Origin of the sequence: Stenotrophomonas sp. I18B00994, assembly GCF_014145825.1 — a bacterium.
GTDB classification, from domain to species: Bacteria; Pseudomonadota; Gammaproteobacteria; order Xanthomonadales; family Xanthomonadaceae; genus Stenotrophomonas; species Stenotrophomonas maltophilia.
Genome location: NZ_JACIUW010000001.1, coordinates 222,480 through 337,111, shown reverse-complemented (window position 1 = coordinate 337,111; position 114,632 = coordinate 222,480). Strand labels below are relative to the sequence as shown.

The window sequence follows — 114,632 nt, the reverse complement described above, 5'->3', positions numbered from 1 at the left end:
CGATGCCACCCTCGCTTTCTTCATGCAGGCGCTGCGCGCACAAGCGGCGGATGCCCGCACGCAGCGCCGCATCGGGGATCAGCCCGCGTTCGGCCCAGGCGATCAACCCGGTTTCCGCATCTTCGGCTGGGTTCAGTGACGGGATCGCGCTCATGCGGAATGCTCCTTGGAAGAACGGGGAAACCAGGGAAAGAACATCGGTGTACTGCGCTGGTAGGCGCGATAGTCGTCGCCGCGGCTGCGCAGTGCCTGTTTCTCGGTGAATGGAACGCCGCTCAGATAGCGCAGGAACACGTACATCAGCAGCGGGCCGGCCCAGGCCAGCCACCACAGTGGCGAGCCGACCGCGAGCAGGACATAAGTGAACCAGTGCAGCCACTCGAAGAAGTAGTTGGGGTGGCGGGAATAGCGCCAGAGCCCGGCGCGGCAGGTGCGGCCCCTGTTCGCCGGGTCGGCGCGGAAGCGGGCCAACTGGCGGTCGGCCAGGCTTTCGCCGCCGACGCTCAGCAGCCAGGCCAGCGCTGCGGCCACCACCCACAGGGTCAGGTCGGCCCGAGGGTTGGCAGCCACCGCCACGAAGGGCAGGGCGAACAGGAGGATCAGCAGCGCCTGCGCCATGAAGAAGCCGAAGATCTTGCCCTGGTGGCCGTGCCAGTATTGGCGCAGGTAGCGGTAGCGTCCGTCCTCTTCTTCGTGACGGACCCGGTGCCACAGATGCAGGGCGAGTCGACTGCCCCACAAGCCGCCGAGCACGCCCAGCGCGATCCGCGGCATCACCGCACCGTCGCCCAGCAGCGCCAGCAACAGCGCCGAGGCGCCCACGCCCTTTGCCCAGAGCACATCGACCACGCCGATGTTGTGGTGGCGGCGCTGCCAGGCCCAGCCCCAGCTCATCACCAGTACGGCGTACAGCAGGACCCACATCAGATTGATCATGACGACGCTCCTGCGAAGGGCGGCTGCGGGATGTGCATGCCGCGACGGGCGGTCCGGCACAGCAGGGAAAGCGCAATGCTCCAGCCCGCGCCCAGCACCAGCAGTCCTGGCCATACGGGATCTGCGAACCGCACTGCGTCGAAACCGCGTGCGGCAGACAGATAGGCCAGCGGTGCCAGCAGCAGGCCGAACAGGGCCGGTAGGGCCGGGTGGTGCTGCAGGAAGCGCATCGACGTGGTCAGCGTCATCGCGAACGCCGCCCACAACGCCATGATCCACGGCGGTGGCGCCCAACCCAGTGGGGCCGCCGCGTAGCGCACCGTGCCGCTGGCGGCGGCACTGGCGTCGACCAGCCATGCGCAGGCCAGTGCCAACATCAACAGCCGCAGATCCAGCCGGGGGCGCGGTGAGGTCAACAGCTGGCTGCCGATGTAGAGCGAAGCGGCCAGTAGCGCGGGCCACTGCCAGCCGCGGCTCGCGCCGGCCACGGCACACAGCCAGACCAGCTGGTTGCCGAGCAGATTGGCCCAGAAGCGATGCATGTCAGTGGCTGTCGGTCGCAGCGAAAATGGGCCGGTGGTCCGGACGGGCCAGCAGCAGATGCGAGACGCCGATCGAACGTTCCAGGAAGCCACCCTCGCAATAGGCCAGGTAGAATTCCCACAGCCGGCAGAAGCGCGCGTCAAAACCCTGCGCCTGCACTGCCGGCAGCTGGGCCAGGAAACGTTGGCGCCAGGCGCGAAGGGTCAATGCGTAGGAGTGGCCGAAATCCTGCTGGGCGATCAGCTGCAGGTCGCTGGATCGGCTCTTGGCGGCCATGATCGCGTTGATCGATGGGATGAAGCTGCCCGGGAACACATAGCGCTTGATGTAATCGACGCTGCGCCGGGCCTGTTCGTAGCGGTGGTCCTCGATGGTGATGGCCTGCAGCAGGGCAACGCCATCAGGCTTGAGCAGGCGCTGCAGCGTGGCCATGTAGGTGTCCAGGTATTCGGCGCCGATCGCTTCGATCATCTCGATCGACACCAGCTTGTCGAACTGGCCCTGCAGGTCGCGGTAGTCCTGCATCAGCAGCGTGACCTGGTCCTGCAGGCCCGCCTCCCGTACGCGCCGGGCGGCCAGCGCATGCTGTTCTGCAGAGATGGTGGTGGTCGTGACATGGCAGCCATAGTGCCGGGCGGCATGGACCGCGAAACCACCCCAGCCGGTGCCGATTTCCACCACGCGGTCGCCGGGTTTGAGCTGCAGCTGCTGGCAGATGCGGTCCAGCTTGCGCCGCGAGGCCGATTCGAGTGGTTCGGACTCACTGGCGAACAACGCCGACGAGTACATCAGGTCCGGCGACAGGAACAGGGCAAAGAAATCGTTGCCCAGGTCATAGTGCGCGGCGATGTTGCGGCGGCTGCCCTCACGGCTGTTCCGGCGCAGGCGGTTCCAGCCCCGCAGCAGCCAGCCACCCACGCGGGCCGGGCCACGCTCCATGCCGTCCAGCAGGTCGCGATTGCGTACCAACAGCCGGATCAGTGCCACCAGATCATCACAGTGCCATTCGCCCTGGATGTAGCTTTCACCTGCGCCCACACTGCCTTGCGCTGCAACCTTGCGATAGAACCCAGGGTCATCGATGGTGACGGTGACATGCAGTTCGCCACAGGCATCGCCCAGCCAGACCTCGCCCAATGCGTCACGTACGCACAGGCGACCGTCGCGCATGGGGGCAAGCTGGGCCAGCAGGCGGCGGCGCAGGAACGCATCCAGGGCGCCGGGGCGCGGCAGGGCGACCAGAGGGGTCATCGAGTTCATCGTGGTTTCTCGGCAAGAGCAGGGTGGTCGTGCACGGGGTTGCGTTTCATCCACAGCCGAAGTGCATGCCAGTGGATGGCGGCCACCACCTGGGTGGTCATCAGCGGATAGCAGGCCAGCACCCGGGCCAGCCCACGGCCGTTCAAGGCATGTCGCTGCATGGCCTGGGTCGCATCAAACTGGCGCACCCCGTCGCGCCAGACCTGCATGTGCACGCGCAGGTCCTGGTCCGGTCGGTTGAAGCGCCAGTCGTAGCGGCAATCCATCGGCATGAACGGCGAGACATGGAAGCGCTTGTCGAACTGCCAGCGCAATGACGCCCCTTCGTGGAGGGCCGTGGCGACCGGCAGCACATAGGCGTGCCGTTCCTTCCAGGGGGTATTGGTGATCTCGGCCACGATGCAGTCCAGCGTGCTGCCGTCGGCCTGGTAGCAGTAGTAGAAGCTGACCGGGTTGAAGACATGCCCGGCGAAGCGGAGATGGGTGAGCAGGCGCACCGGACCGGTTGGCCGGTAGCCAAGCGTGCCCGCAGCGTGATCGCGCACCGCATCGGCCAGCGGCCGCGCGGGATCACCGAAGTAGTCGCTGCGGCGGAACTCGGCCAGGTTGCGGCGATTGACCGACCACAACCAGCGCCCGGCGAACACCGTGTCGAGTTCATCCAGGTCGAGCAGCAGCTGCGCGATGGGGTAACGGAATGCATGCGGATGCGGATGATGCCGGCGATGCATCACCTGCCCGATGTAGAGCGCGCTGGCACTCATGCCGCCACCTCATCCGAGGCGGATACGTTCCGATGTGGAGCGCAGGCCTGCAGGGCATCGACCACGTGGCGGGCACTGCGGATGCCATCCTCGTGGAATCCCCAGCCCCAATAGGCGCCTGCAAACCATGTGTGGCGGCGGCCCTGCAGTTCCGCCCAGCGCTGCTGTGCGCGTACTGCAGCGTGGTCGTGTACCGGGTGCGCGTAATGCAGGGTCCGCAGCACCTTGGCCGGATCGATTGCCTCGCTGCGGTTGAGGGTCACTACCAGGGGGATGTCGCCCGGCAGGCCCTGCAGCAGGTTCATGCAGTAGCTGACCGTGCAGGGCGCCGCGCGATCCTGTGGTACGTGCGCGTTCCAGGCCGCCCACGCCTTGCGGTTGCGCGGCAGCAACGATGCATCGGTATGCAGCACCGCCTCGTTGGACTGATAGCGGATGGCGCCGAGGACCTCACGTTCGATGGCATCTGCGTCGGCAAGCAACGCCAGTGCCTGGTCGCTGTGGCACGCCAGGATCACTTCGTCGAAGGCCTCCACGCCGGCGCTGCTGTGCACGCGTGCACCCCAGGGCATGCGCTCGACCCTGCTGACCGGGCATTGCAGCCGCTCATGCACGCGCCAGCGGCGACGCAGCGCATCCACGTAGCGCGTCGATCCCCCGCTGACCACCCGCCAGCTTGGCCGCCCGGTCATCTGCAGCATCTGGTGGTTGGCCATGAACTGGGCCAGGTAGCGCGCCGGGAACGCCTGCACGGTGGCCGTCGGCGAGGACCACAGCGCCGAGGCCATCGGCAGCAGGTGCTCGTCGATGAACGCCTCGCCATAGCGCTGGCTGCGCAGGTACTCGCCGAGCGTGGGACCGTCTTCTTCGGCCAGCAGCAACGGCGCGTCGCGATAGAACCGGCGCAGATCGGCCAGCATGCCCCAGAAGCGCGGCGATACCAGGTTGCGGCGCTGGCAGAACAGCCCATCCAGCGAGGTGGCGTTGTACTCCACGCCGCTGCGCTCGCTGTGCATGGAGAAACTCATCGTGGTCGGTTGCGAGGCCACGCCCAACTCGTCGAACAGCGCCGACAGCAAGGGATAGTGCTGGGGGTTGAAGACGATGAAACCGGTATCCACCGCCATGCCTCGGCCCGCCACCTGCACGTCGTGGGTATGGGTGTGGCCGCCGAGGTAATCGTTGGCCTCGAACAGCGTGACCTCGTGCTGGCCATCCAGCCACCAGGCACTGGCCAGCCCCGCGATACCCGAGCCGATGACCGCGATGCGCATCTCAGTACCTCGCCTTGGCCAGGACCCACTCGGGGATGGGCTTGAGCCCTTTGACCAGGCCCAGCGCCGCCATCGCGCGCAGTCCGTACCACGTCAGGTCCACCTCCCACCAGCGGAAGCCCTGGCGCACGGTGCCGGGGAAAAAGTGATGGTTGTTGTGCCAGCCCTCACCGAAGGTGAGCAGCGCCAGCCACAGGTTGTTGCGGCTGTCGTCGCGGGTCTCGAAGCGGCGGCGGCCGAAACGGTGGGCCAGCGAATTGATGGTGACGGTGGCATGGAACAGCACGATGGTGGAGATGAAGAAGCCCCACACCAGCAACTGCGGGCCCGTGGTGTGCAGGCCGGGCGCCCAGCGTTCCAGTGCTGCACCCAATGCATACAGTCCGACGGCCAGCAGCACGGGAATGGCGGTATCGAAACGGTCGAGCCAGCGCAGTTCGGGGAAGCGCGCCAGGTCAGGTACCCGCGACAGATCGGTCGCGAATGCCTCGCGGGTGAGGAACCAGCCCATGTGGCTGCGCCAGAAGCCGCCTTCGCGCGGCGAATGCGGGTCCAGTGGCTGGTCGGCATGCCGATGGTGGTGGCGATGATGGGCGGCCCACCACAGCGGGCCGCGCTGCACGCTGGACGCGCCGATGACTGCGAACACGAACTGCACCGGACGCGATGCCTGGAAGGTGCGGTGCGAGAAGTAGCGGTGATAGAACGCCGTGATGGCGAACATGCGCACGGCGTAGAGCGCCGTGGCCACGACGACCGCCGTCCATGACACGCCCACCCAGATCACCGCGATGCAGGCCAGGTGCATCAGTGCAAAGGGTACCGCGCGCACCCAGTCGATGCGTCCTGGCTGTTCGCCGGTGGTCTCTGTGGCGTTGCTGGTATCCACCCACCGCTGCAACGTACGCAGCAGGCGCCAGCGTCGACGGGGGAGGGGCGCTACAGAGGCCATGGCGGATCTCGGCGGGTGTCGTGTCTTCCTTTACGCAGCAGGGTGCGCAATGGATGCGCCACTTCGAACTGAATTTCGCTTCACCTGGGCGTCACGGCGCAACGCTCGGCCAGGGGCTGCGCCCACGCCTGTTGCCAGTCACCTGCCGGTCGCTCGGCAGCTGGCGACCGGAAGCGCACCGTCACCTGCGGATAAGTGCCGCGCGCATCGCGCAGGTTGCTGGTGCCGCGGAACTCCAGCAGGCGACGGTCGGCCGTGGCGTAGACCAGGGCCAGGCGCGGCGCGATGCCGCCGTACCAGGTGTCCAGGCTGACCTCGATGGCCTGGGCGTCGATGCCCTGCCAGCGTACCGGGCCGACGCGCCGCACCTGCACCGGGAAGTAGCGCTGGCGTGCAGGCACCAGGAACGGCAGTGTGATGCGTTCGCCGCGCAGCAGCGCCGGCCAGTGCAGGCGTACTGCGGCATCAAACCCCGCATCGATCACCGCGTCCGGCGGCTGTTCAAGCCGGCGCCTGCGCAGCTCACTGGCGGCATCCTCCTTCCATGCAATCGACACCGAGTCGCCGGCGGCGTCGACCTCGGCGGTCTGGCCGCTGCGGCGGTCCTCCAGCGAATATCCCCGTGCCTGTGGGCGGGCGCTGGCGGGCAGATGCTTGCGGGCGAAGGGTTGGCCATCCGGGCACTGGTACAGCACCCAGCGCTCGGCGCCCTCCGTTGCCTCGCGTCGCCAGTGCACTTCACGGTAGAGGAGGTCGCCCTGCGCGGAGGTGGCCACGCCCTCGCTTCGCAACCAGGGTGCCGCCAGCGCGGCTTGGGGCAGGCACAGCAGCAGCCAGGCAGTGCGCATGGGTCTTCATCCGGAAGAGGAGGGCCCAGGTCATACGGCGGGGGCGGCCGGTTGGATGCGTCGTGCCGTCTGCATCCAATTGCTGCCCCTGCGCGTACAGAGGACAGACCTTCACCCGCCCGCCGCGAACCCGGATGTACCCTGACGCCGCCAGCACACTCCTCAACTTCGATAGCGCACGCACCGTGTCCAGTTCCCAGCAGCCGAGCAGCGAGCCGACGAACTGGGCCGGTGACATGGACGGCGTGGCGCGCCTGCGCGACCGCGACTGTTTCATGCGGATCTATGACTACTTCATGCCGCGGCTGTGCGTGTACCTGCGCGGCCTGGGTGCACCCGACGGCGTCGCCGAGGAACTGGCCCAGGAATGCCTGCTGCGCCTGTGGCTGCGGGCCGCCGACTACGACGCAGCCCAAGGCGCCCTCAGTACGTGGCTGTACCGGATTGCGCGAAACCTGCATATCGATCGCATCCGTCGCGAGCGCAGCTGGATGCAGGTGCAGGCAGCGGTGGAGGACGCTGCAACGCTGGATGTGATCGAGCGCAGCAGTGCCGAGCAGTTCGCCGACCAGGCGCGTCTGCGCCAGCGCATCAACGAACTGCCCGCAGTACAGGCGCGGCTGGTGCGGATGTCCTATTTTGAGGCCAAGAGCCACAGCGAGATCGCAGAGGCGCTGGGAATGCCGCTGGGAACGGTCAAATCGCACCTGCGCCGCGCCTTTCTGCAGCTTCAGGCCAAAGTGGGAGGTGCGCTGTGAACCCGCACCACCATCTGCACGAATCGACCCTGATGAGCTATGCCGCCGGCGCGCTGCCGGCGCCGTTGAGCATCGTCGCCGGTGCCCATCTGGAGCAGTGCCCCCATTGCCGACAGCGCCTGCGCGACGCCGAAGCGATCGGCTCGGTGCTGCTGGAGCAGACCCAGCCACCTGCAGCGGAGACGCGACGCGAACAACTGCGCGAGGCGATGCTGATGCAGCTGGCCGCGGAAGCGCCGGTGCCCATGGCTGGGGTCGCACGCCCCGTGCCGAAGGAGCGCCCTGAGGCCAATCCGGACCATCTGCCTGCATCGCTGCATCCGTACTTCGGCGCCTCGCTCAGCGACCTGCGCTGGCGCTGGATGGCGCCGGGCGTGCACTGCATCCGTGCAGAGCAGATGCCTTCGCTGATCATGCTGAAGATCGCCCCGGGCAAATGCCTGCCCATGCACAGCCATGGCCGCAGCGAACTGACCCAGATCCTGCGGGGTTCGTACAACGATGCGCTGGGGCTGTTCGCGCCGGGCGACGTGGCAGATCTGGACGAAGACGTGGAGCATCAACCGGTGACCGCGCCCGGTGTCCCCTGCATCTGCGTGTCAGCGCTGGATGCGCCGCTGGTGTTCAGTGGCTGGCTGGCGCGGAAGATCCAGCGTTTCGTGAAACTCTAGCGGGGACGACGATGGCCGGGACGGGCGCATTACGGATTCTGTTGACCGGTGCCGCAGGCCTGGTCGGGCAGGGTGTGGCGCTGGCCTGCCAACGCTCACCGCAGGTGTCCCGCCTGACAGCGCTGGTCCGCCATCCAGGAAGTCTGAGCGGCGCCGGCAGCGAACTGATCGTTCCGGACTTCCTGCGTATCCAGGACCGGTCGGATGAACTGGCCGGGTTCGATGCCTGCTTCTACTGTGCCGGGGCGCCACCGGTCGGCACGGCAGAGGCCGAGTACCGACGCGTGACCCTGGACACCACCCTGGCGGTGGCCCGTGCCTGGGCGGCTGCGAATCCCGAAGGGTGCTTTCTGTATGTATCCGGTGCCGGCGCGGACCCTCGGAGCCGGCTGATGCCGTTGAGGATCAAGGGCGAGACCGAGGTCGCATTGCACGGCCTGCCGGTGCGCACCGTGATGCTGCGCCCGGGCGGTGTCAGGCCGGTCCCGGGCACCGGCACCCGTCATGCCCTGTTGAAGCCCCTGTACTGGGGCGGTGCGCCGCTGATGAAGCTGGCCAGCGCGATTGCGCCATCGCTGATGACCAGCAATCTGGCTCTCGGTCAGGCGATGATTGCACTGGCCGGCAGGGAGCATCCGCCGGCCACGGTGGAGTGCGCGGACATCAACCGGATCGCCGCTGGCCTAGGCGATCCGGCCTCCTGAGCTCAGTGCGGCGCGGCCTCCAGCGCAGTGCGTACCGCCAGCGCCAGGTCACTTCGCGTAAACGGCTTCGGCAGCAGGGCAACCGCGCGTCCCTGGCTGCCCGCCTGATCGTGGTCACGTGGATAGCCCGACGTGAACAGGACGGCGACTTCCGGCCAGCGTTCGCGGACTTGACGGACCAGCTCCCAGCCCAACATGCCGGGCATCACCACGTCCGAGAACAGCAGGTCCACCCTGGTGTCGGGGCGCTCCAGCAACCGTAGCGCGGAGGGGCCATCGTGGGCTTCCAGCACGCGGTAGCCGAGCAGCCGCAGCGAATCCACCGTGTAGGCGCGGACATCGTCGTTGTCCTCGGCCACCAGAATGGTTTCCTCGCGCGGCGAGTAGTCGGCCAGGCCGGTCTGCGGGGTGCGTGTTTCGCGGGGCAGGGTCAGCGGCGAGCGCGGAAACATCATGGTAATGCTCGTGCCGCCGCCTTCCACCGAATCGATCAGCACGTGGCCGCCGGACTGCTTGACGAACCCATGCACCATCGACAGTCCCAGCCCGGTGCCGCGGCCGACCTGCTTGGTGGTGAAGAACGGTTCGAACACCCGGGCCAGGGTGGCCGCGTCCATGCCATGGCCGTTGTCGCGCACCCGCAACATCACGTACTGGCCTGGTGTTGCATCCGGGAACAGGGCAGCGTAGTCGTGGTCGAGGTGGCTGTTGTCGACCTCGATCACCAACCGCCCGCCGTGCGGCATCGCATCGCGGGCATTCACCGCCAGGTTCAGTACGGAGGCCTCCAGCTGGCTGATGTCGATCTCCACGCACCAGATGTCCTCGGCGCTGCGGATCTCCAGCTGCACCAGCTCACCCAGTGCACGCTGCAGCATGTCGTGCATGTCCAGCAGGCGCTCGTGGAGGTTGGCGGCCTGGCTGGGCAGCGGCTGGCGTCGGGCAAACGCCAGCAGGCGCTGGGTCAGGCTGGCGGCACGCCCGACACCCTTCAGCGCGTTGTCCAGCGCCCGGCTGACCATCGCCCCGGCTTCCCCCGCGCGCTCATTCAGCAGCATGGCGTGCTCGACGTTGCCGGAGATGACCGTCAGGATGTTGTTGAAATCATGCGCGATGCCGCCGGTGAGCTGGCCGACCGCCTCGATCTTCTGTGATTGGCGCAGTGCATGTTCGGCCTGGAGGCGCGCCGTGGTTTCCACGGCCTCGGAGACCACGGCGGTGACCACGCCTTCGGCATCGAGCAGCGGGCGGAACGAAAAATCGAAGCTGCGCGGCCCGGTCGGGAGTTCCAGCTCCAATGAATGCAGCGAACTCCGGCCCTGCACGGCTGCAGCGACGGCCCGATCGATCAGCGCGCCGATGCCATCGGTTGTGGCGAACCAGAGCGATTCACCGAAGCGTTGGCCAAGCACGTCCTTCTTTTCCGCCAGCACTGCGGCCAGTGACGCGTCATTGGCATCCACCACGCGCCCGGACAGATCCAGCAGCATCTGATGCTGGAAGCTGGATTCGAAGATCGCCTGCAGGCGCCGTTTGCTGGCGCGCAACTCGGCCGTGCGCGCCTGCACCTGCTGCTCGAGCAGCTGGTTGTCCTCGCGCAGGGCCAGCTCGGCCTGTTTCAGCTGCGAGACGTCGCTACCCAGGCAGATGTAGCCGGCCACGCTGCCGTCGGCCGCATGCTCAGGCACGCAGTCCATCTGCACGAATCGTGATTGCCCGCTGCGGTGCACCAGTTCGACCTGGAAGCTGGTGCGCTCGCCCTGCAGTACCCGTTCCAGGCTCGGCAGGGCGTGTTCGAAGGCGGAAATGCCGCTGACCTCGCGCGCTGTCCGGCCCAGCAGCTCGGCCAGGCTGAATCCATGCCAGTCCAGGAACGCCTTGTTGGCGAACCGGTAGCGATGCGCGTTGTCGAGCTGGGCGATCAGCGCGGGTACGGCATCCGTCACCTGCTGCAGCTGCGCCTGGCTCTCATTCAGCGCAGCCTGCGCATGAAGCAGCTGGTTGCGCTCATGGGCTTCCTGGCGGGCGCGGCGAATCGCATCCGGCAGGCGCTGCAGGCGCTGCTTGACTACATAGTCGCGCGCGCCACGGGTCAGCGCCTGCACCGCCAGCTCTTCGGTCAGCGTGCCGGAGACGAAGATGAAAGGGGTCTGCGGAGTCCGCTCGCGTGCCAGTGCGAGGGCCGCATCGCCATCGAATCCGGGCAGCACGTGGTCGGCGAGGATCACGTCGAACGCACGGCTGTCGATGGCCTCGATGAACGCGTTGCGGGTCCACAGGCGCTCGGCCTCGAATTCCAGGCCGGCACGCCGCAGCTGTGCGGTGATCAGCTCCGCATCAAGCGCGCTGTCCTCCAGCATGAGGATGCGCAGGCGCTCGCTGCGGCGCGATCCATCACGCATTGTTGTGCTGCCCCGAGCCATTGGGCCGATGCGGTGGTGGCTGGTTGGTGATGCCCCAGAACATGCCCAGCCCCTGGATGGCGTCGAAGAATTCCTTGAAGTCGACCGGCTTGACCACGAAGGCATTCACGCCCAGTTCGTAACTGCGCACGAGATCCTGTTCTTCGCGCGAGGAGGTCAACATCACCACCGGCGTGCTGCTCAGCTGCGGGTCGCCACGCACCTGTTCCAGCACCTCCAGGCCATTGACCTTGGGCAGCTTCAGGTCCAGCAGCACCACCACCGGGCCGCCGTGCATGGCGCCGGCGAACTTGCCTTCGCAGCGCAGGTAATCCAGCGCTTCGGCGCCGTCGCGTACATGGATGACATCGTTCAACAGCTGGCAGCGCGCAAGCGCGGCCATCGTCAGCTCTGCATCCTTGGGGCTGTCCTCTACCAGGAGGATCGGCCGCAGGTCCCTCATGGGTGTTCTCCTGTGAAGCGGGGTAGGGTGAAATGGATCGTGGCGCCCTTGCCGGGCTCGCCCTCGGCCCAGGTACGGCCGCCATGGCGGCCGATGATGCGGCGGACATTGGCCAGGCCGATGCCGGTGCCTTCGAACTCTTCGACGTGGTGCAGGCGCTGGAACACGCCGAACAGCTTGTCCACGTAGCGCATGTCGAAGCCGCAGCCGTTGTCGCGCACGAAAAAGTGGTCTTCGTCGTCGTTTCGCTCGTGACCAACCTCGATCACCGCGTGTTCGCGCTCGCGGGTGAACTTGATCGCGTTGGCCAGCAGGTTCTGCCATACCAGGCGCAGCATCGTCGGATCGGCCTCGACCTCCGGCAGCGGTGCGAGCGTCCACTGCACGTCGCGGCCGGTGTAGTCCAGGGCCAGGCTCCGGCGCACATCCTCGGCCAGCGCGCTCATGTCCAGCCGCACACGCCCAAGCGTGGAGCGCCCCATCTGCGAGAAGCTGAGCAGGTCATCCACCAGTGTTCCGGCGGACTTGGCCGATTCCACGATCGTGTCCAGGAATCGGCGCTCGGTATCGTTCAGGCGCTCGCCCGCCGAGCTGCCCAGCAGCTCGGAATAGCCGACAATGTGACGGAACGGAGCGCGCAGGTCGTGGCTGACCGAATAGGAGAAGGCTTCCAGTTCCTTGTTGCTGCGGAGCAGCTGCTCGTTCAGTTCGGCCATTTCCTCGGCCTTGCGCAACACGATATCGACGATGGCCGTGCGCATCTCGTGTGCCGCGTCGCAGTCAGCGTCGCTCCACGGCAGGCTGCGCTGCTGCACGGTCTCCTTCCAGGCCTCGAACGAGTTGCGCGGGGACAGCGCCACGCCCGGTGCTGCTTCCTTGCGGGGATCGCCGCCCCAGCGCACGGTGCGCACCACTTCCGGGCGGAACCACATCAGGTAACTGTCATGCAGCTGCGAAATGGACACCGCCAGCAGGCCGCTGGCGACGTCGGCCAGGTGCGCGGCAGGCGACCAGTCGGCTGCCAGGTGATCGGTGCAGTAGGTTTCCTGGCCGGCCTGCTGCGTGGCCAGCCAGTTCGCCAGGGCCAGCACGTCGCTGGAAGAAGGGCACTGGCCAACACGCAGGCAATCGCCCTTGTGCACGATCGCCGCGCCGGCCGCGCCTGTCAGCGACAGCAGGCTGGCCTCGTCCTGGCGCAGGGCCGCCATGAAGTCCTCGTCGCCGGCCATGCGACCCAGTAGCTTGACCAGTATGGAACGACGGGCAACGCGCTCTTCGATCGCACGCGCACGCTCCTTCAACGCAATCTGCAGCGACAGGATCTGGCCCATGAACTCGCAGGCAGTGCGCACGTGGTAGGGCAGGCGGCGTGGCTGCACGGTGTGGCAGGACACCAGGCCCCACAAGCGGCCTTCATGCACCAGCGATACCGACATCGACGCGCCGGTACCCATGTTGCGCATGTAGTGCAGGTGCACCGGCGAGACGCTGCGCAGCACCGCCATGCTCAGGTCGGTGGGCGGCGCGTCGCGTTGATCCTCGGCCCGCATCAGCGGGGCCGGGGTGTAGCTGTTGTCCGCGATCAGGCGTACCCGGTTGCGGCGGTAGAGTTCGCGGGCCTGTGCTGGAATATCCGATTCGGGGAAGCGCAGGTCCAGGTAGGACGGCAACAGGCCGTTGCCATCCTCGGCCACCACGACACCGTTCCAGCCAGCATCGAACTGGTAGACCAGGGTGCGGTCGAAGCCGGTGAGCCGGCGCATGTGCGCGGCAGCCAGCTGGCAGAGATCTTCCACGGTGCTGGCCGACTCGATGCCGGCCATCAGCTCGCGGATGGCCGGATACAGCTCTTCCAGCGAGCCGGGCTGGCCCGGAACCGGTGCTTCCAGCTCGACCAGCAGATCGGTGGCGGAACGGTGCACCAGCAGCTGATGCCGGCCGTGGCCGTCCAGATGCACGGCACCGACATGGGCGCTGCTGCCGATCACGGCCTGCTGGAACAAGCCCTGGAACGGCGCCAGCACGCCGCCGAACACCTCACTGACGTGCCGCATCAACGGTTCGCCGAACTGCTGCAGCAGCCCGGGCTGGCTGATGGCGCGCTCGCGCACCTGCAGGGACTCCGGTTCAACGACCAGAAGCACACCGTAGGGCTGGATCGCGCCGGGGGTGTGGATCGGTTCGCGCGCGCAACTGGACAAGGCAGTGTCGTGCGCGGACTCAGCAGAAGGCATCAAGGGCGGGACTCATCATTCGTGGATGGCTGGAAAGGCCCAGTGGTACATCCGGTACCCCTCAATGGTGAAGCAAAATCGTGCATTCGCCTACCAGTGTATGCGTGTGAAGCGTGCTTCTGTCCAAGCTGAATTCTTCATGTAGGGACGAGGTCGAGCACTTGAGGTTTTCGCGAAGAATACATCTACGCTGCACATCAGCTCGACAGATCATTGCCTAGAGTGGATCCACTTCCCTGAGCGACCGCCCCGTGAACCTGCAGCCCGCGCCCCTGTCCCCGTACCGCATGCTGGCTGACAGCTGCCAGTTTGAACTGCTGGATGTGGACGCGCTGCAGGACCCGGCCAGTGGCCGGCTGCTGCACCTGTATTCGCTGGTTGCCCGGTGCCTGTCCTGCGAGACGATCTTCAAGGCCGAAGAAGGGCAGGGCCTGGTCAGCCACACTGCGGCGCGGGTGGTGCGATGCCCTACCGGCTGCGGGCAGCAGGCGTTCAAGCCGGCCCTGCTGCGGACCTGGCGCCCGCAGGTGGTTGCCCAGGCGTAAGCGGCGGAGATCACAGCAGCCCGGGATTGGCTCGCCATACCGCAAAGTTGAGCGCCGAGGCGAACGAGATCCAGGCCAGATAGGGAAGCAGCAGCGCCGCCGCAGTCGGACGGATGCGCGCAAACGCGACGATCGCTGCGCAAACCAGCGCAATCAATACAAGAATGTCAACGAAGGCCAGGGCGCCCAGCTTCCAGCCGAAGAACAGCCAGCTCCACAGCGCATTGACGGCAAGCTGCACCAGGTAGAGCATCAGCGCCGGACGTGCCCCGCGCCAACCGCGTTCGCGCCACACCAACCACGCGGCAATCGCCATCATGGCGTAGAGCAGGGTCCACACCGGACCAAAGACACTGGCCGGTGGTGCCCACGGGGGAAGATCGAGGGTAGCGTAGAAGCTGGCCGCGGATGTGGACGCCCACGCGCCCAGGGCGGCCGCGACGAAGGTGATCGCCACCCATCCCAGCAGCCCGAAAACCTGCGAACTCCGCTTCATACCGTACAGCTCCCTGATGCGCATGATCCGGTATACGCGCAGAGGCCGCGAATGGATGCAGGTCGCGGGCCTTCAGTCTGAAGATCCGGCGGCAGACGATCCCTGACCTGCTGGCAGCAGGGAAGGCCGTTGATCAAACCACTCGCGCGCCTTGGCCAGATGCCATTGGCGCTGATCGCCGTCCAGCTCGATGCCCGCACCCAGCAGCCCCCACCGGAGATAGAGATCACCGCGTTTGCGCTGTTCCAGCAGATCCAGCCGCGCGCGTACCGACAGCCGATCGTTCTCGGCCTGCAGGCCATCGATGACCAGATGGCCAGGGCGCCAGCGCAGCGTCGCCTGTGCCTGTACCTGTCCGGAATCCAGCAGCGACAAGGTCCAGCGCGGGTAGTCGGTGCGTTCTGCGAACAGCGCCAGCAACGGTCGCGCATCGCTGAGATCCAGGTCCGTGGTGGCATCCACCTGGAACGGAGACTGCGCATCGATACGGCCACGCTTGAAGGCCACGCGGCCTTTCCATGCCGTCGAGCCCTGCGTGTCCGCCACCTGCACGTTGCGCAGCTCGACCGTGGTGCCGGACAGATCGAAATGACGCTGATTGAAGTCACCGCGGCGCAGCGTTGCGTTCACGTCGATATCGCCGCCCATGTCCAACCCTGCCACCTTTGCACTGGCGTTGCGCCCCAACAGCCGGGCCATGCCATGGCCGACGCGCCCGTCGGTATCGAGGGTCGCATCACCGCTGACGGTGCCAGTGCCACGCAGCAGCCGCACCTGCGGTGAGCCGAGGTAGCGGTTGTAGGCGGTCAGATCAGGGATGGTGGCTTCACTGAAGCGCAGCTGCGCGCGGACGCCTTTGCGCAGTTCCTGCAGGCGGCCATCGCCGGTCAGGTCCAGGGCCAGATCCCGGCCGTCGAACAGGCGCACGTCCCTGGCATCGGTTGGCCGCGCAGTGAATCGCGGCAGCCGGACGGACAGCTGGGCCTGGCTGGGGCTGCCGGTCTTCAACTGGCCATGGGCGCTGGCCGTGCCCGCCAGGCGTACGCCGGCGACTTCGGCCACGGCCTCGGCAGCCGGGATGTCCACGGTGCTGCCTTCGATCAGTTCACCATTGCGCAGGTGCAGATCGGCTTTCAGCGTGCCGCCGCCGTCCAGCTGCAGCCACGGCTTGCGGACGAACAGAGCAGGGATCCAGTTGAGCGAGGTGAACGTCCATTCGCCGCGCACTGAGCCAGAGCTGCGTTCCAGCAGCTGGGCGGGCTGCTGGAAGGGAATGTCCCGGCCACTGATATGCAGATCGGCATCCACCTCGCTGCCTGAACCGGGCTTTGGCGGCAGGCGGGCCTGCAGGCGCAGGTCCTTGGCTACATTGAGCTGCAGTGCCAGCATGCCGCGATCGGGGGCGCCATCACCCAGATGGAGCGGCACCTGCCACAGCGCGTGGTCGCCGGGCTGCAGCTGGCTATCGATCAGGTGGAGCGCCAACTGCAGGCGCCCGGGCACGGGCGCGCTGGAGATCTTCGGCGTTGTGGCATCGGTGTCCATGCGCAGGCCCTGGCTGCGGGCGTCCACCTCGAGCTGGGCATGCAGCAGCTTCAACTTGGCCAGGCCGGGCGCCTGGTCCCGATAATGGCGCGGATAGCTGAAGCGCGCGGTGAGATCCATGTCGCCCAACAGCTGCACGCCGTCATAGCTGGTGTCTGCCTTGCTGAATGAGACCTCGGAATCGAACAGTTCGGATGGGCCGCCACGCAGCTGCTTCAGGAACCCCACGGTACCCTGGCCCTTGCCGATGATCAGCAGCTTGCCGAAGCGTGCGCTGCGGATGCTGTCGCTGTGGATGGCGTCGAAACGCAAGGTCCAGCCCTGGTCGCTGCGCGGCGGTGAAGGGATGGCCTCTTCGACGCGGCTGATCTCGGCGGAAACCCCGGTGGCCTGCAGCCTTGGCACCCGCACCTCGCGCTGGAACAGGGGCAGCACCGCCAATCGGGCGCTGGCGCGGTCTGCATGCAACACGTAGACGGTGTGGTTCACGTGGCCGCGCATGTGCACGTTCCAGGCGATCACGTGGCCGGGCAACAGCGTAATGGCCGGCCCAGTGGTCATTACGAACTTGTGCGGCTTGCGGTTGGTGACCTGGTCGAACAGGGGCGTGTTGAGGAAGATGTTGCCGGCCAGCAGATACAGCAGGTAGATGCCCAGCAGGACGTAGGCAGGAACGCGCCATCGACGAAGCCGGTGCGGGATGTGCGCGGAAACAGGGGGCATCTACTGCTCAAAAGGTTGGAATTTCCGCAACTATTACGGAGCGGATGGCGGTGGCGCGTGAAGCAGCTACGGGGCCGGAGCTCGATTCTGGTAGTGTGCGGCCTGGTCATGACCACAGATCTGCAGGAGACGCATGGAGATCCGGCCCGCCCGCGCAGGCGATTTCGACGTGATGTGGGGCATGTTCAAGACGGCCATTGCGACGCAGGATGCGCTGCCCTTTGCCGGCTCTTTCGCCGTCGAGACGTTTCGCGCGCATTGGTTCCAGGCCCAGGCGCCTCATGTAGCTGTGCTGGAGGGCCGGGTGGCGGGCATGTACAAGATGGGCCCGAACTTCCCTGATCTGGGGGCGCATGTGGCCAGCGCCACGTATGTGGTGGATGCGCCGGCACAGAGGCAAGGCGTGGGCCGGGCGCTGGTGGAACACAGCCTGGAGCGGGCGAGGGCGGAAGGATTCCTGGCCATGCAGTTCAATTACGTGGTCAGTACCAACGGCCCGGCGGTGGCGCTGTACCGGAAGCTGGGGTTCGACGTGGTCGGGACGTTACCGAAGGCGTTCCGGCACGGTCAGTTGGGGTTGGTCGATGTCTTCGTGATGCACAGGTTCCTGTAGTGCCGTCGCCGGGCCGGTCGCCTCAATCAGCGTTCTTTGGGAGCGTGATGACGAATGAAGTGCGACCATCCCGCCATCGCCCATGGACCTTGCCGCGGTGCGCGTGGCAGATTTCCCGCACCAGGAACAGGCCGAGGCCCAAGCTCGCGTGTTCGCCTTGTGACGCGTTGTGCGAGCCTCTGCGCAAGGGATCGAACAGACTGTTGAACGCTTCGTCCGATAGTTCGGCCCCGGTGTTGCTCACCGTGATCATGATCTGGTCGACGAGGCCCTCAAGGCTGATCCGCACATCGGTGCCGTGTTCTCCGTACTTTGCAGCGTTGGTCGTGAGGTTGTGAACCGCCTCGCGCAACGAAGAGGCATCGAAGCAACCGCGGGCATCGCCTTCAGCCTCATATTTGATGGGGACGTGGTGCAGGGCAGCGCGAAGCAATTCGACTTCCTCGCCAAGCGATTGGGCAAGATCGCAGTCCACCGGATGAATGGCCATGCCATCGCCCAGCTTGCTGCGGCTGTAAGCCAGCAGGTCGTCGAGCAGCTTGTTCATGCGCATGCTGCCATTGATGATCCGCTAGGCCTGCCTGGACAATGCCGGATCCTGCAGCCCACTGGCCAGAGTGTCCGCCGAGAACATGACCGCTGCCAAAGGACCTCGGAGATCATGCCCGAGCGCTGCCAGGAAGATCTGCCGCCAGGATTCGACCTCGGCAGAGAACTGAGCAAGGGATTCGGCGACCGCCTGGTCGATGGCCTCATTGAAACGAAGGATGTCATCGATCGATGAAGTTATCAGCTGCTGGTCGGATGCCCATCGCCGAAGTACCGAAGCCCGGAGTGCTCGATACTCAGCCACCATCTGGTTGAGACCAAAGCCGGCGATGGCGCGGGTTCGGCCATGATAGGACGCGGCGGACTCGGGGCCGGGTTTCAACGGTGCAAGCCCGTGGGACTTTGCGACCTGCTGGGAGGCTGTTTGAGGCGATCTGAGATCGTCTACGACCGCCTGAAGAATCTGGGGAAGATGATTCCGAAGTTGCTTTGCGCTGAACTCGACGGTATCGGGCGCCTGCGTTTCGGCGAATGCCACCGCGTCTTCGAGGATTTCCCGCGCATTCCGTTCGATAAAATCAGCCAGGCGCATCGCCAAACCCGTCCTTAAGTGGTGCGTCGAGCCTACACCGGCGGGCCTGCATGCTGGGTGAGAAGTTGGCGCCGTGGAGCCAGGTTCTGCGGGCGTTGGGAGGGTTGCTTGAAGGGGAGCAGCGTGCGGCCAGGACTGGACTGATTGGGGTTCGTATGGGTAGACCTCTTGGTAACATAATATACATTATGCGAAATGCTGTATCGGGCGGCCGCAGCCTTCGTGTCCTCCGCATGGCAATGGCTGGGCTGATGACTGCCACAACGGAAACGCCCCAGATCCCACAGCTGTCCGCCCGTATTTCCCCACAAGGACGCCCGCGATTTCCAGATCTCCCCCAAAGATGCCCTTGATTCCTGGATCCGCACCTAAGACGCCCTCGATTTCTGGCTCCACATCCAGCTCGCCCTTGAGTTCCCAACTGCGCACCTGATCGGTCAGAGCTTGTCGCCTGCACTTCCCAGTTCCGCCAGTCGCGACATTGGTCGCAAGAACAATTAGACGAGATCTCGGGCCTGAACGTGCGAACAGTTCAGCGGGTTGAGCAGGACTACAACACCGCGACTTCCCTGGGTGACGCGCCACGCCCCGCTCCACCTGCTCAAGCGCGTCGCTCGCCCCCTGACCAAGCTTTGACCTTAACTGGGCGTCGGTGACTCCCTCCCGTTCTGGTCGGCATCTGGGCCTTGTAGCGGCTCAAGCGCTGAGCTATAACGCCTTAGCCAGTCGCTATAAAGCGCCGGTGTTGTGCCCGCATAGCCAATAGGCTCCGGGTGCCCGAGGTCCACCCAATGGGGGCACGGGAATCCTTCGATTCCGGAGCCATCCATGACCGCCAAACGCCGCAGATCCCTTCGCACTTCTGCCTTCTACGCCCAATCGGGCCGTTGCTTCTATTGCGGCCTGCCGATGTGGCTCACTGCACCCTCAGAGCTCGGGCTGAAGGCCAGTAAGGCCCGAGCCTTTCAATGCACCGCCGAGCACCTGGTGGCCCAACAGGACGGGGGCAGAGACGTGTCCGGGAACGTGGTGGCCGCGCATAGCCGGTGCAACCAGGGCAGGCACCAGCGGAAGGGACCAGCCCCTTCCGCTGAAGCGTTCCGGGCGCTGGTTCAGACGCGGCTGGCAATGGGGAGATGGTGGTCCCGACTGCCATCAGGGATTGCACGTGCTTCCGTATGGCCAATTGAATTGAATCTTTGCAAGGAATCGGCAGCTGCTTGCCTGATTCGCTAGTCCACACTAGTGGCGCCCGGTTGCGGTGCTAGAACGGCGAGTCTGCTGCGAAATGGTCGCGCATTGGGCCTAACAAGGTCTGCGACCCTGTCAACACGTCCGAGAATTCCACCTGTCGCCACCTTCTCGTTCCAATATCGTTCCATCCACTCGGCTTTATCCAGGATCTTACCCGGAGCGCCTAGCAGCCTCTTGGCGATGAAATGCCGGATGAGAGCGGCCTGGCTATCGAGAATCACGACGCCCGCCCTTGGATTAGAGTCATAAGCGCTGTACGAGATCAGATAGTGGACATAGTGGCGGTCTGGCTCTTCGTCATCCCACGTCAACAGGTTGCTTAACCCCGCAGCGCGAGCATCCGATCGCACCTCTTCGCTCACGAGCACCATGGGATTGCGTGCTTCCTTACATTCCATGCGATAGGCGTCCAGCATCGCCGGTCCGAAGATCATCTGAGAATCATGATGAATGCTTCCAACTGTGAGCCCTCCACGTATCAATATATCAACCACTAGCAGGTTCTCGGCCAACATTCTGATGCAGCTCAGGATGTCGGCAAGGCCAGCAGGAGAGCGGCTGCTTGATATGACGATGCAGTCGCTGAAGTAAGTGAACAAAAGTCCTGTTGCTGGGTTGCAGCACGCTGTGTTCTTTAGTCTGTCGATGGCCTCTGCTATTTCATCAAGCTTGCTCATGTCGGCTGCCGACTCTTGGACAAGTGCGGAGAACCCGAGCATGTCGATGAAGGCGACGTACTTATCTTGGTAGAGCATGAAGAACTCCTTAGATGGTCGTGCCCATGGTGCCGAGGGCGGTTCCATTTGACCAGCGGGTGCGGGGCACGTCATAGGCCATGGAGCAATGTCAGCGACCTGGCTCGCGCACTAGTCTCGCAGAGGCTTGTTACGGCGCATCTTCGCATCGGATAGAAGCGAGCGAACGAGAGAGTTGAAGTCCATCCTGGCCCTAAAAGTTTCCTTCACCCTTGGTTAAACGAATGTCCGCTTTCGGTCAGAAGCGGACCAAAGTAGCCGGTGCTCTTCGCAGCCCGTACGCGACTTGGAGTCATATCATCAATCTGTATCAGGGCTCAGACCTAAGTGCCTGATGGTCCAATTCAGCGACACTATCCAGCTTCGGCGTCATCGCACACTTCGGGATACAGCCAGCGCGATCCGCTTATGGAACCAAACCGCACTGTGCCTTACTCTTAAGGAACATTGCCAACGGCAACCTTCGGCAATTGAATTTAGAGAATCCGGGCGGTTCATCCCGCGCGGCCCGTTAATGTCTACAGCTGTGGAGTTGTGAATGGCAGAAGATCAAGGTGGTGAAGAGGTAATTAGGGAGATAGGGAAGGCGCTAGCCCTTGCGTCTGAGCTTGATCCACAAATTGTTAGATCGCTTCGCTCCGCGATTGTTCAGGCGATGTCTGATTACGAGGACGACACGAATGCACAAGCTGCAGCCGCACTTGCGGCGGTTCTCGATTTTAGACCTGTGACGACCCAAGACGCCCTCTCGCAAACCTTGGGTGAGATCGGGAAGCTGGTCCAAGGTCTCACCGGACTGGAGGACGTTCATTACACTGTTGAGACACCAGAAGGTCGCCGAGTTCGCTCAATCCGGTCACATCTACCAACTGTATCACCCCAGCGTTTGACGGATCACGAGCAGGCAGATCTTGAGGCCTATATCGCTCGATATCTGCCACCGGACGACCCTCGCGAGGAACACGCGCCACGAGGACCGCGACTGTGACGATCAGTAAGTTAGCAATCCTCAACGCTGTGAAAGCAGCCATTTCGCGTGCTAAGGCGAGCGGGTCTCCCTACGCGCAAGGAAAGGCTTACGAACTTCGGGTGCTGCTTAGGCTTCTGCGAATCATCGATAGTGCGGGCTACAAGCTCACGTGTACCCCCAAGATGGCAGGCGTCCTGACGTTTGGAGGATCTCCATGCAAAGCAAACCATCCGGATCACGATTACATCAGTGGATCTACGTCTACTGAGAAGCTCGAGATTAGGATTTCAGTGCAGGTCACCACACTAAGCCATAGCTGGAAAGGCACGACGGTGGTCAAAGCGGCTGACCGTCACGAGATTGACGTCGGTGTATATCGTCCGATTAAGACCCGTCGCTATCCCGCATTTACGGAGTTACTTCTTGGGGTCTCGTGCAAGACTGGCGGCTGGAACAAGGCGTACGTCCGCGAGGCGCTAGGTATGCGTAGGGAGCTAGGATTCCTCACATCACCTAGGACGAGCTTGACGAGCTCAGCTCCGTGGTTCATCGCAACAGTTCCCTGCGATCCTCCGGTTCCCTTTGCCTTGTACGCGACCAACGCTGGGTCCGCCGTGTATGCGTCGTTGGCAGCTTTGGGGCTCTACGTCGAGCACTACAAGGGGTAGCGGAAACAGGCTTTGGAGTACGGATCAACTCAGGTGTGTCGAGAACGATGCCCGCTTTGGGTCGAAGGCGGATGCCATCACCGGGCCGGTCGCCGCCCAATGTCCGCTTCCGGCCAGAAGCGGACATCCACCCTGCCCTCGATAAACATCCCAAATCCACGGACGACCTTGGTCTGCTTTGGCCTTCTGCCTTAGGGCCAGACCTGAACTTCGATTTCAGCCCCTAGCGTATTTGACTCCCGCGACCTAGATCTCTCCTAGATCCTTGAGCAGGGCTTGCCCCTTCTGCAGAAACCCAACTAGCAGTCGACCTCCTGCTACTTTCCGGCCCAATTGCCCATTGAGGTAGCTGACCTGGAGACGCGCATGGGCCAGCAGATCCACCTGGGCCATGCTAGGGGTCGCGGCCTGGAGCGGTTCGCCCGGCGACGCCATCTGCCCCCCGATCGGCTGGACAACGCAAGGGCGCCGGCTGTCACTCTTCGCATACGCCGTGGCCATCATCCGGCCGTTCTTCAACGACCATCCACCAAGCACCAACTCGGTCCCGAGTTGCTCGATCGGCAATCCCGCTTCGCTAACCGCTTTCTCAAAGTTCGGCCAGAGTTGGTCCACCACCAGCCCTAGCTCGGCAGATAGCTGTTCTATTGTGAAATCTGCGCGGAAGCTGGCCTGCAGTGCAAGCTCGTAGATGCGGAGGAAGGGGGAACCGCAGAATTCGGAAAAAATCGTACGCTAAGCTAACGGTGTTCTCGTGACAGCTCTTTGACTAGGCTTTCTAAGGGGTCGTCTCAGAAAACGGAAAATAAAGCACGCTAAGGCATAGCCGAACCTGCCAAGCTTGCTCCACCCTGTAGTGACGCGATCAGCGGGCAGGAAACGTTCCCCCTTCGCGCATGGCAGGCGCGCACCAACTCAGACAGCACGGCCTCCATGCGCGCCAGGTCAGCCATTTTCTCGCGCACGTCCTTGAGCTTGTGCTCGGCCAGACTGCTGGCTTCCTCGCAATGGGTGCCATCCTCCAGCCGCAGCAGCTCGGCGATCTCATCCAGGCTGAAGCCCAGCCGCTGGGCTGATTTCACGAAGCGCACCCGCGTTACATTCGCCTCGCCATAGCGGCGGATGCTGCCATAGGGCTTGTCAGGCTCCAGCAACAAGCCCTTGCGCTGATAGAAACGGATGGTCTCCACATTGACCCCGGCCGCCTTGGCGAAAACGCCAATGGTCAGGTTCTCCAAATTGTTTTCCATATCGCTTGACTCCGTACATGAGTACGGAAGTAAGGTTACGCTATCCAATTTCAATTCGAAAGGACAAGCGCATGTCTGAACCAAAAACCGGGCGCGGCGCGCTCTTCACTGGAGGGCTTGCCGCCATCCTCGCCTCGGCTTGCTGCCTCGGGCCGTTGGTTCTGATCGCCTTGGGGTTCAGCGGCGCTTGGATCGGCAACTTGGCGGTGTTGGAACCCTATCGCCCCATCTTTATCGGCGTGGCGCTGGTGGCGTTGTTCTTCGCCTGGCGGCGCATCTACCGGCAGGCAGCGGCCTGCAAACCGGGTGAGGTCTGCGCGATTCCCCAAGTGCGAGCTACTTACAAGCTCATTTTCTGGATCGTGGCCGCGCTGGTTCTGGTCGCGCTCGGATTTCCCTACGTCATGCCATTTTTCTACTGATCGGAGTTCACCATGAAGAAACTGTTTGCCTCCCTCGCCCTCGCCGCCGTTGTTGCCCCCGTCTGGGCCGCCACCCAGACCGTCACGCTGTCCGTACCGGGCATGACCTGCTCCGCCTGCCCGATCACTGTCAAGAAGGCGATTTCCAAGGTCGAAGGCGTCAGCAAAGTTGACGTGACTTTCGAGACACGCCAAGCGGTCGTCACCTTCGACGATGCCAAGACCAGCGTGCAGAAGCTGACCAAGGCAACCGCAGACGCGGGCTATCCGTCCAGCGTCAAGCAGTGAGTCACTGAAAACGGCACCGCAGCACAACGGACGTCATTGTCTGGCGCCACAAACGATAAAGGATCTGTTGCATGACCCATCTAAAAATCACCGGCATGACTTGCGACTCGTGCGCGGCGCACGTCAAGGAAGCGCTGGAAAAAGTGCCAGGCGTGCAGTCGGCGCTGGTGTCCTATCCGAAGGGCACAGCGCAACTCGCCATCGTGCCGGGCACATCGCCGGACGCGCTGACTGCCGCCGTGGCCGGACTGGGCTACAAGGCAACGCTAGCCGATGCGCCACTGGCGGACAACCGCGTCGGACTGCTCGACAAGGTGCGGGGATGGATGGCCGCCGCCGAAAAGCACAGTGGCAACGAGCCCCCGGTGCAGGTAGCGGTCATTGGCAGCGGTGGAGCCGCGATGGCGGCGGCGCTGAAGGCCGTCGAGCAAGGCGCGCAGGTCACGCTGATCGAGCGCGGCACCATCGGCGGCACCTGCGTCAATGTCGGCTGTGTGCCGTCCAAGATCATGATCCGCGCCGCCCACATCGCCCATCTGCGCCGGGAAAGCCCGTTCGATGGCGGTATTGCGGCAACTGTGCCTACGATTGACCGCAGTAAGCTGCTGGCCCAGCAGCAGGCCCGCGTCGACGAACTGCGGCACGCCAAGTACGAAGGCATCCTGGGCGGTAATCCGGCCATCACCGTTGTGCACGGTGAGGCGCGCTTCAAGGACGACCAGAGCCTTACCGTCCGTTTGAACGAGGGTGGCGAGCGCGTCGTGATGTTCGACCGCTGCCTGGTCGCCACGGGTGCCAGCCCGGCGGTCCCGCCGATTCCGGGCTTGAAAGAGTCACCCTACTGGACTTCCACCGAGGCCCTGGCGAGCGACACCATTCCCGAACGCCTTGCCGTAATCGGCTCGTCGGTGGTGGCGCTGGAGCTGGCGCAAGCCTTTGCCCGGCTGGGCAGCAAGGTCACGGTCCTGGCGCGCAATACCTTGTTCTTCCGTGAAGACCCGGCCATCGGCGAGGCGGTGACAGCCGCTTTCCGTGCCGAGGGCATCGAGGTGCTGGAGCACACGCAAGCCAGCCAGGTCGCCCATATGGACGGTGAATTCGTGCTGACCACCACGCACGGTGAATTGCGCGCCGACAAACTGCTGGTTGCCACCGGTCGGACACCGAACACGCGCAGCCTCGCGCTGGACGCAGCGGGGGTCACTGTCAATGCGCAAGGTGCCATCGTCATCGACCAAGGCATGCGCACGAGCAACCCGAACATCTACGCGGCCGGCGACTGCACCGACCAGCCGCAGTTCGTCTATGTGGCGGCAGCGGCCGGCACCCGTGCCGCGATCAACATGACCGGCGGCGATGCGGCGCTCGACCTGACCGCAATGCCGGCCGTGGTGTTCACCGATCCGCAAGTGGCGACCGTGGGCTACAGCGAGGCGGAAGCCCACCACGACGGGATCGAGACCGACAGCCGCACCTTGACCTTGGACAACGTGCCGCGTGCGCTCGCCAACTTCGACACACGCGGCTTCATCAAGTTGGTTATCGAGGAAGGCAGCCATCGGCTGATCGGCGTACAGGCGGTCGCGCCGGAAGCGGGTGAACTGATCCAGACGGCGGCTCTGGCCATTCGCAACCGCATGACGGTGCAGGAACTGGCCGACCAGTTGTTCCCCTACCTGACGATGGTCGAGGGGTTGAAGCTCGCGGCGCAGACCTTCAACAAGGATGTGAAGCAGCTTTCCTGCTGCGCCGGGTGAGAAAAAGGAGGTGTTCAATGAACGCCTACACGGTGTCCCGGCTGGCTCTTGATGCCGGGGTGAGCGTGCATATCGTGCGCGACTACCTGCTGCGCGGATTGCTGCGCCCGGTGGCGTGCACACCAGGCGGCTACGGCTTGTTCGATGACGCCGCCTTGCAACGGCTGTGCTTCGTGCGGGCGGCCTTCGAGGCGGGCATCGGCCTCGACGCGCTGGCGCGGCTGTGCCGGGCGCTGGATGCGGCGGACGGCGACGAAGCGGCCGCGCAGCTTGCCCTGCTGCGTCAGTTCGTCGAGCGTCGGCGCGAAGCGTTGGCCGATCTGGAAGTGCAGTTGGCCACCCTGCCGACCGAGCCGGCACAGCACGCGGAGAGTCTGCCATGAACAACCCCGAGCGCTTGCCGTCCGAGACGCACAAACCGATCACCGGCTACCTGTGGGGCGGACTGGCTGTGCTGACTTGCCCCTGCCACCTGCCCATCCTCGCTGTCGTGCTGGCCGGCACAACCGCCGGTGCTTTCCTCGGCGAGCATTGGGTCATCGCGGCGCTCGGTTTGACCGGCCTGTTCCTTCTGTCCCTGTCGCGGGCGTTGCGGGCATTCAGGGAAAGAGAATGAGCGCTTTCCGGCCGGATGGATGGACGACGCCGGAACTGGCCCAAGCGGTCGAGCGCGGGCAGCTTGAACTGCACTACCAGCCCGTCGTCGATCTGCGCAGTGGTGGGATTGTCGGCGCGGAAGCCCTGTTGCGCTGGCGTCATCCGACGCTTGGACTATTTCCACCGGGCCAGTTCCTGCCCGTGGTCGAATCGTCCGGCCTGATGCCTGAAATCGGCGCTTGGGTGCTGGGCGAAGCCTGCCGCCAGATGCGTGACTGGCGAATGCTGGCATGGCGACCGTTCCGGCTGGCCGTCAATGTTTCGGCGAGCCAAGTGGGACCGGACTTCGACGGGTGGGTAAAGGGCGTGCTGGCTGATGCCGAGTTGCCCGCCGAGTATCTCGAAATCGAGCTGACCGAATCGGTCGCGTTTGGTGATCCGGCGATCTTCCCCGCCCTGGACGCCTTGCGGCAGATCGGTGTGCGCTTCGCCGCCGATGACTTCGGGACGGGGTATTCCTGTCTGCAACATCTGAAGTGCTGCCCAATCAGCACGCTCAAGATCGACCAATCGTTTGTCGCCGGGCTCGCCAACGACCGCCGCGACCAAACCATCGTGCACACCGTGATTCAGCTTGCGCACGGGCTGGGCATGGATGTGGTGGCTGAAGGCGTGGAAACATCGGCGAGTCTTGATCTATTGCGACAAGCGGACTGCGACACAGGACAAGGCTTCCTGTTCGCGAAGCCAATGCCGGCGGCGGCATTCGCCGTCTTCGTCAGTCAATGGAGGGGTGCCACCATGAATGCAAGTGACTCGACCACCACCAGTTGCTGCGTGTGCTGCAAGGAAATCCCGCTCGATGCCGCCTTCACCCCGGAAGGCGCGGAATACGTCGAGCACTTCTGCGGGTTGGAGTGTTATCAACGCTTCGAAGCGCGTGCCAAGACAGGGAACGAAACCGATGCCGATCCGAACGCCTGCGACTCGCTACCGTCAGATTGAGGCATACCCTAACTGGATGTCAGGCAGGGCCGCGCCGCTTAGTCAGAATAGAGTCATCTTTCGCATTTTTTGACACATGCCTGCGAAGGTCATAGATTTCAGCCTGACAGAAACGGGGTTTGAGGCACAACGGAACAGAAGGAGCACTTAAGCCGCCTTCAACCAAGGAGACATCGTGCAGGGGCACCGCATCGGCTACGTCCGGGTCAGCAGCTTCGACCAGAACCCGGAACGCCAGCTGGAACAGACACAGGTGAGCAAGGTGTTCACCGACAAGGCATCGGGCAAGGACACCCAGCGCCCCCAGCTCGAAGCGCTGCTGAGCTTCGTCCGCGAAGGCGATACAGTGGTGGTGCACAGCATGGACCGGCTGGCCCGCAACCTCGATGACCTGCGTCGCTTGGTACAGAAGCTGACTCAACGCGGCGTGCGCATCGAGTTCCTGAAGGAGGGCCTGGTGTTCACTGGCGAGGACTCGCCGATGGCCAACCTGATGCTGTCGGTGATGGGGGCCTTCGCTGAGTTCGAGCGCGCCCTGATCCGCGAGCGGCAGCGTGAGGGCATCACCTTGGCCAAGCAGCGTGGCGCGTACCGGGGCCGCAAGAAAGCCCTGTCCGATGAGCAGGCTGCTACCCTGCGGCAGCGAGCGACGGCCGGCGAGCCCAAGGCGCAGCTTGCCCGCGAGTTCAACATCAGCCGGGAAACCCTCTACCAGTACCTCCGCACGGACGACTGACACATGCCGCGTCGCTTGATCCTCTCGGCCACGGAGCGGGGCACCCTGCTCGCGTTGCCAGAAAGCCAGGATGACCTGATCCGCTACTACACCTTCAACGACTCCGACCTGTCGCTGATCCGTCAGCGGCGCGGCGACGCCAACCGCCTCGGCTTCGCCGTGCAACTCTGCCTGCTGCGCTACCCCGGCTATGCGTTGGGCACTGACAGCGAGCTGCCCGAACCGGTCATCCTGTGGGTGGCCAAGCAAGTCCAGACCGATCCGGCGAGTTGGACGAAGTACGGCGAGCGCGATGTGACCCGTCGCGAGCACGCCCAGGAACTGCGCACCTACCTTCAACTGGCCCCGTTCGGCCTGTCCGACTTCCGCGCCCTGGTGCGCGAGCTGACCGAACTGGCCCAGCAGACCGACAAGGGCTTGCTGCTGGCCGGCCAGGCGCTGGAGAGCCTGCGGCAGAAGCGACGCATCCTGCCGGCGTTGAGCGTGATCGACCGGGCTTGCTCGGAGGCCATTGCACGGGCCAATCGGCGGGTCTACCGCGCCCTGGTTGAACCGCTCACGGACTCGCATCGGGCCAAGCTGGACGAGCTGTTGAAGCTCAAGGCCGGCAGCAGCATCACCTGGTTGACCTGGCTGCGCCAGGCACCGCTGAAACCCAACTCTCGGCACATGCTTGAGCACATCGAGCGGCTGAAGACATTTCAGCTGGTGGACTTGCCCGAAGTCCTGGGCCGGCACATCCACCAGAACCGCCTGCTCAAGCTGGCCCGCGAGGGTGGGCAGATGACGCCCAAAGACCTCGGCAAGTTCGAGCCGCAGCGGCGCTATGCGACCCTGGCCGCCGTGGTGCTGGAGAGCACTGCAACCGTGATTGATGAGCTGGTGGATCTGCACGACCGCATCCTAGTCAAGCTGTTCAGCGGCGCGAAGCACAAGCATCAGCAGCAGTTCCAGAAGCAGGGCAAGGCGATCAACGACAAGGTGCGCCTGTACTCCAAGATCGGCCAGGCGCTGCTGGAGGCCAAGGAAGCCGGCAGCGACCCCTATGCCGCCATCGAGGCGGTGATCCCCTGGGACGAGTTCACCGAGAGCGTCAGCGAAGCCGAGCTGCTGGCCCGGCCGGAGGGCTTCGACCACCTGCACCTGGTCGGCGAGAACTTCGCCACCCTGCGCCGCTACACGCCGGCTCTGCTGGAGGTATTGGAGCTGCGCGCCGCCCCGGCCGCGCAGGGCGTGCTGGCAGCCGTGCAGACGCTGCGCGAGATGAACGCCGACAACCTGCGCAAGGTGCCGGCCGATGCTCCCACCGCCTTCATCAAGCCGCGCTGGAAGCCACTGGTGATCACCCCGGAAGGCCTCGACCGGCGCTTCTACGAAATCTGCGCCCTGTCCGAGCTGAAGAACGCCCTGCGCTCCGGCGACATCTGGGTCAAGGGCTCGCGGCAGTTCCGCGACTTCGACGACTACCTGCTGCCGGCCGAGAAGTTCGCCGCGCTCAAGCGGGAACAGGCCCTGCCGCTGGCGATCAACCCGAACAGCGACCAGTATCTGGAAGAGCGCTTGCAGCTGCTGGACGAGCAGTTGGCCACTGTCGCCCGCCTGGCCAAGGACAACGAGCTGCCCGATGCCATCCTCACCGAGTCCGGGTTGAAGATCACCCCGCTGGATGCGGCGGTGCCGGATCGGGCGCAGGCGCTGATCGACCAGACCAGTCAGTTACTGCCGCGCATCAAGATCACCGAACTGCTGATGGACGTGGACGACTGGACGGGCTTCAGCCGCCACTTCACCCACCTGAAGGACGGGGCCGAGGCCAAAGACCGGACGTTGCTGCTGTCCGCGATCCTCGGTGATGCGATCAACCTCGGGCTGACCAAGATGGCCGAGTCGAGCCCCGGTCTGACCTACGCCAAGCTGTCCTGGCTGCAAGCCTGGCACATCCGCGACGAGACCTATTCGGCGGCCCTGGCCGAGCTGGTCAACCACCAGTACCAGCATGCCTTCGCCGCCCACTGGGGCGACGGCACCACCTCATCCTCCGATGGCCAGCGTTTCCGGGCTGGCGGCCGGGGCGAGAGCACCAGACACGTCAACCCGAAGTACGGCAGTGAGCCGGGACGGCTGTTCTACACCCATATCTCCGACCAGTACGCGCCGTTCAGCACCCGCGTGGTGAATGTCGGCGTGCGCGATTCCACCTATGTGCTCGACGGCCTGCTGTACCACGAGTCCGACCTGCGGATCGAGGAGCACTACACCGACACGGCCGGCTTCACCGATCACGTCTTCGCCCTGATGCACCTGCTGGGCTTCCGTTTCGCGCCGCGCATCCGCGACCTCGGCGAAACCAAGCTGTACGTGCCGCAGGGCGTGCAGACCTACCCGACGCTGCGGCCGCTGATCGGCGGCACCCTGAACATCAAGCACGTCCGCGCCCATTGGGACGACATCCTGCGCCTGGCCAGCTCGATCAAACAGGGCACCGTCACTGCCTCGCTGATGCTGCGCAAGCTCGGCAGCTATCCGCGCCAGAACGGCCTGGCCGTGGCCCTGCGCGAGCTGGGCCGGATCGAACGCACGCTGTTCATCCTAGACTGGCTGCAAAGTGTTGAGCTGCGCCGCCGCGTGCATGCCGGCCTGAACAAAGGTGAGGCGCGCAACTCGCTGGCCAGGGCGGTGTTCTTCAACCGCCTTGGGGAAATCAGGGATCGGAGCTTCGAGCAGCAGCGCTACCGGGCCAGCGGCCTCAACCTGGTGACGGCGGCTATCGTGCTGTGGAACACGGTGTACCTGGAGCGCGCCACCCAGGGGTTGGTCGAGGCCGGCAAGCCGGTGGACGGCGAGCTGCTGCAATTCCTGTCGCCGCTGGGCTGGGAGCACATCAACCTCACCGGCGATTACGTCTGGCGGCAGAGCCGCAGACTGGAAGACGGGAAGTTTCGGCCCCTACGGATGCCCGGAAAACCTTAGCGTACGATTTTTTCCGAATTCTGCGAGCCCCCCAGGAAGAATTGCGTAGACCCGCGCGCAGCAAGCACTACGTTGTGCTGAGGGATCAGCAGCAGCTTTGCCCCCGCGGAATACGCCCCTGTGAGAGCATCCTCTGCCAGGGTATCCGCTGCGACGACGAGGTGGTCACGAGTGAGGAGAACGTTGAGGATGCTCATTGCGGGATCGTCTAGACGTTTGCAGACTATCGCCTTCCCCTCCCCTCCTGTCCAGACTGCTATGGCCTCCGCGATCACACAAATTCTTGGTCGCCCCAATGCTTGCGAGAACGCACTTGAGATACGCCGCGGCTACCTCAAGGCGATGGAAGATGCGCTGCGGGTTTCGCTTCTGATCCACCAAGATCCAAGGCTTCTGTTCGACACGTGGGCCAGACTGCTCCCCTTGATCGCTCAAAGCCACGAGAGTGACGGCAGCCAGCCATTTGCGACCGGGATCGTCCGCTCGCGCGATCATGGATCCCGGCGGTTGGCTGGCTGAGCGTATGGTTGCAATATAGGAAGCAATCGCGCGCGGACCAGAACGCTGTTCATCGCAGACATTCTTAGGGTGCCATTGCAGAGATTTCAGCTTTTGAGGAATAAAATTTCAGTGCAAGACGGTCCATTGCAGAAAAATTTGACTTGCGACTGACGCAACGCAGAAATTGCTGATGCACGGATGATGCAATGCAGAGATTACCGGCTAACAGATGCTGCAGCCCAGCCGGCCAACTGAGGGCTTTGCCCGATGGACGAGCCGTTACTCTTGCCTGCAGATCACGATTCTAGGATGACTTGTGCCTCAATCGGCTGACCAGGATCGGGCGTCTGTGCTGGAGGGCTCCTTAGAGCTCTTGGGTGAAATTCGAGCCGCTTGGATGGAGATAGAGCATGGACGTGACCGAAGATCGACGGCGGTGGCGGCACTTTGCCAGATGTCCCTTGATCACGCCGTGGCAGTACAGTCCCTGATCGCTACTCTGCCCCAGTCAGCAATCTCGCTGGTCCGGCCCCAGTATGAGGCCCTCGTGCGTGCAACCTGGGCATGTTATGCAGCTACCGACACCGACATCGAGAAGCTTCTTGCGCCCCTGACTCTGGAGAGTCAGCAAGCGGCAAAGAGGCTCCCTGGCGTTCAGGACATGCTCGTAAAGCTTGAGTCCTCTGGGCCCCGAGGAGCATCACAGTTGTTGGGCAGAGCCAGACAATGCCTTTATGTCGGCTTGAACTCCTATCTCCATGCCGGGATTCACCCCTTGGCAAGGCAGTTAAATGGCTACCCGGGCGCGCTTCTGGCGGGGGTGGCCATGAACAGCAATGCGCTTGCCATGCTAACCCTTCTGAATCTGGCGCACCTGTGGCCAGGCGAACCAGTTCTGGCATGGATGAATGCACTGCATCATCAATTTGGGGGTGTTTTGCCAGAGTTGGAGCCATTGACCCCCCATCAGCCCTCGCCATAGAGCTGTCCCGGATCGCCTGCGCGTCTAGGGTGGGGTCTGTGGTGAGTGACTAGGCAGTTGGGCCTCGCCCCCCTCTGGGGGCACGGGGAGAACATCACGGGCGCATAAGCAGTTGCCCCGGATTTCTCGTTGGGGCAAGTCCTGGCAGTTGATCTGTGTCGGGGGCCTGTCGGGCGACTGTCATGTTTCCAAGTTCGGCACCCTCCTAATCTGGGCTCCCTACCCCTCCGGAGTTATCTTCTATGACCACCAAGACCCCGCCTCGCCTGCTTACCGCTGCTGAGGTTGGCGCCTGCATTCGCCAGTTCCGCCAGTTGCGTCATTGGTCGCAAGAACAATTGGCCGAGATCTCGGGCCTGAACGTGCGAACAGTTCAGCGGGTTGAGCAGGGTGACTCGGCCAGTTTCGACACCCGTCGCGCACTGGCGCGCGCCTTCGATTTCAATGACATCGATGCACTCAACAAGCCTTTCTCGCTGCCGACAGACGAGGAACTGCAGGCGGCGCAAGCGCAGTTTGAGCGCGACTACATCACCCTGGCGGTGTCCCCGCTTGCTGCTGGGCGCGAGCTGGCCAGCCTGATCGTTTCGTGCGACATGGATCTGTCCGAACCGGCTTTCGAGCTGTCGCGCGAGGCGGCGAGCGAGTTTGCTGCACTGGTCGACTACTACCGTGAGTATCGCGACTGCCAAGACCTGTATTCAGAAGTCGACAAGCTAGACATCTACGACGGGCTGCAGCAGCGCATTGAGGTCCTGCGGGAACTGGGAGTATCACTGTCGCACGGTCAGCGTAAGGTCGTCATTCGGATGGGCTCAGGTATGCCGATGGATGCCACGGTCCTGTACGTCGTGGCGTTTCGCCTCGGCCACGAGTGCAGTCAGATCGTAACTCCTAAGGCAGCACGCATCGGCTGAGTCAGCATTCATTAGATCGATAGTGGTGGCGATACATCTGACAGATGTCTATTGATCGCGCCGTCGCAGTACAGTCCCTGGAGGTTGCCCTGCCTTAGTCAGCGATAGCGCTGGTCCGGCCCCAGCACAAGACCCTGATTCGTGCGACAGCAAGGTTCTTAGCTTTCGAGGCAGCGAATTTTTGATGTGCCCTGAACCCTCGCGAAGATCCACTATGGAGACGCCGTCGATTTCTGGATCCAGACCTAAGAAGCCCTCGAGTTCTGGATCCACAGGCAACTCGTCCTTGAGTTCCTGACTGCGCACCTGAGTGGTCAAGCTCCGCCCGGGTGAAGGCTCTGCGCCCAGTACTCTAGGAACTCCTCTTGAGCAATCGTTTCGATTGCGCCTGGCCTGGCATGCCGCACCATGTGGATGGCATCCGATGCCCGCTTGGCCTCGCCAGACTGCAGCAAAAGCATGGCAGCGACCGTTCCCGCGCGTCCCAACCCCCCCTTGCAGTGGACCACGATCCTTTGACCGCTCAGCATGTCAGCGACGAGCTCAGCACTTAGCTGTAGCCAATCTTTGAGGAGTCTGTCGTCTGGTGCGGCTCCATCAGTGATTGGCAGTCCATGCCAAGAGATGCCCTTCCCCGCCACTATCGCCGGTAAGCTCTCGATTCGAAGGTCCTTGAGCTCCCAAGGCTCAAGCAAGGTGACTAGGTGAGTGGCACCCCAGTCCTGAATAGCCGAGACGTCCACATCTAGGTCTCTCGCCCATGCTCCAGTCATGGCGACTTCCTGGTACTTGCCTGGCGCAAATGTCACCCCTATGCCGCCTCCATGGGCTCCAACAGGCAACTCTGCAATCAGTAACGGGTGGCTAGCGCTGGTGCGCATCATTTCGGCTCTCCCAACATGCGGTAACGTTCTGCGTCGTGCGCCGGGGCGCTCCCCGCTCATTCGCTGCACGGCTAGGATATCGGATGTTCAGATATCGTTGAACTGGAGAGAACACCTAAGGGTCAATATCGGAAAGTCAGATAGACAGTCTGTGGGCAGGTTGATATCCTGACAACTGGTATCGCGATTTGAGGGCTGTGTGGCCTATGTCGTTAGCCAACCGACCCTCATCGCGCCCTGGCCAGAACTGGACAATTTCGTTCGTTCAATAGGTCCCTTTCTTGCGTGCGCGTGGTGCGCGCTAGAGCGCTCAAGAACGGCTAGTTCGCCGGTAGCTGCTGAGGGGTTGGCCTCGCAGGCACTTGACACGCTTGCGACGCTGCGCGTCCTCCATCGCGAACCAGTCGAATGTTCTCGGCTTGCCGCAAGATCTCTGTATGAGCCCCTGGCTTGGTCCTACAAATCTCCGTGGTCTCGCAGTGACTTGAACCTTGAGTCGGCATTGACCCGGTCGCTCACCCAGTGGGCGGCTGAGTGCACGCCCAGTGCGAGGCGGAATCTCGGAATTTCACTGGCATCCACCGAAGCTCGAGCGTACTTGGCAAACCTTCTGCGGAAGCATCGGTTGGACCCGAAGCTAGGCGACGGGCTTCAGTCGATTGGATCGCCTGAATGGAATGCGCTCAGCTTGGGGCGTAAGCGCTACGTGCTGTGGGCGAGCATGCGAAATTCTGCCTCGGAGTTCATACAAAGCGGTTTGGATGAGCATGCCGCGAGGCGAGCACTTGATCGCGAGATAAAACGCAGATGCATCTGGTTAGCTGGACGCGAGCAAGCTGGAACCCTCGCCCGGAAGGATTTTTGCTTCTTGCCTGGTCAGGGTTGGCGTCAGCCGTTGATCCTGGACGTTGCAATGGAGACTTTCCTGCCGCTGGGCATGGCGTACTGGCTGGAACCTAGCGGCAGTTGGCAGCTTTAGCTTCTAGTCTGAGTAGACCGACCAGCTGCCACGGGTCCATGAGATGGTTTGAGGGGGCTCAGGACTCTATCGCGGTAAACGCCCCCCCAGGTCTATATCGACGGTTCTCCAACGAAGCGCTGGACCTTGGTTGACCGGCGAGCCTGTGGCCCATTGGACGCTGGCCAAGAGATGGCCCTCTAGTACTCGTTCAGTCGCTTACGGATTGCCTCGATGGCATCGTCCAGTCCCGCGTCGTCCTCGGGGTAAGGAGAACAAAACAGTTGAACCGGGACCCAGCAATGTTCCTGTCCCGGTTGTACATAGGGGGCGTAATCATCTAGTAGCCATGCAGAGCCGATGGGCTGGGAAACGTTGGCAAGATCCTTCGTCGGCCCAGTCCAGTCTATGTATGGCAAGCGGGCAAACCAACCCGGGGCCGCTCCTTCGCAAGCCAATAGGTCGGCAATCTCGCGAAATCTAGGCTCCGGAACTGTGGTGAAGATGACTAGACCCTCAAAGAGCGACTTTGCCGACTCCAGAAATTCGTAGAGGCCCGGGCGCGGGATCTGGCTTACAGCGTTGGAAATCAGCGTTCCTTCTAAGTCCAAGGCGAGGATGGAGGGGCGCATTGTGTAATGGTCCTCTTTGGCGGGGGTGAACGTCGGTACCGCTACCAAGCCCCGCCGGAGGGTGATCCGCCGGCGGGGCTTGGTAGCATCAGACATCTTCGAACTCGCTCGCTTGCTTGAGTTGGTTCTCAAGGAAATCAATGCGCTTCTGAAGATCGGCACTTAGATAGGCTTTGTCCGTAAAGTCCATTGCTGTCTCAGGGATCATCTCCAGCTCGACGCGTGTGGATGTAGCTTGACGAATCGCCAAGGTGGTCCAGGCCTTATCGCCCTTGACGAATCCGACAGTGAATCGAGCCGTAACATGGTGTTCGGGCTTGAGGCCTTCGATGGAACGGAAATCGCTGCGCACCTTCGACGTGGCTACAGGCTGTACATCGCCATTGATGTACAGCGCCGCATTCCAGCTCGCTTCGCTCAATGGCAGTGTTGAGCGGTTGATGATGCGGGCGGTGATGACTGGCTTGGGCCCAAAGAAGCTGTTTTCCATCCGGAACTCTGGATCAACCGCACTGACCCTCTTTAGCTCGGCGATAGTAGGAAGTTGATCGTTGGCCTCCTGTCGTAGCGCTTCTATCTCCTTGGGATTGCTATCCCTGATGTGCTTAACCTGCCCTCTCACCACCTGCCTTACGGAAGCGTTTGGGTAGGTCTGGTTCAGTTTTTCAAGAAGGTCGGCAGGGATTCGTGAGAAAAACAGCCGAATCGTCTCTAACACCATGATTCAACGAGGAAACACCCCTCGACGTCAGGCAGTTCGTGGATTACAGACCTAGGCTTGATTGAACCAGAAGCCGCGTGACACAGGCATTCCTGGAGTACTGCTCAGGCACGCGTGCCCTTCTTGAATATTGGATTCAAGAGTTTCCACGCTCCTGACCCAACGGAAACCTTCAAGAAGGCTCTGACCGTCGCCTGATCCATTGCAGTAGTTCCTCGTGCGGGATCGTACGTCCAGCGTCGACGTCGGCCATACCCTCGCGGGTCCGCCGTTCCTTCTCTTCCTCGGTCAATCCCGGAAGGAGTGCTAGTAGCTTATCTTCAGGGCTCATAGGCCGATGAGCTGTGCTCAAGTTGGCTTGATTCTCGTGAAAAAATATGGGCAGGATCTGGGGATCATCCAAGCCCGCCGGCAAAGGCAGCGATACGTCGTGGACCGCCAAGTCGATGATGACGTCCAAATCTGAGCATAAGGGCTGTATGGCGGTGGTCACCAGACGAGCCGCCCGCTCGGCGAAAGCCAGGTCCACCACCAGCCAGATCAACAGACCGGGAGGCTGTTCGACGCCCCCTGACGAGTGAGTTTCCAGGAGATAGGCCGACGAGACGAAGTCGGCGTGCTCAAGGCTGCCGCTGATGGCCGGAGCGAGCCAAGCCGGCGCGGCCTGGGCAGGTCTCACCGCGAACTCCGCCGGCGCCAGACGTTCCACCCTGGCCAGAAAGCCCGTATCCAACAATGTCGCAACCTCTTCCGGGTACAGGACAACGCCGCCGTAGTTGGGATTGAGCATCAACGTCGCGCCGCGAGTACCGGTTAGCAGCTCACGGCCTGAAACTCCCAGAATTCTGACAGCAGACGAGCTGGCCGCCTGCGCCTTGTCGAGCGAGGTAAAGAAAGGGATCGCATCGAAACCGTCAGGATGGCGGAACTGGACCAGCCGCAGTGTCTGCGCGTCGTCCGAGATGGGCGCATGCACGTACACGATCGCATCCATCAGTCGCTTGAAGAATGCGCGTTCCTCGGCCGCACTGTCGCGGGCCCGTTCAAAGGAAGCCTCCAGCGCTGTCTCCGCAGACGTAGTCCCTCTTCCACGCGGCCTGCTCGGTTGCTTCATGGTCAGATGCGATGAGGGCCGAGCGGGTACCCGGAGAACCAATCCGCCTCGATCTCGCTGCTCAGGTAGGGTCGTACGAAGGCCGACTGGGTCAGCGCTCGCAGCCGCTCTTCGTGCTCAGCAATCGCCTCGATGTCGCTGACGGTTGGATAGTGCCGCAGCAGTCGATATGCCTCTTGCCGCACCTCTTTAGGCACGGCTTGGCTGGCCGCTAGCTGCCTGAGGAACGCGCCCGCCTGCAGCACATTGCGGGTGCGCTCAGATGGCATCGTCATGACATCAAGAATGACTAGCACTAAGGAATGCTTAGCTTATCGCGTTTGTGGCCGGCCAGGGCACGGTGCAACTACAGACCTTGCGATTCCTGTATTAATGTAATATAATCAATAACTTAATTCGCATAAGTGAGCGTTATGTCCATGGAGTGAGGGCCAATAGGAACGAGCAGGTAGCCTGAGCCTTCCCATGATGGGAAGGTCAACAACGCGGGACGGATTACCACTCAACTTGCCTGTCGTTTGACCTTCCCACCGTGGGAAGGCTCATCGTCACGCCGTCGGCAAACCGCCGATGCTTTTGGAGGGTTGTCCATGAATCTCGTTGTTGAAGGTATGACCTGTGGTCACTGTGTCCGAACGGTCACCCAAGCCATTCAGGCCCTTGACCCCCACGCCCAGGTGGACGTCGATCTGGGCAGTGGCGTGGTCAAGATCGAGGGCCTGCTTGCCGTAGAACAGGCGGTTGAGGCTATCCAGCGGCAAGGCTATGTGATCGCTGCGGTGCTCCCTTCTGAGGCTGGTACGCCGGCCGCCCCGGCCGTCGCATCCTCCTGCTGCGGCGGATGCCACCGCTGAGTCCGCGCGAGGGCTTGATCCTGATCAATGACAGTCGGCCCCAAGAGGGCTAGACTGGCCATCATGAGAGCTCGCACGTCCCCTGCCCTGATCTGCCCAGCGTCCGCAGGCGCTGCTTCGGGCGTGCGGGAGCTGTCATGGTGAGGCTGCTGAGGCGATGGCGGCGACCCCGTTCTCGTGCCCGACTGGCATGGCTGGGACTGTGGGCGCTGCTGCTGCAGCAACTCGCGCTGGTGGCTTACGCCTGTCCGCTGGAATCGGTGGAAGCTGGACAAGCGACCCTGATGGTCGGTTGCGAAGAGATGTCCACGCCGGATCCCGATGCTCCGGCGTTGTGCGACCAGCATTGCCAGCGCGATCACATCGCCACGGCCGATGCGAAGGCCCCTCAAGTGCCTTACCAGCCCGCGCTGGCCGCCTTCGCGCTGGTGCAGGCTCTGTTGCCACCGGTACACGCGCAGTTGTATCGGGATGTTCCGGTGTGCGTGTCCGATCCGCCTCCCCTGCAGCGCTTCTGTAGCCTGCTGATTTAAGCCCCCTCCTGGATTGACCCGTGCTCGTGCTGCATGCGTTGCAGCGCGCTCGTTGTCGTTTCCCGGAGGTCTTATGGAGATGTCTTTCTTCTTGCGTGCAAGGCGCAAGATGGCGTGTGGGTTCGTGTTTGCCCTGGCGCTCAGTGGTCCTGTGCTGGCGGCATCGCCCGCTATCCCGATCAGCTACACAGAAGCCCTACAACGGGCGCTTGCTAACGCCCCAACCCTGCAGGTGCGCCGATCGCAGATCGATGCCAGTACCGAAGAAGCCGCGCGTGCTGGCGCGCTTCCCGACCCACGTTTGATCGTGGGGCTGGCGAACTGGCCCGTCAGCGGACCCGATGCCTTCAGCTTGCGGGCCGATGAGATGACCACCCAGCAAATCGGTCTGATGCAGGAGTTTCCTGCGCGTGCGAAACGACGTGCCGAGCACGCGTTGGCGCAAGCGACGCTGGCGCAAGCGCGCTCACTGTCGATGGCCGAACAGCAGATGGTGGCCCAAGCGGCCGCGCTGGCCTGGATCGAGCTGTGGAGTACGCAGCAAGCCGTAGATGCGTTGGAAGGTCTGCGCGAGCCGGCCCGTATAGCCGAGCGTGCGGCGCGTGCTCGCTTGGCAGGCGGCACGGCCGGGGCCAGTGATGTGCTTGCCGCCCAGGCCGCCCTACTGCAGTTGGACAATCGCCTGGAGCAGGTACATGCGGAGCACGCCGCCGCGCAGGCCGGCCTGGCGCGGTGGTTGGGTATTGCACCAGAGGCGATCTTGGCCAGTGGTGCGGCACCGGATTTTTCGCAGTTGCCATTGGAGCCCACCCAACTGCTGGCCAAACTGGACCAACACACGCCACTACTGGGCTGGGAGGCACGCGAGAGCTTAGCCCAGGCCCAGGTGGATGCGGCCGTGGCCGAAACCCGCCCGGATTGGAGTGTGGAGCTCACCTACGGACGTCGCGAGCGCGCACCCGACGGCATGGCGCGCAGCGACATGCTCATGGTGGAAGTGGGTGTGGGCCTGCCGCTGTTCCAGAAGAACCGCCAAGCACGAGGCATCGCGGCACGGCGGGCCGAGCTGGAGGCGGTGTCCGCAGAGCGCGATGAGGCCCGGCGCATCCAAGCCGAGTCGGTGCAACGCGCGATAGCGCGATGGCGCGGGTTAACCGGCCAGTTGGAGCGCCAGAACACGCAGAGCCTGCCTTTGGCGCGCGATCGTGCACGCACGGCGTTGGCCGCCTACGGCGCCGGTGCCGACCTGCAGCCGTGGCTGGAAGCGCGGCGCGATGAGATCGAATTGCACCTGGAGAACGCCCGTCTGCTGGGCGAACAGGGCCGTGCCTGGGCGGCACTGGCCTATCTGCTACCCCATGAGGAGAACACGCCATGAGCCCGACCAAGACGCGTCTCACACAGCTCGCCGTGGCCCTCGGGTTGCTGGCGCTCGGCTTTGCCGGCGGCTACGCCTGGATGACTCGAACCTCTGATACCACCCCGCCCCCCGGCACGAGCGTCGCAGATCAAGCACGCAAGGTGCTGTACTGGTACGACCCCATGGCGCCGGAGCAGCGATTCGACAAGCCGGGCAAATCTCCGTTCATGGATATGGAGTTGCTGCCCAAATACGCAGATGAGGCCATAGGGGGCGGAACGCAGATCGATCCGCGCCTGCAGCAGAACGTGGGCATACGCACTCAGGAAGTGACGGTAGAGTTACTAGGGACTGCCGTACGCGTGCCGGGCACACTGACGTGGGATCTGACCCAGGAAAGCGTGATCAGTGCGCGCATGGAAGGCTTGATCACCCACGTGCAGGTAAAGGCGCCGTTTACCGAGGTTCGTCGTGGTCAAACGCTGGCCACCGTGCAGGCCCCGGCATGGAACGCGGCCATCGCCGAAGCACATGCCCTGAGCCAAGCTCAGTCCGCGGGCGCGCGTGAGCTGCAGGGTGCGGCGCAACAACGGTTGCGTTCGTTGGGTGTTCCTTCTGGCGCCTCGGCCAGAAGTGGCGTCGTGCTTAGCGCAGACCACAGTGGTGTCGTGACCGAGATCCTGGCACGCGAGGGACAGACGGTGATGCCCGGTACGCCACTGTTCAAGATCAATGGGCTGGACACGTTGTGGCTGGAGGCCTCGGTACCCCAGGCAGCGCTGGGCACCTTGCGGCCGGGGACCTCAGTGCAGGCCACGGTCAGTGCCTGGCCGGCAGAGCGCTTTGCCGGACAGATCCAGGCGTTGCTTCCCCAGGTCGACATGGCTAGTCGCACGCAGCGGGCGCGAATTGTGCTGCGCAACCCGCAGCGTCGGCTGGTGCCGGGCATGTTCGCCGAGGTTCTGGTGCAGCCCGACGCCGAGCAGGCCCTGCCAGTCGTTCCCACGGAGGCGCTGATCGCCACCGGGCGGGACAGCCGGGTCATCGTGCAGGATCCGGACGGGAGCTTCCGGCCAGTGCGGGTGAGTGTGGGACGTAGCGTGCAAGGGCGCACGCAGATCGTGGCAGGCTTGGCCGGTGGTGAACGCGTGGTCGTCTCGGGTCAGTTCTTGCTCGACTCCGAAGCCAGTCTCTCCGGTGCGTTGGAGCGCCTGGGTGCTGCACAACCGACACGCCCTGCCAGCGCATCAGGTGTGCACGAGCGCCATGACGCCGGGCACGAACCACGCACTGTCGTGCCGTCACCGTCCAGACAGCCGGCGCCTGTCGCGCCAGACACCTCCACCTCTACGCCGCCGCGCTGCCCGGTGCAGTACTGGTATGACCCGATGGTGCCGGAGAAGCATTTCGACAAGCCGGGCAAGTCACCGTTCATGGATATGCAGTTGGTACCCAAGTTCGGCCCCGCCGCAGCCGCTGATTGCCAGGCAAGCGAGGTCATGTCCGAAGCGATGGAGGGCACACCATGATCGCGCGCCTGATCCATGCTTGCATCGCCAATCGCGTGCTGGTGCTGGTTGCCGCCGCGCTGCTGGCGGTGGTCGGTATCTGGTCGGTAAAGAACACGCCGCTGGATGCGCTGCCGGACCTGTCCGATACCCAGGTCATCATCCGCACGCAATGGGCGGGGCAAACCCCGCGCATCATCGAAGACCAGGTCACCTACCCGTTGGCCACCACGATGTTGTCCGTGCCGGGCGTGAAGGCGGTACGCGGCTTCTCCTTCTTCGGTGATTCATTCGTCTACATCCTGTTTGACGATGCCACTGATCTTTACTGGGCGCGCTCTCGAGTGCTCGAGTACTTGAGCCAGGTACGCGATCGACTTCCGCCGAATGTGAATCCGGCGCTGGGTCCTGATGCGACAGGACTGGGCTGGATCTACCAGTACGCCTTGGTGGATCGGACAGGTCAACGTGATGTGGGGCAGCTGCGTGCGTTGCAGGACTGGTTTCTTCGTTATGAGCTAAAAACCGTGCCGGACGTGGCTGAAGTAGCCAGTGTGGGCGGTGCGGTGCGCGCCTGGCAGATCCAGCCCGATCCGCAGGCGTTGGCGGCCCGTGGACTGACGGTGGCCGAGCTCATCGAGGCGGTGGATGCGGCCAACGGCGCTACCGGGGGCTCGGTGATCGAACAAGGCGAAGCCGAACTGATGGTGCGCAGCGAAGGCTACCTGCGCACACAGGAGGCGTTCGAACAGGTGCCGGTAACCGGCAACGACGGCATCCCCGTCCTGCTCGGCGAGGTGGCCACGATCAGTCGCGGGCCGGTCTTCCGTCGTGGTATCGCAGAGTTGGATGGTCAAGGTGAGGTGGCCGGCGGCGTGATCGTCCTGCGGACCGGCAAGGATGCCTTGGGGGCCATTCGGAACGTCAAAGCGCGACTGCAGGCGTTGCAATCCAGCTTGCCCGAGGGCGTGGAAGTGGTGCCGGTGTACGACCGCTCCGAGCTGATCCAGGATGCGGTACGCAACCTCACCCACAAGCTTGGCGAAGAGTTTCTGGTCGTAGCGCTGGTATGCCTGCTGTTCCTGTGGCACCTACGCTCGGCGTTGGTGGCCGTCATCACCCTGCCTTTGGGTATCCTGGCGGCCTTCATCGTGATGCACGCCCAGGGGATCTCCGCCAACTTGCTGTCATTAGGCGGCATCGCCATCGCCATTGGTGCGATGGTCGATGCAGCGGTGGTGATGATCGAAAATGCACACAAGCATCTGGAGCACTGGCGGGAGGCGCACGGCCGGGAACCTCAGGGTGAGGAGCGCTGGCAGCTGATGGCCCGCTCGGCGGCCGAGGTCGGACCGGCCCTGTTCGCCAGCTTGCTGGTCATCACCCTGTCTTTCGTGCCGGTTTTTGCCCTGCAGGCGCAGGAAGGGCGATTGTTCTCGCCTCTGGCCTACACCAAGACCTACGCGATGGCCGCCGCAGCAGGGTTGTCGGTGACCTTGATCCCCGTCTTGATGGGCTACCTGATCCGCGGCCGCATCCGCCCGGAACAGCAGAACCCCATCAATCGCATCCTGATCGCTGGCTATCGGCCCATCCTGCTGTGGGTCCTCAAACATCCCGGTGTCACCTTGCTGCTCAGCGGCCTGCTGCTAGTGCTCACCTTGATCCCCTTTAGCCGGTTGGGCAGTGAGTTCATGCCGCCCTTGGAAGAAGGCAGCCTGTTGTACATGCCCACGGCCCTGCCCGGCCTGTCCGCCGACAAGGCCCGTCAGTTGCTCCAGCTCTCGGGCCGGATGATCAAGACCGTACCGGAGGTTGAGCACGTGTTCGGCAAGGCGGGCCGTGCCGAAAGTGCGACCGATCCGGCACCGATCGAAATGTTTGAGACCACCGTGACCTTCAAGCCGCGGGATCAATGGCGCCCGGGCATGACCCCCCAGAAGCTACGCCAGGAGTTGGACGCAGCGGTCAAGATTCCCGGTCTGACCAACCTATGGGTCCCGCCCATTCGCAATCGCATCGATATGTTGGCCACCGGCATCAAGAGCCCGATTGGGATCAAGGTCTCCGGACCCGATGTGGAGCAGATCGAGCGCCTGAGCCAGCAGATCGAGCAGGTGGCCAAGACTGTGCCCGGCGTGAGTTCGGCACTGGCCGAACGCGTCACGGGTGGGCGCTATGTCGATGTACAGGTGCGCCCGGAAATCGCTGCACGTTACGGATTCACTCAAGGCCAACTCCAGCAACTGATTGCCACGGTCGTTGGCGGTGATCCAATCGGGGAAACGATCGAGGGGCGCGAACGCTATCCCATCGTCTTGCGCTACCCCCGTGGCCAGCGTGACTCGTTGCAGGCCTTGCAGGATCTGCCGCTGATCGCGCCAGGCGGTGTGCAACTGACCTTGAGCCAGGTGGCGGAGCTGTCAATCAGCCCAGGCCCGCCGATGCTCAAGAGCGATAACGGCCGGTTGGTGGGCTACATCTACGTGGATGTGGCCGATCGCGACTTGGGATCGGTGGTCCAGGACCTGCAAGCCGCGGTGCAGACCCAGGTGAGTTTGCCTGCCGGCTATGGTCTGGCGTGGTCGGGGCAGTACGAGTATCTGCAACGGGCTTTGGCACGCCTGCAATGGGTGGTGCCCGCGGCGTTGGCGATCATCTTCCTGGTCATCTGGATGGTGTTTCGCCGGCTTAGCGATGTATCCATCATCCTGCTCAGCTTGCCCTTGGCGTTGGTGGGCGGTTTCTGGTTGATCTGGGGGCTGGGCCATGCGATTTCGGTGGCCAGCATGATCGGATTCATCGCCCTGGGCGGCGTTGCGGCTGAGTTCGGCGTCATCATGCTGCTGTACCTGCGTCATGCCTGGGAGCAGCGCTTGGCCAGCGGTGCGCCGGAAGATGTGTCTACCCTGCAAGAGGCTATCTACGAAGGCGCCGTGCAACGGGTGCGCCCGAAGGCGATGGCGGTAGCCGTCATCCTGGCCGGGTTGTTTCCGCTTTTCGTCGGTGCCGGTGCCGGCTCGGAGGTCATGCAACGTATCGCCGCGCCGATGCTGGGTGGCATGCTCACCGCACCGGTGCTCTCTATGGTGGTGATTCCCGCAGCGTTCTATCTAGTGCGGCGACGTGGATTGCGCGCGGCGCGGGGCGACCAATGAGAGACAGACTGAGCACTTGAGGTAAGTCCCCACAAAAAGACGCCAGTCATGGAAGAAGTCATGACTGGCGTCAAAGGGGAGAGTACCGCCTACATGCTTACTTATCAGTGCCCGGCGTGCGGGGAAATCTCAAAGCTCAGCGACGCCCGATCCGACACAAAATCCAAACCCTTTTGTGTAGAGGGCACAATGTGATTGGTGTGGATGTACCAGGTCTTGGCGGTGGTCACCTGGAAACTGGCTTGGCCTTGGGCATCGGTGCGCAGGAGCGTAGCGCTACCGTGCCCACCCTTGACCGGTGCGTCAGCACGATGACCGACGTACACGCGTAGGTTGGGCACTGGCGTGCCCTGCTGCAGCACCTGGAACGACAGCTGTTCGCCGACCTTCACGCTTCCAGGATTGCGGGCCAAGCGGATCTCCAGCGGATAGCCCAGCGAGGCAGCGAAATCGTCGGTCAGTTTTGTGCCCACCTGTCCAATGGTACGAGCATGCTTGGTATAGCTATAGGTGACCCCTTTGGGAAACTTGCTCGCATCATAGGTGGCCAGGGTATCGGGCAAGTCTTCCAACTCCAGGTACTTGCCGAACTCGCTGGCCGTACGCGTGCTGGTGGAGGCCATCGTCGAGACCCCCAGCAGATAGGTGCCCTCGCCCGCCGGATGCACGGTGAGCTGGCTCTGCTTGCCGACCTCTTTCCAACTGGCCAAGTCCGGTGCAGCCTTAGCGCCGCCCTGACTCAGCGAAACGTCCTGTAGACGCGCTCGGGTGACTGCACCTGCACTTTCATCGAAGGTGCCATTGTTCACCAACGCTGTGTTCGCCTCGCCCGCTGCGGTGCCAGGCTTGGAGAAAGCGACAAACAGGTCGTGCGCACCGGCACTGCCGGCCACAGCGAACAGCAGTAGTGTGGCGGATAGTTGCGTGTTTCTCATGATGTGTAGCTCCTCGTGATCGTGGCTTACCAGTGGTAACCAAAGCGGACATTCCAGCGACGACCCAGCAAGTCGTACGTCATGGTGTCGGTGTCGGTGTCGGTGTTGGGGTTGTTCTTCACGAACGGCGCCTTCTTATCGAGCACTTTTTCAACGCCGGCGGAGATATCCCACTTCTTCTTGATGCCGTAGCTCAGTTGCAGGCTGTGGTACACCACGCTGGACACATGCGAGCCGATCGTGTCGGGCACGGCGATGATGTCGTCCGCGCTGCCGATGTACTGCGCCGAATAGACGCCGGTCCAACGGTTCTTGCCCATACGCAGTGAGCCCAAGCCACGCCACTGGGTGTAGCTACCCAAGCCGCTGGTGATCTTGCCGGCGTACTCAATGGTGGTGGCCCCGGGCGTGAGCGCCCCCAACCCACGCGGGGTGAGTCTGGAGGTCCTGGAAGCCCTGCTGGATCTGGTCATGGCCTCGGGCAAGGTACGTGTGGTCGACGTGGCGGAACTGTGTCCGCCCCTGGATCCGGATCAAGCCACCGCACGTGTGGCCGCGCGTTTGATCCACCGAATGGTCAGTGCGCAGGCTCAGTGAAGTGATATCGGCTGGCAAAAGGCAGTGAGCTAATGGGAACGCTCAGCCAGCAACTGCTTCATTTGCGCGATCTCCTGTGTCTGCGAGGTAATAATGTCCTGGCAGAGCTTCACCAACTCAGGATCCTTCAGACGATTCTCCTCACACATCAGGATGGCGCCAGCGTGGTGGGGAATCATCGAACGGATGAACTGTTTGTCAGTGACCGCTGCTTGAGTGCGAATGCCCCACCAGCAGAACAGCATGAACGCCACCGTCAGACCAGCCAGAATCAGATTGCGTCGGCGATCGGGGTACATGCTGGACATTAGCCACAGCTCGATCAGCAGCATGGGAGCGGCCATCAGGCCCGCCATGTAGAACTGGTTCACGTTGTTATAGACGTTAGCCCACTGATCGACCATTGCGTACATCAATGCGTACATGGCCACGAAAGACAGGCCCATCATCAACAACAGGCGGCCGTAATGGCCTTGATGCCCTTGTTGTGCCTGGTGGGCAGGTTGGTGTGAGGCGTGCGGTTTTGCGTGCTGGGACTGCGGGTCTTGCGCGTTTTCGTGCGTACCGTGCGAAGAGGACATAACAATCTCCGTGGGAATGGCAGAACGGCGGAAGAACCCGCGAACTGTTGGAACAGCTCCCGGGCTGAGAACACTTACATACCCTTGCCGGCAGCGAATTCCTGCGGGCTCAGCTTGCCATCTTTGTTGCTATCGAGCATGCCAAAGTGCGGCGCCAGCTTGTGCTTGGCCAGTTCTTCCTTGGACAGCGAGCCGTCCTTGTTGGCATCGAGCTTGGTGAAATCGGCATCGGCCGCCGCCGGCTTGTGCTGACCGTGGTCGGTGGTGGGCGTGGTGGTCTGGCCGCCGGCGAAGGCCGCGCCCGCCATCAGGAACAAGGCCATCATCGAGAGGGAGGCATAACGCTTCATTGCAGTACTCCTTGTGGGATATCAGTGACAGGAATGGCCGCGCGCAGGCTCATCGGCGCGGTCAGGGTGGGGGGTGGCAACAACGGTGGAGCCGGACAAACGCAGGGCATTGGTGACCACCGAAACCGAGCTCAGGCTCATGGCCAGGGCCGCCATCATCGGACTGAGCAAAAGGCCGAAGCTGGGATACAGCAAGCCGGCGGCGATAGGCACGCCGATGGCGTTGTAGACGAAGGCGAAGCCCAGGTTCTGCTTCATATTGGCCACCGTCAAAGACGAGATGGCACGGGCTTGCACGATGCGCCTCAAATCACCCTTGACCAGGGTGAGCTGGGCGCTGGACATGGCCACATCCGTGCCCGTCCCCATCGCGATGCCCACATCGGCTGCCGCCAGGGCCGGCGCATCGTTGATGCCATCGCCAGCCATGGCCACGCGACGACCCTGGGCTTTGAGTTGCTGGACCAGGTCGGCCTTGTCCTGCGGCTTGACGCCACCACGCACATCCTCGATGCCCAGCGTGCGCCCCACGGCCTCGGCCGTCGCCTGTGCGTCACCGGAGGCCATCACCACGTGCAGGCCATCGGCACGTAGCAGGTTCAAGGCAGGCAAGGTCGTGGCTTTGATGGGATCAGCCACCGCAATGGCGCCGGCCAACCGACCATTGACCGCCAGGAACATCACGCTAGCGCCTTCTTTCCGAAGACGCTCGGCGCTGCTTTGCAAAGGTGCTACATCGGCGCCAACCGACGCCATCAGGCTTTGGTTGCCGAGCACGACATCCTGATCGGACACGCGCCCGCGGACGCCTTGGCCGGTGAGCGAATCAAAATCTTGGGCGGCCACCAGGTTCAAGCCACGTCGCTGGGCTTCAGCCACGATGGCCTCGGCCAAGGGGTGCTCACTGCCCTGCTCCAAGCTGCCGGCCAAACAAAGGATCTGATCGGCGTCGAAGCCGGCGTTGGAGAGCGTGTCGCGAAAGGCTGGACGCCCCTCGGTCAACGTACCGGTCTTGTCCACGATCAACGTGTCGATCAGACGTAGCTGCTCGATCGCCTGAGCATCGCGGAACAGGACCCCGACCTGCGCAGCGCGGCCAGTGGCGACCATGATCGACATGGGGGTAGCCAAACCCAAGGCACACGGGCAAGCAATGATCAGAACCGATACGGCATTGAGGACGGCAAAGGTCCAGGACGGTTCGGGTCCAAACAGACCCCATCCGAAGAACGTGAGCACCGCCGTGGCCAGCACGGCCAGGACAAACCAGTACGCCACCTTGTCCGCCATACGCTGCATCGGCGCGCGGGAGCGCTGGGCTTGGGCTACCAACTGCACAATCTGCGCCAGTACCGTCCCGGATCCGACTTTGTCCGCCCGGATGACTAAGGCGCCCGTCCCGTTGAGCGTGGCGCCTATAACGTGATCACCGACAGCCTTCTCCACCGGAATGGGTTCACCGGTCAGCATCGACTCATCGACACTGGCGCGGCCTTCGATGACTTCCCCATCGACCGGCACCTTCTCGCCCGGTCGTACGCGAAGCAGATCACCCACGTGCACGTGATCCAGCGCAACGTCCTCTTCGCCCCCATCGGGTTTGACGCGGCGAGCCGTCTTGGGCGCCAATCCCAGCAGGGACTTGATGGCCGCCGAGGTTTTGGAACGCGCCCGCAGTTCCAGCAGCTGTCCGAGCAGGGTGAGCGAGACGATGACCGCTGCCGCCTCGAAGTAGACCCCTACCCGTCCATGCTCGCGGAAAGAGTCCGGAAACAGGTCCGGTGCCACGGTGGCCACCACGCTGTAGCCAAACGCGGCGGCCACGCCGATGCCGATCAGCGTCCACATGTTGGGGCTGCGATTGCCGATGGACTGTAGGCAGCGCTCAAAGAAAGGCCACCCCGCCCAGAGCACCACCGGGGCGCTCAGCACGAGCTCAATCCAGGTGCGCGCCTGCGTGGACAAGCCGGGCAGACGGTGTCCCAGCATGGCCAAGACCAGGACGATCAACGTCAAAGGCAACGTCCACCAGAACCTTCGGGTGAAATCGCGTAACTCTGGATTGTCGTCCTCCTCCAGCGAGGGCATCTCCGGCTCCAGCGCCATGCCGCAGATCGGACAGGTGCCGGGACCTGGCTGACGAATCTGCGGATGCATCGGGCAGGTGTAGACCGTGGCGTGGGTACCGCTGGGTTGGGCCACCGCTGCTGGGGCGGTCACTTCAACTTGCTGGGGAGCATCGTCCGTATAGCGGACGGGATTGGTGATGACCCGTCCATCCGCAGCCTCGACAGGGGCTGCGCCTGCAGAATGGTGATGGTCATGGGACGACGGTGAGTTCATGCCGATGCTCGCTTTAGTGGGGATGGACTGCCAAGGCAGTGTGCCATTGCGGGTTACACAGCTATTCGGGGCTGAGCGTCCCGAGCACTGAAACAACAATCAGGATCAAGATGGCCAGCGCGGCCTCAGCCGTAACACTCTGCCGCAAAGCCCGCACCTCCTGCGCGGGATCTCCGCTGGTCAGCGCTCGTTCCAAGCGCGGCACCAGCGTCCATCGGTGCAGCGCTCCCAAACCCAGCATTCCAGCGAACAGGGCCAGTTTGAAAAGCAGCAACTTCCCGTAGGTGCTCTGGAACAGGGCCGAAAACGACCACGCGGTGAGATCCCCGTAGTGCGCGATGCCGGACACGATGAGCGCACCAACGAAGATCGTTCCCAGCGTCGAAAAACCATGCAGAAAGTCATGCGTTGATCGCAGACGCCCGCTGCCGTTCGTCTCTTTGCCGCGCAGCAGCATGGCAAGGAACATCAGGACCGCTGCGATCCAGCCGCCTGCCGCGAGAAGATGGACGATGCCTGCAGCAAGCCGGACCGCGCCTGCCAAGCCCTCGCCAGCGGCGGCGTGGCCGTTCCATGCCAGCGAAGCGAGTGCGCCGCCCGCCAGCATCGCCCCCAGCGGGAAGGCGGTCTCCACCTTCCCGCGGCGACGATGCCATCCGAGCACGAACATCAGGGCGACCAGCAGCGCGCCTCTCGCCATGGCTGCCCGGCCCGCGGACGTCTCGAGCAGATACCAGCCAAGCGATGCGCGATCAACCTCGGCAAGCGGCATTCCCATGATGCCCGCGGTCTTGAAGACGACATCGAGCCCGGTGAGCACGAGACCGGCTACGGCACCCGCCAATAGAACGCCCATGAGTGACCACCCGGCCAAGGCGTCGGCGAGTGCCGATCGACGCGACCCGTACCAACCGAAGAGTGGAACCCCGAAAAGAACCATGATGACAAGGTATTCCAAGAATCTCAGTGCATAAGCCGACAGGTCGAACATTCGCGACTCCTCAGCGCACCGTGAAGCTGAAGCTGCCCGGCATGGGGTGGTTGTCACCACCGACGGCGCGGTATTCCACGGTATAGACGCCCGGAGCCAGCGGTCCAGGCAACTTGGCACGCAGGGTCTTGCCGTTGTTGACGATCTCGGTCGTGAAATTCTCGATCGGCATGGTGGAACTGCCGTGCTTCATGAGCAACTTGAGACGCGACGCCCGCGGAATCAATGTCTCGTTGAACACGAGATCGATCTGGCCTGGCGAGGCCACCACCGCATTTGCCGCCGGTGTGGACTGCTGCAGCGCGGCGTGGGCGTGCGCGACCTGCAGCGAAAACTGCCCGGCCGCGATTGCGAGGACGAGCGCGAAGGAGCGAATGACGTTGGACGACTTCATATGGATAAATCCTCATTGGAATGTGATGCAAAGCCCGTTCGGGAGGGGCCGCGCTGTGTTCGATGCGACAAGCGTTAGATGTCGGACTGTCACTGAAACCACGATTTGTCGGATTTTCTTGATACTTCCGCTTTCGCGAGACGAGGATCCCACCGGCTCAGGCGGGATCCTCGACGCATTACGCTGCCATGGCGCTGCAGCTTTCCGCGCAGCGGCGACAAACTTCGGCGCAGCGCGTCATCTCAGGGTCGTTCATGGCGTCGCATGCATCGGCGCACTGGCGGCAGATCTCCGCGCAGGCACCGCAAACCACGTCGTGAACGCTGGCACCGCGCAGCATCGCGTCGGCACTGGTTGCGCAGGTATCGGCACACGTCGCCAACAGGGCGATGTGCTCCGGGGCCGCGTGAACACCTCCTTTGGTCAGGCAGTAGTTGATGGTCTCCAGGCAGATCGCATGGCATTGCGTGCAGTTGTCGATGCACTCGTTCATGGCCTGGGGCCGGTGTGCTGCGGAATGGTGAGTCATGTAGTTCTCCTTCTTCCTCGCGGGCGAGAATCGGCGCGCCCGCAACACCGTCCCCTGTTGCTGCGACGGATCAGTGCTGTGCGAACGGTTCAGTGGTTCCGTCGCGATGTATCAGCTCGACCGTGAACGGCTGCTGGCGTCCCTCCGGGACCTCCATGCCCGGAGAACCAAGCGGCATCCCTGGGAGGACCAGGCCGCGTGCGTTCGGCTTTTCTTCGAGGAGACGCTTGATGTCCGCGGCCGGAACGTGGCCTTCGATGACGTATCCGCCGATCTCGGCCGTGTGGCAGGAGCCCTTTGCATAGGGGACACCCAACCGCTCCTTGACCAGACCCAGGTCATCCATGTCGTGCACATCCACGGTGAATCCCGCCTTCTGCACGTGGTCGATCCAGACACCGCAGCACCCGCAGGTCGGGGTCTTGTGGACGGTCATGCGTGGCAGGGCTGCTGGAGTCGCGTCGGCTGATTGGACGACAACCTGTGCGGAGGGCGAGGTTGTGGGTTGCGCGGATGAAGCATCCTGGGTGCAAGCACCCAGACCAGCCACGGCAAGGACCACAAAAGTCAGACGGTGCAATGTGAGCGTAGTCATTTCAATCTCTCGACTCAGCGCTTGGTCCGCGAGGACCAGTGGATGTGGACGATCCGCCAGCCGTCCGCGGTCTCCTTCAGCACCATCGTCTCGTCGCTCTGGACGGTCAGTGGCTGGCCGTCCTTCTGGGCATGCAACTCGCTTTCGGTTCCGACCCACGCGAACTCGCCAGCGGCTCGTGCGCGCTGACGGAGCAGCTGGCGATGGGCGCCCTTGAGGAACGCCGCATCGCTGACTGCGTGATGGCCCATGTATTCCTCGCGGCTGCGTTCGGCGCCCCCGGACTCGAGGATGAGAACGTCGGCAGCGAGCAGGGCTTCGACCGTGGCCAGATCGCCGCTAGACAGGGCCCTGTTGAAACGCTCCGCTACGGCGACCGCGGCCTCTGCAGTGACTGGGACGTCGACGTCCGCAGATGCCGCGGCAGCGGGGTGATGTGCGTGCGGCTGTGTCGCCTGCGCCATTGCGGGGGACACGACGGCCAGTGCCAGTGCGAGGGTGAACGAGATTGCTGTTGCGTTCATTGCGTGGGCTCCAAGAAGATCAATGGGGGTGCGCATGGCCGTCATCGGCCACGGGCGTGTGTGGTGCAGGGTGCGACTCCACCTTGCCGTCGGGATGGCCGTGGCTCACCAACCCGACTTCCGTGTCGCTGGGTGTCGGGCCGTGGTGATCGTCGTCCACGCCCGGCGGGTGCGCATGCGGCATGGAGTTGTTGCCCGGCTCGAATAAGGCAGGGTGATCCTCGGCCTTTTCGTCGTCATGGTGGCCTTGCGTCTCGCCGCCGCCATGCGAATGGCCCTCGCTGCTGTCGACAAGTTCCTTGTACGCAGTCGCGTCCAGCGTGGGCAACTTCTGCAGGAAGGCCGACATGTTCCATATGAACTCATCGTCCATGCTGCCGCCCCAAGCGGGCATGCCGCTGGCCTTGATGCCGTGCTTGATCACCCAGAACGCCTCAGCTGGAGCGACCGGCTGTTTGCTTAGGTTCGGTGGCGCGGGGTACAGGCCCTTGCTCATCTCGGTGGCCGCCGCGTCTGGTGAAAGATGGCAGGTCACGCACATGGCGTTGTAGTTGCCCGCACCCTGGCGGATACGCTCAGGATCATCAAGGTTCGTGGGTAGCTGAAGCTTGGCGGCGCGCACCTCAATGGAACGCTCGCGCGCCGTTTCAAGTAGCGCATACACCGGGCGACTATGCGGATCGTCGGCGGCCACGTTGTACACGCCCAGAGAGAGCGTGGCGGTTGCGACCACCGCAACCAATGCCACGCCGGCACCGAGCCATACCCACATCTTTTTGTTGGATTTCATTGTCAGTTCCCCTTAGAACCAGGTACGAAGGCCGATGACCAAGCGCGTGTCTTCAAAGGACTCGCCATGCTCGCGTCGCATGTCTGCGGTATTGCCAAACGCGCGCTCGTACACCACGCCGATGTAGGGAGCGAACTTTCGGGTGAACTCATAGCGAAGTCGTAGCCCCGCCTCAGCGGCACTCAGACCCGAACCTATCCCGCGCAATGGATCGTTCTTGCCATAGGCGGTGACTTCCACCAGCGGCTGCAAGATCAGCCGGTTGGTTAGCAGCAATTCGTACTCGGCCTCGACATTGGCGGCAGTCTGGCCCCCTTCGCCGAGATAGGCTGTGGCGGACACTTCGAACTTCATCGGCGCCAAGCCCTGTACACCGATAGCGGCGAAGTTCTGCGATGCCCCAGGCTTGAAGTCATGACGCACACCGGCCACCACATCCCACCACGTGGAGATACTGCGGCCGTAAAGCACTTCCAGATCAGCCGACTCGGTCTGACCATCCGTGCGTTCGCCTTCACTGCGGAGCCAGACGCGATTGAGGTCCGTACCGATCCAGCCCTGGCCCTCCCAGCCCAGCCCGGTGCCCGGATCGGCATCCCAGGTTTCCAGGCGATTGAGCAGCACGTAGCTCTTGATCGAGTTGTCATGCACCGGATGCGCGTGTTCCGGCGCGATGGCCGCCTTGCGATCCGCGTCCGTCACCGCGGGAATCGGGGTGCGCGGCTGCGTTGGCGCTGCAGGCCCGTGTCCCATCTGACTGTGGTCCATGCCCTCCATCGATTGCATTCCCGCTTCTGGTGTAGCGGGCGCGGGCGAATCATGGCCCATCTGCGAATGGTCCATCCCCTGCATCGCAGGCGTGGCCGTGCCGGAGGTGTCGGCTGCAGCGGGCTGTGCCATCTGACTGTGATCCATGCCCTGCATCGACTGCGCCTGCGCTGTGGGCGCCGCAGGTGTGCTCGCGGGCGAGCCGTGCCCCATCTGCGAATGGTCCATGCCCTGCATGGCAGGCTCGGCTGCGTTAGCCTGCGGCTCGGCGTGGCCCATCGCCGCATGATCGATCGTCGCTTCGCTCGTCTTGGCCGGTGTTGCAGGCTTTTGGGCTGGCGCAGGTTTTGATGTCGGCGCCTGATGTGCAGAGTGATCCTGAGTCTGGGTCTGCGCGCCCTGCTCCATCTGCATGGAGCCGTGCTGCATAGATTGGGCGCTGGCCGCATTGGCCAGGGCCAGCGAGATAGCCGTCAGCGCAGTCAGGGTGGTATCGCGTCTATTGATGTTCATTCGTCGACCCTCACCGTGCGCATCATTCCGGCTTCCATGTGATAAAGCAGGTGGCAATGGAACGCCCAGCTGCCCAACGCATCGGCACGCACGCGATACGTGCGTCGGCTACCTGGCGGCATATCCACCGTGTGCTTGCGCACCATGAAGTTGCCGTTGTCGTCCTCCACGTCACTCCACATGCCGTGCAAATGGATGGGATGGGTCATCATCGTGTCGTTAACCAATACGATGCGCATACGCTCGCCGTAGTTCAGCCGCAGCGGCTCGACATCGGAAAACTTCTGACCGTTGAAGCCCCAGGAGAATTTCTCCATGTGTCCGGTCAGATGCAGCTCGATCTCGCGACCGGGGTCGCGTCCGTCAGGGTCTTCAAAGGTGCTCTTGAGCATGGAATACGTCAGCACATGACGGCCGTTATCGCGCAGGCCATTGCCCGGATCATCCAAGCGCGAACTCACGCTCATGGCTTGGTTGTCCAACAGGGGATTGTTGGTCTCGCTAGCAGGGTGTGATTGCATGCCCCCGTGCTGCATGCCTGCCATGGCACCATCGCCGGCGGCGGGCATCGCATGGCCTGCATGGGCCGAGGTCGCGTTACCGCTGACAGGTGGGGTCATGCCAGGCATGCCCATGGCCGCACCACAGCCGCCTTCCATGCCCTTGCTGCCGCCAGACATATCCATCGACCCATGATCCATGCCCATGTCTGCCATCGTCAGCAGCGGCCGGGGATCCACAGACGGAACGGGCGCGCGTAATCCTTCGCGCACAGCGAGCGTGCCGCTGATGTAGCCGGTGCGACCGGAGTCTTGGGCAAAGATGGTGAATGCGTCCTGCCCGGAGGGCTCCACGATCACATCGAAGGTTTCTGCTACCGCGATGCGGAACTCGTCGACGGAAACCGGATGGACATACAAGCCATCTGCCGCCACCACGGTCATCTTCAGCCCCGGAATACGCACATCGAAGTACGTCATGGCAGAGCCATTGATGAAACGCAGGCGCACCTTCTCGCCACTGCGGAACAAACCGGTCCAGTTGCCCAGTGAGGTCGTGCCGTTCATCAGGTAGGTGTAGGTGTTGGCGTTGACGTCGGACAGGTCCGTGGGCGTCATCCGCATCACGCCCCACATCTTGCGATCTTCCAACGTGGCCGACAGGCCGTTGCGCTTCACATCGCGCGCAAAATCGCCGACCGTGCGCTTGTAGTAATTGTCATGGCCCGGCATCTTCTTCAAACGATCGAACAGGGCCGTCGGGTCCAGGTCTGTCCAATCGCTCAGCATCACGACGTAGTCGCGATCGAAACTGAAGGGCTCCGGCTCCAATGGGTCGATGACGATCGGGCCATAGAGCCCGGCTTGTTCCTGGAACCCTGAGTGGCTGTGGTACCAGTAGGTTCCGCCCTGATGCAGGGTGAACCGGTAGTGGTAGGTCTCACCACGTCCGATACCGTCAAAGCTCAGACCCGGCACGCCGTCCATGTTGGCCGGCAAAATGATGCCGTGCCAATGGATGGAGGTGTCCGCGCCATGGATGGAGTTAGCGGGCAATGCATTAGAGACGCGCAAGTTGACCGTGGTGCCTTCCCGCCACCGCAGCAACGGCGCCGGAACGGACCCGTTGACCGTGATCGCGGTGCGGGTCTTGCCGGTGAAGTTCATCGGCGTCTCGCCAATGGTCAGGTCAAACTCAGTGCCCGATAGTACGTTGGGTTGTCCCGGCCCCTTGAGCGCCCAACTGGCTTTGGGCCAGAAACCTAATCCTGCGACTGCGCCTCCCAAGGCCAAGCCTTGGACAAATCGCCGCCGCGAAGGCAGCAGCGGTCCACCGCGTGGACCACGAAAATCATCATGCGACATGAAAATGCTCCAAGCGTCGTGTTGCCACCGGCGGGCGGTGGTACAGAGCGGGCGGCTGGCCTAAACAGGCATGCAAGCCACACCAACGGCGCCATTGCGGCGCCTAGGGACGCTTAGCCGATCGGTGGTCGGATCAGATGAGGCAAGGCAGGTGCCGCATGCCCTAGGGGCAGCGGCATGACATCCAGGCCCAAGGCCAGTTGCACCGAAACATGCAGGCGCGCAGGAAGTGCGCTCGCGCAAGCGTGTACGCAGGCGCACCGGCACGCAGAAGACTTGCAACAGTCGGGACCGGCATGGTCGCCATGCCCAGTGCCAGCCTTTTCAATCGATGTGGCATCGGGATGATGCTCAGCACTGTGATGGGCGAAGCAGTCTTCGTCGACTTGCACCGCGGCAGCCACTTCGCTGGCCTGCTCTTCCATGACCGGGTTCATACTGACGGACGCAAACGCCGACCACGCGCCGTTAAGCACGAGCATGGCGATCAGGAACAGTCGCAGTAGAAGTGAGGAGGCTGACACGGGCGACATGGTATATCACTTTAGACAAGGCGCGTGTGTATCGGTCGTGAACAAAATCTCAAGTAAGCCTGAGATGTCGCGACTTGTCAGTCGCACTAGCCGCGGACACTGCAGCTCCCTCCAGAAGCGCCCAAAGGGCGGGTTGAGGCGAAGAGTTGCCCATAGGGCGAGCGCTTGTTCGGTTTACTTCTCGGGCGTGGCCTCGATCAGCTTCACCAACTCGCGCTTCTGCTGCTTGCTTAGCGAGCCCCAGCGCAGGAGCAACTTGGCCAGCAGATCATCGTCGGTGTAAAGGAAGGCGGCGGGGATCCCCAACGCTTGGGCCAACCGCTCAGCAATCTCCAGCATGGGCTCGTGCTTGCCACGCTCGTACTGGTTGATTCGGGGGCTGGCCACGTGAGGATCCAGACCGGCCCGGATGCCCAACTCCTTCTGCGACAAACCCGTGTGCAGGCGGGCTTGTTTGAGGCGTCGAGCGAAGGTCGGTGTTGAGTCGACGGACAAAGTCACGCGCGCACCCCATGGAGACCCCATAAGGATGGCGGATGTACCCAGCCTTGCATACTAAGATATTCTTAGCTTTGAGGCAACCGGCGACACCGGTAGCGCCGCCCCCCCCCCCAGGGGCCACGCCGCTCCCTCATCCCCGGAAACCGCATGCCCGGAACCTCGTCAATGACGCCATCTGGGGTCGCCAGCATCGAGGAGTTGGGCCTTCGTGGCACCCTTTTCCTAGCCGCACTGTTAGCCGCGCAGCTACGACGCCTACCGGTGGCGCCCACACGCCGCTCCACCTTGCTGGTGCTGGACACGCTGCGAGACTTGGCCTTGATCCAAGTTCCCTGGCCAGCGGATCGATGGCAGATCCGCCCCGATGCCGAGGTCACGCCCATCGAAGATCTGCAATGGGCTTTCGCCTGGTCTACCCACGAGCGCAGGCACCTGCTCCCGGTGCTGGAAGACCAACTCGGCGATATGGCACACGATGTAGACTTGGCGGACGCGAAACTGGAGCTGTGGGATGAACTTGCACTCTGGGAGACCGAGCAGTTTCTGGAGCAGCAATTGCTCAAACATCACTTCGACCCAGGCTGGGCACGTGATGTGGGGTTCGTCTTTCAATCCGGACCGCGGGGCTTGCCGATCGCGCGGTAGCGTTACTGCTGCTGGGCGGCGGTACGCCAAGGTGCCTCGGTGGCGATGCGTCTTGGCGTGCACGACAGCGCCCATGTGCGGGAAGCCATCTTTCAGGAGGTCCAGAAGCGCCTGCGCTACCTGATGACCAGTTCGCCCGAGCAAGGCATGTTCAAGCCCTATCATTTGGCACCGGAGTCCTCAGTAGCCAAACTGTTTGTAGATTGGGTCGTCCCTATGGAATGGGCGTACTGGACAGGTGAGCGCCACCCCAGCCGCTAGCAGACAAACGAGCAGCCTCGTCAGTCGGCTCCCCCATCTTGCGCATGGCCGCGCCGAGTTTTCTCCACCGCATTTTGTGCTGGCGTCAGTTGATTCAGTAGAGGCTCTAGCGCTTCAAGACGTGCATTGGCACGCAACGCATCGGCTTCAGCGCTCTCGCGGCGCTCACGCTCCCGCGCAAGGGTGTCTTGAACTTGAGCTAGCTCGTTGCGCATGGTATCCAAGGTCTTGGCGTCAGTCTTCCAGCGCTCCTGCAGTGCAAAATAGTCCGTCGCGGTCTGGCGCAACGCCACGACCTCGCTGTGTTGGCCTTCGTGGGCCTGTCGTAGCTGGGCAAGCTCACGCTCAATCCGCCCGTGGCGCTCCAGCCATTGACCATTGTCGCGGTTCAGCACCAACAGCTCCTGATTCTTCGCGCCCAAGGCTTCATTGGCCTGACGTAAGGCTACTTGCAGCTCTTGGACCTGATGCTCGTGACGGCGAAGCTCTTGCTCACGCTGCTCTTTGGTTGAAGTGCGGTAGTGCTCAAGCGCTTCCCGGGCATGGGCATGCTTGTCCTCCAGAGAACGCGTATGCGCCTCATGATCAGCCAGCCGCACCGTCATGCCAGCGATGCGCTCGTTCAACTGGGCGATTTCCGCGATCCTGTCACCTAGATTCTGTTGAAGGAGGGCGTGAGCAGCTTGCTCTTGGTGCAGGCTTGCTTCGGTGCGCTGCAGCCGACTGCTCAAGGCGGCAGCCTCCTCTTGGGCACCGGAAAGCGCCTGTTGCCGACTGTGGAGCTCAGCCTGATGGCGCTCACGCTCCTGGGTGAGGATGGCCTCTGCTTCCTCCTGGAGCCGCGAGGCCAAGCGCGCAACCAAGTCCTGCAAAGCATCACTAACGGCTACCGTCCTCGCCGGACCGCCGCCTTCCTCTCCTTCCAGTTCACGCAAGTAGCGGTGGATCGTGGTCTTGGAGCCCGTGTTGCCCAAGGCCACTCGCACCGCGTCGACTGACGGCTTCTTGCCTTGGGCCAGCAGCGCGTCGCGCGCCTTCTGGACGTCACTCTTATAGAGTCCTGCGCGCGCCATCGTGCCACCCCACTTTATTTCGTAATGTATTACATACCATGTAATTACATACTATTAAAGCAGGTAGACGACCGCTCGTCGGCGAAAATAGTTATACGGGATAATATTGAATTATCCCGCGTAAGGCGGATTCTGACCCTTCCCGGCGTCCCAAGCAGTACGAAACCGCCCAGGGCCGGCGATCGCTGGGTAGTATGGCCCAGAGCGGAAAGGAGGCCAGCCAGGGTGCAGGCAGGCTCCGCCACCGAGCCCGTTGGCCATCAAAGGACTGTGCATGCCGATCGAACGTATCGTCATCGACAACTTCAAGTCGTTTCGCCATCTGGACCTGCCCCTCAATGCCCACATGAACCTGGTGGTGGGCGACAACGAGGTCGGTAAATCCACCCTGCTGGAGGCCATCCACGCGGTGGTCACCGGCCAGCTGCATGGGCGCAATCTTGCCTACGAGCTCACGCGCTACCTGTTCCACCAGCCCACGGTGCAGGAGTACTTGGGAGCGCTTGCCACGGGCACGCCGGCCTCGCCGCCACGGATCTCCATCGAAGCCTATCTGGGCGCCGACGCCGCGCTGGCGTCGTTACGCGGCACCAACAACTCCCTGCGTCTGGATACCGCCGGCATCCGGCTGCTGGTCGAGCTCAACGACGACTACCGCGAGGAGTTCAACGCCTACCTGCAGCAGCACCAGGGCGCGGTCAGCCTGCCGGTGGAGTACTACACGGTGCGCTGGTACTCCTTCGCCAACAATGGCGTCACCGCCCGTAGTATTCCGTTCGACTCGACCATCATCGACACGCACGGCATCAAGACCTTGTCCGGTGCCGATCGCTATATCGCCGGCATCATCGAGCAGGCACTGACGCCTGCGCAGCGCGTCTCGCTGTCGCTGAGCTTCCGCCGCATGCGGCAGAGCTTTTCCGAAGAAGCGGATGTGGCAGCGATCAATGCCTACTTGACCGAGCACACCGGGGACATCAGCCACAGGGCATTGACGGTAGGCGTGGACACATCGCCGCGCTCAACGTGGGAAACCAGCCTGTCACCCTACCTGGATGAGCTCCCGTTCACCCAGGCCGGCAAGGGCGAGCAAAGCGCGGTGAAGATGAAGCTGGCGATGCACGCGGCCGGCGCGGCTCACGTGCTGCTGATCGAGGAGCCGGAGAACCATCTGTCCTATTCCAGCATGACCCAGCTGATCGACAAGATTGCGGCCCTCTCCACCGCCCAGCAGGTGATCATCGCCACCCACAGCAGCTTCGTGTTGAACAAGCTGGGCGTGGACAACGTGATCCTGTTCAGCGCGCAAGGCCAGATGAAGCTGGACCAGCTGCCCAGCGATACCCACGACTATTTCATGAAGCTGCCGGGCCACGACACGCTGCGGTTGATCCTGGCCAAGCAGGCGATCCTGGTGGAAGGCCCTTCCGACGAACTGATCGTGCAGCGTGCCTACAGTGACCATCACGGCGTGGCGCCGATGGCTCACGGCGTAGACATCATTTCGGTCAAGTCGTTGGCATTCAAACGCTTCTTGCAGATTGCCGATCGACTGAGGATTCAGGCCAAGGTGATCACCGACAACGACGGTGATATCGCAGTTGTGCAAGAGCGCTATGCCGAGCACATCAACGCGATCTATTACGATTCCGACGAGAGCGCCCCTTCGCTGGAAGAGCAGCTGATCAAAGCCAACTCGCTGGCCGAACTCAATACCGTGCTGGGCAAGGCCTTTGCCGATGAGGTGGCGCTGCTCAAGTACATGAAGGGCCATAAGACCGATACGGCCTTGGCGATTTTCAATAGCCCGCACTCGATCAGGTTCCCGGACTATGTCCAGCGTGCCATCACCTAACCGGGTCCTGCTCTCGGCAGCCGGCTCGGGCAAGACCACGTTGCTGGTCCGGCAGGCCTTGGAGCGACCTGGGCGCCGCATCGCGATTGTCACCTACACGCTGGAAAACCTGGAAGAGATCCGGCGCTCGTTTGAGGCCCACGCAGGCGCGGTCCCCGCGCATGTCACCTTGCACAGCTGGTATGGCTTTCTGCTGCGCCAGTGCATTCGCCCGTACCAGGCTGCGCTTTGCCCTGAGCCTCGCATCGAGACCATCCTGTTCGTAGAAGGTGTCACCAACAACCGCGCCCCACGCACCCAGGTGGCGCGCCACTACCTGGCGGGCAACCGGATGTATTCGGACCGAGCGGCCGATTTCGCTGTGCGCTGCGATGAGCTGACCCAAGGCCAGGTCGTGGCGCGATTGGCGGCGATGTACGACGAGCTCTACATCGACGAAGTCCAGGATCTGGCCGGCTTTGATCTGGATCTGGTCGAACGGCTGTTGAAGAGCGAGATTGCCATCACGTTGGTAGGCGATACGCGCCAAGCCACGTATGCCACCAACTATGCGCAAAGGTACAGCCAATACCGTGGTCCGAATCTGGCAGCGCTGTTTCAGATTTGGGAGGCCGACGGCTTATGCCGGCTGGATCACCGCCTCACCAGTCTGCGCTGCGTCCAGGCCCTGTGCGATATGGCTGACACGCTCTATCCGCAGATGCCGCGGACCCAATCAGGCAATGGCGAGGTCACCGGACACGATGGCATCTACCTCGTCGCTCCAGGGGATGTGGCCGCGTACATGCAGGAGTTCGCCCCCACCGTGCTCCGGCATGACCGGCGGCAGGCGTGCGACGGACTGCCGGCGGTGAACTTTGGGCAGTGCAAGGGCCGCACCTACAGTCGGGTCCTCATCTTTCCGAACGGGCCGTTGACGCAGTACCTGCGCACGGCCGATGCAGCGCGTATCACCGCGCCGCCGAAATACTACGTGGCCTTCACCCGGGCGCGGCAAAGCGTGGCCTTTGTGTATGCCGGCGCGTGCGCGTTGCCGGGTCATCAGCTCTATGCGCCTGCCAGCGCAGACGCATAGAGCCAGGGGCTGCGATCACATCTTCTTTAACGGCGCCGCGGTGGGCGGCGGCGGTACCGGGCCCGGGTCGTTGAAACACAGCATGATCTGATCGATGCCGAATTGATCGGCCAGGACCTGGGCAATCACAGCATGCACCAGGTCCAGGTCGACCGAGGGCGCCGCGACCGTGATGGTGGCCGCGATCGCACGGCCATGCTCACCGGCGACCAGGCGCAGGTCGTCCACCGCTTTCACGCCCGGGTCGGTAAACATCGCCGCACGGACCTGTTCCAGGTTGAGCTCGTTCATGGGGACTCCAAAGCAGTGCTACCGGCGCGGGGAGCTCGGTCGCGATGCAGCCAACGATAGAGCACCGGCAGCACCAACAAGGTCAATGCGGTGGATGAGACGATGCCGCCGATGACGACAGTGGCCAGCGGCCGCTGCACTTCCGAGCCAGCACCGACATTCAAGGCCATGGGTAGGAAGCCCAGCGAGGCTACCAGGGCGGTCATCAACACCGGTCGCAGGCGTCCAAGGGCGCCGTCGCGCACAGCGTCGTCTAGCGGATCGCCCTGTTCGCGCAGACGGCGGATGAAGGCGATCATGACCAGCCCGTTGAGTACGGCCACGCCCGACAGCGCGATGAAGCCCACGCCGGCAGAGATCGACAACGGAATCCCGCGCAGAGCCAGTGCCAGCACACCGCCGGTCAGCGCCAGCGGCACGCCACTGAACACAATGGCCGCATCCTTGGCCGAGCCGAAGGCCATGAATAGCAGAGCGAAGATCAACGCCAGTGTCACCGGAACGACCACGCCCAGGCGTTGGGTGGCCGAGATCAGCTGCTCGAAGGTGCCGCCGTAATCGATCCAGTAGCCCTCTGGAAGCGCGACATCCTGGCCGATGCGTGTGCGCAACTCGCCGACGAACCCGCCCAGATCGCGCTCGCGCACGTTGGCGGTGATCACCACGCGGCGCTTGCCGTTCTCGCGGTTGATCTGATTGGGCCCGCGCTCTACCTGGATCTTCGCCACTTCCCGCAGCGGCACCGTGCGAGGCCCCCCATTGGCGCCGGCGGCCAGACGGCTGGACTCATCGACACTGGTGCTTGCCGGCAGCGGAATGGGCAGATCTGCCAGCACAGCGGGGTCTTGCCGCTGCGCTTCGGGCAGGCGCACGACCAGGTCGAAGCGGCGGTCGCCCTCGATCAACTGGCCGGCAACACTGCCCCCAATGGCGGTGGCCACCGTTTCCTGCACATCGCCCGGGTTCAGGCCATACCGTGCCAATGCCGCCGGATCTGGCGTGATGGTCAGCAGCGGCAGGCCGGAGACCTGCTCGGCCTTGACGTCTTCGGCGCCGGGGACGCTACGCATGACTCGCTCGACCCGGCTGGCCAGGCGCGTCAACTGGTCAAGGTTGTCGCCGTAGACCTTGACCGCCACGTCCGAACGGACGCCGGAGATCAACTCGTTGGTGCGCATCTGGATGGGCTGGGTGAACTCGTAGTTGCTGCCCGGGATTTCCTTGGCCGCCGCCTCCAGCTCTTCCACCAGCTCGGCCTTGGGCTTGCGCGGGTCGGGCCACTGGTCGCGGGGCTTGAGCATCAGGAAGGTGTCGGCCATCGACGGCGGCATAGGATCGGTGGCCACCTCGGCGGTGCCGATCTTTGAGAAGATGTTGGCCACCTCCGGGAACTGGGCCAGGCGCTTCTCCAGCGTTTCCTGCATGGCCACCGACTGCTCCAAGCTGGTGCCGGGAATACGCATGGGCTGCAAGGTGATGTCGCCCTCATCCAGGCTCGGCACGAACTCCGAACCCAAGCGGGTGGCCAGCACGCCACAGCCCACCACCAGCACGGCCGCGCCGGCCAGCACCACCACGCGCCGACGCAGGGCCCAATCCAGCAGCGGCGTATAACGGGCACGCGACCAGCGCATCAGGCGGTTGTCGTGCTCAGCCACACGGCCGCGCAGGAAGCTGGCGATCGCCGCCGGCACGAAGGTCAGCGACAACACCATGGCGCCGGTCAGGGCCAGCACCACCGTGATCGCCATCGGGTGGAACATTTTTCCTTCTACCCCGGACAGCGCGAAGATCGGCAGGTAGACCGCGGCGATGATGCCCAGGCCAAACAGGCTGGGACGGATCACCTCGGCGGTGGCCGAGGCGGTCAGGTCATAGCGCTCTTCATCGTTGAGCTGGCGGCCCAGCGCGTGCTGCGCCTCGCCGAACCGGCGCAGACAGTTCTCGATGATGATCACCGCCCCGTCCACGATCAGGCCGAAGTCCAGCGCGCCCAGGCTCATCAGGTTGCCCGACACGCCGCCACGCACCATGCCGATGATGGTGAACAGCATCGCCAACGGGATCACCGCCGCGGTGATCAACGAGGCGCGCACATTGCCCAGCAGCAGGAACAGCACCACCACCACCAGCAGCGCGCCCTCGATCAGGTTCTTGGACACCGTGCCGATGGTGCGATCCACCAGCGCGGTGCGGTCATAGACGGCCTTGGCATGGACGCCGGCAGGCAGGCTGGCGTTGGCGGCATCCAGCTTGGCCGCGGCCGCCTGGGAGACTTCCCGGCTGTTGGCGCCGAACAACATGAAGGCGGTACCGACCACGACCTCGTGGCCATTCTGGGTGGCCGCGCCCGTGCGCAGCTCCTTGCCTTCGCCCACGCTAGCGACGTCGCGCACCCGAATGGGCACGCCATCGCGCCGGTCCAGCACGATGTTGCCGATTGCCTCCAGATTGGCTAGCTGGCCCGGCACGCGCACCAGGAACTGCTGTCCGTTGCGCTCGATGTAGCCGGCGCCGATGTTCTGGTTGTTGCGCATGACCGCGGCGACCACGTCGTTCAACGTGAAGCCCAGCGCCACCAACTGAGCTGGATCGGGAGTGATGTGGATCTGCCGCTCGAAGCCGCCGATGGTGTTGACCTCGGTGACGCCGGGCGTGGTGCGCAGCTGCGGCCGGATCACCCAGTCCTGCAGGGTGCGCAGGTCCGTGGCCGTGTACGGGGTGCCGTCGGGCTTGCGAGCGTTGGGCTCGGCCTCCACGGTGTACATGAAGATCTCGCCCAACCCGGTGGAGATCGGCCCCATTTCCGGGTCCAACCCTTCGGGAAGCTGGGAGGCGATCTGCTGCAGGCGCTCGGCGACCTGCTGGCGGGCAAAGTACAGGTCGGTGCCGTCCTTGAAGACGACGGTGACCTGCGAAAGCCCGTAGCGCGACAGCGAGCGGCTGTAGTCCAGCTTGGGCAGACCGGCCATGGCCGTTTCGATGGCAAAGGTAACCCGTTGTTCGGCCTCCAGCGGCGAGTAACCCGGGGCCTGGGTGTTGATCTGGACCTGGACGTTGGTGATGTCGGGTGTGGCGTCAATGGAAAGGTGACGGTAGCTCCACACGCCCAGCGCAACCAGCGCAGCGGTGAGCACTAGCGTCAGCCAGCGATGGCGGATGGACAGCCCAATGAGGCGTTCGAGCATGGCGGGCCTCATTCTTCTTCCACGGTGGACTTTTCGATGTCGGCCTTGATCAGGAAGCTTTGGGCCACCACCACCTGTTCACCGGCCTTGAGGCCTTCCAGCACTTCGGCGCGTTCGGCGTCGCGGCGCCCCAGCTTCACCGGCCGGGTGTGGTAGGTTTCGCCCTGCTGCACGTAGACCACGTCCTGGTCTTCTGCGGTCTGCAGCGCCGTGATCGGCACCACCAACGCTGCCGATTGGCGATCCACGATGACCCGCGCCTTGACCGCCGACCCCGGCCGCCACAGGCCATCGGTGTTGGCCACCGTGCCGCGCGCAATGGTGCTTTGGCTGGCGGTGGCGGTGCCGGGCAGGACGCGCTCCAAGGTGGTCTGTGCGGTGACGCCATCGCTCAAGCGGGTAACCGTCACCGGCACGCCAGCACCGATGTGCTGGGCGTCGGCGCCGAAGATGTGCAGGTCCACCCACAGCGTGGACAGGTCGGCGACCTCAAACAGCGGCGCGCCCTCAGCGGCGGCCATGCCTACGGCGGCCGTGCGCGCCATGACCACGCCACTGATCGGCGCGGTGACGGTATAGGTGGTCAGGCTCAGGTTGCTCTCTACCGTGGCCAGTGCCTGGCCGGCCCGTACCTGATCACCCACGCCCGCACGCACGGAGCGGACCGGTCCGGGGAAGCGTGCCGTGACCTGCGCGATGCGACCGTCAATCGGGGTCAACAGCCCTTGCACCTCATGCTCGTCAGCAATCTCACCGGGGCCTGCCGGTGCGACCTGGATACCCGCTGCCTGCGCAGCTTTGGCGGCAATCTTGGTTTCCAGCGGCGCTTCCTCGTGCTCGCCGTGCTCTTCGCCCTCAGCGGCGGCGCCGCCTTCGGACGCTTCGTTGGGGGCCGACGCGTTGCAGGCGGCCAGCATCATCAGGGCCATGCCCAGTGCGGTCCAGGAAAAGCGATTCATGGGGTCTCTCCGGTGGAAGCAGCCGCCGGCGGCGCGACAAGCGCCTGGCCGGTCAGGCGTTGAATTTCGATCAGGGCGCGCTGCGCATCGAGCGCCACGTCCAGCTGCTGCTGGGCCATGGCCGTGCGTTCGGACTGCAGCTGTGCCCATTCCAGGTAGCTGATCGCGCCGGCGCGATAGGCGCGCTCGGCGGCCTGCTCAGCCCGGGCCAACTTCGGCAGCACCTCGCCTTGCAGCCGTGCCACCTCGGCCTGCGCCACGGTGTAGCGACCATGGGCTTCGACCAGCGTGGAATACAGCGACAGGCCCTTGGCCTCGCGCTCGATCGTCAGAACCTCCAGCTCGGCTTCGCCGGCGCGGATCTCCGGCTGCGCGCGGCTGCGGCTGCCCAGTGGCATGGACAGGCTGGCCACCAGCGCGGTGTCGTCAGTCTCCTGCAGGCGGCGCACGCCCAGCTGCCACGACAAGTCCGGCGAGGCCGCCGAACGCGCCAGCTGCAGTCGTGCCTGCGCGATCCGGCGGGCATCGGCAAACTGCGCCAACTCGGGAGTGCGCTCCAATTCCTCGGCCAGCGACTGCATGGACGCGATCGCCGGCAGGGTCATGGGATCCGCCGCGGCCACCTCGAAGCTCGGAGCACGTTCGCCCCAGAGGGCAGCAAGGTGCTGCCGGGCGGCAATGCGCTGCTGCTCGGCCCGATCACGGGTCAATTCTGCTCTCGCCAGTGCTGCTTGTGCGGTGAGCATCACCGATTCGGGAGACGCGCCAGCCTGCAGGCGCTGCCGGGCAGCGGCGACGGTCCGCTGGCGCTGGCCGACATCCATGTTCGCCAGGCTGCGTTGCCGGTCGGCACCGACAACGGCCAAATAGCGCTGCGCCGTCTCGGCGAGCAGGTCCAGCCGCCCGGTCTCGCGCTGCACGGCCAGTGCATCAATCCGGCTTTGGGCCAAGGTGCGGCGGGCGTCGAGCTTGCCGCCGCGCTCCAGGACCGAGCTCAGGCTCAAGGTCAACTCCGCGCTGTCCAGGCCACGGGCCGCGCCCGTGCCCAGCGCATTTTCAACCTCCGCCCCCAACGTCCACGGTGGCCGCTGCACGGCCTGGTCGCGCTCGGCAGCGAGCACCGTGGCTCGCGCATCGACCAGGCGCAGCTCGGGGTGGGTTTGGGCCACGCGTGCAAACGCGTCGTCCAAGGTCATCAGCTCTTCTGCTGTCGCCGGCGTTGCCGCCGCGCTCAACAGTAGCCACGCGGCCAGGGCCGCCAATCGCACATGCATGAAGTACTCCAGAATTTTCGATAGCCAACAGGGATCCGGCGCACGCCGGCGCGCATCACCCTGCGATCGGCGGCCGGAACGGCGCGAGCAGGTGCTCATGCCGATATCTGTCCGCATGGGCTGTCGCCGACGGCCAATGCCGGCCGATATGAGCAATGGCCAACACTATTTCTGGAGCCGGCGCGGCCTGGCTACAGCACAGCACCAGCTGCTGTAGCCGGTGCAGCGCGGCGTCTACGCCACGCTCGGAAGCTGGTGATGCCACTGCCGGGTCATGGTCGGCCGCGGCCAGATGGGTTTGAGCATGGAGCTCGCCAACCACTGCCAGCACCGGCTGCGTCACAAGGCCCACGGCCAAGTGCGCCAGCAGCAGCCAGCGCAGGCCACAGCTCAGCCGGCCAAGCGCTGTCATGCAGGCGTTTTGCGCGCGTCGGCACGCGCCCGGCGAGCATCACCCAAGATCTCGAAAGCCTCCTTGATCACATACAGGCCGATCAGGGCGCCGATCACGAAATCCGGGTAGGGGCTGGCCAGCCACCACACCAACAGGCCGGCCAGAATCACCCCAACGTTGGCCACCACATCGGCGCGGGTAAACAGCCAGGTCGCTCGCAGATGCACTTCGCCAGACTTCAAGGGGGCGAGCATACGGAGCACCTTCAGGTTCACGGCCAGCGAGACCAGAGCGGTACCGATCATCCAACCGCTGACCGGCTCGGCTCCGTACATCACCCGGCGGCCGACTTCGACCAGCACGCCTACGCCCAGCACCAGCAGCACGCTGCCACTGACCCACGCGGCGTTGGCCTTGAAGCGCGCCGTGCGCCCGATAGCGACCAGGCCAATGGCATAGGCGGTGGCGTCAGACAGCATGTCCAGCGCGTCAGCCAGCAGCCCGGTGGAATGGGCAATCCAGCCGGCAATGCCGCCGATCACGGCCATCGCTGCATTCAGGACCAAGGCGATCCAGAGGATGCGTCGCTCCTCCTTGTTCTTGGCTTCGTGGTGGCACCCGCAATCACTCATGTCTTGGTCCTCTGCTGTGTTGTTTCATTGCTTGTTTGCGCCTGGCTGTCCACGCACACCGGAACGGGCATTGGCGAGGAACCCCACGATGGCGGCGGTGCCTACCAATACCTGCGCCAGCAGCGACTGCCAGGTGGGATACAGGCCGATCCACTCGATGCGCGGCAACGCGAGCGGTGTTTGAGAGATCCAGCCCGCTTCCTGCAACGCGGCCACGCCTTTACCGATCAGGATGACCGCCATCACCGCGATGAGAATCGAGCTGATCGAAAAGAACCGGCCAATCGGCAGCCGCCTGCTCATGCGCAGCATCCAGTACGCCACCGCAGCCAACACCGCGATTCCCGCCACCAGGCCTGCGAGGATGGCGGTGGACGCCTGATCGCTCCACATCGCGATGTAGAACAAGATCGTCTCAAACACCTCGCGGTACACCGCGACAAAGGCCAGCATGAACAGGAAAACAGCCGAGCGCCGTGTCAGCGCAGTCGTCAGCTTGGCGTGCAGGTACTCCTGCCACCGCCCTGCAAGGATCTTTTGGTGCATCCAGATGCCTACGCTGAGCAGGACAGCGGCAGCGAACAAGGCCGAGACGCCCTCAGTGACTTCCCGGTTCGCACCGCTGATATCAACAAAGTAAGTGGCCACTGCCCAGGTAGCTGCGCCTGCCAACAACGCGCAGATCCAACCCGCATGCACATACGGCAACACATCAGACCGCTCGGCTTTACGCAAGAACGCCACGATACCAATCACGATCAGCAGCGCTTCCAGTCCTTCGCGTACCAAGATGGTAAAGCTGCCTAGAAACGCGGTGCTGGCGCCTATTCGGGTGTCCTGCAGCGCCACGTCCGCGCGATCAAACAGCTGGGCAATTTGCGCTGCCTGCCCGGCAACGTCAGCCGCGGGCGCATGCTGATCCAGCTGCGCGCGGTAGCCTGCCATGGCCGTCTCGATCTCTCGCAGCAATGACGGATTGCGCGTGGCCAGCGTGGGTTCAAGCGGCTCTACACCATCCAGATAGGACGAGAGCGCAAGCTTTTTGGCTTGAGCCAGGTCCTCATCAGCGTAAGCGCGCTGGCTGGCGGCCAGTCGCTGCCGCGCCACCGCAAAGCGATCGGCTCCTGGTACCGCTTCGTTTACTGCCTGTGGCTGCGAACGCAGGTAGGCGATGATCGCGTTTGCCTGATCGGCGGGCATCGTGGTGGCAAGATCGGCCTCTCGCGTGCGTGTCAGCGCTTCGAGCGAGGGAATGTGCGTATGGGCCTCGGCACTGGTGCGCCATAACGCCTCACCTTGAGCCTTGGCTTGCGAGGAGTACCCCAAGCTGCCCACATAGAATGCCAACGCCCAGCGATCACTTTCTGACAGCCCAGAGAAGCTGACCATGCCGGTACCCGGCACACCCTGGGAAATGACCTCGTACAACGACAGCGGCGTTCGCTGCGCGGCGCGAGTGGCATCGGTGAACGCGATCGGCGGCGGACTTAACGCTTGCGCGGCGGGGCCATCACCGTGACCTGTGGGGCCGTGACAGGCCGCGCACTGCTGGCTGTAGATGGACGCGGCCTGGGAGGTCTTCGGCGCGCTCGCCGGAACAGCGCCGATCGGGTAGCGGGCCAACAGCGTCGTGCCGAGCCCGCGCGCCAACGTTGCCACTTGCGCCGGGTCGGCCTTCTCTGCCACCGCCTGGACCAGGCGGTCGGCCTGGGCCGTCAGCTCCTGCTGGTTCTGGCCACCGGGCAATGCTGCCAGCTGACTGCGCACGGAGCCGGCAAACTCGCTCATTTCGGCGTATTCGTTGGGGGCAATTACGCGACCGGCCTGGACCGCGCCGGGGTAGTCGACCGCGATGTAATCGAGCATCTGCCAGGTTTGGCGCAGGTCTGCTGCGGCAGGCTCCGCCTGAGCAGAAGCGGGCAGAACCCAGCCGATCAGCAAGGCAATCAGGCAGTAGCGAATCAAGGCGATGGGCAGTGGCATGGTCGTCACATGCAGCGCCGCGGCCGGAGTGGCGGCGGATACGGGTTCAGCGTAAAGTCCGTAGCTACTACGGAGTCAAGCGTACTACGAATGAAAATCAGTGAGGCTGCCGACGCCAGCGGATGCCACTTGGAGACGATTCGCTATTACGAGCGGATCGGGTTGCTGCCGCGCCCGGGGCGCACGGGCAACGGCTACCGGGTCTATGGCCCGGCCGACATCGAGCGGCTGCGCTTCATTGCGCGTGGCCGGGACCTGGGCTTCAGCCTGGAGGAGGTCCGCAGCCTGCTGCAGCTGGCCGGCGATGAGGAGCTTTCGTGCGGGGACGTGGACCGGTTGGCCCGCAGCCATCTGGCCGACGTGCGCGCCCGCATGGCCGACCTGCAGCGCATGGCCAGCGAGCTGGAACGGGTGATTGCCAGTTGCCATGGCGGGCAGCGGGCGGAATGCACCATCCTGTCGACGCTGCGCCAGACGACCTCGGTGGAGGCCACGCGCCAGTGACCGAACTGGACCGCTACCTCGATGCGGCCACGCGCCAGAACACGGTGCGCAGCTATGCGTCGGCGCTGCGGCACTTCGAGGTTGAATGGCAAGGCCACCTCCCAGCGACACCTGACAGCGTGGCCCGGTACCTGGCCGCTTATGCGCAGACCTTGGCGACCAGCACCCTCCGCCAACGTCTGGCGGCCATCGCCTCTTGGCACCGCGACCACGGCTTTGTCGACCCGACCCGATCGCCGCTGGTGCGCAAGGTGCTCAAAGGCATCCAGACCCTGCACCCGGGCCAGGTCAAGCAAGCCGCGCCGCTCCAGATTCGGCGGCTGGTCGAGCTCGATGACTGGCTGGCCGCGGCGATCGCTGCGGCACATGCCCGGGGCGATGGGCCGGCGGCGCTGCGCCATCAACGAGACCGAGCGCTGGTGCTGCTCGGGTTCTGGCGGGGATTCCGTGGCGATGAACTGCTGCGTCTGGACGTGGCCCATCTCACGCTGGTGCCGGGACAGGGGATGACCTGCTTCTTGCCACGCAGCAAGGGTGATCGCCAGGCAGCCGGCGTCACCTACAAGGTGCCGGCGCTGTCGCGGTTATGTCCGGTGGAGGCGACCCAGGCGTGGCTGCAGGCGGCCGACCTGCAAGAAGGGCCGGTGTTTCGGGCAGTCAACCAATGGGGCCAGGTGAGCGCCGAAGGCCTGCATCCCAACAGCTTGGTGCGCCTGCTGCGCGAGTTGCTGACCAGTGCCGGCTTTGCCGATGCGGGGCTCCACAGCAGCCATTCGTTGCGCCGCGGCTTTGCCAGCTGGGCCAACGACCAAGGCTGGGACATGAAGGCCTTGATGGAGTACGTGGGCTGGCGCGATGTGCAGTCGGCCATGCGTTACCTGGACGGGCGTGACCCGTTTGCCCGGGACCGCATTGAAGCAAGCCTGCCCAGTCCAACCGTGCCGGTACCGGCGATGGCACTGCCGGCGCCGGAGGGCAAATCGGCCCTGCAGCTGCGCCTGCGCATGGTGCTGACCCCGTTTGCCCGCACGGGCCGCGGCGCGGCCAAGGCCCGAGGCCGAATTGAAGAGATCTGCTTGGCCCCCTTCCAGGCTGTGCGCCTGAACACCGCCAGCAGCGAGTACCAGTTGACTGCTCCCACCGATCCCGAAAGGGATCTGGATGAAATCCTGGCCACGTTGCTCGATGACATGCACCGCATGGCCGATACGCACCAGTGCTTCCTGGAAGCGTCGCTCAGTACAGACGACGGCCGGCACTGGGACTGATCCCCCTCACACCCTCCGGATCCAATGGCTACCCTTCACGAGACCGCCTACCCGCGACTGAAGCCTGATCCCACCGCCAAGGAACTGGAGGAGATCTATACCCCGACCGCCGCTGAGATTGCATTCGCCAAGCAGCTGACCACCCAGCCGGGTCCGCAGCTGGCGGTACTGATTCATCTCAAGCTCTTCCAACGCTTGGGCTACTTCACGCTGTTGGCCGACGTACCCGAGCGGATCCGGAAGCACATCGCCAAGGCCGCCCGACTCGGGAGCGTATTGGACACCGACCAGCTCGAACGCTACGACGCTTCCGGCAGCCAGCGCCGGCATATGCCGCAGCTTCGGCAATTCATCGGGGTACGTCCCCTGGATAAATCGGGCTTGGCTTGGCTGGACACAGTGGCCACCGGAGCAGCCCAGACCAAGCACACCATCCCGGACATCGTGAACGTCCTGCTCGAAGAGCTGGTGCACCATCGCTACGAACTGCCCGGTTTCCGCACTCTGGAGCTGGCCGCCATCGGCGCCCGTGAGCGGGTCAATCTGGGCTACTACCGCAGCATCAGCCACGCGCTGACGCCTGCCACGCGCACGCTCATCGACGAACTGCTGCGCGCACCGGAAGGGTCCAGGTTCACCGGCTGGCAATCACTCAAGCGCGAGCCCGGCCGGCCCACCAACAAGGAAGTTCGGTTCTACCTGCAGCACATCCGCATGCTGCAGCAGTTGGCCGACCAGCTGCCTCCCATCGATGTGCCGGTGCCCAAGCTCAAGCAGTTCCGTGCAATGGCTCGGGCCTATGACGCCAGCGAGCTGGCCGAACTGGCTCCGGACAAGCGCTATGCGCTGGCCACCATCTTCATTCGCGCCCAGCATGCCAAGACACTGGATGATGCAGCCGAGTTGTTCATCAAGCAGGTGCGCGGGCTGGAGAACACGGCCCAGCAGAAATTGCTGGCCTACCAGCTCGAACATGCCAAACGGGCCGACTTCCTCATCGGCCAGCTCAAGGAAATCCTGCAGGCCTATCAGCTAGACGGCAGCGATAGTCAGCGCGTGGATGCCATCGACAACAGCCTGGAAGCGGAAGTGTCGACCTTGCTGGCCGAATGCGAAGAACATATGGCCTACGCCGGGAAGAACTACCTGCCTTTCATGCTGCAGCCCTATGGCGCGGTCAGGCCGCTGCTGTTCAATGGGCTGGAGCTGATGAAACTTCGGGCGACCAGCCACGACGCCGGCATGGAGCCGCTGATCGCAGCGGTGCTCTCGCTGCGCAACCAGCGCCGTGAGCTGATCGAGGTCGCCTCCCTCGGTTTGGACCCGGAAAAGGACTTTGACTGGATGTCCAAGCTCTGGTGTCAGCACGTGTTCGGCAAGCGGGCCAGTGCAGCCGGCGCCGGCTGGATGCACCGTAAGTACTTCGAGCTGGCCGTGCTGGTGCAGGTCAAGGACGAACTGAAGTCCGGAGATCTCTTCATTCCCAGCAGCGAACGGTTTGATGACTACCGTGAGCAGCTGGTCGATGAAGCCACCTTGGCCCAGGAACTGGAAGCCTACGGCCAGGTGTCAGGCCTGCCCACCGACGCCGAGTCTTTCGTGGCGGGATTACGTGCACAACTGACCTCCCTGGCCGATGAGGTCGACGCGCGTTTCCCGGAGAACGTACATGCGGACATCCTGGATGGGCGCCTGGTGCTGCGGAAGGGGCAACGCGCCGAAGTCTCCAGCGCGATTACCACGGTGGATCGCCTCATCGCCGAACGGCTTCCAGAATCCAGCATCGTCGATGTCCTGATCGATGCCAGCCAATGGCTGGATCTGCACCGTTTCTTCCGCCCGATCGCCGGCACCGAGAGCCAGGTCGAAGATCTGCCCCGACGTGTGATCACCACGCCATTCTGCTATGGCTGCAACCTGGGGCCGACGCAGACGGCGCGGTCGATCAAGGGCTTCAGCCGGCGCCAAGTCGCTTGGCTCAACCTGAAATACGTGACCGAGGATGTGCTTGAGAAGGCCATCGTGGAGGTCATCAATACCTACAACAAATTCGACCTGCCTGGCTATTGGGGCAGCGGCAAGAGCGCATCAGCTGATGGCACGAAGTGGAGCGTCTACGAGGACAACCTGCTGTCGGAGTATCACATCCGCTACGGCGGCTACGGTGGCATCGGCTACTACCACGTGTCCGACAAATACGTAGCGCTGTTCAGCCACTTCATTCCCTGTGGCGTGCACGAGGGCATCTACATCCTCGACGGTCTGTTGGCCAACACTTCCGACATCCAGCCTGAGATCGTCCATGGCGACACGCAGGCCCAAAGCTATCCGGTCTTCGGCCTGGCCCACATGCTGGGCATCCAGCTGATGCCCCGGATCCGGAACATCAAGGACCTGACATTCTTTCGGCCCGAACCGGGTAGGGCTTATAAGAACATCCAGGCACTGTTCGGGGACAGCATCGACTGGCGACTGATCGCCACCCATCTCCACGACATGCTGCGGGTGGTGATCTCAATCCGATTGGGCAAGATCACCGCGTCCTCGATCCTGCGCCGGCTGGGCACCTACAGCCGGAAGAACAAGCTGTACTTCGCCTTCCGGGAACTTGGCAAGGCCGTTCGAACGCTGTTCTTGCTGCGCTACATTGATGACAATGAGATCCGCAAAACGATCCATGCTGCCACCAACAAGAGCGAGGAATACAACGGCTTCGTGAAATGGGTGTTCTTTGGCAGCCAGGGGATCATTGCTGAGAACGTCCAACACGAGCAGCGCAAGATCATCAAGTACAGCCAGCTGGTGGCCAACATGATCATCCTCCACAACGTGGAAGGCATGAGCCGGACCTTGGCCGAGATGAGGAAGGAGGGGATTGAACTGACGCCCGAGATCCTGGCCGGCCTGTCGCCTTATCGGACCAGCCACATCAATCGCTTCGGCGACTACCACCTGGATCTTGAAAGGGAAGTGGCGCCGCTGAGCTACACAGCCAAGGTGCTTGAACAGACCCCATAGATGGGGAGAACCTGATCGAGAGACGAGCAATCAACCTTGAAATTCAGTCGCTTAGGCAGCTTTTGGCCCTGTACGTAATGATTCCCTGCCGACCCTCAACGTTTGTCGAAGATCAGGCCGAAGGGCGCATAGCGTCCGTAGTTCTAGCGGTTGACCAGCCCTGCCGCCAACGCCGCCCGAGGCGCCTCGGTGAAGCAGACGCAGCGATAGCCCCCTGTGATCCGGTGATCGCTGCCCCGTAGATAGCCGTCGCCTAGGATGCTGCGCAGCCTGCTGCAGGCCGCGTCCGGAGTGTCACCTTGGGTGAAATGAATCAGCTCACGCGTCAGGTCCCAGCGGGGCATGATCGTCCTCCGTGTCTGTATGGCGATGTGCGTGCAGGCGGGGCCTGCGCGCCAGTCTACTGCATCGATCGGCTCTGATATTCCTCCACGACCCGCAGGATGTCCGGCTCATATCCTGTGGCTCCCACAGCATCGATGCGCTCTGCCGGGACGCGGTGGGCTCGTTCTTCCCTGCGGCGCGTCTATACTTCATCTCAAATTCCAACCGCCAGCCCGCGAGCCCGCCAGTCGCCGGTAGTCATCGCGAGCTCGAGTGGCAGATGGCAAGGCGGCCGGAGCCAGGCGCTGGGGCACGCTATTGGAATGGGGAGCGCCTTCTTGACTCAAAGCAGGCCACGATTTGCGGTGTCGCCACGACGGAGCCCTCGCATCATCCTGTGCGCCCGCGGGGGGTGCCGATGCGTTGTACCCTTGCCCTTGGATCGTATGGTGGCGTAATCGCAATGACAAAATCAGCGAAGTACTCGCGTATTCCGACTGCAGATGACATTGCGGCATTCACTGGGATGCATTGTGCGCGCAAGTACCGCGACGCCGTCGACAGCGGCTGGCGCTGCCCCTGCTGTGGTCGGACCGCGCAGCAGCTGATCCGCTGGACGGAGATCCGTGGGCCCTCGTGGCGCGCCAGGTTCGGCGATGCGTATGGCATGGGATTCAGCATTACCATGGCGGAGCATCATTGCCATGGTGACGGGCGCTTTCCGGATACGTTGATCTGTGGTGATTGCAACAGCGCCGATGGGGCTGCTAAACGAAAGTTGCGTCTCCCCGAGAGCTGGTCGTTCTCGCCGCAAGAACTGGCACTGTTCGTCAAGGTCGCACCCTACAGCGGGCAGACCTGTATCAACTATGAGCTTGCACTGCGGATATTCCAGCAGCAGACCGCAGGCCGCTGGCTCTAGCGAAGACTCGTGAACGCCGACCCATTGTCGGCCTTGCTGTGGCGCTTCATCTAGGTGGCGCCCGCCTCGCCGTCCATTGCCTGCTTGGGCTCAGCTAGCTCACAAAATGGCCTGAGCACGATCCGTAGCATGAGCCACCACACGGCCATGGCCGCAGGGCTGCTCAGCTCTCTATCCGACATCAAGCCATGAGCATACCGATTGCGCAGATTGGCACCGGCGGGATGCGTCATCAGGGCTTTCAACTCGAAGTTCATGCCGGCGGGCAGAATGCCGCGCTGAGCATCCAACTCCAGCAGCAGGGTCAATGACCGCTCGTTCTCCCCGTCAAGCTCGTTCGCGACCCGCGTGTCGATGCCGTGGCGCTTGAGGTCGGCGCGGACGAAGGCCTCGACCATCGGAATGAGATTGATTGCCGCATCAATCCAGCGGAACTGTAGTCCGGCGTACAGCCCGCGGGCAATCTGCCAGGCGTGGCCGTGCGGGGTCGCCGGACTGTACCGAACGAGAGAAAGCACGTCATCGAACGCGCTGCTGAACCGCTCGGACAGCGTCCGCAGGGCGATGTCGATCAATGGCGCCAGCACGCGAGGGTAGCGCTCGTCGCACAAGCGCTCGATGGCGGCCGCCTCCACATGTACTGGGTCGTTTGCGTCGAAGGGCCCTTGGGATCGGATGGGGGCTCCCTCCGCATCCAGGTGGGTGCTGCCAAAGAAGGATCCGAAGAACTCCCCGCGCTTCTCCGCGATGGCGCGCTGGCGCTCCCGTTCGGGGTCCGGATGGTCCAGTGCCGCGAAGGCAATCTTCAGCAGAGCCAGTTGGTAATCGGCCGAGGCCACGTGTTCTTGCGCCCATTCGTGAATGTGCCTGACATCGACCTGTAGCTGGATCTCGCCCACCTCGTCGGCGATACGCAGCCGGACATCAGCGAGCTCGCTTTGCAGCCGCTGCACCCGCTCGGCATCGCCGTGGTAGCGCCTCAGCTCGGCGATGGCCTGGGCAAGCCAGGCCGCCTTCACGGCGGCACTTGCGACGTTGCCGGCGCGTGCAACGAGCGCTTCCGCAGCGTGTCGGCCTGCGGCGCGAGCGCGTGCGAGTTCGCGCTCCGACTCCCACAACCGCCGCGCCAGGCTGAACAGCCGGTGTTGGATCTCGCTATCAATGTCCTCGGTTGGCGCGGTCGCACGCGCCGTCGTCTCCAGCAGTTCGGCCGCTTCCCGCGCATGATCGGACGGACGGTCGAGCAGCTCGGTCACGTAACCATCGGCCATGCCCGGGAAGGGGCCGCGCAAAGTGCGACGGAACAGGGCCATGAAGGAGCGCCAGACTTGCTGCTGGAACGCGACATCCTTCTTCTTTGCCGGCCAGCCCAGGGCCAAGGCCCGGCGCAGGTGGGTGACGGTGTGGATTTCCACGTCCGCGGTCGTCGCCTCAGCCTCGCGCACCAGCTGCAGGTAGGCGTCAGCCCCAAGCGCGGCCAACGCGTGACGTTCGCGCCCTTGGGCATGAGGCGAGGCCAACACCACCTCCGCACAGCGCGCCCGGATCCAGGTCAGCTGGGTGGTCCGGGCGATTGCCATCACGGCGGCGCAGTCGTTGGCGTCCATGTCGCGCAGTCCAGCGCTCCAGCGCTCCGGGGTGATGTAGCGCGGGGTCAGCAGCTCATCGCCGCCCACCTGCAGGTGCATGGACGCCAGGCACGCAAGCAGCCGCAGCAGCGCCGCCGTGGTGCGGTCGCCGGTGGATTCCTGCTGGTGCGCGATGGCCGCCAGGGTCTGTGCCAAGCGCCATCCATCGCTGCTCCAGTCTACGTCGGCGATGAGCTGCTCCCAGGCGCCGTCGGCCAGCCAGTCGGCGCAGAAGGGCATCTGCAGCAGCGACCGCCGCCGCGCCGCCGGCGGCGCAGGACCCGGAGGCGGGTCGGCGTGATCGGCGGCCGAGGAGGTCCCTGCACTACTCACGTTGCTCTCCCTCATGGATCGTGGTACCGGCGCGCGGGGCGGGGCTGCCGGAGTCGGATGACGCGGACGTGGCTGGTGGTGGGTTGTCCAGCAAGCCTTTGGATGCGGCCAATGCGTGCAGGCTCTGCATCAGTGCCTCGCATTGCCCCAGGGCGGTGACCAGCATCTCCGATAGCTGGTGGGCAGTGAAGCCCACCTGGTGCCCCAGCTCGAAGGTCAGGAGACGCTCGACGGTCCGCGCCTGCACCTCGCCGCCGTCCCTGAGGAAGATACCCTCCCCCAGATCCAGCGGCATCAGCTGGGGCTCCCCGCCCACGGGGTGCAGCCACAGATCGAGGCCAATCCATTTCACCAACAGGTGCTCACGTCCGCCAACGAGATCTTTAGGGCCGACCAGCCCCAGCCGGTGGACCAGGCAGTTGCGTGCATCCCAGAAGGTGGACAGGCAATCGCTATGGGGGGGCATCGATACCGAAGGTCTCCCGCAGCAATTCCAGCTTGCGCCCAATCCCCGTGTGTTCGAACGCCGTGGGGACCGTGGGCACCGGGGCGTCCGGCGGCAGGCGGCCGCCCTGACTGAGGCTGATCAGCGCCGCGGCCAGGTAGAGATCGTGCAGGTAGCGCTCCAGGAACGCACACAGTTCGCGCACCCCGTTGGTCAGGATCCACAGCTGGAACTCGTCGGCAATGTGGGCGACGGCCTCGTGGCTCAAGTTGGTGGGGATGAAATGGTAGCGGGTGTCGGCCGGGGCCAGCTCCAGTGACGCCGGCGTGGCGCTGCGGGCGGCATTCAAGCCCAACGACATGAAGGCCGCGACCCGTCGGACTCCGCGTTGGAGCGTCGCGGTGATCCGGGGCAGGTCCAGCTGGACGGTGCCGGCCGGGGTCATGGCCGGGGCCTCGCGCGGCGAGCCGGCCGCGCGGTGGCGGCGACAGCGCCGGTTTCCCTGGGCTTGCGCGTGCGGCCGGTCGTCGCGGGGCGCCGTGCCGCCTGCTGGAGGGTAGCCACCAGCTCCCGCAGTGGTGCCAGTTGGGCGGCCGACTGCTCGGCGCGCAATGTCTGGGCGGTGAGCGCCGCGGCGGCCGCCTGCTGCTCCTGCCGACGCTCCTGCTCTTGCACTTGCTCGCGCTCGCGGAGGTGCTGGGCCAGTTGCGTGTGCTTGTGCACCTGCTGGGTCAGCTGGCGTGCCTTGATCCGCAGGCGGTCGACTTCCGCGTTGAGGCGATCTTCGGTGCTGCGGGCGTGCTCAGTCCACTCCTGCCGTTCGCGCTGATGGGTCACTTGCAGTTGGTCCTTCTCCTGGTGCAGCTCGGCCAGCTGCGCTTCCAGCCGTTCCTGGCGGGCATGGGCGCCATCGCGCTGGGCGCGCAGCTCCTGCGCCTGCGCGGCGGCCTCGGCGAGCTGGGTGCGCAGCAGGTCGATGCTGGTCTGCGCTGCCGTCGCGGCCGCGAGCGCTACCCGCATGTCCTGCTGCTCCTGCGCACGGCTCGCGCGCTCCGCCGCCAGGCGATCGCGCTCGTCTTCGAGCGCCGCCTGCTCCGTGCTCAGCGCCGCTCGGGCATGCTCCCCCGCCCCTTCCAGGGCGGCGGCCCAGCAGCGCTGGGCCAGGGTCAGCACCGCGGCCGGCACGTCGGGTTGGGCCGCCTCGCGGGCGCGTTGGCGCAGGCGTGTTCCCACGCTTGACCACCAGGTGTCCAAGTGACGGGTCACGGTATTGGGCGAGCCGGTGCCCAGGTGGGCGCGGATGCGCTCCACCGTGGGGCGCTCGCCGCCGGCGACGAGGTCATCGGCGGCGTTATGGACATCCAGTTCGGTCAGGCCGCGGGCCATGGGAGTCTCCGGTCAATGAAACGGCGGGTGGGGGCCGCTACTTCCGATAATGTAGAATTATCGGAACAACGACACCGAATCTGTAGTGAGGATCACATAGTACATATGAAAGTCGTCACTTCATTGACCGTCGATCAGCTCCCCACCCTGCCCGACCCGTCCCGGTTGTCGGCTCAGGCCGCCACCGCCGCTGAGCAGATTTTGGCTGCTGCGCGCAGCGCCAACACCACCCGCAGCTACCGCACCGCGCTGCGCTACTGGGCCGGTTGGTGCCAGGGTCGTTACGGCCGGCCGCTGCAGCTGCCGCTGCCGGCGGCAACGGTGGTGCAATTCATCGTCGACCACGTGGCCCGCGACACCGCTGAGGGCGTGCGCTGGGAGTTGCCGGCCGCACTGGACAAGGCGCTGGTGGCGGCCCGATTGAAGAGCCGCCCCGGACCCTGGCGATTGGCCACCCTCACCCATCGCGTCTCGGTGCTGAGCAAGGTCCACCAACTGCAGCAACTGGCCAATCCCATCGACAGCGCCGAGGTGCGTCAGCTGCTGGCCAGCGCCCGCCGCAGCGCGCACAAGCGTGGCGAACGCCCGCAGAAGAAGGCGGCCATTACCCGGATCGAGTTGCAGGCGCTGCTGGCCACCTGCGGAAACGACCTGGCCGGCCAGCGTGACCGCGCCCTGCTCTGCTTTGCCTTTGCCAGCGGCGGCCGCCGTCGCAGCGAAGTCGCCGCGGCGACGTTGGCGCACCTGCGCCCGCTGCCCGAGGGCGGATTCGTCTATCGGCTGGATCAGGGCAAGACGCTGCAGGATGGCCCCAAGGTCGGCGGCAGCCCCGATAAGCCGCTCGTGGGCGCGGCCGCCGTGGCATTGCAGGCCTGGCTGGAGGCGGCCAAGCTCACCGAAGGGGCGCTGTTCCGTCGCGTGTGGGGGACGCGGGTGGGTCCGGCACTGAGTGATCGCGCCATTGCACTGATCATCCAGCGCCGCGCTAAGCAGGCCGGTCTAGACGGAGACTTCGGCGGGCATAGCCTGCGCTCGGGCTTCGTTACCGAGGGCGCCAGGCAGGGCGTGGCACTGCCTGCGCTGATGGCCATGACCGATCATCGCTCCGTTGCGAGCGTAACCGGCTACTACCAATCGGGTGGAGCGCAATGCAATCCAGCGGCACGCCTGTTGGACGACGTTTAACTGGCCGTAGCTGGGCGGCCCATTGAGGCAACTCTGGCGCTATGCACTGTCCTGCCATCGCCATTGCAATGATCCCAAGCGTGTTGCGCCGTGTCGTGGCAGGTATGATGGGGCGTCGGTCACATTTTTGGGGGAAGTGTGGGTTGCGCTGATATGCAGGAAGCAGATGAGAGCTGTGGCAAGACTGCAGCCGCGCCGGAACAGGCGAAGCTCGCGCCGGACGAACAGACGGTCGGATTGGTTCTCCCGCTCTATGGCTACCATCAAGGCCCCCACCCTAGGGCTGGCCGACATGTCGGTTTGCGCAGATCGCTGCGAACTGCAGTGGTTTTGGGCACGCTGAGTGATCACACCGTGCTCGTCGCCGACGAAGAGGATGGACGCGTCTACCGCACCTCATCGGCCAGTTTAGTCACGGCTCGCCAAGCTGTTCGCCTAACACTTAGTGAGCATCTTGAGGTCGCCAGGCAATTGGCCCTCAAGGGCAATCGCTATGGCATTTCCATTCTGGCGGCCCACTTTCGTGGCATCAACGGCACTGCCTATGCCAGCCCGGCGGCCTTCGCCTGGTGTGTCCGCGCAATGTGTGAAGGCCACATGTTCAGGAGCGCAACTGCTGAGGTAGAGGCCTGGATTCAGGCTCAGATCGAGGCCTCCTCCGATTTAGGAGACGCCCTCCCTCCTCCCGCAGAGAGCGGTGAGATCGAGCTATGGTCTGGTAAGCCGGCGGAAGCGCAAGCTGCCACAGATGCGACATCGCGCTCACTTGAAAGTGCGCTGCAGCTCGGCGCCGATTCAATCGCCAAGGCCGACGGAGATTTTGAGCTCCAGCGAACGTACGCAGATAGTCACGGCAGCAGACTGGCGATCGACGTTCAGTCCGGCCTTCAAGTGGTCGTGCTGGGCCCCAGCAATGTCGAATCGGCAGAGGGATTTGTCGATGTCTTGTTTCTAGACAATCTCGAGGCTTGCGCCCGTCATGCTAGTGGCCTGAGTTTCGGTGACGACACCATCGATCCGGGTTGGCTATGGGAAGTGGTCACCGACTCGGCGCGTCACGGCAAATCTCCGCTCCCCATCGCGCTTTGGCTGGCTTCCTCGGATATTGGCCCCTCCGGTCAAGCGGACGCAAGCTTGGAGCGATCTTTAACGCGGATCTTCGGCGCCGCTTTTGCAGCCAGGCAGTGGGCGAATGATCGGCCTGCGCTCGCGCAGAAATGGATACGGCTCGCCCGAGAGTGCTGGCGATCTCTGCCTAAGGTGGAGCAATCGCGCGTCGCGGCTGCTATTCCTGAACTGGTATCGTCGCTTTCGAAGCGGCGGGCTCCAAGTCCCGCGGCCCCACTCCGAGCAGCTTTCCGCGCAACGATCGATGGGCTGCTGACGCGGCACCCCGTTCCTTTGATTGCGCGAGACAGGCCGCCTCCGCCGAGTGCAGCGGTAGAGATCGAGGGCATTGAAGCGGTTGATCTTGTGATCGAGGCGAATGCTGCTGCGCCTGTCATGGCAGTGCCGCGAGCAAGCAACGCTCAGTCTCGCAGACGGGTGGGCGCGGTTAAGTTTGGCAATTCACAGCGCGTCCTGCGCTTTGATTTGTCAGACCACGCACTGTTGGCTTCCGAGTGGGCCTTGGTGGACAAAGAGTCGGCCCATCTCGATGCGGTGACGTCGGCTCTCAGTTGGCTAGAGGCTCGAATGGGACTGAGCCTGCCCAAGACATGGCGAGAAGGGGCACACGAGATTGAGCGCCAAGGCGTCACGCTTCAATTGGAATCGGGTGAAGGCATCTTTGCTTTCCGGCTGGATCACCCTGACACGACTCACCCAACCCGGTGGTGGAGGATGGAGGCCACTGTCCTCGCGGGGATGGGGGGCGTCGGCGGCATGGTGGGCGTTCGCCTAAGCGCACGAGACCTGGTGTCCCTTCCGGCACCCTCTAGGACGGTTCCAGCTATTGTCCGTGAATGGGCCCGCTCGCCTGGGCTGGGTATCGCTGGTGCGCCCGCTGGAGCCCCTACATTCGTCCGTGATGAGGAGGGTATGTCGCGCCTGCTTGCCGCCGTCCAAGACAGCGGTCGCGACGCACCTCTGTGGGTAGTAGCCGCTCGCTTTGAGCTGATCAAGCCGCTGCAGGCTCTGGCCAGAATGTATGTCGTTGAGCCGGCGATGTGGGCCCAATATGCTACCCATTACGGTGCGCTGGCTCCGAGCACGGTCCATGTGTTTCAAAAGGCTGGCGGTACCAGGGCACACGTCGACATAAGCAAGGGACAGGGACTGGAGCAGCTACGTGAGTTGACTCTCCAAGCTCGGCACCGCCCTGAGGTTCCTGCGTTTCGAGACATTCGGAACGCCATAGCCGAAGCCAGGTTGCGTGCGTTGAGCAACGGGAAAGACTCGGCACTCAACGACGCCGTTCTTCCTCCGCCAGTTCCAACCGCTGAAGACATTCGGGCTTTGATTTCCAGGGAAGTCAGGGACTATGAAGAGTTGCTGCAAGTGGCCGAAGACGAGCGAAACGCTGCGGTCGCAGACCGAGACTCCGCCCTGCACGATCTGCAAACAACGACCGATGAGATAGTCGAGCTCAAGCGGCGCCTGCACAGCGCACAACTGCGGCTGGGATCTGCAGCTCCCACTGATGAGCCGACAACAGAGCGGGCCGCACCTCCGGCCACACTGGAGGGGCTCGCGGAGTGGGCAATCTCGCTGCGGCCTCGGGTGGTCTTCCCGGAAAAAACGCTCCGCTCTGCCAGCCGCGTGGCCCATAGCGAGACCGCGCTGATATATGCCTGTCTGGAACAACTGTCTGAAAGCTACTGGCGATCACGCTGGGCAGACGACGAAGCGAGTCGTCGCCAAGCGCGCGACGAGTGGGAGGAATTCCTGAAAGAGAATCGACTGCGGTTGTCCGGCGTTGGTGTTATTGCAGCCCGCCACTTGGGTGAGTATCGAGGCATCGTAGGCGGGTCGACCTACACCATGGACATGCATGTTGCAGGTAGTAACGCCCACGATCCGCTCCGCTGCCTGCGGATCTACTGCTACGTCGATGAGCTCAATCGCAGGGTGGTCGTAGGCCATTTGCCTACGCATCTGACCAATGCCTTGACCTAGCTCAGCCGCCCACAGACAGGCCCTGACGATCTTCGCGCATCCATTGGGCGACTTCGTCGGGGTTCCCCACGATGACATGCTGCCGAGCCGCATCGGGGTGAATCTCCAGCGAATCGAGATTCAGGTGGCGCAGCGTGTAGAACAGCATTGCTTTTCGGCAGGGAAGAATCAGCACGTCATCCTGCATCGCATAGTCCCGGGCCACCGCCGCCCGCTGGTTGGGCGTCAGCGCGGGGTGCGGGATTAGCTGAACCCCGACCTCCGTGAACCAGCCAATGTCGTTGCTTGGATCGATTGCGGGGGAGTCGGCATGGATCGTGTGGATCTCGAAGCGCCCGATGGCGAAATCCCGGAACATTAAGCGGGTGTGGCAGTAAGCCCGGACGTGCCATCTGAGGCCATCGTAGCCAAGCGCATGCGGGGAGATGGTCAGGCTGAGGGGCGCGTCCTCGTCCATGGACTGGTAACGGCCCTCTAACCTGTCGCCGTCGCGGATGGCTCGCACCCACGTGGAGATCTCCGTTGCCGCAATCGGGCGCGCAGGGGTGCCGACAATGCCGGTCAACGGCACATAGCCGATGAAGCTCTCATCTCGTGTCAGCAGGCCGCGCTCCAGGCCATACAACTCGAATAGGTACTGGCTGGACGTCGCGCGGCCGCTGACCGGCAGAAAGCCTGGCTGCGCACGGTAGGCCCGCGCACTCGGGTCGTACTCCATGTTGCCTGGCGCGATCTTGACGTACTCAGCTAGGTCAGAGGACGCCTGGGGGACGGATATGCCAAAAAAATCAATGAGATCGCGGCGATTCAAGCGACCGTCGTATTGCAATCGAAGATCGATGAAGGCTATACGCCGCGCTTGCCCCCAACGCAGCGAATGGGTTTCTGAAGACATGGACGCCTCGGTTTTGGGATGTCTAACGATAGCATCCGTACAGAAACTTGACACGCATACAAACTACACGGATAGTATGTATGCGGGTGATGTGCGGCCCTGCTTCGAAAGCGCGCTACCCACCCTTGAGCTGCCTCCGGGCTGCGGGGGAAGGACGTGGCGCGTTCCATCCAGAAGAGGAGAAGTGTTCATGCGTATTGAGATTTACCAGGACCGCGCCGGCGAATGGCGGTGGACGTTCTATGCCAGCAACGGTCGCAAGATTGCGGACTCCGGGGAAGGGTATGCGAGCGAGTACAACGCGGTGCGCGCAGCGCGGCGTCTGAAAGAGCTCGCTCCGAGCGCCCCGATCAAGCGGCGCGACGGCACCGTGCTGAACGAAAGCGCGCGTTCGGGCTTGGGGCCGGATCCGTTCTAAGACGGCAGCCTTTCGAATCTGCGCCATAGCAGCCCCCCCCCATGCCACCTGAGCGGACTCTGCTCTGGCACCGGGGGGGCATTCGCGGCGTTTCCCACCCGGTTGGGTGCGGGCGCCTCGCACTCGCAATCGCGGTGCCCTGCTCCCCTCATCGTCGGAGATCGGTCTATGGAACATGAGTACGCTGTCTTGGGCGGCTTCAACCGTGCCAATGTCGGCAAGTGGGTAATGGGGGCCTCTGTCGGGCTGGCCGCGGCAGTGAGCGCCTTGGCCGGCCTAGTTGTGGCATTGGTTGTGGATTTCGGTGTGGAAATGCCGCGACTGGTGCTCTGGCCGATCACCGCCGGCTCGATCTATCTACTGCTGTACGCGCTCTTTGACCGGTGGATGTGGCGGATACCGCACCTTTCTAGGTGGCTGCGCGTTCCCAATCTTTCTGGCACATGGGTCTGCCACGGGCAAAGCCTGCATGCTTCTGACGATCGCCCCCTCCTGGCATGGGAAGGCGAGGTCGAAATTGCACAGAGCTGGGACAAGATCCAGATTCGCCTCAGAACGCGCCAGTCCGTCTCCAAAAGCCTGTCGGCAGCGCTGATTTATGACTGCACAGATGGCTACCGCGTCCTCTACAACTATCGCAACGACCCGGGCATCGGCGAGCCTGAACTCAAGGGGCATCGCGGCTGCGCAGAACTGCTGTTCCGCGCCGACCTGACCGCTGCCACCGGTGAGTACTTCAACGGCCACGGCCGCTACACCTACGGAACCCTCACCCTGACCCGAAAGGAAACCACGACACCATGAGTGCGGACATCAACAAACGTTTGCGTGCGCTTGACGCGCGGCGCCATGGCTTCGATCGGAGCTCAGTCATCTTCGACTCCGCCTCCGGGTTTGAGGCACGCGCGCACCTGAGCGAGACCTATCAGAAACGCAGTAGTGGGTACCATACGCGCTATGCACTGGGCGCCATGCAAGCAGTAGCCGCCAGCTACACCGCCCTGAGTGTTGCCGAGGCCGAGCGTGTGCAAGCGCAAATTGCAACGCGATTGGACCGCGATGGGCTGAGCTGTACGTTCCGTCTGCAGGGCTCCGTTCCGGGCAACATTCATATCCGCGGCGTCAGTGATGTCGACTTCCTGGTTCTGGAGCAGCGGTTCCATCACTACGATGCGACGGGGGTCTTGGCGCTGGCTGGGCACTACCGTAACCCGTACCTGCCGTCAGCCGTCGATACATTGCTCGATCTGCGTCACCGACTGGAGGCGGCGCTGAAGGACGCCTATCCGGCGGCGGAAGTCGACTGCACAGGTGCCAAGGCCATCCGGCTGTCGGGTGGATCTCTGCGTCGCGAAGTTGATGTTGTGCCAGCTTCATGGAATGACACCGCCGAGTATCAGCGGACACAGTCCGAGGACTTCCGGGGCGTCAACATCCTCGACAAGCCTGCGCGTCAGTTGATCCACAACCTGCCCTTCCTGTATCTGCGACGCCTGCGCGAACGTGATGACGAAACGTGGGGCGGGCTTAAAAAGGCCATTAGGCTTTGCAAGACACTGAAGGCGGACGCCATCAGCGACGGAAAGAAAGTTGAAATCAGCAGCTATGACATTGCCTCTGCACTGTGGAACGCTGCTGCTGGAACTCTGCAGGCGGGTATCGTTAAGGAACTCAGCATCCTCGCAGCAACGACCGACTACTTCGTGTATCTGGTCGCCAATCCTGCTTACGCGAAGACGCTTCAGACCCCAGATGGATCGCGCAGGGTATTTGACACCCAGGTCAAATTGGATGCCGCGGCGGTGCTCGCGCAGGAGCTGCTGGAGCTCTCTCGCGCCGTCAGTGAGGAACACGCCCCGCGCACAGCGCACGCCAGCCTGCAAAACGATTGGCTAAACACGCTCAAGCAAACCTCTGTGCCAGTTGTCGATTGAAAGCGTACCGCGTGGGAATGAAATCCCACTGACCTGAGCAGGTCGATCGTTGACGCCCCGCGAATAGCAACGGGGGCACTCAACAGGTTTGGGAAGTATCGGGCGCATGAGGTAGATTCCTCACGCTGGCGCCTGCGGTACAAAAGTATGCCACGCGCACGCCCCCCCCCTCCCTCACGAGAGGTCCGCGTCACCACCGCTTGGCCTGGCTGGACGTTGAGGCCCGCATGCCAGGAATGCTTGATGGCCGCAGTTTTGCGGATTGGTCGCTGTTGCTGGCGTGGTAACGCAATGCGCGCGGGTTTCCCGTCAGTTCTGCCAGTGACCCTCAGCCCTTAGATTGAGGTACTGGAGCATCTCAAAGTCAGTTCGCCTACTCGTCAGATAGTATCGAACGACGCGACCGGCAACGTGGTTCTTCATGCAGCCGCCGGCGATCTAGCGTCAGGGCCGCCTGGCACACTCAGAGAAGGATGTCTGGCGTGATGTCCGTGGGGTCATCGCGCATCTTATCGACCCGCTTGAGAATCCGCTCCCTTTCTCGCCCCAGAGCGATGACATACGCTAGATCCTCCTGTCGAACGCGGCCCCTGTCGCAATAAGCACGGTTCTTCTGTTGGTCCAGACGCAGGTGAATAGGGCAGCTTTTGCTGGCACCCGGCTGATGCAGCGCCCAGTTCGGAGAACAGCGGAATTGCTCATACAGCACCGATTGCCTGTTGGAACGGTCGATCAGTGAATGTAGACGGGCAAGGTTTGCAATCCACGCCTCAAACGAGCTTATGTAACTGGACGCCGTTGCGTGCAGATCTGGCAACCGCATAGGGACCTCAGAGCGTCGATGCCCAAGGAGACGATCCATGCGAGACACGCTCATCCGCTCGGAGATCTCGCGAAGCTCCTCGCGCCGCTGCAGTAGCCATACGGCGTATGCCTGGCCTCTACAGCATAGGTGCGGCCTTAGAGTCACTGGAGCCCATCTGTTTCGCTGAGTGCGGCCGCCGCCTACTGTTCTCATGGCATGGACTCGGCAGCTGGAGTGTCCCCTGAGATAGGTGCGCCTAATTTGACGTGCAATGCACCTAAGAAGCTCCTCGTACGGCCTGATGGCAGTCTCGTGATCATCGGCAGGAAGGGGTAGCAAGAGTGCGGTCTTTGGCCGCTGCGTGAAGGAGGTTGGTGTTGGCAACAGCGCGTTGCGTACCATCGTGTTCGGGAGCTGGATCAGTGCGTACCAGTAACTGCCTGCGTTGCTCACAGCGTGATTCCCGTTCCAGCGTATTGTCGTTAGACCGCTGTGAGCCCTCTGGCAACCGGCGAGCGAGTCATTCGCGGTCCTGAGCCACTGGTGCAATTTGTCTAGGGTTCGCGCGTATGACGCAGCCTTGCGAGCGGTCAATTCACCGGAAACGTCGGACTCCAGCAAGGTGCTCCCGCATGATTTACATGTGAATCCGTGCACCAGAGTCCCTTTCGTGTCCAAAGCAATTCCACAGGACGGGCAGCCGGTCTTCAATCTCACTCGATGCAGGACGCAGCGAACAAATCGGTCATCTTGTTGATACTGGTAGTGTCTCCCAACTTGGATGCAAGCTGGACAGTAACGAAGAGCTTCAGCATCCAACCATCTGATTCGCTCACCCAGGACTGACTGAACATCGCGCAGCTGCTCCGAACAGTTGGGCGGGCGCTGCTCGTCAAGCCTCTGCTCCGAGAGATACACGGTGGAGCGCGAAAGCAGAAGGCACCAGTCCTGGCGACCATTCATCCACTTGGCATCGAAGCCGTTGAATAGTTCCAGCGTCTGGATGACGGTCCACGAGGAACAGTAGGCATCGATCAGAGCTCGACTCCATGCAATCACGGCGACCTCCGTGCGCGGCCTCTCCCGATTGCCGTTGCAGCCAGCACGGCAGGCGTCCTGCTCCGATAGCCTGAGTCAACGATGGCGCGCTCCCAAACTTCCCGCGAAATATTCATCCCTTCAGCATCGCTGCCCTCACTATCCTGCCCCACCAACATCAGGGCCTCAGCCACCCATTGCATGCTGATTCCCTCTTGGTCAACTGCACCTCCGGACTGAGAGCGAAACGCGTCGTACAAATCTGTGGCGCTGCGCGCCAAGCGGAATCCATTGGCATGTGCATTTGGCCACAAGTACTGTGTATAGGACCAGCCCGATCCACGGGGGTACTCAGTCTCGTCATCACATGACTTAAGGACCACGTGCAGATCTGCTGCATCTTGCAGACTTCTGAACTCAACAAGCTCCGCCATGAACCTGATGGTCAGATCTGGCATCTCGGCCATGAAGCGTTGATGCATCGTGCACAACTGACTCTGACCGAACAGTACGACAGTAACCTTTACCTCATGCGTGTTCAGCCAGTTCACCATGCGCTTGAGCCAGCCCAGGTCCTTGACGTGCAGGTTCTGCGCTTCGTCAATCACCAGAAAAAGGTGTCTGCCAGCGACTGACATGGCATAGAGGGCTCGCAGCAACTGATCGCGCTTTCCCGCGAGGGAACGCAATGCACGTGGTTCGAAGTCGATTGCGGAGAGCATATCTTCGATCAGAGCACCCTCAGCGGCCACGTCCTTGGACGAAGGCTCGTAGATCACAAAAGCCGCTCCCGGGTACTGGGTAGGGGCCAGCTTTTCCAGCGCAGAGATGCAGGAGGACTTGCCGCACAACGGGTGCGCCCAGAATGCTATTGAGGAGCGAAACCGTTGCGCTCGATCAAAGACCAGACGAGCCACCTCTTTGACTGGCGCGGTGGGAAGAATGGCCGCTGCCATGAGCAAGGGGTGCCGATCCCGTAATGATGGATAGGTTGCCTGGATTGCGGCAATGCTCTCGTGGCTCGTCATTGTTGACCTCCTCACTTTCCGATGATGGAGAAGTCGATGTCTCTAGACTTGCGAACACGGGACGCCAGTGTCTGCGTATTGACACGCTTTCCGGCGTTCGTAGGCGTCTTGCTCGGCGCGTACCCCTTCCTCTTCTCCTCGGCCAGGACAGTCGCCGCGTGCGTTGTACGGGGCGCTCTTGCGCAAGTATCCAAGGCTTTCTGAGCTAATTCTTGAAGCTCCACGCCAACGATGTCGGCAAAGGGCGCGTCCCGAGCGCCTTCGATCTTGGATCTGAGCAGTCTTCGGAGCTCTCGGGAGTGCGGATACCGCCACCGCGCGCTCAGTGGCACGAGCTCACCAAGCTCCCGTCCGTCACCTACATATGCATGAACACGTGAGATGTCGTAGGGATCTGCATGGAGCGTGACCGCCTGCCCAATCAGATCCCAGCGCGTGGCCAGGATGGGGGATCCGTACTCGACGCTCGCGTAGCTGACACGAGGCAGTCTGCCCTTCTTCTGGGACCCCCTGACGGTGGCTGAGGCCACATCCACTCGAAGCGGAGGTGTCAGCACGGGACGCGGCGGCCCCAGTGGGGCCAAGCAACCGGAGCCAGGGGCGTAGTACTCAAGCATTTGGTCAGTGGGACTGCTGCCGTAGTTGGCCTCTGTAGGCGTTGAGTTCCAGTGCGCAACGGCCTTGGCCGTTTCTTCCATCAGCTTTTCAAGGGTCACCTTATGCCTGACCGCTTGACGTTCCGGCTGGTTGCGCCGGGGGTCCGTTGGGCTGTTTCCCGTGGTCGCTGGTGATTGCTGAAAAACACTCGATGCCATCCAGCCAAACACTCGCTCGACGAGCGAACGGCGTTTCGGTCGCCTAATTGCGCCAAACGAGATCGCAGCGCCAGTTTCCGCTCTGACCCTGTCGGCTACTGTGTCTGATAGGTGCGCGAGCGCGTTGTCTACAAAGAGGCTGCCAAAACCAAGGCGCAATTCTGGATCGCCAGCTTCTACTGAGAGAGTGGCTTCCAGTGCGTGTTGCAGCTGGTTCGATAGGCACTGTCCAGCTGACGCATGATCGATGCACCTGAGGAAGTCGGAGCTGGAAATTGTCCGGCGGACAACGATGTCCCAGCCCAGAATGAAGTTGGTGAACCTATCGGCGATGACGATAAGCGTCATACGACGGCTGGGAACGTACTTGATTCCCTTTGGAGTATTCACACCCACGGCAAAGATGATGTCGGCCGTATGCTCGTCAGCCTCTACTATCTCAAATGGCGCCAGGGCAATGGGCCCCTCGGGTTGTTTGCCCGGCCTCCTTGAGCGCTGCCGGCACTCTTCGCCGTACTGCAGGGATGCAACCTTCTCGTGGTTTGAATTGAAAAATTGCTTCACGTAAACCCAGATTGCCTCTCTGCCATACCGGCCGACACAGAACGGCCATTGATTCTTGCCCAGCCCGGCATCACGACAGAGGTTAAGAAAGATCTGATGTGCCTCCTTGTTGGTGATCCGCCCCCGCTTTTCCCCGTCTGGAGTGACGCCAGTGGCGAGGTACTTGTCCAGGGCGAGGTGCACATTGGGCTGCGAATCAAGTAATGCTGACAGAGCGCCCGTATAGCCGCCGAATGACTGGCTTGGCATCGCGCCTACGGGCTTGATCCGCGTTGGCGCTTGCGTGCGAAATCCCTTGATGAGGCCGGCCCAACCTGCAATGCGGCCATCGTCCATGACCGCCACGCATCGATTGAGGTACCGCAAGACTTCAGTTCGCTCGATCCCGAATTGCGAGGCAATCTCGGCAGTTCGGACGCCGCCTAAGTACGCAACTAAGGCTTTCCGTCTTTGCTCAAACAGCGCCAGATCAGCCGGGTCCAACTGATTGGTTTCGCAAGCCGGCCACTCACGATAGTTCGCAAGATTTGCCGGAAGCGTTCTCCGGTTGAACTTAGATTGAGCGGTCATGTTCACACCTGAGCAGCCTTGTGTGCACAGACCATGGATGTGCATCCATATCCGAGCCGATGGATCGAGCGCGCAGCGCAAGAACCGCAGCTCCCACCACCGCTGCTGGGTGCCTTGAGTTAAGTCCTCGTATGACCTCTCCTAAGGTCAACTTGCCGCGTCGCCGAACCGCCGATTCGACTTCCTTTGCCAAAGAAGTAAGATCCGAACCGCGGCACCGGTGAAAGGCAGATATTGCCGCCTGCCAGTTGCGGATCCTCATCTTGGCCTGACCCAGCTCACGTGTGCTCAAGACGGAGACTGAATATCCAAACTCCGTGCCCAGTGCTTCGATATCTCGCCTGGCTCTGTCCGATCCATCGTCGATCATCCGAGCCTGAATAGAGCCATCAGTCAGGGTAGTAAGCGCATCAAGGCAGATTGAGCCGCTGCCTAGAGACACCTGTATCAGTTGCTCGCGATACTCTGCGTCACGGACGCTTGCGTCGCCTTCGCAATAGAAGAAGAGCTTCATCCTCAGGTCACCACTCAGCGTCACCTGGCACTCCGCCATAGGAGACTGCAGCGTCCAGAGGTTAGCCGAGTTGCTTGTCCGAGCTTGCCTCACACCTAGTCGGCGTTGCCTGGCCTTGGTCGTAACACTCATTCGCGTGCTCCAAATAGACCTCTCTGCGGGGGGCAGTGGTCTGGGCACCTACGCAGATGCATTCGGTCTCGGTGGTGCGTCATGGTCAACGCGGGCCTGAATCGCTGCCGAAAGCAGCGTCAGTAAGCATCGCTGACATGCTCTGGACGCTACTCCTGAAAGGCTGGGGGTGCAACCGATCCGAGAGTCCTGTCAGACCCCAAGCTGAACTAGTAACAAAAATACCTGCAGCTAGCGTACAAGTAACACATTTACCCCTGGGCGCTCACCTATTCAGCTTGTTAGGGATTGGAGGTCTGCGTCTGTAGACTGTTGAAATGAAAAGACTTCGAGGTAACACGAATACGTGCTCCATCATCTGCTCGGCAATGGCTGCGGCTCTGGCTCGGCTCTTGCCTGCCTGTTCGTTCCCCCGACAAGGACGAGCTCGCAGCATGATCAAGATGGATTCCCACGACCGCATAGATCTAACCGGGCCTTGGGCCGGTTTCGGATTCCAAGGTGGGCACATGTTCACGCCCGAAGATCATCAGCTGGAGCCATGCGACATGGCTTGGTGGTCCCTGACCTGCAACAATGCTCGGGAATGGCGACTGATGATGGCCGAGGCTGCCCCCGGGACTGCGGCCGCCCGGAGAGCTTCCGCCACGGCGAGATCTAGCGTCATCTACCTAGCCGAAGCCCTCAGAATTCGCCGAGAACGGCGGTTTGGCGTGGGCGCCCCCGGTTCCGACGCCGGGGCGTCCAATGTTGTCTACATGAGCCGTGGCCGAGGCCACGCCAGCGCGTGTGAGGCGCTTTCGTAGGGGCGCTGCCCCTACACCCCAAGACCTATTCCGCGCCCTCGCCCGGCGGGAATCTCGCCCGAATGAATGTCACAACCTTATTCATTGCAGGGCTTAACTTGAACCCAGCTTGGCGGCAATTACGCAGCGCCATCGAGAGCGTATAGAACAGCGCTCTGCTGTCCAGTACAACGTGGGTCTCGCCTTGACGGTTGTAGTGCTTTATCGCGTTCTTTTGCCGGTAGATGAAGTCGAACAGCTCCTCTCGGGACACACCCGGTGCCTGTGGGAGCACTTTCCTTGCGAGCTCTGAAATTGCACGATCGTCCCTCCGGCCCTGATTCTCAAGAATGCTTCCAAACGTTTCTTCTGCTATCGCCGCGAGATTCAGAATTGGAAGAGTGTGCATTCCTGAAATGAACATCTTGCAGGCAGTGTCCAGCATGATGAGAGCCACATCAGCCTTTGCCCAGGTCTCCGACTGAGGCTTGGCAACCGGTTCCGCGAAGCCCTCAACACAGTGAGATTCAAGATCCATTGAGGCCTGTCCTGCTCGTAGGCGTTGGAGAAGCGTCAGGTGCCGGAGGACCAAGAATGCGTAAGGAACCCGAGGGGCGCGCGTATCGGCCATCGCGCGTACAGACCGGCAAACCAGCCCACTGCAGAGCAGCCACCTGACGCCCGAACCATACCACGGCGCGGTCCGGATACAATCCGAACAGGACGCCTTGGGGGGCCGTATGGAACGCGAACGACCAGAATACCTGCCGCCTATCGAGCGCCGCCGCTGGTACTTTCCGTGGCTGGTTACAGGTTTTCTAACCGTGGTGAGCCTTGCAACCATCGGTGTACTGACGCTTGGCCGCACGAACAGTGCCTGGAGCGAGCGTTTCGAGGGCCTACGACGCGCGGCTGATGCCACCGAAGCGCCTGCGCCCGCGTCAGCCGCGCCCCAGCGCGAATCAATCGCGGGATCGTACTTCTCAGTCTTGCCCCCTACCCGCTCATACTTGCCCGGCGAGGTGGTGTGGAAGAAGGTCACCCGGTAGCGGTTCTTCATGCCTACAGCGGTGAGCTTCTGAAGCTGTCGACCGTTGTCCAGCGCGTGGCCGTGCTGTCCACCGCCCACAAGCTCAAGCGCCTGGCCAATCCTTGCGAGTTGCCTAGTGTCCGCACCCTGCTCAGCCGCGCCCGACGTGCCGCGGTCAAACGCGGTGAGCGGTCGACCAAGAAGACCGCCATTACCCGTGCCGAGCTCGAGGCGATGCTGGCCACTTGCGATGACAGCCTGGAGGGTCTACGCGACCGCGCCCTACTCTGCTTCGGCTTTGCCAGCGGCGGGCGCCGGCGCAGCGAAATCGCCGCTGCGGACATGCGGGATCTGCGGAAGGTTGGCGAGGACGGCTACATCTACCGACTGGAATATTCCAAGACGCAGCAAGCCAGGGTGACGGCCGATTCGACCCCGGACAAGCCTATCCTTGGCCGCAGCGCCGAGGCGCTCGCTGCGTGGCTTCATGCCGCGGGAATCAGTGAAGGGGCGATCTTCCGTCGAATCTGGAAGCATCGAGTGGGCCCTGCCCTACTCCCCGGTTCGGTGGCCACGATTGTGAAGCGGCGGGCAGTCCTGGCTGGCTTGGAAGGAGACTTCGGAGCACACAGTCTGCGGTCAGGGTTTGTGACGGAGGCTGGCAGGCAAGGGGTGCCTTTGCCTGCCGTAATGGCAATGACAGAGCATCGTTCAGTGGCAAGCGTGATCGGGTACTTCCAGGCAGGAGCTGCGGAGGACAATCCAGCGGCGCGCCTACTGAAGTAGCGGGGTTTGTACCACCGTCACTTGATAGATCCAAAGGACAGCGGCGAAACTGCACCGGTGCGCGGTCACCGCCTCACATAATTGGCGGAAAAGAAGTTGCTTCACTGAGAGTGCAGCATGACGTTCCTTCACGCGGTCAGTTAAAGTCCGTTGGTGAGATTTTGCCGCTTAGCCGCTAATGTAAGAGAACTTGCGCCGATACCGCGCTAATGCCAGCGCTGCGAACAGCCTCGACGAGTCTGCTCATGGGGAGGCGTTTACCGGAGTAGCCATTTCGAGGTATCGGCAGAAGGCGTTGGCAAGTTGCATCTGACGAGGCGTACGGCAGCGGACTTCGAAGACCGAAGGCGATGCGACCAGAACGCACACGCACTTTGCACGAGAGGTCGCCACGTTCAGCCGATTGAGGCTGTAGAGGAATTCCATGCCGCGTGGCGCATCGGCATAGCTGGATGTCGTCATTGAATAGATGACGATGGGCGCCTGTTGACCTTGAAACTTGTCGACGGTGCCAATTCTCGCCCCCGGAACGCGCTCGGCCAATTCAAAGACCTGCGCGTTGTAGGGCGCGATGATCAGAATGTCCTGTAGCGTCACCACTGCCGGCACGCCTTGATCATTTGTCCAGGTCGCGCCGCTGGCCAAGGTTTCGACCACGAGCAGGCGCACGGCCTCGGCTTCTTCGGGCGAGGCGCTTTGGTTGCCCCGGGTCGGGACCGCCAGAAAACGAAGGCCAGACCCGCTGATCCGACTCGTGGACACGATGGCCTGCCGCTCTAAGCCGGCGCGAGGATGCAGCCGGTTGGCGTAGAACATCTCCGACGTGAACCGACAAATCTCCGGATGCAAACGCCACGTTTCGGCCAGGAACAGACCGCGCTCGGCGGGCACGGTCTGTTCTTCGCCCAGCACATAATGCAGCGCGGATACGTCGGTGCCCTCGGGATGACTGCCCTGCATGGGCTGGTCAAGCTGCTGCGGATCGCCGAGCAGAACCAGTTGTGCCGCTGCTTGCGAGATCGCAAGAACATTAGCCAGTGACATCTGCGCCGCTTCATCGACGAACAAGACATCGATCACCCGCATCGCGTCCGGCGAAGCCCACAGCCAAGCCGTCCCCCCCGCAACCTGTGCCCCCGCCGCTAGGGCGGCGAGCAAGTCCGCGTTGCTCTTGGCGAAACGAAGTCGGGGCTGATCGGGCTCGGGCTCCGATGGCTTCTGGATACAGACCAAGTCGATCCCTTGCTCCGCAGAAGCCCTGACGACTTCGTCCAGCAAGTTACGAATGACCTTGTGGCTCGTGGCGCAGATGCCGACCTTTTTTCCCGCTCGAACTAGCGCGCAAATCATGCGGGCGCCGGTGAACGTCTTACCCGAACCCGGCGGCCCTTGAATCGGTAGCAGGCCGCCTTCCAAGGCCAGCGCAATCCGGCAGGCCGCATCCAGAGAGGCTTCGCCCTCGCCCTGAAGGGCCTGACCGCCCAAACGGGGACCCATGCGTAACAGCAGGTCGCGGGCAGCGAGGTAGGCGCCAGAGCCCTCCAGACCGTTCGCCGCGACCGACTCGCCAATCCGCACGAGCGCGTCCGCCAGGACATCGGCGTTAATGACCTTGCGGCTGAACACTGCCTCCGGGTGCAGCGCTGCGCTGTCCATACGCTTCTTGATGTCAATCCACCTCTCGTCCACTGAGATTGCGTGCACGGTACCAAGTTTCGCGCCGCCCAGATTGTGCAAGTCTTCTGAGCCGCGCATTTCGGTTTCCTGCGGTTGGAAGGCATAGCGATGGATTGGTGCCTTGGCCGTTCCTCCTTGCGGGCCGACAAAAGTCAGTCCCGACAAACCGGCACGCTCATCGACCAGATCATCGGCGGCGAGAGCCGAGAGGCGGAAGTATTCCCACCAGACGGCTTTCTGCTCTCGCCGATGGAAGTCCAACGTATGCGCCAGGAGCCATCGCGCATGCTGTTCCGGCGTTCGTTCCGTCGGGTCCACCGGCACGTCCACCGTCAGTCGCACTACCAGGCTCGCAATCTTGAGCTGCCAGTCGTTGAGGGCCTCGCTAGCCTCGGCCTCTCCTGGCGCCGGCCGAGGGACTGCCACGCCCTGCGCGACAAGCCCGGCGCGTTGGGCCTCCAGCCAATAGCGCAGCCCACGGGTGGACTCGCAATCGTCGCGGTTGTAGCGAGCAACTGTCTCGCGCGCGTTGACGTCTATCAGTGCGAGGTCGCCCAGTTCGAGGCCCGCTTGGACTTTCGCCAAGGCTTTGTTCGCCTCCGCCAGCGGCGTGGCCCGTGTGAATTCGTAGAGTGGCTCGAGCTTCTTGATCGAGTAGCTCTCCACGCTAGCACGCAAGCACTGGCGAACGACGGCATACAAGTCGACCATACGCCGCGATCGCAGCAGTGAGTCGAATTCGGTCTCTCGAGTTGCGTACCGCCCCATAAGTCGCTTCAACGCGGCCGGCTCGTATGGCGCGAAGTGGTAGATGTGCAGATCGGGGTAAACCTTCAAACGCTCAATCACAAAATCTACGAACCGTTCGAAGGCCTGCTTTTCTTCCTCGCGAGTCAGCGCCCAGTCCACGACATTGACGGCATTACCGTCCGCGTCCGTATAGGCATAGCCGAACAGGTATTCCAACCCATCCTCGCCGGCGAACGGATCCCCTTCCAAGTCTAGGAAGACATCACCTGCCGAAGGCTCCGGGAGGGTCGAGAGTCCGAAGCCGGCGACAACCGCCAGCAATTCATGTTGGATGGTGCCGACCTGGCGTCCGGCAAGCTGGATCCGCGCCTGCTCACGAACGCGCTCATACGCCTGCGCCGAGCCTCGCGCCGGCTTCCACGCCAAGGGAATAGGCATGACGGCCAAATCGGCCAACGTGGCAATGCCGTGCGCTGCTAGTTCATTGATCTGAACCTTCGTGATGCCCGCGACCAAGGACAGGTGGTCATCGGCACGGCGGCGCTCGTCGCAGCGGACGCGCCAGCGGCAAATGTCACAATGTTCCTTCGGTTCGGGATAGGTGTCGTCTGATCCACCGGGTGCGATGGCCGATTCCAAGGCGTGACGAACACGGCGGTAGTAGGCCGCGTATTCATCCATGCGATAGACCTTTGGTTCATAGCCGGTCCATGGCGCTACAACGTAGCAATATTCCGGTCGACGTCCCTGCGTCGCTTCAACCAGTGCGGTATACAAGCACAGCTGCAGGACGGTGCCGGCTTTGGTTTCTCTCGCCAGCTTTGTGTCGATTACCTCATACGACCACGGCCCCAGATCACTCGGCGTTTCGACACGACGCAGGACGTCCGTGCGCCCAACCCAGCCGTTCACCCGGAACGCTCCTTGCACGATAACCGCATCGCCCGCCCGCATGGCCGCGAGCGTTCCTTCGATGAGATCATCCTCGACGCCGAATCCCTCGATGACCGTTACGGCGAGACCCTGAGCGGACAAGTGCTCCACAAAGCCATGCTCGTGCCGGGCGCCGCGCTCCCAGAGCAGTTCCAGCAGGGGATCCCATCTTGCGGGCTTGGCCAATGTGCCGTTGGCAACAGCAATGTCCAATCCTGTTAGGTGCTCGCAACTGAGATGCCCCACCAGGTCGGAGGCGCTGAGCAATAGGGAGTCGCCGCGCTTTTGCATACCTGCTCCAGGCCGCTTACTAAAATTGGTTGTCGAAAATCGATCGTGTTCCGCTCACCAGTGCAGCGAGAGGCCTAGACTAAGCGCTAACGGCAGTATGGGCCAGGGCTTTTAGCCAAGTGCAAATACTTCTTGTTATCGCCCTACTCTCCGACGAACTACGTCGAACGGAATTGGAAATTCCAACGAAGCTAGAGCGATTCGACTTCGAGAAGCGGAAGCCAGTGCTAAGCGCGATGTCCGCTTTGGATCGAAGGCGAACCTTCCCTACCCACGATGAATCCTCCTAATCTCCTTCCGCACAAATGCCCTATTTCGGCCAGAAGCGGACATCGACTAACCCCTAAATTTAACCATCTTCGAAGCGGGCTCGGCTCGTGGTCGTCATTGCAGTGCAATCTCCGCGTTGCTCAGGCTTGAATCTAAGGCACCTGCCGCTGAGTTGACATTGTCGGTTGCAGTTTGGATGCCCGGCACAACATCCTGCCAATCATCGAAGCAGAAGCGGCTAGTGATCGACAATAGTTCGGACAATGCTGATTGGACCTCGCGAGACTGTGAAGCTACATCTCCCAATGCTGATTGGCTGGCCTCAATCGTGTCTCGTGCGTCCTGTAGCTCACTCTCCAGTTGAGCCACTCTAGTGTGCGATTCAGACAGCTCTGCTTGAAGGTCTGCAACCTGACTATCAAGATCATCCGCGCGAGCTTGATTGCAGCCAGTTAGCGATAGAAGAAGAGCAACCGCAAGAATGAGCCATCGCATCATTAGAATTACCCCCTAGCCAGCCAGTGGCCGGATTCCTGCTGGTTTACGATCCGCAGCGCACTGGAACATGGCAATCTAACTACTGGAGAATTTTTGCAGAGCTTCAATCAAGCGCCGCATCTCCTCAGGAATCTCGCCGATGTGCATTGCAGAAGCGATAGCGCTGGGTGTCACAGACACGCCGTACCCATTTTGTAGCCATTCGTTGAAGCGGGATAGAAGAAGCTTGCCTGGGACCACCTTAAGTCGACGGTCGAAATCACTCCAATCCGACTCGAAGGACTTGTGAAGAGTTGCGGTCGCGGTCGATATGTCCATGCCCGGCGACGCATCAATCAGGGCTTTCACTCCAACTGAGTTAAGCTGGCCAAAGACCTCGCTCTTCATGCAATCAGCAAGTCTGCCAAGTTGAGATGCGATGTCTACTTCAAGGTGCGTCCTCTTCCCTGTCCGAGCTTGGCGGTCTAGAATCCGTGCAGCCACCGCGCGCTCAATTGCTGATGGCACGAGGAGAAAATTCTCCAGCTCCTTTCGGTCGTGAATCCAAACAAGCTCACACGAAGATTGAAGGGCTAGCCTAAGGTCGTCAACTGCCTTGGAGGTGCGGTAATCCCGATCAAATATGATGCCGCGTTTGATCGAAATTCCCAGAGTTGCCTCCATTCCGTCGGAGAAATCTTTAACTCGAGACGGGTTGAACCCCTTTGCAGCAACTACTGCGAAGGAGGATCTGTTCGCTAGTGAAGTGTAGTTGAATTTCCTCGCAAATGCGGAGAGAAGCGCGAAGTCCTCGCCTTCCACGAACAGCGCTCGTTTGGTCTTTGCAAGCTGTGTTAACGTAGGGTTTAAGTTCGAGCCAAGTGAGCCGAAGAGGCCTTGAAGCTGCGAGGGATTCTTTATGCGCTGAGCATTCTTGGATTTCTTGTTGAGTACAAGGATCTCCCCAGAATCGGCCTCTGCAATGATCTCAGTTGCGTGTGTTGCAATCAGCACATCGCCGCTATGCGACCGCAATAGGTGGACTAGTTGCCGCTGGAGATCGGAATGCAGATAGACGTCCGGCTCATCGATTATTAGTAACGATTCCGGAGGGGCCTTCGCAATAAAGGTAAGCATCTGGCACCACACTTGAAATCCAAATCCGGCCCAGTACAGTTCGCGTGGCATTCGTTCTTCCGGACAGAACATGTGGAGCTTGGCGGAATCGCTGCTTCTGCTCAACTCTGGTTTGTCGATGTCCATTCCTGGCCACGTTTGACGAATTAAATCTCGAAAGACCTCAAATCCGTCCGGGAAGTGGTACCAGATGTTGCGAAAATTTCGCGACGCTCTATGAGTCAGAAGTGCGCGACGCGCAGTCTCCTTTTGGTTGAGAGTCTCATTGTGCTCCACAGGTCCGAGCACCGGCACAAAGTGCACTGATGCATCAAATGCTCTCTTAAAGTCGGTGGGCGTCCGTACATCCTTGCCAGTTGTTTCACATAACAGAACGCAAACATCGTTCTCAGGAAATACGAGTCGAAGCTTGTTCCCGTTGGATAGCCAGAACTCAATTATCGCAGGCTCAGAGTCATCATAGTTCGTGAAGACATTCTCGGTGGAAACTGGCAGGTCGCTTAAGTTAATTGGATAGCCCCAACCTTTTGTCGCCGTAGCCTCGCTGTAGTCAGCATTGCGCGAATGTGCTCTCCGGATACCCTCTGCAAGTATCCGAAAGGCACCTATGACCGTGGACTTTCCGGCGTTATTTGCGCCTACCATGATGTTGAACTGGGTAAGGCTGAGCGAGTAGGATCCGAAAGCCTTGTAATTTCGAAACTTGACGGTTGTGAAATGACTTGCCATAGGGCCCCTTGTGGCTACGTGCGTCCATAATTGAGCATATCGCATTATGTGTCCGCCGTGACTGCGCGAGCTCCCCTTGCAGCCAGGGCGCGCCTGGTGCTACTGCAATAGCCAGCGATCGCCATTGACGGGCCTTAAACCATCCATGTACGTCTGGGTCAAGTTGATTCGCCCCCAGACGTAATGCGCCACTCGCGATCGACGTCCGCTTTCGGCCAGGAGCGGAGCTTGCACCCTGAAATTGAACCGCCCCGCCAAGTGGGTTCGGCTTGAATGAGTTTCTAGCTTACTTGACGGCAACGTAGTAGGCCCCTGTTACGGCTAGGAGGATAACTAGAACCAACAGTCGCTCGATCTGAGGAATCTGCTCAACGCTCGGAAATTTGGAAAGCATGGGAATCTTGGTTTTCCATTTTGAATCTGCGGGCTTCTTGGCGACCCAGTCCAGGCATCCGACTAGTACGGTGATACCAAGCACTACGACGAGCACGCCGTACAAAGGCTCACCTAGCGCTGCACGCAAGCGGTAGGCAGCTGCGGCAAGAGCTACCGTCAGCAAGATAATCATTACTCCAAATCGCGACATACTTCCCCCAGGCAAGCTAACCACCTAATGGACGGCCCCGTGGATCTGGATATGCGAATTACCCGCGAAGCACCGCATGGCGGGCTTTTCCTTAAATATGGCTCGATCTTAGGGCGGCTGGGCCTGTCTGACAAGCCAGCGTATAGCTCGACCCAGCGCTACGCTATGCGGCCGCGCCAATGGCCGCATTGGGTCGACAGCCAAAACTGTGACGGACCTAATGACTCCTATCCTGCGGGATGTCCGCTTCCGGCCAGAAGCGGACATTGGCCTGCTAGTTCTCGGATGGCGGTTTAGCCGCCCCGTCAGGCTCTCGGAGCCCGGCTCGGATTTCCTTCGCGACCCGCTTGGCCGATTCTGGCCAACCAAGCTCCATGGCCCCCACGCAGCCCCAGCAATCTCCGCCGCAGTCGGCAGAGAGCAGATCGGCAGAGACGTCAAGCTTTCGACCGCAAATGTTGCACCGGTTGCTGATCATCGACATGTTCCTCATCAGAGAACCGAGCTGCTAGGGAGACTCACGTCAGCTTCCGGCCAGGAGCGGACGTTCTCCAATTTGGAATTAAGGAGACTTGGAAGCGACCTCGGCCGAAGCGAATCGTTAGGGAGTATTTGTTGAGTCGATACGCGCCAAAATCGTGTCGATCTTTACGGCCAGCATGGCCTTATGGGCCTTGTGATATTCAATTACCAAGCCCGAAAGAAGTGGGTCCAAAGGTGTCTGCCTGCCAAGATCATCTTTTGAGACGATGCGGCCCAAATCGAAGAATGGTCCGCCGCTAATGCCCTTTGGATTTATGGCGTTCACTATGTTGTAGTCCTCATCAAGGGCTTTTCTGTCGTATGCGATTGAGAGGTGGGTTTCATGGCTTATGCCGAGCTTATCAAACAGCGTCTTGTGCTCTTTGAAAGTTGAATAGTAGGTTGCGCGTTGAGGAACTATCTTGTGGCCCTGCCACGGAACCTTGTTCTTAGAGTTCGGGTATCCGACCGCAAGGTAAACCCTTTTGTCGTGATCAATTCTGTTCTTGGAGATCGACTTCGCCGGAATGACCTTGCAAAATTCGAGCAGGCGCGAATTTGACTCGTCGATTCGGCACCAAGCGAAGTCAAATCTATCCTCTGCCCTGTTCCCATTTGGCGCTAGAGAGTTGAAAAAACTGCCGAGAACTGGAATAAAATTTCCACCAGCTCCAGCGAACAACGGTGTTTCAGTTAGGTGATCTAGGACATGTGCCGCCGTCAGAAAGTACACTCCTTTGCCGTGCTCGATCAGAAATGATCCGGCCTACCTTGGTCGGTTCCATAGATGGGTATCGCATACTCTCTGACAATCGATCTGGCGCGCGTGACAGCGGCGGCAATTATCTGCCTGACACCTGCTTCGTAGGTAATGATCATTCCTATGCGCCCTAACTCCTAATGGCCGGATCCGTGGATCCGGTTATACAATGTATCCACGGAGCTGCCACCCTCTTGATACAGCTCGATCTTAGGGCGGCTGGGTCCGGCTAACAAGCCCGCGCATGTCCGGACATGGAAGTAATGCTGCAGACTTCGGCACGTCCCAGCCCAAAGGCAGATGGGTGTCTGCTTTGAGTCGCAACCAAACACAATCACGAGCGCAACGTCCCCGCCCCGACAGGTCGACTGCTTCCGGTCACAAGCGGACATCCGCCCTACCCTTGATAAACATCCCTTATCGCGACTGGACTGACTTGGCAGGCAAAACGGGCCTTCCCTGGATCTCCAGCCTGCTCACGTTAGCCACAGGCACGAGAATTGCAGCCTTCTGCTCCGGCTCCCAGAACACATAGCTGTCCCCCAAGCGCCCCACCAAACCCAGGCTACCTTGCACCCTCTCATCAATAGTCACATTGACCGTGTACTTGCTGCTGCCAGAAGTAATCGCCTTGGCGCGTTCGAGGCCAAGCCAGTTTGACGAGATCGGGACATAGACAATCATCACGAGCGCATAGACCAGCCACGGCGAGTCCTTCACGGCGGCCGGCAACACTGGGGACAGGCGTACTGCCATTGCACATATGCCCGTCAGCGCCACACCTATCAAAACGGGCCAGGCATTGGACCACCAAAGCAAGGCACCCATTCCAACAAGACAAAAGAGCAAGGATCAGCCACATCAGCAGATTGGCTTGGGACGGCGTCGTTGTCACCTTCCCCTCGACCCATCCTCCGAGCAGCAGCGCAATCAGTATGAAGAACAACACCATGCCGATCCCAGCAAGCCCTGCCAGTGCAAGCTCACTCACCGCAACAAACTGAAAGGGATCCAGGCCGAAGTGTCCCCAATACGCCTTCAGATAGAAGGCCCCTTGAATCAATCCGAACGTGACGAGCGCCGAGCCCCATCCAGCAACATCGGCCATCGTCAGTGTCTTTTTCGTACGCTCCATGTATCCCCCTTCCATCAATGCAGCCCCGCCACATAGTGGCACGCTGCGCTCCGCCCTGCAGAACCCAGTCTATTAACGTGACGCGTCACGCCCGATCACCCCGCCCATTGGCGCCCCACCCCTCCCCCACTATAGTTCCACCCCTCACAAGGACGAGGCACCCCACATGCCCTATATCGGAATCGGACTCCACGTACTGGCGGCCATCTACTTCGCGGTGCACGCCATCCGCTCAGGCCAGAGCCTCTACTGGCTCATCCTGCTCTTCTCGTTCCCGCTGCTCGGCAGCGTCGTCTACTTCCTGGCGATCTACTTCCCGGAAGTCCGCCATTCGCGCGGCGCCCGGCAGGTCGTCCGCTCCGCCAAGCAGCTCATGGACCCGGGCCAGGACCTTCGCAACGCCCGTACCGAACTCGCGCGCACGCCCACCGTGCAGAACCGGGTTCGCCTGGGCATGACACTGCTGGATGCTGGCCAGGCGGAGGAAGCTAGAACCCTGCTTGAGCAGGCAGCCAGCTCGCCGTTGGGCGACGATCCCTACATCCTGACCGGCCTGGCACGTGCGCGCATCGAGTCCGGGCAGTCCGCGCTTGCGGTGGAGACGCTGGACGGCCTGTTCGCCCGCCATCCGGATGTGCACCGCAAGCCGGAACAGACGCTGCTTTACGCGCAGGCATTGGCGGCTGCCCAAGCGCCCGGCACCCGTGCCGCGTTCGAGCGCGCCGTGGAATGCGGAAACGATGCCGCCGCCCGCTGTCTGTATGCGGAATGGCTGATGGCGCAGCCGCAACCCGACGACCGCGAGCAGGCCCGCAGTCTGTTCGCCAGCATCATCGATGATGCCCAGCACTGGTCGCGCCACGCGCGCAGCCACAATGCTCCTTGGTTGGAGCGGACGAAGGCTGCGTTGAAGGGCTACTGACGGCCGGACAACCTGTGGCAGGCTCGAACATTGGCCCTTTCAGGGAACTCCCGTCGCGGGCCTAGCGCGAGCCCAGCTTGGGGAAGAGCAGCTTTGGGGTTCCGATAAACAGCAGCCATGCACCCAGGGCTGCTCCGTAAGCGAGCACCGTTCCCACAAGGAATGTGCCGAACAGATTGCCGGTGAACAGCTGATACAGCCCTTTGCCGCGACCTGCAGCACTGCCTCCAACAGTCAGCACGATGACCGGCAGAACAATCATTCCGCTGCAGAGAATCAGGGAGAAGGCACCCAGCAACCATCGCTTCAATGGCGGGTTCCATGGCATGGGATAGCCTGCGAGCAGTCGTCTCATCCAAAGAAACAGCACAGGAAGGGCAATCAGGTACATCAATGCCACATACAACCAGGTTCGAACATCAGTGCTGCCCGCCTCGAAGATGGCTCGCGGGTATGCCCCTGTGCGATAGAACGTTTCTGCGCTTGCCGTCAGCGCCGCGCTAATGATCATCGCAGGCTTGAACAGGCGCGACACCTTGCCCCATTGCGCGTTGCGTAGTTGCTGCCCGTCAGTCATGCCAGACATGAAAACCCTCTTGGGCGGATGCGTCCATTAGCTACCAAGGGGCATTCTGCAGATGATTCGCCCCGCCACATGGTGACATGCAGCGCGTTGCTTCGCAGATTTCACCTATTAACGTGACGCGTCACACGCAGTCGGCAGCGCATTGCTGGACAGGTCTGTCGCATTTGCCTCGCTCACAGCCCCGCCGGGCGGATGCCGACAGCGCGCAGAGCTGCACCACCGACATGGTCGATAGCATTGCAGCGCAACGCTCCAGCCTCATTGCGCCATATGCAATGATTCTGAAAATGTTGAAAGTAGTGACGTCATCAGCCCTACTGCATTGGCATCGCGCACAACCGGGCGTATTCCTTGCTGTGCCACCTTGAACAGGTGGCCGGGCTTCGAAACCCCGGTTGTGCAATCGTAAAAAGCGCTTGCCAGTCGGCACCACTCCGCGTGGTGCCGACTGGCAATCCGTCAGCCGGCTATGGCGGGCGGTGCGTGGGGGCCTTGCGCCCGCCGGTCTGATTGCACACCGGGTTTCGAACCTCGCACCGTCCGCCACCTTTATCGGTGGCGGCTTCTGCATGCACGCAAGGAGCCCAGCCATGACCCAGCCCCACTCCCCTGCCCCGCACCCTATCCACGACGTGCCCGCGAACGGCCCTGCGCTGGATCCAAACACGCTCATCGCCCTGCTGCACAGCATCGGCGCCGGCGCCGCCTCCGATGGCCAGCCGTGGCCAGAACGCCATCAGATGCCAGGCCGACGCATCGCCCTGGCGGACACCGACTGCTCGCTGGCGGGTCTTCGGGTGGTGCTGGAGATCCTGCTGGCCGCACAGCGTGCCCGCGAGAACGGTGAGCTGGAGCAGTACGTCGGCCCGCGCGTGATGGAGGGGCTGATCATGGCCGGAATCGGCCTTACCGCACACGCCAGTACCCGACTGCATCCGGAGGGCTGAGTGGCCTTGTGGCGCTGGGCGGCCACCGCGCTCTGTCTTGCGGTGGTGGTTGCGGCACAGACGCAGTGGCTGGCGCCGCCCGTGCCCTCGCCTGTCGCGTTCCAAAGCATCAACGATGATCGATTCTCACAACTGCGCCGCCAGGCGATGCAGTTCGTGGACTCTCGGCCACAACAGGGCTTCCAGTTCGTCGAGCGGCATCAAAACGCGGGATTCCAGATTCACTGTGGAGGCGTTCCAGTGCTGTGGCTGGAGAGGCGCTCGCACTATCTACTGTTGCAGGTCTCACTGGACGCGGAGCATCGGGCGCCCGCCGTTGTGCGGTTGCGCGCGCTCCTCCAATGGCAGTTGGAGCCGTTGGATTACCTGGAGCAGGTGCTGGCTGACGTGCCGGAGCCTGTTCTGTTGGATCGGGTGCTGCAGATTCTTGCTGGTGATGTGCCTGATGGAGCGCGATGTGGCGTGCCGTAGTCGAGCGCGGCTCGACTCTGCAGGGCTGCGGGCAGCGAGGGTTCGGGCACCAGCCCTGCCGTCCGTCACCTGCGTGACAGGCATTGGCCCAGTGATCATGCGAGTCACCTCCCGGCATCGATCCAGCCCGCATCGCGCGCACGCGCGAGGTCTTCTGGCGTATCGATATCCAGGCCCAGTTCCGGTGCCTGCAGGACATGCACCGTATCGACAGGAAGTTGCCGCAGGCGCGCTCCGAAGCCGCGGTCACCGCTTGCACCCGCAGAGTTGAACCATGCACGCGGCACTACGGCGGGAACGCCAAGCACATTTCCGTGGCGGGTACCCGCGCACCCTGACGCCGAGACGCGGGCACCCGAAAGCAGCGCCTGCAGATGGGAGCGCTCGATTGCGGGCTGGTCGCATGCCACGACCATCACCGCAGTCACCGTGGGCAGCAGGTGTGCACCGGCAACCTGAAGACTGCTCGCCAGGCCACGCTCCCAGTGGTGGTTGGCTACCGGAGTGGCATCCAGCCCGGCAATGCTGGATGTCACGGCCTGTGCGTTCGCGCCCACCACGACCAGTACTTGCGCTGGCGCGAGCTCCCGCGCCAACCGCACCATGCGATGTACCAGGGTCTCGCCCTGCCGGCTGAGGAGCTGCTTGGGCTGGCCAAGTCGGGTGCTCCCGCCGGCAGCAAGCACGACGACCGCATGCGCGTCAGTCACCTGCCGTGCGCGCTTCGCCATTGCTGCAGCTGTGCGGCGATGCTGAGCGAAATCGCCTCCGGCCCTCGGCCGCCGATGTTCAGGCCGACCGGTGATCGAAGTCTCGGGGAAAGGCGGAGGCGCTGATCCGGTGTCAGCAGCTTGAACAGGTCCTCGCGCCTTCGACGCGGACCCAGCAGTCCAATGAAGCCAACCTCGGTATCAGCCAGGGCCACCAGCGCCTCCCGGTCCAGTTCGAAATCGTGATGCATCACCAGTACCGCGTCGCACGGGTCGGCATGGAGGGCCTCAGCCGGGCTGGTCTGAAGATGCACATCCGCGCACTGCCCGGCTGAGGCCCAGCGCGCTCGCCGTTCGGCCACGCTGACCCGCCACCCCAGGCCCCGCAGCAACGGAACCAGGGAGGGCGTTTCGGGACCGCCCCCCAACACCAGGGCCCGCGGAAGCCGGAGCAACGGCAAATGCCATGCGCCCTCGCCAAAGGGCTGCGCACCCTCCATCGGATGCAGCTGCCACGCCTGCTCGCGATGGCCGGCACGGAAAACGACCTGGCCCGATGCACGAAGCTCGCGCTGTAGTGGCACGCCCTCGCGCAGCCAAGCCTCGATGACGTCGTCGAGGCCGGCCATGGCACGCAACGGCAGGAGCGCAATCCGCAGCCGGCCGCGGCACCCGAGCGCGGACCCACTCAACAGGTCGTCGTCACTGCGGGTGTCGATCTCGATCCAGTCGACCCGCCCTGCCGCGCTCACCTGCTCCGCGCGTCGCGCGAGCTCGGGCTCCAGGCATCCGCCGCTGAGCCAGCCGACTTGGCCGCCGTTGCAGAACAGCACCATGTCGCCGGCACCGGCGTACGTGGAGCCATCGGTTTCCAGCACCAGCGCGAGCACGGCGTACTCACCTGCGCGCACGCGCGTCAAGGCCGTCTCGAGGACGCCGCGCGGGCTGCCTTCGGCGAGGAAGCCCGGCGCTGCAGACATGTCCTCGGCAAGATCGCCGGGCTCTCCTCCGCCTGCCGCTGAAGCTTCCAGCGCGGGTGAGGCTACGGGTCGGTCCATGCGCAACGTCAGCCTACGTCGGGCAAGCCGGGCAGCAGCTTGTCCAGGGTAATGGGATAGTTGCGCACGCGCACGCCGGTTGCGTTGTAGACCGCATTGGCGATCGCGGCGCCGACCCCGCAGATGCCCAGTTCACCCACACCCTTGGCCTTCATCGGCGAGATCACCGGATCCAGCGTGTCGAGGAAGACCACTTCCTGGTACGGGATGTCGGCATGCACGGGAACCTCGTAGCCGGCCAGGTCGTGGTTGATGAACAAGCCAAGCCGTTTGTCGACCACCAGCTCCTCCATGAGGGTCGCGCCCGCACCCATCACCATTCCGCCGATGACCTGGCTGCGTGCGGAGAGCGGATTGAGGATCCGGCCGCCATCGCATACGGCAAGCATGCGGCGGATGCGCGTCTCTCCCGTGTAGGCATGCACGGCAACCTCGCAGAAATGCCCTGCATAGGTGCCGACGTCGTAGCCTTGCTTGAAGTCGCCGAAGGCAATGCCGTCCTCCGCCGACAGTGTGCCCGCCTCCGCCAGCTTGATCGTCCGCCCGCCCGCCTGGATGCGGCCATTGGCGAAGTCTGCGGTGTCGCCGTCGAAGCCCAGTTTCTCGCCCACCTTGCGGCGCAGGCTGACGCACGCCGCGTACACGCCTGCGGTGGAGCTTGCCGCGCCCCACTGGCCGCCGGAACCGGCGGAGGCGGGATGACGGGAGTCGCCGAGGGTCACCTGGACCCGGTCCAGCGGCACGCCCATGGTCTCGGCTGCCGTCTGCGCGATGATCGTGTAGGAGCCGGTGCCGATGTCGGTCATGTCGGTCTCGACAATCACCCCGCCCTGGCCGTCAAGCCGGACCCGCGCCGCCGACTTCATCGTCGGTGCGCCGCGATAGCCCGCGGACACGCCCATGCCGACCAGCCAGTCCCCTTCCCTGACCTGCGCCGGCCTGGGGTTGCGCTTGTTCCAGTTGAAGCGCTCCGCGCCTTCGCGCAGGCAGCGCACCAGGTTGCGGTCGGAGAACTTCTTGGACGGATCGCCGGGTACCACCTCGGGCTCGTTGAGGATGCGGAACGCGATCGGGTCGAGGCCCAGCTTCTCGGCCATTTCATCCATCGCCACCTCCAGCGCCATGTGGCCCGGTGCTTCGCCCGGTGCGCGCATCGCATTGCCTTCGGGCATGTCGAGCGTGGCGATGTAGTTGGCCACCAGGCGGTTGGCGCCCGCATAGAGCTTGGGCGTCTGCAGGGTGCCGTTTTCGCCGTCCTCGCCGTTGATGTTGCCCGACCAGTTCTCATGGGCGATGGCGGAGATCCGGCCATCCTTTCCGCAGCCGATCCGCACGCGCTGGAGGGTGGCGTGCCGGTGCGTGGTGTTGTTGGGCATCAACGGGCGCTGCAGCGCGATCTTCACCGGTCGCCCGACCTGCTTGGCCGCCAACGCGGCCAGCACCGCGTCGGCACGGATGAACAGCTTGCCGCCGAAGCCGCCGCCGATATAGGGCGAGTCCACACGCACCTTGGCAGGATCGATGCCGAGGATCGCCGCCATGCCCTGCTTGGCCCAGTCGATCATCTGGTTCGCCGTCCACAACGTGAGCGTGTCACCCTCCCAGGCGGCGATGGTGGCGTGCGGCTCCATCATCGAATGACTTTCGTCGGAGGTGTGGTAAGTCTCGTCGAGCTTGACCGCCGCGCTCGCGTAAGCGGTGTCGAAATCGCCGAGCGTCTGCCGGTCGGGCTTGCCGCCGCGCCCCTTTGCCAGCGGCGCGGACGGTGCCAGGGCCGGGAAATCGAAGCGGCCCTTGCCGCGCTCGTAGCGGGTGCGGATCAGCGCCGCGGCGGCGCGGGCCTGCTCGAAGGTCTCTGCCACCACGCAGGCGATGGCCTGATGGTAGTGGGCCACCTCGGCTCCGCCGAACAACGGTGCATTGTTCCAGTTCGATGTGCCGACCGGCTTGGTTTCCGGTGCGGTGATGACCGCCAGTACGCCAGGCGCGGCACGTGCGCGGGACGCATCCATCGAAATGATGCGCCCCTTGCTGATGCCCGCACCGACGATGTAGCCGTAGGCCTGGTTCGGCGCCACGTCATGGCGCTCGTAAGCATAGGGTGCGGTGCCGGTGGTCTTGCGTGGTCCGTCGATGCGCGGGGTCGACTTGCCGACGACCTTGGCCTTGTCGAACAGGTTGTCGCCGGCGGGGGCGTTGAATTCAAGGGGCATCAGCGCTCTCCTTCCACCATCACGGCTGCGAGGGTGCGCTCGGCGAGAGCGATCTTGAACGCATTCTCCCGCGTCGGACGGGCAGCGGCGAACACCTGCCGGGCCGCGGCCTTCACGCCATCGCGCAGCAGCGGTTCGGCTGCCTCGACGCGCCACGGCTTCGGAGCGACCCCGCCGAAGGCGAACCGCGCCGAGCCGTCTCGCTGCACGACCGCGGCGACCGACACCAGTGCGAACGCATACGACGCGCGGTCACGTACCTTGTGGTACACGTGCCGACCGCCCAGGGGCTCCGGCAGCGTGACGTGGGTGATCAGCTCACCGCGCTGCAGCACGTTGTCCTGCTGCGGCCTGTCGCCGGGAGAACGATGGAAATCGGCAACCGGGATGCTGCGCGTACTGCCGTCACCCCTGACGGTCTGGATCGAGGCGTCCAGCACCCGCAGGGCCACCGCCATGTCGCCCGGATAGGTCGCGATGCAGCTGTCCGAGGTGCCGATTACGCCCATCTGCCGGGAGAACCCCTCGAGTGCGCCGCAGCCTGATCCGGGCAGGCGCTTGTTGCAGGGCAGATGGGGGTCGTAGAAATACGGGCAGCGCGTGCGCTGCAGCAGGTTGCCGCCGGTGGTGGCCTTGTTGCGCAGCTGCCCGGAGGCGCCTGCCACGATCGCGCGGGTGAGCACCGCGTAGTCGCGGCGCACGCGCTCATGCGAGGCCAGCGCGGTATTGGTGACCAGCGTGCCGATGCGCAGGCCGCCCTCGTCGGTGGGTTCGATCCTGTCCAGGCCGATGTCCTGCACATCGACCAGGTGCGCTGGCGTCTCGACCTCCAGCTTCATCAGGTCGAGCAGGTTGGTCCCTCCGGCCAGGAACTTCGCGCCCTCGGTACCGGCGACGGCCCTGGCGGCC

General features: G+C 62.9%; 102 protein-coding genes and 2 pseudogenes (2 of these 104 cut by a window edge). 39 read left to right on the top strand and 65 right to left on the bottom strand.

The window, feature by feature from the left end:
* The 8 genes from H4O10_RS01585 to H4O10_RS01550 all read right to left on the bottom strand — a co-directional run.
* On the bottom strand, positions 1-154 hold the 5' end (the start) of the coding sequence (locus tag H4O10_RS01585) for a cyclopropane-fatty-acyl-phospholipid synthase family protein (protein WP_049397267.1). It extends 920 nt beyond the left edge of the window; 154 of the gene's 1,074 nt are visible here — the first part of the coding sequence; its start codon is at positions 152-154; its stop codon lies off the left edge, out of view.
* Complete coding sequence (locus H4O10_RS01580) at positions 151-936, bottom strand: DUF1295 domain-containing protein (RefSeq protein ID WP_012480154.1); 786 nt, start codon at positions 934-936, stop codon at positions 151-153. The genes H4O10_RS01585 and H4O10_RS01580 overlap by 4 nt, the downstream gene beginning before the upstream one ends.
* Positions 933-1,478, bottom strand: coding sequence for a DUF2878 domain-containing protein (locus H4O10_RS01575; RefSeq protein WP_012480155.1), 546 nt, complete (start codon positions 1,476-1,478; stop codon positions 933-935). Before H4O10_RS01575 ends, H4O10_RS01580 begins: the two co-directional genes overlap by 4 nt.
* 1 nt (position 1,479) lies before the next feature.
* On the bottom strand, positions 1,480-2,739 hold the full coding sequence (locus H4O10_RS01570) for a cyclopropane-fatty-acyl-phospholipid synthase family protein (protein ID WP_012480156.1): 1,260 nt from the start codon (positions 2,737-2,739) through the stop codon (positions 1,480-1,482).
* Complete coding sequence (locus H4O10_RS01565; RefSeq protein WP_012480157.1) at positions 2,736-3,503, bottom strand: DUF1365 domain-containing protein; 768 nt, start codon at positions 3,501-3,503, stop codon at positions 2,736-2,738. The genes H4O10_RS01570 and H4O10_RS01565 overlap by 4 nt, the downstream gene beginning before the upstream one ends.
* The gene (locus H4O10_RS01560) at positions 3,500-4,777 is read right to left on the bottom strand and encodes an FAD-dependent oxidoreductase (RefSeq protein WP_076738931.1); all 1,278 of its coding nucleotides are present in this window, start codon (positions 4,775-4,777) and stop codon (positions 3,500-3,502) included. Before H4O10_RS01560 ends, H4O10_RS01565 begins: the two co-directional genes overlap by 4 nt.
* Before the next feature lies 1 nt (position 4,778).
* Positions 4,779-5,729, bottom strand: a complete 951-nt coding sequence (locus H4O10_RS01555; RefSeq protein WP_043033535.1) for an acyl-CoA desaturase — start codon at positions 5,727-5,729, stop codon at positions 4,779-4,781.
* Positions 5,730-5,809: 80 nt separating this feature from the next.
* Complete coding sequence (locus H4O10_RS01550; RefSeq protein ID WP_005409628.1) at positions 5,810-6,577, bottom strand: hypothetical protein; 768 nt, start codon at positions 6,575-6,577, stop codon at positions 5,810-5,812.
* Positions 6,578-6,711: 134 nt separating this feature from the next.
* On the opposite strand from H4O10_RS01550, the gene H4O10_RS01545 reads away from it, so the two are divergent.
* Genes H4O10_RS01545 through H4O10_RS01535 form a run of 3 tightly spaced genes read left to right on the top strand, consistent with a single transcriptional unit; the run spans position 6,712 to position 8,710 of the window.
* Positions 6,712-7,335 (top strand): sigma-70 family RNA polymerase sigma factor, encoded by a 624-nt coding sequence (locus H4O10_RS01545; protein ID WP_005409629.1) that lies wholly within the window; start codon positions 6,712-6,714, stop codon positions 7,333-7,335.
* A complete protein-coding gene (locus tag H4O10_RS01540) occupies positions 7,332-8,006 on the top strand; it encodes a ChrR family anti-sigma-E factor (RefSeq protein WP_005409630.1) in 675 nt (224 codons plus the stop codon). The genes H4O10_RS01545 and H4O10_RS01540 overlap by 4 nt, the downstream gene beginning before the upstream one ends.
* Positions 8,007-8,017: 11 nt before the next feature.
* The gene (locus H4O10_RS01535) at positions 8,018-8,710 is read left to right on the top strand and encodes a hypothetical protein (RefSeq protein WP_005409631.1); all 693 of its coding nucleotides are present in this window, start codon (positions 8,018-8,020) and stop codon (positions 8,708-8,710) included.
* A 2-nt stretch (positions 8,711-8,712) separates the two neighbouring features.
* Here H4O10_RS01535 and H4O10_RS01530 read toward each other — a convergent pair whose 3' ends face one another.
* Genes H4O10_RS01530 through H4O10_RS01520 form a run of 3 tightly spaced genes read right to left on the bottom strand, consistent with a single transcriptional unit; the run spans position 8,713 to position 13,809 of the window.
* Positions 8,713-11,112 carry a hybrid sensor histidine kinase/response regulator gene (locus tag H4O10_RS01530; protein WP_182680957.1) on the bottom strand — a complete coding sequence of 800 codons (2,400 nt, stop codon included), beginning with the start codon at positions 11,110-11,112 and terminating at the stop codon, positions 8,713-8,715.
* Positions 11,105-11,575 carry a response regulator gene (locus H4O10_RS01525; protein WP_005409633.1) on the bottom strand — a complete coding sequence of 157 codons (471 nt, stop codon included), beginning with the start codon at positions 11,573-11,575 and terminating at the stop codon, positions 11,105-11,107. The genes H4O10_RS01530 and H4O10_RS01525 overlap by 8 nt, the downstream gene beginning before the upstream one ends.
* On the bottom strand, positions 11,572-13,809 hold the full coding sequence (locus H4O10_RS01520; RefSeq protein WP_012480164.1) for an ATP-binding protein: 2,238 nt from the start codon (positions 13,807-13,809) through the stop codon (positions 11,572-11,574). The genes H4O10_RS01525 and H4O10_RS01520 overlap by 4 nt, the downstream gene beginning before the upstream one ends.
* Positions 13,810-14,060: 251 nt before the next feature.
* Here H4O10_RS01520 and H4O10_RS01515 point away from each other — a divergent pair, with 251 nt between their 5' ends.
* Positions 14,061-14,354 (top strand): hypothetical protein, encoded by a 294-nt coding sequence (locus tag H4O10_RS01515; protein WP_005413314.1) that lies wholly within the window; start codon positions 14,061-14,063, stop codon positions 14,352-14,354.
* A gap of 10 nt (positions 14,355-14,364) precedes the next feature.
* On the opposite strand, the gene H4O10_RS01510 is transcribed toward H4O10_RS01515, so the two are convergent.
* Positions 14,365-14,850: a TspO/MBR family protein gene (locus H4O10_RS01510; RefSeq protein WP_044571331.1), complete on the bottom strand. Its 486-nt coding sequence runs from the start codon at positions 14,848-14,850 to the stop codon at positions 14,365-14,367.
* Between the two features lie 72 nt (positions 14,851-14,922).
* Positions 14,923-17,118: a hypothetical protein gene (locus tag H4O10_RS01505; protein ID WP_076738933.1), complete on the bottom strand. Its 2,196-nt coding sequence runs from the start codon at positions 17,116-17,118 to the stop codon at positions 14,923-14,925.
* A 133-nt stretch (positions 17,119-17,251) separates the two neighbouring features.
* Here H4O10_RS01505 and H4O10_RS01500 point away from each other — a divergent pair, with 133 nt between their 5' ends.
* Complete coding sequence (locus H4O10_RS01500) at positions 17,252-17,731, top strand: GNAT family N-acetyltransferase (RefSeq protein WP_076738934.1); 480 nt, start codon at positions 17,252-17,254, stop codon at positions 17,729-17,731.
* 22 nt (positions 17,732-17,753) lie between these two features.
* Here the strand turns inward: H4O10_RS01500 and H4O10_RS22225 are convergent, their stop codons facing one another.
* Positions 17,754-18,278, bottom strand: a complete 525-nt coding sequence (locus H4O10_RS22225) for a HAMP domain-containing sensor histidine kinase (RefSeq protein ID WP_224481987.1) — start codon at positions 18,276-18,278, stop codon at positions 17,754-17,756.
* 24 nt (positions 18,279-18,302) lie between these two features.
* Positions 18,303-18,872 carry an RsbRD N-terminal domain-containing protein gene (locus H4O10_RS22220; RefSeq protein WP_224481995.1) on the bottom strand — a complete coding sequence of 190 codons (570 nt, stop codon included), beginning with the start codon at positions 18,870-18,872 and terminating at the stop codon, positions 18,303-18,305.
* Between the two features lie 473 nt (positions 18,873-19,345).
* On the opposite strand from H4O10_RS22220, the pseudogene H4O10_RS22445 reads away from it, so the two are divergent.
* A pseudogene (locus tag H4O10_RS22445) lies at positions 19,346-19,528 on the top strand (hypothetical protein); the annotation flags it as partial.
* Between the two features lie 576 nt (positions 19,529-20,104).
* Here the strand turns inward: H4O10_RS22445 and H4O10_RS01490 are convergent.
* Positions 20,105-20,881 (bottom strand): hypothetical protein, encoded by a 777-nt coding sequence (locus H4O10_RS01490; RefSeq protein WP_032966761.1) that lies wholly within the window; start codon positions 20,879-20,881, stop codon positions 20,105-20,107.
* 2,453 nt (positions 20,882-23,334) lie between these two features.
* A complete protein-coding gene (gene merR / locus H4O10_RS01485; protein WP_005413387.1) occupies positions 23,335-23,769 on the bottom strand; it encodes an Hg(II)-responsive transcriptional regulator in 435 nt (144 codons plus the stop codon).
* Positions 23,770-23,840: 71 nt separating this feature from the next.
* Between merR and merT the strand changes: the two genes are divergently transcribed.
* The 8 genes from merT (at position 23,841) to H4O10_RS01445 (ending at position 31,544) form a co-directional block, all read left to right on the top strand.
* Positions 23,841-24,191, top strand: a complete 351-nt coding sequence (merT, locus tag H4O10_RS01480; protein WP_003131974.1) for a mercuric ion transporter MerT — start codon at positions 23,841-23,843, stop codon at positions 24,189-24,191.
* A gap of 12 nt (positions 24,192-24,203) precedes the next feature.
* On the top strand, positions 24,204-24,479 hold the full coding sequence (gene merP / locus H4O10_RS01475) for a mercury resistance system periplasmic binding protein MerP (protein ID WP_003131987.1): 276 nt from the start codon (positions 24,204-24,206) through the stop codon (positions 24,477-24,479).
* 71 nt (positions 24,480-24,550) lie between these two features.
* Positions 24,551-26,236: a mercury(II) reductase gene (merA, locus tag H4O10_RS01470; RefSeq protein WP_003156770.1), complete on the top strand. Its 1,686-nt coding sequence runs from the start codon at positions 24,551-24,553 to the stop codon at positions 26,234-26,236.
* Between the two features lie 17 nt (positions 26,237-26,253).
* Complete coding sequence (merD, locus tag H4O10_RS01465; RefSeq protein ID WP_000995360.1) at positions 26,254-26,619, top strand: mercury resistance co-regulator MerD; 366 nt, start codon at positions 26,254-26,256, stop codon at positions 26,617-26,619.
* On the top strand, positions 26,616-26,852 hold the full coding sequence (gene merE, locus H4O10_RS01460; protein WP_003132004.1) for a broad-spectrum mercury transporter MerE: 237 nt from the start codon (positions 26,616-26,618) through the stop codon (positions 26,850-26,852). Before merD ends, merE begins: the two co-directional genes overlap by 4 nt.
* Positions 26,849-27,838, top strand: coding sequence for a DUF3330 domain-containing protein (locus tag H4O10_RS01455; RefSeq protein ID WP_076738935.1), 990 nt, complete (start codon positions 26,849-26,851; stop codon positions 27,836-27,838). The genes merE and H4O10_RS01455 overlap by 4 nt, the downstream gene beginning before the upstream one ends.
* A gap of 175 nt (positions 27,839-28,013) precedes the next feature.
* Complete coding sequence (locus H4O10_RS01450) at positions 28,014-28,574, top strand: recombinase family protein (RefSeq protein ID WP_010921730.1); 561 nt, start codon at positions 28,014-28,016, stop codon at positions 28,572-28,574.
* A 3-nt stretch (positions 28,575-28,577) separates the two neighbouring features.
* Entirely contained in the window at positions 28,578-31,544 is a 2,967-nt protein-coding gene (locus H4O10_RS01445; RefSeq protein ID WP_005413400.1) for a Tn3-like element TnAs1 family transposase, read from the top strand.
* On the opposite strand, the gene H4O10_RS01440 is transcribed toward H4O10_RS01445, so the two are convergent.
* The gene (locus H4O10_RS01440) at positions 31,541-31,741 is read right to left on the bottom strand and encodes a hypothetical protein (RefSeq protein ID WP_032966765.1); all 201 of its coding nucleotides are present in this window, start codon (positions 31,739-31,741) and stop codon (positions 31,541-31,543) included. The genes H4O10_RS01445 and H4O10_RS01440 overlap by 4 nt on opposite strands.
* A gap of 61 nt (positions 31,742-31,802) precedes the next feature.
* Here H4O10_RS01440 and H4O10_RS01435 point away from each other — a divergent pair, with 61 nt between their 5' ends.
* Positions 31,803-32,063 carry a hypothetical protein gene (locus H4O10_RS01435; RefSeq protein WP_049401600.1) on the top strand — a complete coding sequence of 87 codons (261 nt, stop codon included), beginning with the start codon at positions 31,803-31,805 and terminating at the stop codon, positions 32,061-32,063.
* A gap of 1,206 nt (positions 32,064-33,269) precedes the next feature.
* Entirely contained in the window at positions 33,270-33,944 is a 675-nt protein-coding gene (locus H4O10_RS01430) for a helix-turn-helix transcriptional regulator (protein WP_005413401.1), read from the top strand.
* 314 nt (positions 33,945-34,258) lie between these two features.
* Here the strand turns inward: H4O10_RS01430 and H4O10_RS01425 are convergent, their stop codons facing one another.
* The 5 genes from H4O10_RS01425 to H4O10_RS01405 all read right to left on the bottom strand — a co-directional run bounded on the left by H4O10_RS01425 (position 34,259) and on the right by H4O10_RS01405 (position 38,549).
* Positions 34,259-34,717 carry a cyclin-dependent kinase inhibitor 3 family protein gene (locus H4O10_RS01425; protein WP_021201830.1) on the bottom strand — a complete coding sequence of 153 codons (459 nt, stop codon included), beginning with the start codon at positions 34,715-34,717 and terminating at the stop codon, positions 34,259-34,261.
* Between the two features lie 1,269 nt (positions 34,718-35,986).
* Positions 35,987-36,418 (bottom strand): NIF family HAD-type phosphatase, encoded by a 432-nt coding sequence (locus H4O10_RS01420; RefSeq protein WP_031269101.1) that lies wholly within the window; start codon positions 36,416-36,418, stop codon positions 35,987-35,989.
* A gap of 88 nt (positions 36,419-36,506) precedes the next feature.
* Positions 36,507-37,139, bottom strand: a complete 633-nt coding sequence (locus H4O10_RS01415; RefSeq protein WP_021201832.1) for a hypothetical protein — start codon at positions 37,137-37,139, stop codon at positions 36,507-36,509.
* A 172-nt stretch (positions 37,140-37,311) separates the two neighbouring features.
* Positions 37,312-38,253 (bottom strand): SseB family protein, encoded by a 942-nt coding sequence (locus tag H4O10_RS01410; RefSeq protein ID WP_049401588.1) that lies wholly within the window; start codon positions 38,251-38,253, stop codon positions 37,312-37,314.
* Positions 38,254-38,255: 2 nt separating this feature from the next.
* The gene (locus H4O10_RS01405; protein ID WP_223224794.1) at positions 38,256-38,549 is read right to left on the bottom strand and encodes a BPSL0761 family protein; all 294 of its coding nucleotides are present in this window, start codon (positions 38,547-38,549) and stop codon (positions 38,256-38,258) included.
* Between the two features lie 294 nt (positions 38,550-38,843).
* Here H4O10_RS01405 and H4O10_RS01400 point away from each other — a divergent pair, with 294 nt between their 5' ends.
* From H4O10_RS01400 to H4O10_RS01380, 5 genes are all read left to right on the top strand, one after another.
* The gene (locus H4O10_RS01400; RefSeq protein ID WP_021201833.1) at positions 38,844-39,107 is read left to right on the top strand and encodes a cation transporter; all 264 of its coding nucleotides are present in this window, start codon (positions 38,844-38,846) and stop codon (positions 39,105-39,107) included.
* Positions 39,108-39,244: 137 nt separating this feature from the next.
* On the top strand, positions 39,245-39,640 hold the full coding sequence (locus tag H4O10_RS01395) for a hypothetical protein (RefSeq protein WP_005413404.1): 396 nt from the start codon (positions 39,245-39,247) through the stop codon (positions 39,638-39,640).
* Between the two features lie 73 nt (positions 39,641-39,713).
* Positions 39,714-41,018 carry a TolC family protein gene (locus H4O10_RS01390; protein WP_170935783.1) on the top strand — a complete coding sequence of 435 codons (1,305 nt, stop codon included), beginning with the start codon at positions 39,714-39,716 and terminating at the stop codon, positions 41,016-41,018.
* Positions 41,015-42,529, top strand: coding sequence for an efflux RND transporter periplasmic adaptor subunit (locus H4O10_RS01385; protein WP_005413406.1), 1,515 nt, complete (start codon positions 41,015-41,017; stop codon positions 42,527-42,529). The genes H4O10_RS01390 and H4O10_RS01385 overlap by 4 nt, the downstream gene beginning before the upstream one ends.
* A complete protein-coding gene (locus H4O10_RS01380) occupies positions 42,526-45,666 on the top strand; it encodes a CusA/CzcA family heavy metal efflux RND transporter (RefSeq protein ID WP_076738936.1) in 3,141 nt (1,046 codons plus the stop codon). The genes H4O10_RS01385 and H4O10_RS01380 overlap by 4 nt, the downstream gene beginning before the upstream one ends.
* 104 nt (positions 45,667-45,770) lie before the next feature.
* Here the strand turns inward: H4O10_RS01380 and H4O10_RS01375 are convergent, their stop codons facing one another.
* Both H4O10_RS01375 and H4O10_RS01370 read right to left on the bottom strand, forming a co-directional pair.
* A complete protein-coding gene (locus tag H4O10_RS01375; RefSeq protein ID WP_005413408.1) occupies positions 45,771-46,601 on the bottom strand; it encodes a DUF4198 domain-containing protein in 831 nt (276 codons plus the stop codon).
* A gap of 26 nt (positions 46,602-46,627) precedes the next feature.
* The gene (locus tag H4O10_RS01370; protein ID WP_239511223.1) at positions 46,628-46,963 is read right to left on the bottom strand and encodes a TonB-dependent receptor; all 336 of its coding nucleotides are present in this window, start codon (positions 46,961-46,963) and stop codon (positions 46,628-46,630) included.
* A gap of 46 nt (positions 46,964-47,009) precedes the next feature.
* Here H4O10_RS01370 and H4O10_RS01365 point away from each other — a divergent pair, with 46 nt between their 5' ends.
* Positions 47,010-47,198 (top strand): arginase family protein, encoded by a 189-nt coding sequence (locus H4O10_RS01365; protein WP_187756563.1) that lies wholly within the window; start codon positions 47,010-47,012, stop codon positions 47,196-47,198.
* A 29-nt stretch (positions 47,199-47,227) separates the two neighbouring features.
* Here H4O10_RS01365 and H4O10_RS01360 read toward each other — a convergent pair whose 3' ends face one another.
* The 13 genes from H4O10_RS01360 to H4O10_RS01300 all read right to left on the bottom strand — a co-directional run bounded on the left by H4O10_RS01360 (position 47,228) and on the right by H4O10_RS01300 (position 58,499).
* Positions 47,228-47,779, bottom strand: a complete 552-nt coding sequence (locus H4O10_RS01360) for a DUF305 domain-containing protein (RefSeq protein WP_031269107.1) — start codon at positions 47,777-47,779, stop codon at positions 47,228-47,230.
* A 74-nt stretch (positions 47,780-47,853) separates the two neighbouring features.
* Positions 47,854-48,129: a hypothetical protein gene (locus tag H4O10_RS01355; protein WP_005413412.1), complete on the bottom strand. Its 276-nt coding sequence runs from the start codon at positions 48,127-48,129 to the stop codon at positions 47,854-47,856.
* Between the two features lie 21 nt (positions 48,130-48,150).
* Positions 48,151-50,472 carry a copper-translocating P-type ATPase gene (locus H4O10_RS01350; protein ID WP_219625521.1) on the bottom strand — a complete coding sequence of 774 codons (2,322 nt, stop codon included), beginning with the start codon at positions 50,470-50,472 and terminating at the stop codon, positions 48,151-48,153.
* A 61-nt stretch (positions 50,473-50,533) separates the two neighbouring features.
* Positions 50,534-51,463, bottom strand: a complete 930-nt coding sequence (gene copD / locus H4O10_RS01345) for a copper homeostasis membrane protein CopD (protein WP_017354978.1) — start codon at positions 51,461-51,463, stop codon at positions 50,534-50,536.
* A 10-nt stretch (positions 51,464-51,473) separates the two neighbouring features.
* Positions 51,474-51,857, bottom strand: coding sequence for a copper homeostasis periplasmic binding protein CopC (copC, locus tag H4O10_RS01340; protein WP_005413416.1), 384 nt, complete (start codon positions 51,855-51,857; stop codon positions 51,474-51,476).
* A gap of 178 nt (positions 51,858-52,035) precedes the next feature.
* Positions 52,036-52,386, bottom strand: coding sequence for a four-helix bundle copper-binding protein (locus tag H4O10_RS01335; protein WP_012480213.1), 351 nt, complete (start codon positions 52,384-52,386; stop codon positions 52,036-52,038).
* A gap of 70 nt (positions 52,387-52,456) precedes the next feature.
* The gene (locus tag H4O10_RS01330; RefSeq protein ID WP_019184727.1) at positions 52,457-52,822 is read right to left on the bottom strand and encodes a DUF411 domain-containing protein; all 366 of its coding nucleotides are present in this window, start codon (positions 52,820-52,822) and stop codon (positions 52,457-52,459) included.
* 173 nt (positions 52,823-52,995) lie between these two features.
* Positions 52,996-53,541 carry a nuclear transport factor 2 family protein gene (locus H4O10_RS01325; protein WP_223224792.1) on the bottom strand — a complete coding sequence of 182 codons (546 nt, stop codon included), beginning with the start codon at positions 53,539-53,541 and terminating at the stop codon, positions 52,996-52,998.
* Positions 53,525-54,295: a cytochrome c gene (locus H4O10_RS01320; RefSeq protein WP_005413420.1), complete on the bottom strand. Its 771-nt coding sequence runs from the start codon at positions 54,293-54,295 to the stop codon at positions 53,525-53,527. The genes H4O10_RS01325 and H4O10_RS01320 overlap by 17 nt, the downstream gene beginning before the upstream one ends.
* A gap of 12 nt (positions 54,296-54,307) precedes the next feature.
* Positions 54,308-55,576 carry a copper-binding protein CopB gene (locus H4O10_RS01315; RefSeq protein WP_005413421.1) on the bottom strand — a complete coding sequence of 423 codons (1,269 nt, stop codon included), beginning with the start codon at positions 55,574-55,576 and terminating at the stop codon, positions 54,308-54,310.
* The gene (locus H4O10_RS01310; RefSeq protein WP_012480217.1) at positions 55,573-57,441 is read right to left on the bottom strand and encodes a copper resistance system multicopper oxidase; all 1,869 of its coding nucleotides are present in this window, start codon (positions 57,439-57,441) and stop codon (positions 55,573-55,575) included. The genes H4O10_RS01315 and H4O10_RS01310 overlap by 4 nt, the downstream gene beginning before the upstream one ends.
* A gap of 113 nt (positions 57,442-57,554) precedes the next feature.
* Positions 57,555-57,974, bottom strand: a complete 420-nt coding sequence (gene copL / locus H4O10_RS01305; protein WP_012480218.1) for a transcriptional regulator CopL — start codon at positions 57,972-57,974, stop codon at positions 57,555-57,557.
* 174 nt (positions 57,975-58,148) lie between these two features.
* Complete coding sequence (locus H4O10_RS01300; RefSeq protein ID WP_043033515.1) at positions 58,149-58,499, bottom strand: helix-turn-helix transcriptional regulator; 351 nt, start codon at positions 58,497-58,499, stop codon at positions 58,149-58,151.
* Between the two features lie 123 nt (positions 58,500-58,622).
* Between H4O10_RS01300 and H4O10_RS22210 the strand changes: the two genes are divergently transcribed.
* Both H4O10_RS22210 and H4O10_RS22205 read left to right on the top strand, forming a co-directional pair.
* Positions 58,623-59,120 (top strand): hypothetical protein, encoded by a 498-nt coding sequence (locus H4O10_RS22210; RefSeq protein WP_012480220.1) that lies wholly within the window; start codon positions 58,623-58,625, stop codon positions 59,118-59,120.
* A gap of 39 nt (positions 59,121-59,159) precedes the next feature.
* On the top strand, positions 59,160-59,381 hold the full coding sequence (locus H4O10_RS22205; RefSeq protein WP_012480221.1) for a hypothetical protein: 222 nt from the start codon (positions 59,160-59,162) through the stop codon (positions 59,379-59,381).
* Positions 59,382-59,401: 20 nt separating this feature from the next.
* Here the strand turns inward: H4O10_RS22205 and H4O10_RS01290 are convergent, their stop codons facing one another.
* Positions 59,402-60,454: a DNA-binding protein gene (locus tag H4O10_RS01290; RefSeq protein ID WP_012480222.1), complete on the bottom strand. Its 1,053-nt coding sequence runs from the start codon at positions 60,452-60,454 to the stop codon at positions 59,402-59,404.
* 274 nt (positions 60,455-60,728) lie between these two features.
* On the opposite strand from H4O10_RS01290, the gene H4O10_RS01285 reads away from it, so the two are divergent.
* Together H4O10_RS01285 and H4O10_RS01280 are read left to right on the top strand one after the other, a co-directional pair.
* On the top strand, positions 60,729-62,309 hold the full coding sequence (locus H4O10_RS01285; protein WP_012480223.1) for an AAA family ATPase: 1,581 nt from the start codon (positions 60,729-60,731) through the stop codon (positions 62,307-62,309).
* Positions 62,287-63,384 carry a UvrD-helicase domain-containing protein gene (locus tag H4O10_RS01280; RefSeq protein ID WP_012480224.1) on the top strand — a complete coding sequence of 366 codons (1,098 nt, stop codon included), beginning with the start codon at positions 62,287-62,289 and terminating at the stop codon, positions 63,382-63,384. The genes H4O10_RS01285 and H4O10_RS01280 overlap by 23 nt, the downstream gene beginning before the upstream one ends.
* A gap of 15 nt (positions 63,385-63,399) precedes the next feature.
* Here the strand turns inward: H4O10_RS01280 and H4O10_RS01275 are convergent, their stop codons facing one another.
* From H4O10_RS01275 to H4O10_RS01245, 7 genes are read right to left on the bottom strand one after another with little or no spacing between them, the layout of a single operon-like run.
* Positions 63,400-63,675: a hypothetical protein gene (locus H4O10_RS01275; RefSeq protein ID WP_019184735.1), complete on the bottom strand. Its 276-nt coding sequence runs from the start codon at positions 63,673-63,675 to the stop codon at positions 63,400-63,402.
* Positions 63,672-66,863 (bottom strand): CusA/CzcA family heavy metal efflux RND transporter, encoded by a 3,192-nt coding sequence (locus H4O10_RS01270; RefSeq protein WP_019184736.1) that lies wholly within the window; start codon positions 66,861-66,863, stop codon positions 63,672-63,674. Before H4O10_RS01270 ends, H4O10_RS01275 begins: the two co-directional genes overlap by 4 nt.
* Before the next feature lie 8 nt (positions 66,864-66,871).
* On the bottom strand, positions 66,872-67,822 hold the full coding sequence (locus H4O10_RS01265) for an efflux RND transporter periplasmic adaptor subunit (protein ID WP_012480226.1): 951 nt from the start codon (positions 67,820-67,822) through the stop codon (positions 66,872-66,874).
* On the bottom strand, positions 67,819-69,096 hold the full coding sequence (locus H4O10_RS01260; protein ID WP_012480227.1) for a TolC family protein: 1,278 nt from the start codon (positions 69,094-69,096) through the stop codon (positions 67,819-67,821). Before H4O10_RS01260 ends, H4O10_RS01265 begins: the two co-directional genes overlap by 4 nt.
* 55 nt (positions 69,097-69,151) lie before the next feature.
* Positions 69,152-69,508, bottom strand: a complete 357-nt coding sequence (locus H4O10_RS01255; protein WP_012480228.1) for a hypothetical protein — start codon at positions 69,506-69,508, stop codon at positions 69,152-69,154.
* Positions 69,505-70,122, bottom strand: a complete 618-nt coding sequence (locus H4O10_RS01250) for a cation transporter (RefSeq protein WP_005413376.1) — start codon at positions 70,120-70,122, stop codon at positions 69,505-69,507. The genes H4O10_RS01255 and H4O10_RS01250 overlap by 4 nt, the downstream gene beginning before the upstream one ends.
* A 24-nt stretch (positions 70,123-70,146) precedes the next feature.
* Positions 70,147-72,105 (bottom strand): FTR1 family protein, encoded by a 1,959-nt coding sequence (locus H4O10_RS01245; RefSeq protein ID WP_099596048.1) that lies wholly within the window; start codon positions 72,103-72,105, stop codon positions 70,147-70,149.
* A gap of 90 nt (positions 72,106-72,195) precedes the next feature.
* On the opposite strand from H4O10_RS01245, the gene H4O10_RS01240 reads away from it, so the two are divergent.
* The 4 genes from H4O10_RS01240 (at position 72,196) to H4O10_RS01225 (ending at position 78,141) form a co-directional block, all read left to right on the top strand.
* A complete protein-coding gene (locus H4O10_RS01240) occupies positions 72,196-72,609 on the top strand; it encodes a helix-turn-helix domain-containing protein (protein WP_012480230.1) in 414 nt (137 codons plus the stop codon).
* Positions 72,606-73,877 carry a site-specific integrase gene (locus H4O10_RS01235; protein ID WP_005413373.1) on the top strand — a complete coding sequence of 424 codons (1,272 nt, stop codon included), beginning with the start codon at positions 72,606-72,608 and terminating at the stop codon, positions 73,875-73,877. Before H4O10_RS01240 ends, H4O10_RS01235 begins: the two co-directional genes overlap by 4 nt.
* A gap of 24 nt (positions 73,878-73,901) precedes the next feature.
* Positions 73,902-76,895, top strand: a complete 2,994-nt coding sequence (locus tag H4O10_RS01230) for a Tn3 family transposase (protein ID WP_012480231.1) — start codon at positions 73,902-73,904, stop codon at positions 76,893-76,895.
* Positions 76,896-77,682: 787 nt separating this feature from the next.
* A complete protein-coding gene (locus H4O10_RS01225) occupies positions 77,683-78,141 on the top strand; it encodes a hypothetical protein (protein ID WP_012480233.1) in 459 nt (152 codons plus the stop codon).
* A gap of 50 nt (positions 78,142-78,191) precedes the next feature.
* Here the strand turns inward: H4O10_RS01225 and H4O10_RS01220 are convergent, their stop codons facing one another.
* From H4O10_RS01220 to H4O10_RS01205, 4 genes are read right to left on the bottom strand one after another with little or no spacing between them, the layout of a single operon-like run.
* Positions 78,192-80,117, bottom strand: coding sequence for a DUF4209 domain-containing protein (locus H4O10_RS01220; RefSeq protein WP_012480234.1), 1,926 nt, complete (start codon positions 80,115-80,117; stop codon positions 78,192-78,194).
* Entirely contained in the window at positions 80,095-80,568 is a 474-nt protein-coding gene (locus tag H4O10_RS01215) for a hypothetical protein (protein WP_012480235.1), read from the bottom strand. Before H4O10_RS01215 ends, H4O10_RS01220 begins: the two co-directional genes overlap by 23 nt.
* Positions 80,555-80,992 carry a hypothetical protein gene (locus H4O10_RS01210; RefSeq protein WP_012480236.1) on the bottom strand — a complete coding sequence of 146 codons (438 nt, stop codon included), beginning with the start codon at positions 80,990-80,992 and terminating at the stop codon, positions 80,555-80,557. Before H4O10_RS01210 ends, H4O10_RS01215 begins: the two co-directional genes overlap by 14 nt.
* On the bottom strand, positions 80,989-81,933 hold the full coding sequence (locus H4O10_RS01205; protein WP_012480237.1) for a DNA-binding protein: 945 nt from the start codon (positions 81,931-81,933) through the stop codon (positions 80,989-80,991). Before H4O10_RS01205 ends, H4O10_RS01210 begins: the two co-directional genes overlap by 4 nt.
* A 105-nt stretch (positions 81,934-82,038) precedes the next feature.
* Between H4O10_RS01205 and H4O10_RS01200 the strand changes: the two genes are divergently transcribed.
* The gene (locus tag H4O10_RS01200) at positions 82,039-83,118 is read left to right on the top strand and encodes a site-specific integrase (protein ID WP_044570177.1); all 1,080 of its coding nucleotides are present in this window, start codon (positions 82,039-82,041) and stop codon (positions 83,116-83,118) included.
* Positions 83,119-83,271: 153 nt separating this feature from the next.
* Entirely contained in the window at positions 83,272-86,235 is a 2,964-nt protein-coding gene (locus tag H4O10_RS01195) for a hypothetical protein (protein WP_012480239.1), read from the top strand.
* Between the two features lies 1 nt (position 86,236).
* Here the strand turns inward: H4O10_RS01195 and H4O10_RS01190 are convergent, their stop codons facing one another.
* Positions 86,237-87,130 (bottom strand): WYL domain-containing protein, encoded by an 894-nt coding sequence (locus tag H4O10_RS01190; RefSeq protein ID WP_044570182.1) that lies wholly within the window; start codon positions 87,128-87,130, stop codon positions 86,237-86,239.
* Positions 87,131-87,320: 190 nt separating this feature from the next.
* On the opposite strand from H4O10_RS01190, the gene H4O10_RS22155 reads away from it, so the two are divergent.
* The 3 genes from H4O10_RS22155 (at position 87,321) to H4O10_RS01175 (ending at position 89,482) form a co-directional block, all read left to right on the top strand.
* Positions 87,321-87,548: a DUF1508 domain-containing protein gene (locus tag H4O10_RS22155; RefSeq protein WP_049886009.1), complete on the top strand. Its 228-nt coding sequence runs from the start codon at positions 87,321-87,323 to the stop codon at positions 87,546-87,548.
* A 168-nt stretch (positions 87,549-87,716) separates the two neighbouring features.
* Positions 87,717-88,352, top strand: coding sequence for a hypothetical protein (locus tag H4O10_RS01180; protein WP_099596231.1), 636 nt, complete (start codon positions 87,717-87,719; stop codon positions 88,350-88,352).
* Positions 88,349-89,482: a hypothetical protein gene (locus H4O10_RS01175; RefSeq protein WP_049441530.1), complete on the top strand. Its 1,134-nt coding sequence runs from the start codon at positions 88,349-88,351 to the stop codon at positions 89,480-89,482. Before H4O10_RS01180 ends, H4O10_RS01175 begins: the two co-directional genes overlap by 4 nt.
* Positions 89,483-91,342: 1,860 nt before the next feature.
* Here H4O10_RS01175 and H4O10_RS01170 read toward each other — a convergent pair.
* The 3 genes from H4O10_RS01170 to H4O10_RS01160 form a co-directional block, all read right to left on the bottom strand.
* Positions 91,343-92,353 carry an ATP-binding protein gene (locus tag H4O10_RS01170; RefSeq protein ID WP_012480243.1) on the bottom strand — a complete coding sequence of 337 codons (1,011 nt, stop codon included), beginning with the start codon at positions 92,351-92,353 and terminating at the stop codon, positions 91,343-91,345.
* 11 nt (positions 92,354-92,364) lie between these two features.
* Positions 92,365-94,308, bottom strand: coding sequence for a hypothetical protein (locus tag H4O10_RS01165; protein ID WP_139103664.1), 1,944 nt, complete (start codon positions 94,306-94,308; stop codon positions 92,365-92,367).
* A gap of 1,471 nt (positions 94,309-95,779) precedes the next feature.
* Complete coding sequence (locus tag H4O10_RS01160; protein WP_044570186.1) at positions 95,780-96,271, bottom strand: hypothetical protein; 492 nt, start codon at positions 96,269-96,271, stop codon at positions 95,780-95,782.
* 540 nt (positions 96,272-96,811) lie between these two features.
* Between H4O10_RS01160 and H4O10_RS01155 the strand changes: the two are divergent.
* Positions 96,812-97,549 (top strand): annotated as a pseudogene (locus H4O10_RS01155) (site-specific integrase); the annotation flags it as partial.
* A 243-nt stretch (positions 97,550-97,792) separates the two neighbouring features.
* On the opposite strand, the gene H4O10_RS01150 reads toward H4O10_RS01155, so the two are convergent.
* The 6 genes from H4O10_RS01150 to H4O10_RS01125 all read right to left on the bottom strand — a co-directional run bounded on the left by H4O10_RS01150 (position 97,793) and on the right by H4O10_RS01125 (position 106,816).
* Entirely contained in the window at positions 97,793-101,200 is a 3,408-nt protein-coding gene (locus H4O10_RS01150; protein WP_012480249.1) for a TM0106 family RecB-like putative nuclease, read from the bottom strand.
* Positions 101,201-101,584: 384 nt separating this feature from the next.
* Positions 101,585-101,968, bottom strand: a complete 384-nt coding sequence (locus H4O10_RS01145; protein WP_146264682.1) for a hypothetical protein — start codon at positions 101,966-101,968, stop codon at positions 101,585-101,587.
* Between the two features lie 75 nt (positions 101,969-102,043).
* Entirely contained in the window at positions 102,044-103,813 is a 1,770-nt protein-coding gene (locus tag H4O10_RS01140) for an ATP-binding protein (RefSeq protein WP_012480250.1), read from the bottom strand.
* 286 nt (positions 103,814-104,099) lie between these two features.
* Complete coding sequence (locus H4O10_RS01135) at positions 104,100-104,381, bottom strand: hypothetical protein (protein WP_044570188.1); 282 nt, start codon at positions 104,379-104,381, stop codon at positions 104,100-104,102.
* A 619-nt stretch (positions 104,382-105,000) separates the two neighbouring features.
* Entirely contained in the window at positions 105,001-105,603 is a 603-nt protein-coding gene (locus H4O10_RS01130; RefSeq protein WP_044570191.1) for a hypothetical protein, read from the bottom strand.
* A gap of 661 nt (positions 105,604-106,264) precedes the next feature.
* On the bottom strand, positions 106,265-106,816 hold the full coding sequence (locus H4O10_RS01125; protein WP_232503848.1) for a hypothetical protein: 552 nt from the start codon (positions 106,814-106,816) through the stop codon (positions 106,265-106,267).
* A gap of 166 nt (positions 106,817-106,982) precedes the next feature.
* On the opposite strand from H4O10_RS01125, the gene H4O10_RS01120 reads away from it, so the two are divergent.
* Positions 106,983-107,738, top strand: a complete 756-nt coding sequence (locus H4O10_RS01120) for a tetratricopeptide repeat protein (protein WP_012480256.1) — start codon at positions 106,983-106,985, stop codon at positions 107,736-107,738.
* Positions 107,739-107,799: 61 nt separating this feature from the next.
* On the opposite strand, the gene H4O10_RS01115 is transcribed toward H4O10_RS01120, so the two are convergent.
* Positions 107,800-108,324 carry a hypothetical protein gene (locus H4O10_RS01115; RefSeq protein ID WP_012480257.1) on the bottom strand — a complete coding sequence of 175 codons (525 nt, stop codon included), beginning with the start codon at positions 108,322-108,324 and terminating at the stop codon, positions 107,800-107,802.
* A gap of 590 nt (positions 108,325-108,914) precedes the next feature.
* Here H4O10_RS01115 and H4O10_RS01110 point away from each other — a divergent pair.
* Both H4O10_RS01110 and H4O10_RS01105 read left to right on the top strand, forming a co-directional pair.
* Complete coding sequence (locus tag H4O10_RS01110; RefSeq protein ID WP_044570193.1) at positions 108,915-109,271, top strand: hypothetical protein; 357 nt, start codon at positions 108,915-108,917, stop codon at positions 109,269-109,271.
* Positions 109,272-109,742 carry a hypothetical protein gene (locus H4O10_RS01105; RefSeq protein ID WP_012480259.1) on the top strand — a complete coding sequence of 157 codons (471 nt, stop codon included), beginning with the start codon at positions 109,272-109,274 and terminating at the stop codon, positions 109,740-109,742.
* Between the two features lie 104 nt (positions 109,743-109,846).
* On the opposite strand, the gene H4O10_RS01100 is transcribed toward H4O10_RS01105, so the two are convergent.
* The 4 genes in view from H4O10_RS01100 to H4O10_RS01085 are tightly spaced (at most 8 nt apart) and all read right to left on the bottom strand, a layout consistent with a single transcriptional unit that may run on beyond the window.
* Positions 109,847-110,473: a nucleotidyltransferase family protein gene (locus H4O10_RS01100; protein ID WP_012480260.1), complete on the bottom strand. Its 627-nt coding sequence runs from the start codon at positions 110,471-110,473 to the stop codon at positions 109,847-109,849.
* Complete coding sequence (locus tag H4O10_RS01095; protein ID WP_044570196.1) at positions 110,449-111,510, bottom strand: XdhC/CoxI family protein; 1,062 nt, start codon at positions 111,508-111,510, stop codon at positions 110,449-110,451. Before H4O10_RS01095 ends, H4O10_RS01100 begins: the two co-directional genes overlap by 25 nt.
* Positions 111,511-111,518: 8 nt before the next feature.
* Positions 111,519-113,723, bottom strand: coding sequence for an aldehyde oxidoreductase molybdenum-binding subunit PaoC (paoC, locus tag H4O10_RS01090; protein WP_012480262.1), 2,205 nt, complete (start codon positions 113,721-113,723; stop codon positions 111,519-111,521).
* Positions 113,723-114,632, bottom strand: partial view of a xanthine dehydrogenase family protein subunit M gene (locus tag H4O10_RS01085; protein ID WP_012480263.1) — the 3' portion only. The gene runs 41 nt beyond the window's last position; the window shows 910 of its 951 coding nt (coding positions 42-951); its start codon lies off the right edge, out of view — the gene reads right to left on this strand; the stop codon is at positions 113,723-113,725. Before H4O10_RS01085 ends, paoC begins: the two co-directional genes overlap by 1 nt.

Bases quoted from the DNA above. Each gene is read 5' to 3' on its own strand.
- H4O10_RS01355 (WP_005413412.1), bottom strand. From the start codon at position 48,129: ATGAAGCGTTATGCCTCCCTCTCGATGATGGCCTTGTTCCTGATGGCG.
- H4O10_RS01250 (WP_005413376.1), bottom strand. From the start codon at position 70,122: ATGAGTGATTGCGGGTGCCACCACGAAGCCAAGAACAAGGAGGAGCGA.
- H4O10_RS01160 (WP_044570186.1), bottom strand. From the start codon at position 96,271: ATGGATCTTGAATCTCACTGTGTTGAGGGCTTCGCGGAACCGGTTGCC.
- H4O10_RS01310 (WP_012480217.1), bottom strand. From the start codon at position 57,441: ATGTCGCATGATGATTTTCGTGGTCCACGCGGTGGACCGCTGCTGCCT.
- H4O10_RS01195 (WP_012480239.1), top strand. From the start codon at position 83,272: ATGCAGGAAGCAGATGAGAGCTGTGGCAAGACTGCAGCCGCGCCGGAA.
- H4O10_RS01120 (WP_012480256.1), top strand. From the start codon at position 106,983: ATGCCCTATATCGGAATCGGACTCCACGTACTGGCGGCCATCTACTTC.
- H4O10_RS01135 (WP_044570188.1), bottom strand. From the start codon at position 104,381: ATGATTATCTTGCTGACGGTAGCTCTTGCCGCAGCTGCCTACCGCTTG.
- H4O10_RS01565 (WP_012480157.1), bottom strand. From the start codon at position 3,503: ATGAGTGCCAGCGCGCTCTACATCGGGCAGGTGATGCATCGCCGGCAT.
- merR (WP_005413387.1), bottom strand. From the start codon at position 23,769: ATGGAAAACAATTTGGAGAACCTGACCATTGGCGTTTTCGCCAAGGCG.
- H4O10_RS01500 (WP_076738934.1), top strand. From the start codon at position 17,252: ATGGAGATCCGGCCCGCCCGCGCAGGCGATTTCGACGTGATGTGGGGC.
- H4O10_RS01110 (WP_044570193.1), top strand. From the start codon at position 108,915: ATGACCCAGCCCCACTCCCCTGCCCCGCACCCTATCCACGACGTGCCC.
- H4O10_RS01320 (WP_005413420.1), bottom strand. From the start codon at position 54,295: ATGAAATCCAACAAAAAGATGTGGGTATGGCTCGGTGCCGGCGTGGCA.
- H4O10_RS01425 (WP_021201830.1), bottom strand. From the start codon at position 34,717: ATGACTGGAGCATGGGCGAGAGACCTAGATGTGGACGTCTCGGCTATT.
- merA (WP_003156770.1), top strand. From the start codon at position 24,551: ATGACCCATCTAAAAATCACCGGCATGACTTGCGACTCGTGCGCGGCG.
- H4O10_RS01150 (WP_012480249.1), bottom strand. From the start codon at position 101,200: ATGCAAAAGCGCGGCGACTCCCTATTGCTCAGCGCCTCCGACCTGGTG.
- H4O10_RS01550 (WP_005409628.1), bottom strand. From the start codon at position 6,577: ATGCGCACTGCCTGGCTGCTGCTGTGCCTGCCCCAAGCCGCGCTGGCG.
- H4O10_RS01190 (WP_044570182.1), bottom strand. From the start codon at position 87,130: ATGTCTTCAGAAACCCATTCGCTGCGTTGGGGGCAAGCGCGGCGTATA.
- H4O10_RS01440 (WP_032966765.1), bottom strand. From the start codon at position 31,741: ATGAGCATCCTCAACGTTCTCCTCACTCGTGACCACCTCGTCGTCGCA.
- H4O10_RS01325 (WP_223224792.1), bottom strand. From the start codon at position 53,541: ATGCGCACCCCCATTGATCTTCTTGGAGCCCACGCAATGAACGCAACA.
- H4O10_RS22210 (WP_012480220.1), top strand. From the start codon at position 58,623: ATGCCCGGAACCTCGTCAATGACGCCATCTGGGGTCGCCAGCATCGAG.
- H4O10_RS01430 (WP_005413401.1), top strand. From the start codon at position 33,270: ATGACCACCAAGACCCCGCCTCGCCTGCTTACCGCTGCTGAGGTTGGC.
- H4O10_RS22155 (WP_049886009.1), top strand. From the start codon at position 87,321: ATGCGTATTGAGATTTACCAGGACCGCGCCGGCGAATGGCGGTGGACG.
- merE (WP_003132004.1), top strand. From the start codon at position 26,616: ATGAACAACCCCGAGCGCTTGCCGTCCGAGACGCACAAACCGATCACC.
- copD (WP_017354978.1), bottom strand. From the start codon at position 51,463: ATGTTCGACCTGTCGGCTTATGCACTGAGATTCTTGGAATACCTTGTC.
- H4O10_RS01435 (WP_049401600.1), top strand. From the start codon at position 31,803: ATGGCCTCCGCGATCACACAAATTCTTGGTCGCCCCAATGCTTGCGAG.
- H4O10_RS01270 (WP_019184736.1), bottom strand. From the start codon at position 66,863: ATGCTCGAACGCCTCATTGGGCTGTCCATCCGCCATCGCTGGCTGACG.
- H4O10_RS01095 (WP_044570196.1), bottom strand. From the start codon at position 111,510: ATGGACCGACCCGTAGCCTCACCCGCGCTGGAAGCTTCAGCGGCAGGC.
- H4O10_RS01380 (WP_076738936.1), top strand. From the start codon at position 42,526: ATGATCGCGCGCCTGATCCATGCTTGCATCGCCAATCGCGTGCTGGTG.
- H4O10_RS01375 (WP_005413408.1), bottom strand. From the start codon at position 46,601: ATGAGAAACACGCAACTATCCGCCACACTACTGCTGTTCGCTGTGGCC.
- H4O10_RS01510 (WP_044571331.1), bottom strand. From the start codon at position 14,850: ATGAAGCGGAGTTCGCAGGTTTTCGGGCTGCTGGGATGGGTGGCGATC.
- H4O10_RS01125 (WP_232503848.1), bottom strand. From the start codon at position 106,816: ATGGAGCGTACGAAAAAGACACTGACGATGGCCGATGTTGCTGGATGG.
- H4O10_RS01545 (WP_005409629.1), top strand. From the start codon at position 6,712: ATGTACCCTGACGCCGCCAGCACACTCCTCAACTTCGATAGCGCACGC.
- H4O10_RS01410 (WP_049401588.1), bottom strand. From the start codon at position 38,253: ATGAAGCAACCGAGCAGGCCGCGTGGAAGAGGGACTACGTCTGCGGAG.
- H4O10_RS01400 (WP_021201833.1), top strand. From the start codon at position 38,844: ATGAATCTCGTTGTTGAAGGTATGACCTGTGGTCACTGTGTCCGAACG.
- H4O10_RS01170 (WP_012480243.1), bottom strand. From the start codon at position 92,353: ATGACGAGCCACGAGAGCATTGCCGCAATCCAGGCAACCTATCCATCA.
- H4O10_RS01140 (WP_012480250.1), bottom strand. From the start codon at position 103,813: ATGGCAAGTCATTTCACAACCGTCAAGTTTCGAAATTACAAGGCTTTC.
- H4O10_RS01115 (WP_012480257.1), bottom strand. From the start codon at position 108,324: ATGTCTGGCATGACTGACGGGCAGCAACTACGCAACGCGCAATGGGGC.
- H4O10_RS01260 (WP_012480227.1), bottom strand. From the start codon at position 69,096: ATGCATGTGCGATTGGCGGCCCTGGCCGCGTGGCTACTGTTGAGCGCG.
- H4O10_RS01220 (WP_012480234.1), bottom strand. From the start codon at position 80,117: ATGAGGGAGAGCAACGTGAGTAGTGCAGGGACCTCCTCGGCCGCCGAT.
- H4O10_RS01395 (WP_005413404.1), top strand. From the start codon at position 39,245: ATGGTGAGGCTGCTGAGGCGATGGCGGCGACCCCGTTCTCGTGCCCGA.
- H4O10_RS01100 (WP_012480260.1), bottom strand. From the start codon at position 110,473: ATGGCGAAGCGCGCACGGCAGGTGACTGACGCGCATGCGGTCGTCGTG.
- H4O10_RS01145 (WP_146264682.1), bottom strand. From the start codon at position 101,968: ATGATGCGATGGCTCATTCTTGCGGTTGCTCTTCTTCTATCGCTAACT.
- H4O10_RS01200 (WP_044570177.1), top strand. From the start codon at position 82,039: ATGAAAGTCGTCACTTCATTGACCGTCGATCAGCTCCCCACCCTGCCC.
- merD (WP_000995360.1), top strand. From the start codon at position 26,254: ATGAACGCCTACACGGTGTCCCGGCTGGCTCTTGATGCCGGGGTGAGC.
- H4O10_RS22220 (WP_224481995.1), bottom strand. From the start codon at position 18,872: ATGCGCCTGGCTGATTTTATCGAACGGAATGCGCGGGAAATCCTCGAA.
- H4O10_RS01350 (WP_219625521.1), bottom strand. From the start codon at position 50,472: ATGAACTCACCGTCGTCCCATGACCATCACCATTCTGCAGGCGCAGCC.
- H4O10_RS01560 (WP_076738931.1), bottom strand. From the start codon at position 4,777: ATGCGCATCGCGGTCATCGGCTCGGGTATCGCGGGGCTGGCCAGTGCC.
- H4O10_RS01520 (WP_012480164.1), bottom strand. From the start codon at position 13,809: ATGCCTTCTGCTGAGTCCGCGCACGACACTGCCTTGTCCAGTTGCGCG.
- H4O10_RS01335 (WP_012480213.1), bottom strand. From the start codon at position 52,386: ATGACTCACCATTCCGCAGCACACCGGCCCCAGGCCATGAACGAGTGC.
- H4O10_RS01255 (WP_012480228.1), bottom strand. From the start codon at position 69,508: ATGACAGCGCTTGGCCGGCTGAGCTGTGGCCTGCGCTGGCTGCTGCTG.
- H4O10_RS01580 (WP_012480154.1), bottom strand. From the start codon at position 936: ATGATCAATCTGATGTGGGTCCTGCTGTACGCCGTACTGGTGATGAGC.
- merT (WP_003131974.1), top strand. From the start codon at position 23,841: ATGTCTGAACCAAAAACCGGGCGCGGCGCGCTCTTCACTGGAGGGCTT.
- H4O10_RS01555 (WP_043033535.1), bottom strand. From the start codon at position 5,729: ATGGCCTCTGTAGCGCCCCTCCCCCGTCGACGCTGGCGCCTGCTGCGT.
- H4O10_RS01330 (WP_019184727.1), bottom strand. From the start codon at position 52,822: ATGACCGTCCACAAGACCCCGACCTGCGGGTGCTGCGGTGTCTGGATC.
- H4O10_RS01445 (WP_005413400.1), top strand. From the start codon at position 28,578: ATGCCGCGTCGCTTGATCCTCTCGGCCACGGAGCGGGGCACCCTGCTC.
- H4O10_RS01570 (WP_012480156.1), bottom strand. From the start codon at position 2,739: ATGAACTCGATGACCCCTCTGGTCGCCCTGCCGCGCCCCGGCGCCCTG.
- H4O10_RS01265 (WP_012480226.1), bottom strand. From the start codon at position 67,822: ATGAATCGCTTTTCCTGGACCGCACTGGGCATGGCCCTGATGATGCTG.
- H4O10_RS01175 (WP_049441530.1), top strand. From the start codon at position 88,349: ATGAGTGCGGACATCAACAAACGTTTGCGTGCGCTTGACGCGCGGCGC.
- H4O10_RS01290 (WP_012480222.1), bottom strand. From the start codon at position 60,454: ATGGCGCGCGCAGGACTCTATAAGAGTGACGTCCAGAAGGCGCGCGAC.
- H4O10_RS01530 (WP_182680957.1), bottom strand. From the start codon at position 11,112: ATGCGTGATGGATCGCGCCGCAGCGAGCGCCTGCGCATCCTCATGCTG.
- H4O10_RS01180 (WP_099596231.1), top strand. From the start codon at position 87,717: ATGGAACATGAGTACGCTGTCTTGGGCGGCTTCAACCGTGCCAATGTC.
- H4O10_RS01390 (WP_170935783.1), top strand. From the start codon at position 39,714: ATGGAGATGTCTTTCTTCTTGCGTGCAAGGCGCAAGATGGCGTGTGGG.
- H4O10_RS01505 (WP_076738933.1), bottom strand. From the start codon at position 17,118: ATGCCCCCTGTTTCCGCGCACATCCCGCACCGGCTTCGTCGATGGCGC.
- H4O10_RS01575 (WP_012480155.1), bottom strand. From the start codon at position 1,478: ATGCATCGCTTCTGGGCCAATCTGCTCGGCAACCAGCTGGTCTGGCTG.
- H4O10_RS01415 (WP_021201832.1), bottom strand. From the start codon at position 37,139: ATGGTGTTAGAGACGATTCGGCTGTTTTTCTCACGAATCCCTGCCGAC.
- H4O10_RS22225 (WP_224481987.1), bottom strand. From the start codon at position 18,278: ATGAACAAGCTGCTCGACGACCTGCTGGCTTACAGCCGCAGCAAGCTG.
- H4O10_RS01210 (WP_012480236.1), bottom strand. From the start codon at position 80,992: ATGACCCCGGCCGGCACCGTCCAGCTGGACCTGCCCCGGATCACCGCG.
- H4O10_RS01420 (WP_031269101.1), bottom strand. From the start codon at position 36,418: ATGCGCCCCTCCATCCTCGCCTTGGACTTAGAAGGAACGCTGATTTCC.
- merP (WP_003131987.1), top strand. From the start codon at position 24,204: ATGAAGAAACTGTTTGCCTCCCTCGCCCTCGCCGCCGTTGTTGCCCCC.
- H4O10_RS01490 (WP_032966761.1), bottom strand. From the start codon at position 20,881: ATGCTCTACCAAGATAAGTACGTCGCCTTCATCGACATGCTCGGGTTC.
- H4O10_RS01315 (WP_005413421.1), bottom strand. From the start codon at position 55,576: ATGAACATCAATAGACGCGATACCACCCTGACTGCGCTGACGGCTATC.
- H4O10_RS01240 (WP_012480230.1), top strand. From the start codon at position 72,196: ATGAAAATCAGTGAGGCTGCCGACGCCAGCGGATGCCACTTGGAGACG.
- H4O10_RS01245 (WP_099596048.1), bottom strand. From the start codon at position 72,105: ATGCCACTGCCCATCGCCTTGATTCGCTACTGCCTGATTGCCTTGCTG.
- H4O10_RS01280 (WP_012480224.1), top strand. From the start codon at position 62,287: ATGTCCAGCGTGCCATCACCTAACCGGGTCCTGCTCTCGGCAGCCGGC.
- H4O10_RS01225 (WP_012480233.1), top strand. From the start codon at position 77,683: ATGACAAAATCAGCGAAGTACTCGCGTATTCCGACTGCAGATGACATT.
- copC (WP_005413416.1), bottom strand. From the start codon at position 51,857: ATGAAGTCGTCCAACGTCATTCGCTCCTTCGCGCTCGTCCTCGCAATC.
- H4O10_RS01285 (WP_012480223.1), top strand. From the start codon at position 60,729: ATGCCGATCGAACGTATCGTCATCGACAACTTCAAGTCGTTTCGCCAT.
- H4O10_RS01535 (WP_005409631.1), top strand. From the start codon at position 8,018: ATGGCCGGGACGGGCGCATTACGGATTCTGTTGACCGGTGCCGCAGGC.
- H4O10_RS01385 (WP_005413406.1), top strand. From the start codon at position 41,015: ATGAGCCCGACCAAGACGCGTCTCACACAGCTCGCCGTGGCCCTCGGG.
- H4O10_RS01230 (WP_012480231.1), top strand. From the start codon at position 73,902: ATGGCTACCCTTCACGAGACCGCCTACCCGCGACTGAAGCCTGATCCC.
- paoC (WP_012480262.1), bottom strand. From the start codon at position 113,723: ATGCCCCTTGAATTCAACGCCCCCGCCGGCGACAACCTGTTCGACAAG.
- H4O10_RS01300 (WP_043033515.1), bottom strand. From the start codon at position 58,499: ATGGGGTCTCCATGGGGTGCGCGCGTGACTTTGTCCGTCGACTCAACA.
- H4O10_RS01275 (WP_019184735.1), bottom strand. From the start codon at position 63,675: ATGAACGAGCTCAACCTGGAACAGGTCCGTGCGGCGATGTTTACCGAC.
- H4O10_RS01215 (WP_012480235.1), bottom strand. From the start codon at position 80,568: ATGCCCCCCCATAGCGATTGCCTGTCCACCTTCTGGGATGCACGCAAC.
- H4O10_RS01205 (WP_012480237.1), bottom strand. From the start codon at position 81,933: ATGGCCCGCGGCCTGACCGAACTGGATGTCCATAACGCCGCCGATGAC.
- copL (WP_012480218.1), bottom strand. From the start codon at position 57,974: ATGTCGCCCGTGTCAGCCTCCTCACTTCTACTGCGACTGTTCCTGATC.
- H4O10_RS01455 (WP_076738935.1), top strand. From the start codon at position 26,849: ATGAGCGCTTTCCGGCCGGATGGATGGACGACGCCGGAACTGGCCCAA.
- H4O10_RS01360 (WP_031269107.1), bottom strand. From the start codon at position 47,779: ATGTCCTCTTCGCACGGTACGCACGAAAACGCGCAAGACCCGCAGTCC.
- H4O10_RS01525 (WP_005409633.1), bottom strand. From the start codon at position 11,575: ATGAGGGACCTGCGGCCGATCCTCCTGGTAGAGGACAGCCCCAAGGAT.